Origin of the sequence: Actinobacillus capsulatus DSM 19761 (assembly GCF_000374285.1) — a bacterium.
GTDB lineage: Bacteria > Pseudomonadota > Gammaproteobacteria > Enterobacterales > Pasteurellaceae > Actinobacillus > Actinobacillus capsulatus.
This window is the reverse complement of record NZ_KB893936.1, coordinates 1-115,343: the sequence shown is the minus strand read 5'-3', so window position 1 is coordinate 115,343 and position 115,343 is coordinate 1. Positions and strand designations below refer to the sequence as shown.

At 39.7% G+C, this 115,343-nt stretch carries 103 protein-coding genes, 2 tRNA genes and 5 pseudogenes (1 of these 110 running past the window's edge); 57 read left to right on the top strand and 53 right to left on the bottom strand.

The annotated features are described in order from the left end of the window. Positions 1-273, bottom strand: the 5' portion of a protein-coding gene (gene purH, locus C228_RS0106125; protein ID WP_018651793.1) for a bifunctional phosphoribosylaminoimidazolecarboxamide formyltransferase/IMP cyclohydrolase. It extends 1,317 nt beyond the left edge of the window; the window shows 273 of its 1,590 coding nt (coding positions 1-273); the start codon lies at positions 271-273; its stop codon lies off the left edge, out of view. A gap of 164 nt (positions 274-437) precedes the next feature. Between purH and C228_RS0106120 the strand changes: the two genes are divergently transcribed. Further along, the gene (locus C228_RS0106120; RefSeq protein WP_018651792.1) at positions 438-707 is read left to right on the top strand and encodes a GNAT family N-acetyltransferase; all 270 of its coding nucleotides are present in this window, start codon (positions 438-440) and stop codon (positions 705-707) included. Positions 708-740: 33 nt separating this feature from the next. On the opposite strand, the gene dacB is transcribed toward C228_RS0106120, so the two are convergent. Beyond that, positions 741-2,183, bottom strand: coding sequence for a serine-type D-Ala-D-Ala carboxypeptidase (gene dacB, locus C228_RS0106115; protein ID WP_026313217.1), 1,443 nt, complete (start codon positions 2,181-2,183; stop codon positions 741-743). A 94-nt stretch (positions 2,184-2,277) separates the two neighbouring features. Between dacB and greA the strand changes: the two genes are divergently transcribed. Continuing rightward, positions 2,278-2,754, top strand: a complete 477-nt coding sequence (gene greA, locus C228_RS0106110; protein ID WP_018651790.1) for a transcription elongation factor GreA — start codon at positions 2,278-2,280, stop codon at positions 2,752-2,754. A gap of 82 nt (positions 2,755-2,836) precedes the next feature. Here the strand turns inward: greA and prmB are convergent, their stop codons facing one another. Then, entirely contained in the window at positions 2,837-3,781 is a 945-nt protein-coding gene (prmB, locus tag C228_RS0106105; protein ID WP_018651789.1) for a 50S ribosomal protein L3 N(5)-glutamine methyltransferase, read from the bottom strand. Positions 3,782-3,870: 89 nt separating this feature from the next. Here prmB and bioA point away from each other — a divergent pair, with 89 nt between their 5' ends. The 8 genes from bioA (at position 3,871) to C228_RS0106065 (ending at position 11,898) form a co-directional block, all read left to right on the top strand. Continuing rightward, a complete protein-coding gene (gene bioA, locus C228_RS0106100) occupies positions 3,871-5,169 on the top strand; it encodes an adenosylmethionine--8-amino-7-oxononanoate transaminase (protein ID WP_018651788.1) in 1,299 nt (432 codons plus the stop codon). A 26-nt stretch (positions 5,170-5,195) separates the two neighbouring features. Next, entirely contained in the window at positions 5,196-6,359 is a 1,164-nt protein-coding gene (gene bioF, locus C228_RS0106095) for an 8-amino-7-oxononanoate synthase (protein ID WP_018651787.1), read from the top strand. 9 nt (positions 6,360-6,368) lie between these two features. Beyond that, complete coding sequence (locus C228_RS0106090) at positions 6,369-7,028, top strand: DUF452 family protein (protein WP_018651786.1); 660 nt, start codon at positions 6,369-6,371, stop codon at positions 7,026-7,028. Next, the gene (gene bioC, locus C228_RS0106085; protein WP_018651785.1) at positions 7,016-7,786 is read left to right on the top strand and encodes a malonyl-ACP O-methyltransferase BioC; all 771 of its coding nucleotides are present in this window, start codon (positions 7,016-7,018) and stop codon (positions 7,784-7,786) included. The genes C228_RS0106090 and bioC overlap by 13 nt, the downstream gene beginning before the upstream one ends. Next, positions 7,786-8,427 (top strand): dethiobiotin synthase, encoded by a 642-nt coding sequence (gene bioD, locus C228_RS0106080; protein WP_018651784.1) that lies wholly within the window; start codon positions 7,786-7,788, stop codon positions 8,425-8,427. Before bioC ends, bioD begins: the two co-directional genes overlap by 1 nt. Next, a complete protein-coding gene (smrB, locus tag C228_RS0106075) occupies positions 8,421-8,963 on the top strand; it encodes an endonuclease SmrB (RefSeq protein WP_018651783.1) in 543 nt (180 codons plus the stop codon). Before bioD ends, smrB begins: the two co-directional genes overlap by 7 nt. A 115-nt stretch (positions 8,964-9,078) precedes the next feature. Continuing rightward, positions 9,079-9,942 carry a hypothetical protein gene (locus C228_RS0106070; RefSeq protein ID WP_018651782.1) on the top strand — a complete coding sequence of 288 codons (864 nt, stop codon included), beginning with the start codon at positions 9,079-9,081 and terminating at the stop codon, positions 9,940-9,942. A gap of 105 nt (positions 9,943-10,047) precedes the next feature. Next, positions 10,048-11,898, top strand: a complete 1,851-nt coding sequence (locus C228_RS0106065; RefSeq protein WP_018651781.1) for an ATP-binding protein — start codon at positions 10,048-10,050, stop codon at positions 11,896-11,898. A 30-nt stretch (positions 11,899-11,928) separates the two neighbouring features. Here the strand turns inward: C228_RS0106065 and C228_RS0106060 are convergent, their stop codons facing one another. Both C228_RS0106060 and C228_RS0106055 read right to left on the bottom strand, forming a co-directional pair. Further along, positions 11,929-12,492, bottom strand: coding sequence for a methylated-DNA--[protein]-cysteine S-methyltransferase (locus C228_RS0106060; RefSeq protein WP_018651780.1), 564 nt, complete (start codon positions 12,490-12,492; stop codon positions 11,929-11,931). An 85-nt stretch (positions 12,493-12,577) separates the two neighbouring features. Further along, entirely contained in the window at positions 12,578-13,951 is a 1,374-nt protein-coding gene (locus C228_RS0106055; protein ID WP_018651779.1) for an outer membrane protein transport protein, read from the bottom strand. Between the two features lie 467 nt (positions 13,952-14,418). On the opposite strand from C228_RS0106055, the gene C228_RS0106050 reads away from it, so the two are divergent. The 11 genes and pseudogenes from C228_RS0106050 (at position 14,419) to iscX (ending at position 21,914) form a co-directional block, all read left to right on the top strand. Beyond that, positions 14,419-14,871, top strand: a complete 453-nt coding sequence (locus tag C228_RS0106050) for an Rrf2 family transcriptional regulator (RefSeq protein WP_018651778.1) — start codon at positions 14,419-14,421, stop codon at positions 14,869-14,871. A 54-nt stretch (positions 14,872-14,925) separates the two neighbouring features. Beyond that, the gene (locus C228_RS0106045; protein ID WP_018651777.1) at positions 14,926-16,152 is read left to right on the top strand and encodes an IscS subfamily cysteine desulfurase; all 1,227 of its coding nucleotides are present in this window, start codon (positions 14,926-14,928) and stop codon (positions 16,150-16,152) included. A gap of 133 nt (positions 16,153-16,285) precedes the next feature. Then, positions 16,286-16,669: a Fe-S cluster assembly scaffold IscU gene (gene iscU / locus C228_RS0106040; RefSeq protein WP_018651776.1), complete on the top strand. Its 384-nt coding sequence runs from the start codon at positions 16,286-16,288 to the stop codon at positions 16,667-16,669. Between the two features lie 140 nt (positions 16,670-16,809). Next, positions 16,810-17,133, top strand: coding sequence for an iron-sulfur cluster assembly protein IscA (iscA, locus tag C228_RS0106035; protein ID WP_005623319.1), 324 nt, complete (start codon positions 16,810-16,812; stop codon positions 17,131-17,133). A gap of 9 nt (positions 17,134-17,142) precedes the next feature. Continuing rightward, the gene (gene hscB / locus C228_RS0106030) at positions 17,143-17,664 is read left to right on the top strand and encodes a Fe-S protein assembly co-chaperone HscB (RefSeq protein ID WP_018651775.1); all 522 of its coding nucleotides are present in this window, start codon (positions 17,143-17,145) and stop codon (positions 17,662-17,664) included. Between the two features lie 47 nt (positions 17,665-17,711). Next, positions 17,712-18,165, top strand: a pseudogene (locus C228_RS0106025) (DMT family transporter). Between the two features lie 27 nt (positions 18,166-18,192). Beyond that, on the top strand, positions 18,193-18,825 hold the full coding sequence (locus C228_RS0106020) for a DUF2625 family protein (RefSeq protein ID WP_018651773.1): 633 nt from the start codon (positions 18,193-18,195) through the stop codon (positions 18,823-18,825). A gap of 159 nt (positions 18,826-18,984) precedes the next feature. Beyond that, positions 18,985-19,338 carry an endonuclease domain-containing protein gene (locus C228_RS0106015; protein WP_018651772.1) on the top strand — a complete coding sequence of 118 codons (354 nt, stop codon included), beginning with the start codon at positions 18,985-18,987 and terminating at the stop codon, positions 19,336-19,338. 135 nt (positions 19,339-19,473) lie between these two features. Further along, positions 19,474-21,327 (top strand): Fe-S protein assembly chaperone HscA, encoded by a 1,854-nt coding sequence (gene hscA, locus C228_RS0106010; protein ID WP_018651771.1) that lies wholly within the window; start codon positions 19,474-19,476, stop codon positions 21,325-21,327. A gap of 51 nt (positions 21,328-21,378) precedes the next feature. Beyond that, positions 21,379-21,720 carry an ISC system 2Fe-2S type ferredoxin gene (gene fdx / locus C228_RS0106005; RefSeq protein WP_005623313.1) on the top strand — a complete coding sequence of 114 codons (342 nt, stop codon included), beginning with the start codon at positions 21,379-21,381 and terminating at the stop codon, positions 21,718-21,720. Continuing rightward, positions 21,720-21,914: a Fe-S cluster assembly protein IscX gene (gene iscX, locus C228_RS0106000; RefSeq protein ID WP_018651770.1), complete on the top strand. Its 195-nt coding sequence runs from the start codon at positions 21,720-21,722 to the stop codon at positions 21,912-21,914. Before fdx ends, iscX begins: the two co-directional genes overlap by 1 nt. Here iscX and C228_RS15160 read toward each other — a convergent pair. The 4 genes and pseudogenes from C228_RS15160 to C228_RS0105980 all read right to left on the bottom strand — a co-directional run bounded on the left by C228_RS15160 (position 21,897) and on the right by C228_RS0105980 (position 24,750). Beyond that, a pseudogene (locus tag C228_RS15160) lies at positions 21,897-22,460 on the bottom strand (TonB-dependent receptor). The gene iscX and the pseudogene C228_RS15160 sit on opposite strands and share 18 nt — an antisense overlap. Continuing rightward, positions 22,381-22,632, bottom strand: a pseudogene (locus C228_RS15155) (TonB-dependent receptor plug domain-containing protein); the annotation flags it as partial. The pseudogenes C228_RS15155 and C228_RS15160, both read right to left, overlap by 80 nt. Before the next feature lie 265 nt (positions 22,633-22,897). After that, positions 22,898-24,136 carry a multifunctional CCA addition/repair protein gene (locus tag C228_RS0105985; protein ID WP_018651769.1) on the bottom strand — a complete coding sequence of 413 codons (1,239 nt, stop codon included), beginning with the start codon at positions 24,134-24,136 and terminating at the stop codon, positions 22,898-22,900. A gap of 104 nt (positions 24,137-24,240) precedes the next feature. Beyond that, positions 24,241-24,750 carry a peptidylprolyl isomerase gene (locus tag C228_RS0105980; protein ID WP_018651768.1) on the bottom strand — a complete coding sequence of 170 codons (510 nt, stop codon included), beginning with the start codon at positions 24,748-24,750 and terminating at the stop codon, positions 24,241-24,243. 144 nt (positions 24,751-24,894) lie between these two features. Between C228_RS0105980 and cysS the strand changes: the two genes are divergently transcribed. Beyond that, on the top strand, positions 24,895-26,274 hold the full coding sequence (gene cysS / locus C228_RS0105975; protein ID WP_018651767.1) for a cysteine--tRNA ligase: 1,380 nt from the start codon (positions 24,895-24,897) through the stop codon (positions 26,272-26,274). A 50-nt stretch (positions 26,275-26,324) separates the two neighbouring features. On the opposite strand, the gene araA is transcribed toward cysS, so the two are convergent. The 6 genes from araA to C228_RS0105945 all read right to left on the bottom strand — a co-directional run bounded on the left by araA (position 26,325) and on the right by C228_RS0105945 (position 33,963). Next, complete coding sequence (araA, locus tag C228_RS0105970; RefSeq protein ID WP_018651766.1) at positions 26,325-27,821, bottom strand: L-arabinose isomerase; 1,497 nt, start codon at positions 27,819-27,821, stop codon at positions 26,325-26,327. 9 nt (positions 27,822-27,830) lie between these two features. After that, positions 27,831-29,429, bottom strand: coding sequence for a xylulokinase (locus C228_RS0105965; RefSeq protein ID WP_018651765.1), 1,599 nt, complete (start codon positions 29,427-29,429; stop codon positions 27,831-27,833). A 129-nt stretch (positions 29,430-29,558) separates the two neighbouring features. Beyond that, on the bottom strand, positions 29,559-30,413 hold the full coding sequence (gene araC / locus C228_RS0105960) for an arabinose operon transcriptional regulator AraC (RefSeq protein ID WP_018651764.1): 855 nt from the start codon (positions 30,411-30,413) through the stop codon (positions 29,559-29,561). Positions 30,414-30,429: 16 nt separating this feature from the next. Continuing rightward, the gene (gene araH / locus C228_RS0105955) at positions 30,430-31,401 is read right to left on the bottom strand and encodes an L-arabinose ABC transporter permease AraH (RefSeq protein ID WP_018651763.1); all 972 of its coding nucleotides are present in this window, start codon (positions 31,399-31,401) and stop codon (positions 30,430-30,432) included. A 25-nt stretch (positions 31,402-31,426) separates the two neighbouring features. After that, positions 31,427-32,917, bottom strand: coding sequence for an L-arabinose ABC transporter ATP-binding protein AraG (gene araG / locus C228_RS0105950; RefSeq protein WP_018651762.1), 1,491 nt, complete (start codon positions 32,915-32,917; stop codon positions 31,427-31,429). Positions 32,918-32,949: 32 nt separating this feature from the next. Next, positions 32,950-33,963 (bottom strand): arabinose ABC transporter substrate-binding protein, encoded by a 1,014-nt coding sequence (locus C228_RS0105945; protein WP_018651761.1) that lies wholly within the window; start codon positions 33,961-33,963, stop codon positions 32,950-32,952. Positions 33,964-34,320: 357 nt separating this feature from the next. On the opposite strand from C228_RS0105945, the gene metN reads away from it, so the two are divergent. From metN to metQ, 5 genes are all read left to right on the top strand, one after another. Further along, a complete protein-coding gene (gene metN, locus C228_RS0105935) occupies positions 34,321-35,355 on the top strand; it encodes a methionine ABC transporter ATP-binding protein MetN (RefSeq protein WP_018651760.1) in 1,035 nt (344 codons plus the stop codon). Continuing rightward, positions 35,345-36,022, top strand: coding sequence for a methionine ABC transporter permease (locus tag C228_RS0105930; protein ID WP_018651759.1), 678 nt, complete (start codon positions 35,345-35,347; stop codon positions 36,020-36,022). Before metN ends, C228_RS0105930 begins: the two co-directional genes overlap by 11 nt. 26 nt (positions 36,023-36,048) lie before the next feature. Next, a complete protein-coding gene (locus C228_RS0105925) occupies positions 36,049-36,870 on the top strand; it encodes a MetQ/NlpA family lipoprotein (RefSeq protein WP_018651758.1) in 822 nt (273 codons plus the stop codon). 114 nt (positions 36,871-36,984) lie between these two features. Further along, positions 36,985-37,803 carry a MetQ/NlpA family ABC transporter substrate-binding protein gene (locus C228_RS0105920; protein ID WP_018651757.1) on the top strand — a complete coding sequence of 273 codons (819 nt, stop codon included), beginning with the start codon at positions 36,985-36,987 and terminating at the stop codon, positions 37,801-37,803. A 74-nt stretch (positions 37,804-37,877) separates the two neighbouring features. Beyond that, positions 37,878-38,669, top strand: coding sequence for a methionine ABC transporter substrate-binding lipoprotein MetQ (gene metQ, locus C228_RS0105915; RefSeq protein ID WP_018651756.1), 792 nt, complete (start codon positions 37,878-37,880; stop codon positions 38,667-38,669). Between the two features lie 44 nt (positions 38,670-38,713). Here metQ and C228_RS0105910 read toward each other — a convergent pair whose 3' ends face one another. Then, positions 38,714-39,418, bottom strand: a complete 705-nt coding sequence (locus C228_RS0105910; protein ID WP_018651755.1) for a 3-deoxy-D-manno-octulosonic acid kinase — start codon at positions 39,416-39,418, stop codon at positions 38,714-38,716. 100 nt (positions 39,419-39,518) lie between these two features. Here C228_RS0105910 and folE point away from each other — a divergent pair, with 100 nt between their 5' ends. Together folE and truA are read left to right on the top strand one after the other, a co-directional pair. Beyond that, positions 39,519-40,175 carry a GTP cyclohydrolase I FolE gene (gene folE, locus C228_RS0105905; protein ID WP_018651754.1) on the top strand — a complete coding sequence of 219 codons (657 nt, stop codon included), beginning with the start codon at positions 39,519-39,521 and terminating at the stop codon, positions 40,173-40,175. Between the two features lie 86 nt (positions 40,176-40,261). Beyond that, positions 40,262-41,050, top strand: a complete 789-nt coding sequence (gene truA, locus C228_RS0105900) for a tRNA pseudouridine(38-40) synthase TruA (protein ID WP_018651753.1) — start codon at positions 40,262-40,264, stop codon at positions 41,048-41,050. Between the two features lie 60 nt (positions 41,051-41,110). Here truA and hpf read toward each other — a convergent pair whose 3' ends face one another. After that, entirely contained in the window at positions 41,111-41,428 is a 318-nt protein-coding gene (hpf, locus tag C228_RS0105895) for a ribosome hibernation-promoting factor, HPF/YfiA family (RefSeq protein ID WP_018651752.1), read from the bottom strand. Positions 41,429-41,592: 164 nt separating this feature from the next. Between hpf and C228_RS0105890 the strand changes: the two genes are divergently transcribed. Together C228_RS0105890 and dapA are read left to right on the top strand one after the other, a co-directional pair. Next, the gene (locus C228_RS0105890) at positions 41,593-42,534 is read left to right on the top strand and encodes a Kdo(2)-lipid IV(A) acyltransferase (protein ID WP_018651751.1); all 942 of its coding nucleotides are present in this window, start codon (positions 41,593-41,595) and stop codon (positions 42,532-42,534) included. 157 nt (positions 42,535-42,691) lie between these two features. Then, complete coding sequence (gene dapA, locus C228_RS0105885) at positions 42,692-43,585, top strand: 4-hydroxy-tetrahydrodipicolinate synthase (protein ID WP_026313213.1); 894 nt, start codon at positions 42,692-42,694, stop codon at positions 43,583-43,585. 95 nt (positions 43,586-43,680) lie between these two features. Here the strand turns inward: dapA and C228_RS0105880 are convergent, their stop codons facing one another. Beyond that, positions 43,681-45,216 (bottom strand): L-lactate MFS transporter, encoded by a 1,536-nt coding sequence (locus C228_RS0105880; protein ID WP_018651749.1) that lies wholly within the window; start codon positions 45,214-45,216, stop codon positions 43,681-43,683. Between the two features lie 138 nt (positions 45,217-45,354). Further along, entirely contained in the window at positions 45,355-46,212 is an 858-nt protein-coding gene (gene folD / locus C228_RS0105875; RefSeq protein ID WP_018651748.1) for a bifunctional methylenetetrahydrofolate dehydrogenase/methenyltetrahydrofolate cyclohydrolase FolD, read from the bottom strand. Positions 46,213-46,403: 191 nt separating this feature from the next. Here folD and C228_RS0105870 point away from each other — a divergent pair. Next, positions 46,404-46,480 (top strand) — tRNA-Pro (locus tag C228_RS0105870). Between the two features lie 44 nt (positions 46,481-46,524). Further along, positions 46,525-46,601 (top strand) — tRNA-Arg (locus tag C228_RS0105865). A 233-nt stretch (positions 46,602-46,834) separates the two neighbouring features. Here C228_RS0105865 and C228_RS0105860 read toward each other — a convergent pair. The 3 genes from C228_RS0105860 to C228_RS0105850 form a co-directional block, all read right to left on the bottom strand. After that, positions 46,835-47,638, bottom strand: a complete 804-nt coding sequence (locus C228_RS0105860) for a TPM domain-containing protein (RefSeq protein WP_018651747.1) — start codon at positions 47,636-47,638, stop codon at positions 46,835-46,837. Next, on the bottom strand, positions 47,635-48,084 hold the full coding sequence (locus C228_RS0105855; RefSeq protein WP_026313212.1) for a TPM domain-containing protein: 450 nt from the start codon (positions 48,082-48,084) through the stop codon (positions 47,635-47,637). Before C228_RS0105855 ends, C228_RS0105860 begins: the two co-directional genes overlap by 4 nt. A 70-nt stretch (positions 48,085-48,154) precedes the next feature. Further along, positions 48,155-48,739: a LemA family protein gene (locus C228_RS0105850; protein ID WP_018651745.1), complete on the bottom strand. Its 585-nt coding sequence runs from the start codon at positions 48,737-48,739 to the stop codon at positions 48,155-48,157. Between the two features lie 182 nt (positions 48,740-48,921). Here C228_RS0105850 and C228_RS14320 point away from each other — a divergent pair. Continuing rightward, a pseudogene (locus tag C228_RS14320) lies at positions 48,922-50,249 on the top strand (IS3 family transposase). 59 nt (positions 50,250-50,308) lie between these two features. Here C228_RS14320 and C228_RS0105835 read toward each other — a convergent pair. The 3 genes from C228_RS0105835 to fruB form a co-directional block, all read right to left on the bottom strand. Further along, positions 50,309-51,970 carry a fructose-specific PTS transporter subunit EIIC gene (locus tag C228_RS0105835; protein ID WP_018651744.1) on the bottom strand — a complete coding sequence of 554 codons (1,662 nt, stop codon included), beginning with the start codon at positions 51,968-51,970 and terminating at the stop codon, positions 50,309-50,311. Between the two features lie 111 nt (positions 51,971-52,081). Continuing rightward, the gene (gene fruK / locus C228_RS0105830; protein WP_018651743.1) at positions 52,082-53,029 is read right to left on the bottom strand and encodes a 1-phosphofructokinase; all 948 of its coding nucleotides are present in this window, start codon (positions 53,027-53,029) and stop codon (positions 52,082-52,084) included. A 14-nt stretch (positions 53,030-53,043) separates the two neighbouring features. Further along, the gene (gene fruB, locus C228_RS0105825; RefSeq protein WP_018651742.1) at positions 53,044-54,549 is read right to left on the bottom strand and encodes a fused PTS fructose transporter subunit IIA/HPr protein; all 1,506 of its coding nucleotides are present in this window, start codon (positions 54,547-54,549) and stop codon (positions 53,044-53,046) included. Positions 54,550-54,807: 258 nt separating this feature from the next. Here fruB and glgB point away from each other — a divergent pair, with 258 nt between their 5' ends. The 5 genes from glgB to C228_RS0105800 all read left to right on the top strand — a co-directional run bounded on the left by glgB (position 54,808) and on the right by C228_RS0105800 (position 64,638). Continuing rightward, complete coding sequence (glgB, locus tag C228_RS13365) at positions 54,808-57,084, top strand: 1,4-alpha-glucan branching protein GlgB (protein ID WP_018651741.1); 2,277 nt, start codon at positions 54,808-54,810, stop codon at positions 57,082-57,084. Positions 57,085-57,087: 3 nt separating this feature from the next. Then, entirely contained in the window at positions 57,088-59,070 is a 1,983-nt protein-coding gene (glgX, locus tag C228_RS0105815; protein WP_018651740.1) for a glycogen debranching protein GlgX, read from the top strand. Between the two features lie 34 nt (positions 59,071-59,104). Beyond that, the gene (gene glgC / locus C228_RS0105810; protein WP_018651739.1) at positions 59,105-60,415 is read left to right on the top strand and encodes a glucose-1-phosphate adenylyltransferase; all 1,311 of its coding nucleotides are present in this window, start codon (positions 59,105-59,107) and stop codon (positions 60,413-60,415) included. A gap of 94 nt (positions 60,416-60,509) precedes the next feature. After that, complete coding sequence (glgA, locus tag C228_RS0105805; RefSeq protein ID WP_018651738.1) at positions 60,510-61,946, top strand: glycogen synthase GlgA; 1,437 nt, start codon at positions 60,510-60,512, stop codon at positions 61,944-61,946. 190 nt (positions 61,947-62,136) lie between these two features. Next, positions 62,137-64,638, top strand: a complete 2,502-nt coding sequence (locus C228_RS0105800) for a glycogen/starch/alpha-glucan phosphorylase (RefSeq protein ID WP_018651737.1) — start codon at positions 62,137-62,139, stop codon at positions 64,636-64,638. Between the two features lie 273 nt (positions 64,639-64,911). Here the strand turns inward: C228_RS0105800 and ndk are convergent, their stop codons facing one another. After that, positions 64,912-65,328: a nucleoside-diphosphate kinase gene (ndk, locus tag C228_RS0105795; RefSeq protein WP_018651736.1), complete on the bottom strand. Its 417-nt coding sequence runs from the start codon at positions 65,326-65,328 to the stop codon at positions 64,912-64,914. A gap of 54 nt (positions 65,329-65,382) precedes the next feature. Next, entirely contained in the window at positions 65,383-67,440 is a 2,058-nt protein-coding gene (metG, locus tag C228_RS0105790; protein ID WP_018651735.1) for a methionine--tRNA ligase, read from the bottom strand. A 198-nt stretch (positions 67,441-67,638) separates the two neighbouring features. On the opposite strand from metG, the gene C228_RS0105785 reads away from it, so the two are divergent. The 4 genes from C228_RS0105785 to C228_RS0105770 all read left to right on the top strand — a co-directional run bounded on the left by C228_RS0105785 (position 67,639) and on the right by C228_RS0105770 (position 71,549). Beyond that, positions 67,639-68,403, top strand: coding sequence for a hypothetical protein (locus tag C228_RS0105785; protein ID WP_018651734.1), 765 nt, complete (start codon positions 67,639-67,641; stop codon positions 68,401-68,403). Between the two features lie 154 nt (positions 68,404-68,557). Then, the gene (gene menC / locus C228_RS0105780; RefSeq protein WP_018651733.1) at positions 68,558-69,535 is read left to right on the top strand and encodes an o-succinylbenzoate synthase; all 978 of its coding nucleotides are present in this window, start codon (positions 68,558-68,560) and stop codon (positions 69,533-69,535) included. A gap of 125 nt (positions 69,536-69,660) precedes the next feature. Next, positions 69,661-70,353, top strand: coding sequence for a 16S rRNA pseudouridine(516) synthase RsuA (rsuA, locus tag C228_RS0105775; protein WP_018651732.1), 693 nt, complete (start codon positions 69,661-69,663; stop codon positions 70,351-70,353). After that, entirely contained in the window at positions 70,353-71,549 is a 1,197-nt protein-coding gene (locus C228_RS0105770; RefSeq protein WP_018651731.1) for a Bcr/CflA family multidrug efflux MFS transporter, read from the top strand. Before rsuA ends, C228_RS0105770 begins: the two co-directional genes overlap by 1 nt. Positions 71,550-71,596: 47 nt before the next feature. Here the strand turns inward: C228_RS0105770 and C228_RS0105765 are convergent, their stop codons facing one another. After that, positions 71,597-71,983: a hypothetical protein gene (locus C228_RS0105765; RefSeq protein ID WP_026313211.1), complete on the bottom strand. Its 387-nt coding sequence runs from the start codon at positions 71,981-71,983 to the stop codon at positions 71,597-71,599. A 74-nt stretch (positions 71,984-72,057) separates the two neighbouring features. After that, complete coding sequence (locus tag C228_RS0105760; protein ID WP_018651729.1) at positions 72,058-72,627, bottom strand: TorD/DmsD family molecular chaperone; 570 nt, start codon at positions 72,625-72,627, stop codon at positions 72,058-72,060. Between the two features lie 57 nt (positions 72,628-72,684). Here C228_RS0105760 and nfo point away from each other — a divergent pair, with 57 nt between their 5' ends. Further along, entirely contained in the window at positions 72,685-73,527 is an 843-nt protein-coding gene (gene nfo / locus C228_RS0105755) for a deoxyribonuclease IV (protein ID WP_018651728.1), read from the top strand. Between the two features lie 134 nt (positions 73,528-73,661). After that, positions 73,662-74,222, top strand: a complete 561-nt coding sequence (locus C228_RS0105750; RefSeq protein WP_026313210.1) for an NlpC/P60 family protein — start codon at positions 73,662-73,664, stop codon at positions 74,220-74,222. Positions 74,223-74,264: 42 nt separating this feature from the next. Here the strand turns inward: C228_RS0105750 and C228_RS0105745 are convergent, their stop codons facing one another. Both C228_RS0105745 and grcA read right to left on the bottom strand, forming a co-directional pair. Further along, positions 74,265-74,720 carry a LexA family protein gene (locus C228_RS0105745; protein WP_018651726.1) on the bottom strand — a complete coding sequence of 152 codons (456 nt, stop codon included), beginning with the start codon at positions 74,718-74,720 and terminating at the stop codon, positions 74,265-74,267. 233 nt (positions 74,721-74,953) lie between these two features. Continuing rightward, a complete protein-coding gene (gene grcA, locus C228_RS0105740) occupies positions 74,954-75,340 on the bottom strand; it encodes an autonomous glycyl radical cofactor GrcA (RefSeq protein WP_005622661.1) in 387 nt (128 codons plus the stop codon). A 204-nt stretch (positions 75,341-75,544) separates the two neighbouring features. On the opposite strand from grcA, the gene ung reads away from it, so the two are divergent. Further along, positions 75,545-76,222: a uracil-DNA glycosylase gene (ung, locus tag C228_RS0105735; protein ID WP_018651725.1), complete on the top strand. Its 678-nt coding sequence runs from the start codon at positions 75,545-75,547 to the stop codon at positions 76,220-76,222. 101 nt (positions 76,223-76,323) lie between these two features. Here the strand turns inward: ung and C228_RS0105730 are convergent, their stop codons facing one another. The 5 genes from C228_RS0105730 to grpE form a co-directional block, all read right to left on the bottom strand. Further along, positions 76,324-77,193 carry a VirK/YbjX family protein gene (locus C228_RS0105730; RefSeq protein WP_026313209.1) on the bottom strand — a complete coding sequence of 290 codons (870 nt, stop codon included), beginning with the start codon at positions 77,191-77,193 and terminating at the stop codon, positions 76,324-76,326. A gap of 94 nt (positions 77,194-77,287) precedes the next feature. Further along, complete coding sequence (locus C228_RS0105725) at positions 77,288-80,086, bottom strand: S8 family serine peptidase (protein ID WP_018651723.1); 2,799 nt, start codon at positions 80,084-80,086, stop codon at positions 77,288-77,290. Positions 80,087-80,313: 227 nt separating this feature from the next. After that, the gene (hrpA, locus tag C228_RS0105720; RefSeq protein ID WP_018651722.1) at positions 80,314-84,231 is read right to left on the bottom strand and encodes an ATP-dependent RNA helicase HrpA; all 3,918 of its coding nucleotides are present in this window, start codon (positions 84,229-84,231) and stop codon (positions 80,314-80,316) included. A 171-nt stretch (positions 84,232-84,402) separates the two neighbouring features. Continuing rightward, positions 84,403-84,855, bottom strand: coding sequence for a DUF441 domain-containing protein (locus tag C228_RS0105715; RefSeq protein ID WP_018651721.1), 453 nt, complete (start codon positions 84,853-84,855; stop codon positions 84,403-84,405). Positions 84,856-85,052: 197 nt separating this feature from the next. Further along, positions 85,053-85,658 carry a nucleotide exchange factor GrpE gene (gene grpE, locus C228_RS0105710; protein WP_018651720.1) on the bottom strand — a complete coding sequence of 202 codons (606 nt, stop codon included), beginning with the start codon at positions 85,656-85,658 and terminating at the stop codon, positions 85,053-85,055. A gap of 239 nt (positions 85,659-85,897) precedes the next feature. Between grpE and C228_RS0105705 the strand changes: the two genes are divergently transcribed. The 6 genes from C228_RS0105705 (at position 85,898) to C228_RS14790 (ending at position 93,356) form a co-directional block, all read left to right on the top strand. Next, positions 85,898-86,980 (top strand): extracellular solute-binding protein, encoded by a 1,083-nt coding sequence (locus tag C228_RS0105705; protein WP_018651719.1) that lies wholly within the window; start codon positions 85,898-85,900, stop codon positions 86,978-86,980. A gap of 144 nt (positions 86,981-87,124) precedes the next feature. Further along, entirely contained in the window at positions 87,125-88,516 is a 1,392-nt protein-coding gene (locus C228_RS0105700; protein WP_018651718.1) for an MATE family efflux transporter, read from the top strand. Between the two features lie 18 nt (positions 88,517-88,534). Beyond that, complete coding sequence (recB, locus tag C228_RS0105695) at positions 88,535-92,143, top strand: exodeoxyribonuclease V subunit beta (protein WP_018651717.1); 3,609 nt, start codon at positions 88,535-88,537, stop codon at positions 92,141-92,143. Between the two features lie 124 nt (positions 92,144-92,267). Beyond that, entirely contained in the window at positions 92,268-92,492 is a 225-nt protein-coding gene (locus C228_RS0105690; protein WP_018651716.1) for a helix-turn-helix domain-containing protein, read from the top strand. Between the two features lie 12 nt (positions 92,493-92,504). After that, positions 92,505-92,741, top strand: a complete 237-nt coding sequence (locus tag C228_RS14795; protein WP_018651715.1) for a HipA N-terminal domain-containing protein — start codon at positions 92,505-92,507, stop codon at positions 92,739-92,741. A gap of 186 nt (positions 92,742-92,927) precedes the next feature. After that, on the top strand, positions 92,928-93,356 hold the full coding sequence (locus C228_RS14790; protein ID WP_245552751.1) for a HipA domain-containing protein: 429 nt from the start codon (positions 92,928-92,930) through the stop codon (positions 93,354-93,356). Here C228_RS14790 and C228_RS13355 read toward each other — a convergent pair. From C228_RS13355 to corC, 5 genes and pseudogenes are all read right to left on the bottom strand, one after another. Next, positions 93,239-93,803 (bottom strand): annotated as a pseudogene (locus tag C228_RS13355) (Na+ dependent nucleoside transporter N-terminal domain-containing protein); the annotation flags it as partial. The gene C228_RS14790 and the pseudogene C228_RS13355 overlap by 118 nt on opposite strands. Before the next feature lie 32 nt (positions 93,804-93,835). Then, positions 93,836-94,624 carry a 4Fe-4S cluster-binding domain-containing protein gene (locus tag C228_RS0105670; RefSeq protein ID WP_026313208.1) on the bottom strand — a complete coding sequence of 263 codons (789 nt, stop codon included), beginning with the start codon at positions 94,622-94,624 and terminating at the stop codon, positions 93,836-93,838. 1 nt (position 94,625) lies between these two features. After that, complete coding sequence (locus C228_RS0105665; RefSeq protein ID WP_018651711.1) at positions 94,626-96,170, bottom strand: YjjI family glycine radical enzyme; 1,545 nt, start codon at positions 96,168-96,170, stop codon at positions 94,626-94,628. A gap of 152 nt (positions 96,171-96,322) precedes the next feature. Beyond that, complete coding sequence (gene lnt, locus C228_RS0105660) at positions 96,323-97,834, bottom strand: apolipoprotein N-acyltransferase (protein WP_018651710.1); 1,512 nt, start codon at positions 97,832-97,834, stop codon at positions 96,323-96,325. 95 nt (positions 97,835-97,929) lie between these two features. Next, complete coding sequence (gene corC, locus C228_RS0105655; RefSeq protein WP_018651709.1) at positions 97,930-98,820, bottom strand: CNNM family magnesium/cobalt transport protein CorC; 891 nt, start codon at positions 98,818-98,820, stop codon at positions 97,930-97,932. Between the two features lie 171 nt (positions 98,821-98,991). Between corC and C228_RS0105650 the strand changes: the two genes are divergently transcribed. The 3 genes from C228_RS0105650 to glpK all read left to right on the top strand — a co-directional run bounded on the left by C228_RS0105650 (position 98,992) and on the right by glpK (position 102,152). Further along, positions 98,992-99,594, top strand: coding sequence for a curli polymerization inhibitor CsgI-related protein (locus C228_RS0105650; RefSeq protein WP_018651708.1), 603 nt, complete (start codon positions 98,992-98,994; stop codon positions 99,592-99,594). A gap of 231 nt (positions 99,595-99,825) precedes the next feature. Further along, on the top strand, positions 99,826-100,611 hold the full coding sequence (locus tag C228_RS0105645) for an MIP/aquaporin family protein (RefSeq protein WP_018651707.1): 786 nt from the start codon (positions 99,826-99,828) through the stop codon (positions 100,609-100,611). Between the two features lie 38 nt (positions 100,612-100,649). Continuing rightward, positions 100,650-102,152 carry a glycerol kinase GlpK gene (gene glpK / locus C228_RS0105640; RefSeq protein WP_018651706.1) on the top strand — a complete coding sequence of 501 codons (1,503 nt, stop codon included), beginning with the start codon at positions 100,650-100,652 and terminating at the stop codon, positions 102,150-102,152. 142 nt (positions 102,153-102,294) lie between these two features. Here the strand turns inward: glpK and lpxA are convergent, their stop codons facing one another. From lpxA to yhbY, 12 genes are all read right to left on the bottom strand, one after another. Continuing rightward, complete coding sequence (lpxA, locus tag C228_RS0105635; protein ID WP_018651705.1) at positions 102,295-103,089, bottom strand: acyl-ACP--UDP-N-acetylglucosamine O-acyltransferase; 795 nt, start codon at positions 103,087-103,089, stop codon at positions 102,295-102,297. A gap of 27 nt (positions 103,090-103,116) precedes the next feature. Continuing rightward, complete coding sequence (gene fabZ, locus C228_RS0105630; RefSeq protein WP_018651704.1) at positions 103,117-103,581, bottom strand: 3-hydroxyacyl-ACP dehydratase FabZ; 465 nt, start codon at positions 103,579-103,581, stop codon at positions 103,117-103,119. 102 nt (positions 103,582-103,683) lie between these two features. Beyond that, entirely contained in the window at positions 103,684-104,709 is a 1,026-nt protein-coding gene (gene lpxD, locus C228_RS0105625) for a UDP-3-O-(3-hydroxymyristoyl)glucosamine N-acyltransferase (RefSeq protein ID WP_018651703.1), read from the bottom strand. Continuing rightward, complete coding sequence (locus C228_RS0105620; protein ID WP_018651702.1) at positions 104,709-105,485, bottom strand: OmpH/Skp family outer membrane protein; 777 nt, start codon at positions 105,483-105,485, stop codon at positions 104,709-104,711. Before C228_RS0105620 ends, lpxD begins: the two co-directional genes overlap by 1 nt. Before the next feature lie 113 nt (positions 105,486-105,598). After that, complete coding sequence (gene bamA, locus C228_RS0105615) at positions 105,599-107,980, bottom strand: outer membrane protein assembly factor BamA (RefSeq protein ID WP_018651701.1); 2,382 nt, start codon at positions 107,978-107,980, stop codon at positions 105,599-105,601. A gap of 62 nt (positions 107,981-108,042) precedes the next feature. Next, positions 108,043-109,356 (bottom strand): RIP metalloprotease RseP, encoded by a 1,314-nt coding sequence (gene rseP / locus C228_RS0105610; protein WP_018651700.1) that lies wholly within the window; start codon positions 109,354-109,356, stop codon positions 108,043-108,045. A 6-nt stretch (positions 109,357-109,362) separates the two neighbouring features. Then, positions 109,363-110,232 (bottom strand): phosphatidate cytidylyltransferase, encoded by an 870-nt coding sequence (locus C228_RS0105605; RefSeq protein WP_018651699.1) that lies wholly within the window; start codon positions 110,230-110,232, stop codon positions 109,363-109,365. A gap of 20 nt (positions 110,233-110,252) precedes the next feature. Then, positions 110,253-110,966: a polyprenyl diphosphate synthase gene (gene uppS, locus C228_RS0105600; protein ID WP_026313207.1), complete on the bottom strand. Its 714-nt coding sequence runs from the start codon at positions 110,964-110,966 to the stop codon at positions 110,253-110,255. A 174-nt stretch (positions 110,967-111,140) separates the two neighbouring features. Next, positions 111,141-111,848, bottom strand: coding sequence for a hydroxyacylglutathione hydrolase (gene gloB, locus C228_RS0105595; RefSeq protein ID WP_018651697.1), 708 nt, complete (start codon positions 111,846-111,848; stop codon positions 111,141-111,143). A 58-nt stretch (positions 111,849-111,906) separates the two neighbouring features. Next, positions 111,907-112,824 carry an N-acetylglucosamine kinase gene (nagK, locus tag C228_RS0105590; protein WP_018651696.1) on the bottom strand — a complete coding sequence of 306 codons (918 nt, stop codon included), beginning with the start codon at positions 112,822-112,824 and terminating at the stop codon, positions 111,907-111,909. 2 nt (positions 112,825-112,826) lie between these two features. Next, entirely contained in the window at positions 112,827-113,531 is a 705-nt protein-coding gene (locus C228_RS0105585) for a phosphatase PAP2 family protein (protein WP_211214896.1), read from the bottom strand. Between the two features lie 87 nt (positions 113,532-113,618). Further along, a complete protein-coding gene (yhbY, locus tag C228_RS0105580; RefSeq protein ID WP_005622694.1) occupies positions 113,619-113,936 on the bottom strand; it encodes a ribosome assembly RNA-binding protein YhbY in 318 nt (105 codons plus the stop codon). Between the two features lie 122 nt (positions 113,937-114,058). Between yhbY and C228_RS0105575 the strand changes: the two genes are divergently transcribed. Continuing rightward, positions 114,059-114,817, top strand: coding sequence for a glycosyltransferase family 2 protein (locus tag C228_RS0105575; protein WP_018651694.1), 759 nt, complete (start codon positions 114,059-114,061; stop codon positions 114,815-114,817). Positions 114,818-114,848: 31 nt separating this feature from the next. Next, positions 114,849-115,343 (top strand): helix-turn-helix domain-containing protein, encoded by a 495-nt coding sequence (locus tag C228_RS15150; RefSeq protein WP_155877781.1) that lies wholly within the window; start codon positions 114,849-114,851, stop codon positions 115,341-115,343.

Sequence of the window (115,343 nt, the reverse complement as noted above, 5' to 3'; positions counted from 1 at the left end):
AATGCCGTGTTGGTTCATCACTTCATCGTCCGTACCGCGGCGACCAAGAATACCGCCGTGTACTTTCGGATGTAGGGTTTTTACGCGACCATCCATCATTTCAGGGAAGCCTGTGTAATCTGATACTTCTGTGACCGGTAAACCTGCTTCAGCTAAAAGCTTTGCCGTACCGCCTGTCGAAAGTAATTTTACACCACGAGCTACAAGCCCTTGTGCAAATTCTACAATACCTTTTTTGTCAGACACACTTAATAACGCCTGTTGAATCGCCATTTTTATAAGTTCCTTAAAATGAATGTTAAATAAATACTTCTTTAGTATAACGCAAACGTTTGCTTTTTTCATTAGCAAGCGGTCGAATTTGCAAAGTTTTTTGTAAAAATGACCGCTTGAAGGAAATAGAAAGAAGCGTAGAATGCAAAAATATAGGAGGAGTTATGATTAAACATGATTTAGACAATTTTGAGTTTAGCTATCTAACTGAAGAGGGAATCAAAGCCGGAAAATTACGTTATCGTTATATTAAAGATAATGTGATTGACGCTTATGCCACCAAAGTGGCTGAGGCCTTTCAAGGAAAGGGAATTGCCGGCGAGCTTTATGCCGCATTGATTATATTTGCTCAAGAAAAAGTGCTAAAAATTAAGCCGAGTTGTAGTTATATTGCAGTGAGAATGCAGAGAAGTCATCAGGATTTAATTGCTTAAGTAAAAGGCACTCATCAGGAGTGCCTTTTGTCATTATTCGTTATAGAGTGCCATATAAAATTTATGTTCAAAATTGCTTAACGGCGCACGTTTAGTTTTACTTTCGAGTTCACCGGTCGAATAACCGTTCACAAATTGTACAAAAGCGATACGTTCGCCTCGAGCGTTTTTCATAAAGCCCGCCAGATTATACACACCTTTCAGAGAGCCTGTTTTAGCAATCAGATTTTTCGCCAGCGGTTCGGCAGCAATAGAGCCTCTGCCGGAAATGGTGCCGTCTACACCTGCAATCGGAAACGTTTCGAATAACTGTAACTGTGGCTCATTTTTCGCAATATATTCCAATGCTTGTAACATGGTTGCCGCACTAACTTGATTATGGCGAGATAAACCTGAACCATCTACAACCACACTGTTATCGAATTTTATTCCTGCTTTGCTTTTTAACAAATTTCGAACCACATGGCTTGCCAGCGGAAACGATGCCGGACGATTATGCTGCTGATTGGCAATAGTTCTAAATAAGCTGTCCGCAATTTGGTTATCGGATTTCTTCATCATTTTTTTCAGAAGTTCCGGTAACGGTGCAGACCAATGCTCGGCTAATAAGGTACCGTTTTGCGCATTGAGTGGTTCTTGAATTTTCCCTTCAAAGGCAATCCCAAGACGTTGCAAATTAGCTTTGATTAGATTGGCGCCGTAACTTGCTGGATCTTGTACCGAAAAACTGAGCCCGAAAGGCTCTGCTTGGCGAGCCGTACAGCCTTTTACTTGGTAACGGTTGTTATCATTTACCACCACATCTAATTGGCAATATGGTGCTTGGGCTTTTTCGACAATGTAAGCCGAGCTAAATACCTGAACAGGGTAGGCGGCAGGGACATTTACTTTAGCAAACTCTCCAACTGTTTGGTTTGCATCTAAGGTGACGTAAAAGCAGTTATTATCGACATTGACGGCTGCCGGTGGTGCACTAAAGCACATGGTTAAATCATTCCAAATCCAACCGGCGGCTTTATCATGACTAGCAAACACAGCGGTATCCAAGATCAAATTGCCATCAACTTTAGTAATGCCTTGCTTCTTTAATTCACTAATTAATTGATAAAGTTGACCGCTTGTTAGATCAGGATCTCCACTAAATTTAGCGATTAAATCGCCTTTTATTACGCCATTTTCAACTTTGCCATTGGTAAGCAACGCAGTTTGAAAACGGAAATCTTGCGGTAATGCTAATTTAGCCGCTAAAGCGGTAAATACTTTTTGAGTGCTAGCAGGCAGCATAAACGTATCGCTTTGGTGTTGTGCAATAATTTGGTTTGTATCTAGGTTTTTAGCGATAAAAGTGGCAGAACTTCCGGCAGGAAGGTAAGCCATAAGTTCTTGAGTATTGATTTCCGCATAGCTAATACTTGGGGTAAGTAAACTAATTAGAGAGAGTTTTAGCATGAGTTTGCCAATGGATTTAAGTAGCATATAAATTCGGGAGTTGATATTTTTAACAAGACGTTGAATAATAGCCCTTTCGCTTATATTCGTAAACCTTAAAATTTTTATAAAAGGATAAATAATGAAACAAATTCCTATGACGGTGCGTGGAGCAGAATTGCTTCGTGAAGAATTAGAATTTCTAAAAAATGTTCGCCGCCCACAAATTATTGACGCGATTGCAGAAGCACGCGAATACGGCGATTTGAAAGAGAATGCCGAATACCATGCGGCACGTGAGCAGCAAGGTTTCTGTGAAGGTCGTATTCAAGAAATCGAAGGTAAATTAGGTAACGCACAAATTATTGATGTCACCAAAATGGCCAACAACGGCAAAGTTATTTTCGGTGCGACAGTCGGTCTAGTGAATGCGGATACCGATGAAGAAGTGACTTATCGCATTGTGGGCGATGATGAAGCGAGTATTAAAGAAGGCTTAATTTCAGTAAACTCACCGATTGCTCGCGGTTTAGTCGGCAAAGAAGTAGACGATTCTGTCAGTATCGTAACTCCGGGTGGTAAAGTTGAATTCGACATTATTAGTGTGGAATATATTTAATCCGAATTCCGTATAAAGTTAAGCGGTCATATTTCTTCAAAATTTTGCAAAAAATGGAGGAAATATGACCGCTTTTTTATGTTTATTGGAATAAATGATGATGTTTCACTAATTCCTCACGAGTGAGGGCAAATACACCGAGTCCGCCGTTTTTGAGTTCAACCCAGTGGAATGGTACACTTGGGAATTGTTCCATTAAATGCACCATACTGTTGCCGACTTCGCAAACTAATACACCATTATCTGCCAGATAATTCGGTGCTTCGGCAAGAATGCGTTTGGTGATGTCTAAACCGTCAACGCCGGAGCCTAATGCTAATTCCGGTTCGTGGTGGAATTCTTGCGGCATATCGTCCAAATCTTCTTGGTCAACATACGGCGGATTTGTCACGATCAAATCATATTTATCTTGCGGAATATCAGTAAATAAATCTGAGCTGATTGGGAACACACGATGTGCAACTTGATGACGCTCAATATTAATTTGTGCCACATCTAACGCATCAAGCGATAAATCAACCGCATCAACTTCAGCATGCGGGAAGCGGTTTGCACAGGCGATTGCAATACAACCGCTACCGGTACACATATCTAAAATGCGTTTTGGTTCGGCACGTAAAATGCCGGTAAAACCTTGTTGAATTAATTCACCGATTGGTGAGCGAGGCACAATAACACGTTCGTCTACATAATATTCGGCACCGCAGAACCATGTAGAATTAGTTAAATATGCCACCGGTTTACGCATACCTAAGCGCTGTTGAACCATCTCGATAATGCGCTCTTTCTCAATACGAGTCAGATTAGAGGAATACATCGCTTCCGGCACATCAATTGGTAAGCTTAATGCACTTAGTACAAGTTGGTGTGCTTCATCCCAAGGGTTATCCAATCCGTGACCATAGTAGAGATCCGAAGCGTTGAAATAGCTATATGCCCAACGCATCATATCTTGAATCGTTTTTAAATCATCTGCGGCAGATGACTCCATGATTTCTTCTAATAATTCTAGGTTGTATTCAAACATAATCGTCCCTTTTAAGAGTAAAAATTGGCTTATTCTATACCGATATACTTTTTTGCGCTAGAATTTCGCAAAATTAAAGGAAAATAAAAATGAGAACAACTCAGCTTATCGAATTAGACCAACAGCATATTTGGCATCCTTATTCTTCCATTATCAATCCTATTCCCGTTTATCCGGTAGAACGAGCGGACGGCGTGATCATCACCTTAAAAGATGGTCGTAAACTGATTGACGGAATGTCTTCATGGTGGGCGGCGCTACACGGCTATAACCATCCTCGTTTGAATCAGGCGGCAACCGAACAATTAAGCAAAATGAGCCATATCATGTTTGGTGGTTTGACTCACGAGCCGGCGGCTAAACTTTCGCAAAAATTGTTGGAAATTTTACCGCTTGAGCTGAATAAAATTTTCTTTGCAGATAGCGGTTCGGTAGCGGTTGAAGTTGCTATGAAAATGGCATTGCAATATGCCCAAGCAAGCGGTCAAAAAGGTGCTAAAAAACGCACTAAATTTGCTACGATTCGTTCCGGTTATCACGGCGATACTTGGCATGCAATGTCGGTTTGTGATCCTGTTACCGGTATGCACGGTCTATTCAATTCCAGTTTACCTGTACAATATTTTCTGCCGCAACCAAGTGTAAAATTTGGTGAAGCATGGCGAGATGAAGCGATTTTGCCACTGCAAGATTTATTTGAACAATATGGCGATGAAATTGCAGCATTAATTCTAGAGCCTGTTGTACAAGGTGCTGGCGGGATGTATTTCTATTCGCCGGTTTATTTACAAAAAGCGAGAGAATTATGTGATCGTTTCGGGATTCTGTTAATTTTCGATGAAATAGCAACCGGCTTCGGGCGTACCGGCAAACTATTTGCGTTGGAACACGCTGAGGTGGTGCCGGATATTATTTGCTTGGGCAAAGCGCTAACCGGCGGTTATTTGACTTTATCAGCAACCGTCACGACAGAAAAAGTTGCAACGGTCATTTGCAAAGGAGAAGCAAAATGTTTTATGCACGGCCCGACATTTATGGCGAATCCGCTTGCCTGTGCGATTGCTTATGAATCGATTAATTTATTATTAGAAAGTAATTGGCAAGCCAATATTAAACGTATTGAACGGCAATTAATGGATGAGTTGGCGTCGGCAAAACAATTTAAATCGGTAGCGGAAGTACGAGTATTCGGCGCAATCGGTGTATTAGAAATGCAACAGCCGGTTGATTTGGTATCACTACAAAAATTATTTGTAGAACACGGCATTTGGGTCCGCCCTTTCGGCAAACTGGTTTACATTATGCCACCGTTTATTATTAGTCAGGCGGAATTAACCCAACTCACGACCGCCTTATTGCAAGTAATAAAAATAGCTTATAACGAATAAAACGCAATACATTTCACGGAGGTTTTATGAATGTATTCGAACAAAAGTTAGCGGAATTAACGCAAGCCGGTTTAAAGCGAGCGTTGCCGCCAATTCAACACGATGGAAAGTGGATTATTGCTGATAATCGGAGAATGTTGAATTTTTCCTCAAATGATTATTTGGGACTCGCTTCAGATCAGCACTTACAAAAACAATTTTTGCAAAAAATCAGTGAAAATGAACCGCTTGTTACTCCGCTTACCTCATCTTCCTCGCGTTTACTGACCGGTAATTTCCCGATTTACCAAGAGTTTGAGCAGCTGATTGCCAACCGTTTTCAGCGAGAAGCGGCTTTGTTATTTAACAGTGGTTATCATGCCAATATCGGTATTTTGCCCGCGTTAGTAGATAAAAATACCCTAATTCTTGCCGATAAGTTAGTACACGCCAGTTTGATTGACGGTATCCGTTTAGCCGGCGTGTCTTTTTATCGCTATCAACATAATAACCTCGAACATTTAACTCAATTACTCAGTAAATATGCTGCACAGTTTGAGCGAATTATCATTGTGACCGAAAGTATTTTTAGTATGGACGGCGATATTGCGCCTTTGGCTGAACTCGTGGCATTAAAAAAAGCCTTTGCCAGCCAGTGTCACATTATGCTGTATGTGGATGAAGCGCACGCAATCGGGGCATACGGAGAACAGGGCTTAGGCATGGCGGAAGTGTTTGGCTGTATCGATGAAATTGATTTGTTAGTTGGTACTTTCGGTAAAGCATTGGCTTCGATGGGAGCTTATTTGGTTTGCGATCAAGTGATTAAAGATTACTTAATCAACACGATACGTCCATTGATTTTTTCAACGGCATTACCGCCGCTGAATATAGCTTGGACAGCATTTCTATTTGAGCGGTTAGCTGAATTTCAATCTAAACGACAACATTTAGCACAACTCAGTGAGAAACTAAAACAAGCGGTACAGCAGAAAAATAGTTATCCGTTACAAACGCAAAGTTGCATTGTTCCGTTTATCGTGGGAGAAAATGAACAAGCGGTGCAAAAAGCCAAAACATTGCAACAACAAGGTTTTTATTGCTTGCCGATTCGCCCGCCGACAGTACCGAAAGGTACGGCTCGTATCCGCCTATCATTAACCGCTGATTTAAACACAGAAGAATTAGATCGCTTAATTGCTTGTTTATAAGGAGAAAAAGTGAAAACAAAATTAATTTCAACTCAACAAGCCAATTTGATTATTTATTTTGCCGGTTGGGGTACACCGGCATCGGTCGTCTCACATTTAGCGTTGCCGAACGGTTATGACTTATTGATTTGTTATGATTACCAAGATTTAAACTTTCCTGCTTTTGATTTTAGCCGTTACCAAACCGTCCGCTTAGTGGCGTGGTCGATGGGCGTTTGGGTGGCGGAAAATGTATTACCGGAGATTAATTTGGCTTCTGCGACAGCGATTAACGGTACGCCTTTTCCTAAACACGATGAATGGGGCATTCCGCTACAGATATTTAACGGCACATTACAAACATTAAATACAGAAAATCGCTTGAAGTTTGAACGCCGAATTTGTGGTGATAAACAGTTATTAAATACTTACCTTGCATTACCCGAACAGCGTTCTCTTATCGAAATTCATCATGAGCTTGAGGTGTTGAATACGGCAATCGAAGCAAATCTTGTTACGCCGAAGCTACATTGGACGAATGTAATTATTGGCGAGAAAGATCGTATTTTTTCGGCACAAAATCAGCTAGCTTTTTGGCAAGATAAAAATGTGCATATTACACAAATTTCTAAAGGCGAACATTATCTATGGCAACATTTTTTTGAGTGGCTACAATTATGGCAAAGTTAGATAAACCATTGATTGCACAACGTTTTGCAACCCATATTATGGAATATGACGAGCATGCGATCGCTCAACAACAGATTAATCGACAACTGGTAAATTTGCTTGCCCAAACGAACAAGCAATGTTTTCGGCGAGTGTTGGAAATTGGTTGCGGCACGGGCGATTTAACTCAGCATTTAGTGCGTGAATATCAAGTGGAACATTTGGTGGTTAATGATCTGAGTGATGTCTATCAAGATTGCGTTTTGCAAAAAATTGGCGAAAATCGACCGCTTGTTTCCTTTGAGTTTGTGGTGGGGGATGCGGAATGTTTAGCCTTTGAAGGTCAATTTGATCTGATCAGTTCCGCATCTGCGGTACAATGGTTTGAACAACCTAAAACTTTTGTTTCGCAAGCTGCGAATCTGTTACAGCCAAATGGTGTTTTGCTATTTAACAGCTTTACTTCGGAAAATTTAGCGGAAATTCGTCAACTAACTGGTGTTAAGCTGACTTACTCAAGCCAAGAAGATTGGCATTCTTGGTTAAGTAAAGACTTTACCGAGTTACAGATTACGCAGCAGCAGATTCGTTTAACCTTTGCTTCACCGCTTGCCGTGTTGCAACATCTACGGAAAACAGGGGTAACGGCAATTAGTACGCAAACGTGGACACGCAAAAGGCTGATGGAATTTAGTGTAAAATATCAAGCTCAATTTAGCTGTGAACAAGGCGTTTATTTGACTTATGCACCGATTTTTATTTTGGGAGTGAAAAAATAATGGGCAAAATCATTTTCGTATCGGGCATTGATACTGACATTGGTAAAACGGTCGCCTCCGGGTTTTATGCTAAACGTTTAATGAAACAGGGTTACTCGGTGATTACGCAAAAAATGATTCAAACCGGCTGTGAAGGCGTTTCCAGTGATATTTTGCAACACCGTCAGATGCAAAATCTGCCACTCATGGAAGAGGACAAGGCGGGTGTTACTTGCCCTTATCTTTTTCGCTATCCTTGTTCACCCCATTTAGCGGCGGAAATGGAAAATATCGTGATTGATACACACAAAATTGCCGAAGCCAGCCGATTATTAGCCGAAAAATATGACTACGTTTTGTTAGAGGGAGCGGGTGGTTTGGCTGTGCCTTATGATAATCGATATACCACGCTTGATTATATTGCGGAGCAGCAATTACCGCTGATTTTAGTCACTTCCGGCAGATTAGGTTCGATTAATCATACCTTGCTCAGTTTAATGGCGTGCCAACAAAAACAAATTCCGTTAGTCAGTTTGATCTATAATAGTTATCCGCCAACAGACGAAATTATTCAGCAAAGTACGCTAAACTATTTAAGAGAATATATTGAACGCAATTTCCCAGAAGCGGAATTTTTAGTAATGGACAAACAAGCATGTTAGATAACGAAGATTTTGCACTTTTCCAAGAAGCGGTAAAAGGCACGAAAAAAATTAAACAAGACACTTTTGTACCGAAAACTGTGCCTCGTAAAAAAGTTAATGAGTTACGAGAGTTACAAGAACAAAAAGATACCGAATTTTTCTTCTCTGATGAATATGAGCCGTTATTACGAGAAGAAAATGAGAAAATCAAATATTTACGTGCGGATATTGACCCGTATATTTTAAAGCAATTACGCCGTGGCGATTTTCAGCCGGAACTTTTTTTAGATTTGCATGGTTTAACCCGTGAACAGGCAAAAAAAGAATTGGCGGCATTGATTCTGGCGTGTGAAAGGGAACAAGTCTATTGCGCCAGCATTATGACCGGTTTCGGTACACGTACTTTGAAAGATCAAATTCCTCGCTGGTTAGTGCAACATCCTAAAATTATTGCCTTGCACCAAGCACCGAGAGAGTGGGGCGGTGATGCGGCAATTTTAATTTTGGTGGAACAAATCGAAAGCCAGGAAAGACGTTTATTCGAACGTAAATAACCTATTACAAGCGGTCGTATTCTTGCAAAATTTTGCACAGATCCGACCGCTTGATCTATCTATCTCATAAGGAAGTTTGTAGAATGCAAACCTTTATTTATAAAGGAGAATTTCCATGTTAGAACTTGTGATCGCTATTTTATGTAGCGTCTCTGTCGGTGTGTTGATTAAAGTCGCACGTCAAAAGCAAATCGCTATTGATCAAAGTATCGCAGTGAACTATATCGTCACGACTTCGATGACTTATTTTTTACTGAATCCGGATTTTAAAGGACAAACGGTGGTTGATATTGTGGCGAATAACCCTTCGTCTTATCTATTTTTTGCATTAGGTTTCTTATTACCAACCATTTTCCTGATTCAAGCCAAATCACTTGAATTTGCCGGTATTATTCGTACCGATGCGGCACAACGTCTTTCGCTGTTTTTACCGATTTTGGCGGCGTTTACCATTTTCGATGAACAAATTACCCAAAATAAATTAATCGCATTGGTATTAGCCTTTGTGGCACTTGGTTGCTTGCTTTGGAAAACGCATCACGGTATGGGCAAAGGCGGCAAAATTGCGATTATTAGCCTTGCTTGTGTGTGGCTAGGTTATGGCATGACTGATACGCTATTTAAACAAATTGCCAAATCAGGTTCGGCCTTCCCGGTAACATTGTTTATCGCCTTTGTATTTGCTGGCTGTTTAATGTTTGCTTATTTGCTACTTAAACGTACGCAATGGCACGTACCGAGTGTGGTTGTTGGCTTAGTGTTAGGCGTATTGAATTTCTGTAATATTTTATTCTACATTAAAGCGCACCAAGTGATGAAAGATGACCCGACTTTAGTGTTTACCGGTATGAACCTCGGTGTGATTTGTTTAGGGACATTTATTGGTGCGTTAGTATTTAAAGAAAAAATCAACGAAATTAATTACTTAGGTGTATTTATTGCAATTATTGCGATTATTTGCTTATTTTATTGGAAATAATCCGATTTGAATCAATAATCGAAACTACCTAATAATGCGGTTTGAGCTATAATAAACCCTCTCCATTGGCTGATGGAGAGGGTTTTATGTTTTAAGGGGAGAAGAATGAAACTAATCAAGCAATGTAGTCAAAATTATGTGAATTGGGTGCTACGCTTAGGTCGAGTAAAGGCTGCTTTACTGGGCTTTTTTGTGTTGGCATTTTTTGCCATTATCGTCCAGGGTGCATTAACCTATTTATTCACCGGCGAAATTCAAACGAGTGATATTTTACGTTCGATTTCTTTTGGTCTGATTTCTGCCCCTTTTGTGATTTATTTTTTCAATTTAATCGTTGTTAAACTGGAAAAATCACGTATTCAGCTAGAACAAAGTATTTATGATCTCGGTGTGTTGCGTGAGCAGGATGCGCATTTAAATGCCACACTTGAAAAAAATAATCGAGACAAAAGCGTATTAATGGCAACCATTAGCCATGAATTACGTACACCGCTCAATGGAATTATTGGTTTAAGTCGAATTCTGTTAGAGGGAGAGCTAACTCAGCAACAGCGAGAATATTTAAAAACAATTAATATCAGTGCGGTTTCATTAGGGCATATTTTTAGCGACATTATTGATTTAGAGAAAATTGATAGTCGCCGTATTGAGTTATTCAATAAGGAAGTTGAGTTTTCTCAATTGATCAGTGATATCAGCAATTTTGCCAATTTAATGGCGGATCAACGTAAAATTAAATTCCATATCAGCTATTCGGATAATTTACCGAATTTCATTTTGGTCGATAACGCACGTTTAAGTCAGGTATTGTGGAATTTGGTCAGTAATGCGCTGAAATTTACCCCGGCAGGTGGAAATATTTACCTTGATGTGCAACGTGTAGATGATGACCATTTTAGTTTTAGCTTGCGAGACACCGGTATCGGTATTCCTAAAAACGAACAGCGCAAAGTATTTGCAATGTTCTACCAAGCGGAAAACTCACAAGAGAAAAAAGCGCAGGGTAGTGGTATCGGTTTAGCTATCTCAAAACGTATCGCTAAATTAATGGGCGGCGATCTCACCCTTGAAAGTGAGGAAGGCAAAGGCTCAACCTTTACCTTAACGATTCAAGCGGATACGGTTGAAGCGAAAAAAGCAGTTAAAATCAATGATCATGCGTTAAAAGTCTTATTAGTTGAAGACATTGAAGTAAATGTGGTGGTTGCCCGTGCGATGTTAGAAAAATTCGGTTGTGACGTAGATGTAGCGATGACCGGCGATGAAGCATTTGAGTTATTCAAGCAGAACAGTTACGACCTTATTTTACTTGATATTCAATTACCGGATATGACAGGCTTTGATATTGCAAGACAATTGCGTGAGCGCTATGAAAACGAAGAAGTAGATTACTTGCCGCTTTTAGTTGCGTTAACCGCCAATATTATGCAAACCAAAGAAGAATATCAGCAACAGGGTATGGATGACGTATTGCGTAAACCGCTTTCGTTAGAAGCGTTATCCGAATGTTTGAATCATTACTTTAACAGCGATTTTGTGGAAAAAACTGGTGAAATTCGACCGCTTGTCGACACGGAAGAAGCACTGAATTTACCTTATGATCGTAAGATTCTATCCGAATTAATCGAAGTGATGGGGACAAAAGCCGTATTAGCTAATTTTGCGTTATTTGCGAGGCTCATGCCGGAATACTTGGAGAATTTACAACACTATCTTACCGAATGGCAGGCAACCGACTCAGCAGAAATGCGTAAAAACACGGCGGATGAAGCGCATAAAATCAAAGGAGCGCTTGCTTCAGTCAGCTTAAAACGCTTGCAGGAAATTGCTCAGTATGCCCAAACCGATAACGGTGAAATTTGGGAAGAGCATATTTCGCAATGGGTATTCCAAATCGCACAGCAATGGCAAGCAGATCTTGCTTTAGCGGAACATTGGGTAAAAGAAAATTACTAACGAAAGCGTAATTTAAAATGGGAAGATAAGTTATTTATTTTCCCATTTTTTATGTTTAGGGTTAACGAATTCAATGCCTTTATCTTTAAAATCAATTCCCTCCAATTCCAATAGATAGCGTTTTGCCGGCAAGCCGCCACCAAAACCGGTCAGTGTTTGGCTTTTGCCTAATACTCGGTGGCAAGGCACAATGATTGAAATCGGATTACGCCCTACTGCTCCACCGACAGCACGCATAGCATGTGGTTTACCAAGCTGTTGGGCGATTTCTCCATAACTGGTCGTTTTGCCATAAGGAATGGTTAATAAAATTTTCCAAACGGATTTTTGGAATTCCGTACCTTGTGGCGCCAGAAAATCCAAATGCTTGAATTCTAGTTTCTCACCGGCAAAATAGCGGTCTAAAATGTTGCGTGTTTTGCAAAAAATTTCGAAAATTTGACCGCTTGCTTCAGTAGCAATTTGCCATTTCTGCGCATCAGTGGTGAGTTGCTCTTGTTCAAACTCAATGCCGAGTAGTCCGTGAGCATTGGCAATCAATAACAGGTTTCCGACAGGTGAGTGGTAATATTGATAGTGAATATTGGATGACATATTTTAGCTCCGTTTCAAATAAAAAGGCATGTAATGAGTTTACACGCCTTTCGAGCATTCGTAATTGCCTATTTTGAGTTAAGTATTAGAATTTGTAGTTAAGATTTAAACCGTAAAGATTCGCTTTTGAGCTAACTTGGAATACCGCTGATTGACCTTCTTTAAAGCTATTCTTTTTACCACGAAGGTACGCAAAACCTACATCAGCAGAAAGCTTTGGCGTAAAGCGGTAAGTTGCACCCACTGAGTACCATATACGATCTGTATCCGGAATTGAGATTGAAGGATGTTTTACACTTGCATTTTCATCGTAAGCGAAACCGGTACGTACAGTTAACGTTTCATCTACATCATAAGAGAAACCGACCGAGTAACGTGATGAGTTGCTGAAGTTTTCATCTTTATGGAATAAGATATTACCTGTAGAACCATAAGCGATTAAGCTTTTTAAACGATCCCACTCAGTGTATTTATAGCTATATTGTAATGCTAATTTCTCAGTTAATTTATGGAAACCTGAGAATTCCCAGTATGCCGGTAAATTAAGCGTTAAACGCCCCGGAACATATTCTCCGCCGGTTGCTTGGCTGATAGGTAAACTCACACCTGAATTTGCTAATTGTGCAAGTAATGCATTATAAGCAACTGGGAAATCATTTGAGTATTTACCTTTGAATTTTACATCTACTGCAGAGTGATATGCTAAGCCCCAACGGTGGCTTTTATTCAATTCGTAGCTTAAACCAGCGTTCCAACCGAATGACCATTCATCACCTTTGATGTGCGATACAGAAGTGTTTGCCGGCATATTACTGAGTTGGTTCGCTACTGCGCTTAATTGTGCAGCTTGTGCAGCAGGTAACTGGTTTGCACGTACAGCTAATTGTTGAGCGATCGCTTTACCGCCTATACCTAAATGGCGTTTAACTTCCGCATCTGCATAGATTGCATTTAAACCAAGACCGAAACTTAAGCCGTTGCCAAAGTCATATGCACCGCTTAAATTGAAATTAAGTGCAGTTAATTCGGTTTTACCACCGTAAACACCTGCATTGAAATGTTTGTTGTATTCAGATTTCAAACCATAATTTACGTTTATGCCACCACCTAATGAAAAACGATCATTGACTGGTGCGACAACATATAGATTCGGAATCATTGCATTGGGAATGATGTTACCGTGAGATGCATCAAATGTGCCTCCCATTTTTCCTGAAACGTGAACATCAGCGTCAACTAGAATACCACCTACTGAAATTTCTGTATTTTTGAATTTAGTCATTAATGCTGGGTTAGTTGCAACCACAGAAGCATTGTCTGCAACAGCTGCATTACCTGCATAAGCCATACCTAAACCAGAAGTAGAAATTTCCGCTAATTGGAATGCTGCGGCGTGAGCACCGGCAGCCGAAACGGTTAGAAGTGACGCTAAAAGCATTTTGTTAAATTGGTTATTCATCCCATATCCTTTATTATGAATACTATCTTACCTTACGGAAGGAAGTGTTATTTTTAGCGAACAATTGTTCACAATTTTTTAACGTTCGCGAATTCTAATCGTAGCCATAGTGAGCGGGCAAGCGTCTTTACTTAAAATACTCGGAGTTCCGACCAGTGAGCGCTTGTTTACTCTAATCTAAATTTTTACGCTTTACCGGCGGATAAAAATCGTTGAATTAGGGTTATTCAAACCATTTTAGTCAGGATTGTTATTTGAAGTAGATCAAAAATCATTTATAATTGTAAGGATTTGATACCAGTATTTTTAATTGATAACTTTGAGTTATCAATTTGGGCGTAAATGCCAAGAATCATTTGTAAAACCTTTCAATGTGATAAGTGTAAAATTCTTGACTAAAATAGTCGGGTATATCACAATTCGCTTAATTAAAAATCATTACTTTTGCTCTAAGTGAGGAAATTATTATGAAATTAACGTCAAGAGGGCGTTATGCCGTAACCGCAATTTTAGATATTGCGTTACATGGAAAGTCTTTACCAGTAAGTCTTGCCGATATTTCAGAGCGCCAAGCGATTTCATTGTCGTATTTAGAACAATTATTTGCTCAGTTACGTCGCGAAGGTATCGTGCATAGTGTGCGTGGTCCGGGTGGCGGTTACCAACTTGGTAAGCAACCTAAAGAAATCAGTGTGGGTATGATTATTGCGGCGGTGAATGAAAATCTTGATGTCACTAAATGTAAAGGTAGTGGTAACTGTAGTAAAAACTCACAGTGTTTAACGCATCATTTATGGGAACGTTTAGAAGACCAAATCGGTGTGTTTTTAAATACGATTACTTTGGCGGAGCTTGTTGAAGAACACTCGGATCACGATTGTGAAAAAGAGCATTGCCACGATCATTCACATAAACACTAATTGCAAAAAATTCAATAAAAATGACCGCTTATTTCGGGCGAGTTAGGAGTAATAATGTCAGTTAAATTACCTATCTATTTAGATTATGCAGCAACCACTCCAATGGACGAACGTGTTGCGCAAAAAATGATGCAATACATGACCAAAGATGGAATCTTTGGTAACCCAGCTTCACGTTCTCACAAATTCGGTTGGGAAGCGGAAGAAGCGGTAGATGTTGCACGTAACCATATCGCAGATTTAATTGGTGCGGACAGCCGTGAAATCGTATTCACCTCAGGAGCGACAGAGTCTGATAACTTAGCGATTAAAGGTGCTGCACACTTCTACCAAACCAAAGGTAAACATATCATCACAGCTAAAACCGAGCATAAAGCGGTATTAGATACTTGCCGTCAGCTAGAGCGTGAAGGTTTTGAAGTGACTTATTTAGATCCGGAAGAAGACGGCTTATTAGATTTAGCAAAATTAGAAGCGGCGATTCGTCCGGATACGATTTTAATTTCTGTGATGCACGTAAATAACGAAATGGGTGTTATTCAAGACATCAAAGCAATCGGTGAAATTTGCCGTGCGAAGAAAATTATTTTCCACGTGGACGCAACCCAATCGGTAGGTAAAATTCCGGTAGATGTGCAAGAGTTAAAAGTTGACTTAATGTCTTTCTCAAGCCACAAATTATACGGACCAAAAGGTATCGGCGGTTTATACGTATGTCGTAAACCACGTGTTCGCATCGAAGCGATTATTCACGGTGGCGGTCATGAGCGCGGTATGCGTTCAGGTACATTACCTGTACACCAAATCGTAGGTATGGGCGAAGCATATCGTATCGCTAAAGAAGAAATGGCCACAGAAATGCCTCGTTTACGTGCATTACGTGACCGTTTATACAACGGCTTTAAAGATATCGAAGAAGTGTATGTAAACGGTTCAATGGAAGAAGGCAAACGTGTAGATTCAAACTTAAATATCAGCTTCAACTTCGTTGAAGGCGAGTCATTAATGATGGCGTTACGTGATATCGCAGTTTCATCAGGTTCAGCGTGTACCTCAGCAAGTTTAGAGCCTTCATACGTATTACGTGCAATTGGCCGTGACGATGAATTAGCACACAGCTCAATTCGTTTTACTTTAGGTCGTTGGACAACAGAAGAAGAAATCGACTACACCATCGAGCTTGTGAAAAAAGCGATCGTGAAACTTCGTGAACTTTCTCCTCTTTGGGAAATGTTTAAAGACGGTGTAGATTTAAGCAAAATCGAGTGGAATCACCATTAATCAGTAGCCTCCCCCTTTAGAAAAGGGGGATTGAGGAGTATTTGATAAGCGGTTATATGTTTGGCTTTGTTTACAAATCTCCCCTAACCCCTCTTTACTAAAGAGGGGGAATATTTAACAGAAGGAATATAAAATGGCATACAGCGAAAAAGTAATTGACCACTACGAAAATCCTCGTAACGTGGGTACATTTGATAAAGAAGCATCAGATGTAGGTACAGGTATGGTGGGGGCACCTGCGTGTGGTGATATTTTACGTTTACAAATTAAAGTAAACGATCAAGGTATTATTGAAGATGCACGCTTTAAAGCATACGGTTGTGGCTCTGCAATCGCATCAAGCTCGCTAATTACTGAATGGGTGAAAGGAAAATCTTTAGATGAAGCAGGTGCAATTAAAAACAGCGACATCGCAGAAGAATTAGAATTACCACCGGTAAAAGTCCACTGTTCAATTCTTGCGGAAGACGCAATCAAAGCAGCGATTGCCGATTACAAAGAAAAACAAGCTAAGTAATATTTAACTTCGGATGACACGGAAAGCACGAAAACAAGCGGTTATTTTTGTGTAAAATTTTGCAAAATTGACGTTTCGTGTATTTCCGTGTTTTCCGTGGTAAAGATTATTTTCATTTAACAGATTAAAAAGGATAACTTATGGCAATTACATTAACAGAAACAGCAGCAAATCGAGTTCGTACATTCTTAGAAAACCGTGGTAAAGGTATCGGTTTACGTTTAGGAGTGAAAACGTCGGGCTGTTCGGGACTGGCTTATGTGCTTGAGTTTGTTGATGTGTTAAATGAGGATGATCAAGTGTTTGAGCAACACGGCGTAAAAGTGATCGTGGATGAAAAAAGCCTTGCTTATCTAGACGGTACCGAATTGGATTTCGTTAAAGAAGGTTTAAACGAAGGCTTTAAGTATAACAATCCGAATGTAAAAGATTCTTGCGGTTGCGGCGAAAGTTTTAACGTATAGAGGCAAGCAATGAATAATCCTTTTGCACTATTTGATTTACCGGTTCAATTTGAATTAGATAATGCTTTGCTTTCCGAGCGTTATTTAGTATTACAAAAACAGCTTCATCCGGATAATTTTGCGAGCAGCTCTTCAGCGGAACAATTAGCAGCAGTACAAAAATCGGCAGATGTGAATGCAGCGTTACAGACGCTTAAAGATCCGATTTTACGTGCGGAAGCGATAATTGAAATTCAGACTGGTGAAGCAAAAAATCTTGAAGAAAAAAGTATGCGAGATATTGAGTTTTTAATGCAACAGATGGAGTGGCACGAGAAACTTGAAACGATTGAACACTGTCACGATGAAGACGAATTAACCGTCTTTTTAAAGCAAATTAAAACCGAACAAAAAGCCGTTTTACAGCAATTGCAACAAACGCTTGAAGCGCAGCAGTGGCAACAAGCTAATGCGTTGACAGATCGCCTACGCTATTTTAAAAAGCTGATTATTCAAATCGAAAAAGTCGAAGAAAAATTCTTTGATATGTAGCGGTATCAGCCGGATACAAGCGGTCTGATTTTAAGAGAATTTTGCAAATGGCTTTACCCTATATTTTATTGGCACTTGGTCGCCGGTTCCGCTCTGGCAAGCCAAGCGGCAATTAATAGCCGATTAGCGCAGGCAATGCTCGGGCAACCTTTGGTAGCAGCGACCATTTCGTTTGCAACGGGGACGATTGCGTTATTATTATTCTGTTTTTGGAAAACGGATTTAAGCGGTGCGTTACAACAGCTTCCGCAACAGCCTTTCTGGAAATTGCTCGGTGGTATTTTAGGTGCCGGCTTCGTCTTTACCACAGTATTTCTAGCCCCGAAAATCGGCATTACCAATATGTTGTTTTTTATTATTGTCGGGCAGTTGGTTACGGGAGCGATTATCGATCATTTCGGTTTGTTTGGCATGGCGGTTCGTCCTTTCCAATTAAATCAATTAATCGGTTTATTGACGGTTGCTTGCGGCTTAGGGATTTATTTCTTAGCCCGAAAATAAGCGGTCGAATTTTAAGGAAATTTTGCAATGAAAGCATTAGAAGAATTATTAGATAAGCAATCGGCGTGGCTCATTTTAAGAGATTGGTTTACGCAAGCAAAAAATCATTATGAAATTTTAGCAAGCTATCCGGAAGATGCCGGTGCGGCATTGGTTGGTATGCAGCTTTCAACTCGCTCTCCAATGGGCGCAATCGTGTATGAAACCGGCGGTATTTTTATTGATCACGGTTGGTTACGTATTTTAGGTTCAGGTAACGAAAAGTTACCGAGAGGTTTATTCGACTGGAATTTCGGCAAAACCTTTAAACAGTCGGGCGAACAACCAAGTCATTTATTAGTGGCGGACGATGCGATCGGCGGTTATTTTGCAATTAACGCCGGCGGTTTAGGTGATAAACTCGGACAAGTTTACTACCACAACCCGAAAACCAAAAAATGGGAACCGCTAAATTTAGGCTATTCGGAATTTCTCGGTTGGGCGTTAGCCGGTGATTTAGCCGATTTCTATAAAGATTTACGCTGGGAAAACTGGCAAGCGGATATTGCGAATTTACAAGGTCATCAAGTATTAGAATTAGAAAGTAAAATCGCCGTACCGATCGAACGCCACTACCAAGGTGTATTCGCACCGGAAAATATGGGTTATTCGGTAGCATAGCTTTACAACTCTCTCCCCTTGTGGGAGAGAGACAGCTAAAAATAGCGCAAGGCTATTTTTAGCAGAGAGAGGGGGAAAATTCTCTTTTCTCGATTGAGATCACAAAAATATCTGAAAAATTATTTTCTACTTTCGCTAAATTATTTGGCGAGGTGGAATATGAAAGAAAAATTACTGCAACGGGCAAAGCAACTTCGCTCTTCAATGACAGAGGAAGAGCAGATTCTTTGGCAAGAATTACGAGCAAAGCGTTTTATTGGAACAAAATTTCGACGTCAGCAAGTAATAGGATTTTATATTGTTGATTTCATTTGTTTTTCAAAAAAATTAATTATTGAATTAGATGGTATTCAACATATAGATCGGCAATCTTATGATGAACAACGAACTAGATATTTAAATCAACAAGGGTTTAAAGTATTACGTTTTTGGAATAGTGAGATTCATAATGATCTAGATCGTGTATTAGATACGATTTTTTATGCGATTGATATGGATTGCCCCTCTCTCTGATATTTGCTTCTGGACGAAGCAAATATCGGTCTCTCTCCCACAAGGGGAGAGAGTTAAGGAATACATCATTTTGACCGTAATTTATCACCTCGTTCACAAAGGTGAAAGAGCAATAAAAAAGAGAGATAAAAAATAATGGCATTACTTCAAATTGCTGAGCCGGGGCAGACGGCTGCACCACATCAGCATCGTTTAGCAGTCGGTATTGACCTTGGCACAACCAATTCATTGGTAGCAAGTGTACGTAGCGGGCAAACGCAGGTGTTGTTAGATGATCAGGAACGTGCGTTAGTTCCATCCATCGTTCACTACGGCGAACAACAGAAAACCGTTGGGGTTGAAGCATTTGCACAGGCAAGTATTGACCCTCAGAATACGGTCATTTCGGCGAAACGTTTAATCGGTCGCTCACTAGCAGACGTACAAACACGTTATCCGGATTTGCCTTATCAATTTATCGCTAGCGATAACGGCTTGCCGTTAATTCAAACCAAGCAAGGTAATAAAAGTCCGGTTGAAGTGTCAGCGGATATTTTAAGTCACTTAAATCGCTTTGCCGAACAGCGTTTAGGCGGAGAGTTATCCGGTGTGGTGATTACTGTGCCGGCATATTTTGATGATGCACAGCGTCAAAGCACCAAAGATGCGGCGCGTCTTGCCGGTTTAAATGTATTACGTTTATTAAATGAACCGACCGCAGCAGCGATTGCTTACGGGTTAGATAGCGGACAAGAAGGTGTTATCGCAGTATATGATTTAGGCGGCGGTACTTTCGATATTTCGATTTTGCGTTTAAGTCGCGGTGTGTTTGAAGTACTGGCGACCAGTGGTGATACCGCACTTGGTGGTGATGATTTCGACCATTTACTTGCCGATTGGATTGCGGAACAGGCAAATTACAAACCACAAAATGCCAATGAACAACGTGAATTATTAACGCTAGCTACTCAAACTAAAGTAGCGCTGTCACAAGCGGTCGAAACAGAAGTGAAATTTGCAAATTGGCAAGGTACGGTAAGCCGTGCGCAATTTAACGAGTTAATTCAGCCATTAGTTAAACGTTCATTGATGACTTGCCGCCGAGCGTTAAAAGATGCCGGTGTGGAGGCTGAAGAAGTTTGTGAAGTGGTAATGGTTGGCGGTTCAACCCGTGTGCCGTTTGTGCGTGAGCAAGTCGGCGAATTTTTCGAGAAGAATCCGTTAACCTCAATTGATCCGGATAAAGTCGTGGCATTAGGTGCAGCGATTCAGGCGGATATCCTAGTGGGTAATAAACCGGATAGCGAAATGCTGCTGTTAGATGTGGTGCCACTTTCTCTCGGTATCGAAACGATGGGCGGTTTAGTTGAGAAAATTATTCCGCGTAACACGACGATTCCGGTTGCGCGTGCGCAAGAATTTACTACTGCGAAAGACGGTCAAACCGCAATGAGTATACACGTGTTACAAGGCGAACGTGAGTTAGTCGAAGATTGTCGTTCACTTGGTCGCTTTACGTTACGAGGCATTCCGCCGATGGTTGCCGGTGCGGCAACAATTCGTGTTACTTATCAAGTGGATGCGGACGGTTTGCTTAGTGTTACGGCAATGGAAAAATCGACCAAAGTACAGGCTTCGATTCAAATTAAGCCGTCTTACGGTTTAACCGATGAAGAAGTCACGCAAATGATTAAATCTTCGATGACCAATGCTAAACAAGATATGGAAGCTCGTCAACTTGCTGAACAGCGTGTTGAAGCGGATAGAACGATTGATACGGTCATTTCGGCATTGCAACAAGACGGTGCGGAAGTATTAAGCGTTGAAGAGTTTAAGTTAATTGAGGCGGAAATCGCAAAACTGATTCAATTAAAACAAGGTACGGATCGACAAGCGATTGCCCAAGGGGTAAAAGATTTAGATCTCGCAACACAGACATTTGCTGCGAAGCGAATGAATTTATCAATCCAAAAAGCATTAGCGGGTAAAGCCGTTGATGAAATTATTTAATTAGTGCCCTTCTTTGAAAAAGAGGGGAAGAGTCAAATAAAAGAGGATATTATGCCAAAAGTTGTTTTTCTTCCGCATGAAGAGTTCTGTCCGGAAGGTATGGTGATTGAAGCACAAACCGGCGACAATTTATTAGAGTTAGCGCACAATGCGGGTGTAGAAATTCACCATGCTTGTGACGGTTCTTGTGCGTGTACGACTTGCCATGTGGTTATTCGTGAAGGGTTTGATTCATTAAATGAAACGACCGATCAAGAAGAAGATATGCTAGATAAAGCATGGGGTCTGGAAATGGATAGCCGTTTAAGTTGCCAATGTGTAGTGGGTGAAGAAGACTTAGTGGTAGAAATTCCGAAATATAACTTAAATCATGCAAATGAGGCGGCACACTAATGAAATGGTCTGATACACGCATGATTGCGGAAAATCTATATGATATGAATCCGGATTTAGATCCGACAACAGTTCGTTTTACCGATATGCACAAATGGATCTGTGAAATGGAAGATTTTGATGATGATCCGGAAGCGTCAAACGAACATATTTTAGAAGCGATTTTAACCATTTGGTTAGAGGAATACGAATAAGTGTTCAAATAAGAAATCAAAAAGGAAATGGAGAAGGCAGAGCGAAGTCATCGCACTGCCATGTGTGAAAGCTAATTCAATAGTATCTGATTTCTCTTTAGTTAAATCTTTATTGCCATGCTTAAAAGAACTGGTTGCAAGGTGTTTTTCTTGATAATAGAGTTCCATTGGTAATGGAATACGTTCATTATGCGAATAGCTAAATGACAAACGATTCTCTGGGGTAAAGTCCCAAGATGTTGTCGCCGCATAAGAAAGTGCATTTTGTTTATATAGCGTTAAGTCCGGATGAACCGGTGAATATTCCTTAGGTCTTGATGGATCTTTCAATAAACTGTTCAAGGCATGATTTAATAATTTCTTTTCATAATGTACCGGTGTTTTTTGTTTTTCATAACAAACAGCGATATCTAAGCTAAATTTGCCTAAATTAAATTGTTCCAGACCAAATAAACTGACCGCTTTTATTTGTATCTCGCACAAGTTCCACTAACGTATCGGCAGCAACGACGTGGTCGGGGGAAAGTGAGGACATATCAATCACATCGGTACCGTTTTGCATAATTTTGACACGTACGCTGTCTTGTCCTCGAATAATCGGCTTACTCGCACCGCCACTAAACGGATTTGAATGTATGCCGAGCTCACCCGCCAACGCATTACCTAAAGTTGCCGACCGATGTTTTAATTGCGATTTATCCACGACCTGATCGCTGATATTGTCGGCATTGTTGAGAACCGAATCCCCTAGTTTGTTTTATGCATTAACCTTCATTTCTTCTAATTCAATACGTTTTTCAGCCTGAGCTGTTAGGCTTAATAACGTAAAGAGAGCTAATGTAATAGCATTTTTCTCTATTGTTTCCCTCTTTTATCTAATAAGAATAATTAAGAGGGGGCAGTATAAAACGAATAAACTATAAAAAAATAGTGGAAATGACAAAATCCATTAAATTTTTTATGGTTTAAATAAGATGCTAGAGTTAATGCATAGATTTTTTTAGAAGCGCTATTGCATTTGCCCTACGTTTATTCAGTTCATCTCTAATTGCTTGCTTTTCATAACCATCTGTAATCACTTGTTGTACATCGACTTGATTTGATGCTTCGAAATAACGCTTAGCGAGTTTAACTTGTGGATATTCTCTAGTTTCAAAGCCTAATCTGCCTCTGGCGTCTGCCTCACAAGCGAGTAAAAAATCAAAGAAACGTTGCGGTTTACGCCATACATCAAGTGCATTAAATACTTTTAATACGGTTTCCGGACGTAGCTCTGCCATTTTATGGCAGTGGGTGTGGTACTCAGTGACCAAAATGGCGAAATCTTTAATATCTGTCGGCACTTTTAAACGATTGGATAACTCTCGAGCCGGTTTGATGCCTTTCACTTCGTGTCCGTAGTGGTGGGGAAGAATCTCTTTTTCAGTTAACCCTTTGCCTAAATCATGGCAAAGAGCGGCCCAGAGTAAAGCGGTCGGATTTTCTGCATTTTTTGCAAGCCGTTTGGCTTGCTCAATTACTAGTAAGGTATGAATCCCGCTATCAATTTCAGGATGATGTTGTTTGGGCTGAGGCACGCCGAATAAGCGGTCTAATTCCGGAAATAACACCGCTAACGCACCGATTTCTCGTAATACTTCAAAATAGATTTGCGGATTATCCGTTGTAAAGGCTTTTTGGGTTTCTAACCAAACACGCTCGGCAGTTAAGTGAGCCAATTCACCACAAGCGGTCATTTCCTGCATTAATTTTACCGTTTCAGGCGCAATGTTAAAGCCAAGCGAATGGAAACGGGCGGCAAAGCGAGCCACTCTTAAAACCCGTAGAGGATCTTCACTAAATGCTGGTGAAATATGACGAAGCAGACGATTTGCTAAATCTTGTTTACCGCCGTATGGGTCAAAAATTTGACCGCTTGCACCTTGGGCAATCGCATTAATGGTTAAATCTCGGCGAATTAAATCTTGTTCTAGCGTGACATCGGGCGAAAAATCACAGAGAAAGCCGTTATAGCCGATCCCGTTTTTACGTTCTTGGCGAGCTAGCGCATATTCTTCTTTGGTTTTTGGATGTAAAAAAACGGGGAAGTCATTACCGACTTGCTGATAGCCTTGTGCTAACAATTGTTCGGGCGTTGCGCCAACCACCAGATAATCTCGATCTTTTACCGGTAAGTTTAATAGCTGATCACGGACTGCGCCGCCAACGAGATAAATTTGCATAGTTTTGTTACTTTTGTGAAAGATGATTCCATTTTGCAGAATTATAAAAAAATTTGACCGCTTGTGTTGAGTGCAAGCGGTCAAATTTCTAACTTATTTTGCGATTATGCAACGGTTACTGATTCAATTACTACATCTTCAACCGGTACATCTTGGTGGAAGCCTTTGTTGCAGGTTTTCACGCCTTTGATTTTATCAACCACGTCCATACCTTCAACCACTTCACCGAATACTGCATAACCCCATTCTTGCACCACTTCACGACCAAACATTTCTTTTGAACGGTAATCTAAGAAAGTGTTGTCCGCTACGTTGATAAAGAATTGTGAGCTTGCTGAATGCGGATCAGAAGTACGCGCCATGGCAAGTGTGCCGCGTTTGTTGCTTAAACGGTTGTTCGCTTCGTTTTGAATCGGCGCTTTGGTTGCTTTTTCAATTAAGCCTGAAGTCATACCGCCGCCTTGAATCATAAAGCCGTCAATCACACGGTGGAAAATCGTACCGTTATAAAAGCCTTCTTTGCAGTAATCTTCAAAGTTTTTTGCCGTTACCGGTGCTTTTTCAAAGTTAAGTTCGATTTTAATGTCACCGAAATTCGTATGTAATGTAATCATTTAGATTTCCTTATAAAAGAGAAAGGGAAGTTTGGTGCGTTATTATTAAAAAGTTTACGGGAAATTGCAAAAAAATCTCAAAATTAGACCGCTTATTCGCTATACTTCTCAACATTGCTATAACAAATCAGTACAGAGGATACTATGCTCAAAATTTATAACACTTTAAAACGTGAAAAAGAAGAATTTAAACCGATTAACTCGAGCCAAGTTGGTATGTATGTCTGCGGTGTTACGGTTTACGATCTCTGTCACTTTGGGCACGGACGTACTTTTGTATCATTTGACGTGATTGCCCGCTATTTACGTTATTTAGGCTATAACTTACGCTATGTGCGTAACATAACCGATGTGGACGATAAAATCATCAAACGTGCATTAGAAAATAATGAAACAACCGATCAACTCGTAGAGAGAATGATCGCTGAAATGCATAAAGATTTTGATGCGTTGAATATTCTCCGTCCTGATATTGAACCACGAGCAACACAAAATATTGCAGAAATTATTGCAATGGTGGAAAAGCTGATCGCAAATGGGCACGCCTATGTTGCAGCAGACGGCGATGTAATGTTTGATGTAGAAAGTTTCAAAAAATACGGTGCGTTATCTCGCCAAAATTTAGAACAATTACAAGCCGGCGCACGTGTTGAAATTAAATCGGTGAAGAAAAATCCGATGGACTTCGTATTATGGAAAATGTCGAAAGCAGGCGAGCCGAGCTGGCAAAGCCCGTGGGGTAACGGTCGCCCGGGTTGGCATATTGAATGTTCGGCAATGAACAGCAAAGAGTTAGGCGAACATTTTGATATTCACGGCGGCGGTTCGGATTTAATGTTCCCACACCACGAAAACGAAATCGCTCAATCTTGCTGTGCCTATGGCGGCGATTATGTAAATTACTGGTTACATACCGGTATGTTAACGATTGATGATGAGAAAATGTCAAAATCGCTCGGCAATTTCTTCACCATTCGTACCATGTTAGAAAAATATGAGTCGGAAACTTTACGTTATTTCTTCTTAACCGCGCACTATCGTAGCTTATTAAATTACAGTTTAGATAATTTAGATTTAGCTCGTTCGGCGTTAGAGCGTTTATATACTTCATTACGTGGTTGTGATTTATCGGTTGAGATTGCCGGCGGCGAACAATACGTCGAAGCGTTTAAAGCGGCAATGGACGATGATTTCAATACACCGGGCGCATTAGCGGTGTTATTTGAAATCGCACGTGAAGTGAATAAACTCAAAACCGAAGATATGGCGAAAGCGAACGGTTTAGCGGTGCGTTTAAAAGAATTAGCCGGCGTATTAGGTTTACTTTATCAAGATCCGGAAGCGTTTTTACAAGGCGATGCGAACAATGATGAAGTTGCGGAAATTGAATCGCTAATTAAACAGCGCAACGAAGCAAAAGCAGCGAAAAACTGGGCGGTAGCCGATGAAGTGCGTGATAAGCTAAAAGCAATGAATATCGTACTGGAAGACACACCAAACGGCACAACGTGGCGTAAGGTGTAAGAATTAATCCCCCATTTGATGAAAATAGAATGGGGGATTTTTTTATATATTTATTTAGCAAATTTATAAGCTAAATCATTCCAACGTAATTCATTTTTAAGCTGTGGTAACTCCGTATTTTTATTAATATGAATAAACTCTATACCGAAATATTCAGCGAATGTGCGTAACATTTCTGCATCAATATCTAAACTGAAAGCACTATGATGAGCACCTCCAGCTAAAATCCACGCTTGTGTTCCAACATCAAAGTTTGGTTGTAATTTCCAAAATGCGTGCCCCACCGGTAAATTAGGCATTTGATTTAGCGGATCAATCGCATCTAAATCCGCAACCACCATTCTAAAACGTTCGCCCATATCTACAACTGTTGCATTTACTGCCTTACCTGCCTTACTACTGAAAATTAATCTAACAGGGTCTGCTTTACCGCCAATACCTAAAGGGCTAATGGCTAATTTTGCTTGTTCTTTGGCAATAGATGGACAAATTTCTAACATATGAGCACCTAATACAACCTGATTTTTCTCATCTAAGTCGTAAGTATAATCTTCCATAAATGAAGAACCATTTGGTAAGCCATAGCCCATTACTTTAACAGCACGAACCAGTGCAGCGGTTTTCCAGTCTCCCTCTCCACCAAAGCCGTAACCTTGTTCCATTAAGCGTTGAACTGCTAAACCAGGCAATTGTTTAATGCCATTTAAGTTTTGGAAATTATCAGTGAAGGCTTTAAATCCGCCATTATCTAAGAAGTTTTTTAAACCAATTTCAATGCGAGCTGAATATTTTAACGATTCTCGTGCTGTACCATTTGCTTGCAAACTTTCCTCAACATTATACAAGCGGTCATATTCTGCTAATAATTTGCAAATCTCTTCATCAGAAACCATATTAATAGCATCTGCTAATTCATAAACACCATAGCCGTTTACGCTATAACCAAACACTTTTTGAGCTTCTACTTTATCGCCTTCAGTTACTGCAACTTCTCGCATATTATCGCCAAAGCGAGCAATTTTAAGTTGTTTATGATCGTAAATAGCGACAGCTACACGCATCCAACGCTCAAATTTTGCTCTTACACTTTCATCTTGCCAATGCCCTACTACTATTGTTCTTGGTAGGCGTAAACGAGATACTAAGAAACCAAATTCTCGATCTCCGTGGGCTGTTTGGTGTAAGTTCATATAATCCATATCAATGTTATCCCACGGAATATGGCGGTTAAATTGCGTATGGAATTGCACTAATGGTTTTGAGAATGCTTGCAGTCCTGCAATCCACATCTTAGCCGGAGAAAAAGTGTGCATCCAGGCAATAACACCAATGCAATTTTCTTGGTTATTCGCAGCTTTACATGCTTCATAAACTTCTTCCAGTGTAGTGGCTACCGGTTTTAATTTAATTTTAACAAATGGATTTTGTTTATTTAGATAATCCACAATTTCTGTAGCATCTGCTTCAACTTGTTTTAATGCTTCAGATCCATATAAATGTTGGCTACCAACAATAAACCAAGCTTCTAATGATTTAATAAATTCCATAAAAAACTCCTATTCTTTAAATGCTAAAACGGCTTCTTTCACGATACTAAAACCTTTTTTATAGCGTTGCATAAAGGCGTTATATCCCGTTGATATTTCGGCATCGGGTTCTATAACAGAAACTGTGGTTGAATTAAAAATTTGATGATCGAGATATTCGTCTAATGAAACACCTTTTTGATGCTCATTTAGATAATTTGCAAGTAAGGCTATTCCCCAAGCTCCACCTTCACTTGCGGTTTGCATAGTAGCAATCGGCACATTTAGGGCGGAAGCTAAGAATTTTTGAGCGACATTTTCGGTTTTAAAAATACCGCCGTGCCCTAAAATTTGGCTAATTTCAACCTTTTCTTGCTGCATTAAAATATCCATTCCGATTTTCATTGCGGCAAAAGCGGTATAAAGATGAACTCGCATAAAATTCGCTAAATTGAAATTAGCATTCGCAGGGTGCATAAAGGTTGGGCAACCTTCCGATAAGCCAACAATATGTTCACCTGAATAAAAACCGTAAGAGAGCAAATTACCGCAATCAGCATCGCCCTCTAAGGCTTTTGAAAAGAGCGTTTGGTATAAGGTATCTGTATCACAAGATAAATTGAGAGTAGATAAGGTTTCTTTAAATAATCCAACCCACGCATTAATATCTGAAGAACAATTATTGGAATGTGCCATTGCAACCAACTTACCTGTTGGCGTTGTTACCATATCCAACTCTTCATACACTTTTGAGAGTTCTTTTTGTAGTACGATCATCGCAAAAGCAGAAGTACCCGCTGAAATATTGCCGGTTTTCTCTGAAATACTATTCGTTGCCACCATTCCTGTACCGGCATCGCCTTCTGGAGGACAAAGAGTAGAACCGGCTTGTAGTCTACCTGTAGGATCAAGTAATAATACTCCTTGTTCGGTTAAAACACCTGCTTTTTCTCCGGCGACCAGTACTCTAGGCAAAATTTGGACAATAGACCAATTAAATCCTTTATCTTTGATTTGGTTGTCGAATTGATTTAACATTTTCTGATGGTAATTTTTGCTTGTTAAATCAATAGGAAACATTCCTGAAGCATCCCCCACACCCAGCACTTTTTCACCGGTTAATTGCCAATGAACATAACCTGCTAAAGTGGTAATAAAATCAACTTCAGGTAAATGAGGCTCATTGTTAAGAATGGCTTGATAGAGGTGAGCGATACTCCAACGTTGTGGGATGTTATAGTTAAAGAGTTGAGTTAATTGATGTGAGGCTTCACCGGTAAAGTTATTTCGCCAAGTACGGAATGGCACTAATAATTCATTTTTTTGATTAAAGGCTAAATAACCGTGCATCATAGCACTAATACCAATATTGGCTATTTTTTGTAATGGTTGTCCATATTGTTTATATACATTATCTGCTAATTCCTTAAATGCGGATTGAATCCCAATCCAAACTTCATCTAAAGGATAAGTCCATATTCCATCGACATAATGATTTTCCCAGTTAAATCCACCAACGGAAAGAATATTTCCCTTGATATCAATTAACACTGCTTTGATACGGGTTGAACCAAGTTCAATCCCTAGTGAAATATTACCGTCAATAATGGCTTTTTTGGCTTCTGACATAAAAATCCCCTAAAGTATATTTAAGTGAGCATTAGACTAACACTCAAAAATAACTAAAGTTAGGGGATAAATAGCTATTTATATGGATAAAACAGCTACATTATTTTAAATGAGATTGAGATCACAATTTTATCGAGAATCTCTAAATGCAGAAGGGCTTAATCCTGTATAACGTTTGAATAAACGAGTGAAATAGAGCTGATCATCATAACCTAATTGGCGAGCAATATGATAAATAGGTGCATTTGAAGTATGTAATAAATGCCGTGCTCTTATCATTCGTTGTTCTTCTCGCCATTTCACTATGCTAGTGCCCACTTGCTCAACAAATAAATGGGTTAAACGAGAAGGTGAAATGTGGATATATTCAGCTAATTCCTCAATTTTATGATTAATATGAATATCTTGTGAAATTAAATTGCACACATCTAATATTCTTGGCTCTATTTTTCTTTTTTGGTTGGAGGGTTCTAGTTCTATACAGGTAATAATTAATTGTTCTAGCAAGCACATCGACATTGCTTCTGAAAAGAAGCGGTTAGAATTATACTCTTTTTCAATTTGTTGAAATAAAGCCAAAATATTTTGATATGTTTTTTGATCAGGTATGGTTAATCTACCCACATTTTGAACCGTATCACTCCATTTAAGCCAATCTTTCCATAATGTTCTGGCTCTAAAGTAAATCCATTGATGATGCCAAGAGTCAGAATCGGGAGAACGTTGATAATCATGAACAGCATTTGGAGGAAATAAAAGAAGATCACCAACTTTACAATCAAATTGGTGATCATATTGAAATACCGAACCTTTCCCTTTAATAGTTAAATTTAAAATATAACCATTCATTCCGTTAGGTCTATAGATTGGAAAATCCAACTCATTTGATCTTTCAATTTGAGTACAACCTGCTACTAAATAAGCATTAAAGTCATACCCAGGAAGTAAAGGGTTATTTTGTAAATCTTGTTTATGCTCTCGCATTACTATTCCGATAATTTTATTTAAATATTTTTTGTTTATATTTATCAAAAATTACTGCTGTCATCAAGATCAAACCACGTACAACATATTGAGCAAATGGTGAAATATTAAGAAGATTCATCACATTTTCAATTGTTCCGAGGATAAGGACACCGGCAATTACAAATGAAATTCTACCTACGCCACCAGTTAATGAAACACCACCTAATACGCAAGCGGATATTGCAGTTAATTCAAAACCGACTGATGTCATTGGCTGACCACTTGTCATACGGGCAGCTAAAATCACTCCGGCAACCGCAGAAATAAATCCTGATACGACAAAAATCATTAATTTTGTGCGATCTACGTTAATCCCTGCTAATCTAGCTGCTTCCTGGTTACCACCAATTGCAAGAGTATTACGACCATAAGTAGTTTTACTTAATAGGAAACCAAAGATAATAAAACAAAGAACGGTAAACCAAATTGGCAGTGGTACGCCTAAGAAATCTTGATAACCGATTTCAAAAAATTCTTCTTGGGTAATACCTACTGCTTTACCATCGGAAATAATATAACCTAAACCGCGGGCAATCTGCATACTGGCAAGAGTAGTAATTAAAGAGTTGATTTTTAATTTAGCTATAATAAAACCGTTTAATAAACCAACTGCAATACCTAACCCAACACCGGCTAACACGCCGAACCATACACTTTGAGTGAGGTTAATCACTACGGCAGTTACTACACCAGCACAAGCAATCACTGAAGCAACAGATAAGTCAATTTCACCAGCAGCCAAGCAGAATAACATTCCACAAGCTACCATACCACTCATTGATATAGCTAAACCTAAGCCTTTCATATTAATTACGGTTGCAAAATTAGGTACAAAGATACAAGCCGCAATAAAAATCGTAAAGAAAATTAGTAACATTCCATAAGTAGTCCAAATTTTATTAATTGGGGTTGCTAATTTTACATTTGTAGTCATAGTGCCTGACATAATATATTCCTCATCAGTAAAAATTCTAGTTATTAACCATAGCAAGTTTTAGAATACCAGCTTCCGTTGCATCTTCTCTGCTGACTTCCCCAGTTATTTGTTGCCCTTTCATCACCATTATGCGATCAGATAAACCTATAACTTCCGGTAAATCACTTGACACTACAATAATGACGAGCTTTTCATCTGCAAGTTTAAAAATTAAATCATAAATTTCCGATTTTGCTCCTACATCAATCCCTCTTGTCGGTTCATCTAAAAGGAGGACTTTCACATTTTCAGATAACCATCTACCAAGAATCACTTTTTGCTGATTACCACCTGATAAATTCACAATTAATTGCTCAATAGAAGGCGTTTTTACATTCATTTGTTTACGCTGGAACTCAGCATTTTCTTTTTCCCATTTATCATTAATGATGAAGCTCATAAAATTGTGTAAACGCCTTGCACTAATATTAATATTTTCACCAACCGTTGCGGTTGGAATTATTCCCTCTTTTTTACGATCTTCGGGACAAAGCACAATACCATTCGCAATCGCATCTTTAGGCGAATTGATTGTTAGTTTATTTCCATCTAATTCTATCGAGCCTTGTGTGATTTTATCGGCTCCAAAAATCACTTTAAGTAATTCTGAGCGTCCTGCTCCCACTAAACCAAATAATCCTAATACTTCGCCTGCTTTTACACTTAAATTAAAATTACCTTTAAGTGCTGTTCCTGACAGATTAGAAATATTTAAACGTTCTTCCCCAAGTTCTCTCGAGCGGTAATTATAAATATCTCCTAAATTACGCCCCACCATACTACGCACAAGATCATCATTAGTTATTTTGGATAAATCGGAGAAAGTCTGTACAAACTGTCCATCTTTTAAAACAGTGATTTCATCACTAATTCTAAAAATTTCTTCCATACGATGGGAAATATATAAAATCACTTTTCCTTCTGCTTTTAGCTCATTAATCACGGAAAATAATTTTTCGATTTCAGGGGCAGATAAACTACTGGTTGGTTCGTCAAAGGCTATGATTTTTGCTCCACGGCTTAATGCTTTCGCAATTTCAATCATTTGCCATTGCCCAATAGATAAATCTTTTAATTGAGTAGAAGGGGAAATGTTCAATTCCAATTTATCTAAATAAAATTGAGCTGTTTCTTCTAATTTCTTTTGATTAACAACCCCAAAAGAATGTGGAAATTGACCTAAGCATAAATTTTCTGCTACCGTCATTTCAGGCACAATATTTAATTCTTGATAAATAATGGCAACACCTGCAGTCAACGCATCTTTAGTATTACGAAAATTAACTGTTCGACCACCAATATGTAATTTGCCTTGAGTTGCAGAATAATTGCCACTTAAAATTTTCAGTAAGGTGGATTTACCTGCTCCATTTTCACCCATTAATGCATGAATTTTACCTTCATAGCATTTAAATGAAACGCCTTGTAAAGCCTTAACTCCGGGGAATTCTTTATGAATATTATCAAATTCTAAATATGCAACCATACATCCTCCTTACTGAAATTATTCGTTAAAAATTAAAGACCTTTTTTATCCAATTCGGCTCTAAAATTCTCACGATTTAATAGAACAGGATCACCAATCGGAGTATATTTAGGTGGTTCAATCCCTTCTTTTACCCATTTATATAGCATTTCTGTACTACGATAACCGTGCACATCGGGGCTTGGTAATAATGAACCAACAAAGCCTGTTGCATTCGGTTTAGATAGTTCATTAACCGCATCCGTACCATTAATACCAATACCGATTACATTTTCAGCTTTAAATCCTTGCCCTTCAGTTGCACGAACACCACCTAACACAGTATTATCGTTCATACCGACAATTAACCAGTTTTTGACTTCAGGATGTTGTACAAGCATTGAATTAGCTGCATCTAAAGCCCCGGGTATATCATTACTTTTCGTTGGTGATTTATAAATTTTTTCTGCCGGGAATCCTGCTTTAATCAAAGCATCAATAGAACCCTCTGTACGACGGCGAGCGGTATCTAACTCATCAGCTGTAATAGCAAGCACAGCTGTATCTTTTACATCCCAATTTCGCTTTTGCATCTCTTTATAAAGTTCCTGACCTTGACGTTCACCAATTTCAGTTGCCGCCATCATAATTAACGGCACATTCGCCATCGGTTCACCCGCAGAATTTAAGAACTGATCATCTACAGTAACAACTTTCAAATCGTAAGCTCTCGCTTTAGCCATAATAGCAGGACCTAATTTAGGATCAGGCGTGCAAATCACAAATCCTTTTGCTCCATTAGCAGCTAAATTATCTATAGCATTTAATGTTTTTTCTCCATCAGGTACCGCAATTTTTATGATTTCAACACCACCTAAATCTTGAGCGGCTTTATCAGCAAAACGCCATTCAGTTTGGAACCATGGTTCTTCAGGTTGTTTTACTAAGAAACCTAATTTAAGGTTATCTGTAGATTTAGCATAGGTAAAACCTGAATGTAAGCCACTGATAGCAAGAATAGAAACTGCTAAAAGTGATTTTAAAAAAGTTCTTTTGCTAGTTTTCATATAAAACTCCTAAAGTTAAATGTAACTATTAAATAACATTTCTGCTTGATAAATAGGCATGTGCTTTAATATGCAAATGGATAATAGCAATATATAAAGTGTGTATGTGTGATCTGTTTCACATTATGAATTTATAGCAAAAAAATCCATATATTCGACAATTAAATCCTTATGTATAAAGAATGAGTAATTTGTAAAAAATTTTGCAAATTCAACCGCTTTTTTCGCTCTTAGAATGATTGAATGTTCTTTTATTCCTTTTTGATATAAAAAAACTGGTTTAGTGAATTGACATAGCATTCTAGACGTCTAAAATAACTAGCTAATTTAATTGATTTATAGTATGGATATATTGTTATGATTCAGCTGAAAAATATCAGCAAACAGTTTGAGGTAAAGGGTAAAAAGATTACCGCCTTAGACAATGTAAACCTTGAGGTGCCGAAGGGGACAATTTACGGCGTAATCGGGGCGAGTGGTGCGGGCAAAAGTACGCTTATTCGCTGTGTGAATTTACTTGAACGTCCAACGATCGGTAGTGTAATTGTGGATGGGCAGGATTTGACCGCAATGTCGGAAAAAGAGTTGATTTTAGCTCGCCGTAATATTGCGATGATTTTCCAGCATTTTAATTTGTTGGCTTCACATACGGTATATGAAAATATTGCATTACCGTTAACTTTAAGCAATACGCCGAAAGAGCAGATTGAGAAGAAAGTAAATGAATTGATTGAATTAGTTGGCTTAACTGAACGTAAAGACGTTTATCCGAGCAATTTATCCGGTGGTCAGAAGCAACGTGTGGCGATTGCCCGTGCATTGGCAAGTGATCCGCATGTTTTATTATGTGATGAAGCGACAAGCGCGTTAGATCCGGCGACAACACAATCGATTTTACAATTATTAAAAGACATTAATAAGCGTTTAGGCTTAACCATTTTGTTGATTACCCATGAAATGGAAGTGGTAAAACGTATTTGTGATCGAGTGGCGGTGATCGATAAAGGGCAATTAATTGAAACCGGTTCGGTGAGTGAGATTTTCTCTAATCCGAAAACGGAACTGGCACAGAAATTTATTCAATCGACATTCCATTACGAATTACCGGCGGAATATACCGAACAGCTTTCTGAGCATCAAACGCCAAACGGGAAACCGATTATTAAATTTGAATTTACCGGTCGTTCGGTGGATGCGCCGTTACTTTCTATTGCATCGAAGAAATTTGGCATTGATTTCAGTATTTTAATGTCGCAAATTGACTATGCGGGCGGTGTTAAATTCGGTTTTGTGATTGCGGAAGTTACCGGTAATAACGATTCGATTGCAGAAGCCAAATTCTATTTAATTGATAATAATGTAAAAGTGGAGGTGTTAGGTTATGTGGGATAGTTTTATGCAAGAATTGACGCCTCAAATGTGGGGCTTAGTCGGCACTTCAACGCTTGAAACGCTCTATATGGGCTTTGCAGCGACTTTACTTGCTGTGGTAGTCGGTTTACCAATCGGTTTCTTAGCATTCTTAACCGGCAAAGGTGAGATTTTAGAGAACCCACGTTTACATCAGGTATTAGATGTTGTTATCAATATCGGTCGTTCTGTTCCGTTTATTATTTTGTTAGTGGTGTTGCTACCTTTTACCCGTTTATTAGTAGGGACAACACTCGGTACAACGGCGGCGATTGTGCCATTAAGTGTTTCAGCTATTCCATTTTTTGCTCGTTTAACTTCAAATGCGTTATTAGAAATTCCTGCAGGTTTAACCGAAGCGGCTAAATCAATGGGGGCAACCAATTGGCAGGTGATTCGTAAATTCTATTTACCGGAATCACTTCCGATTTTAATCAATGGTATCACGTTAACCTTAGTGGCTTTAATTGGTTACTCAGCAATGGCGGGTGCAGTTGGTGGCGGTGGTTTGGGTAACCTTGCCATCAGCTATGGTGAACACCGTAACATGGTCTATGTAAAATGGATCTCAACAATTATTATTGTAGCGATTGTAATGGTCAGCCAAAAAATTGGCGATAACCTTGCAAAACGTTACGATCATCGTTAAACACAACATTAAAAAGGAGTTTTCCTATGAATTTCAAGAAAGTATTAGGCGTGGCGTTAGTGTCTGTTTTAGCATTAACCGGCTGTAACGAAGAAAAGAAAGCGGATGCAACAGCGGCACAAGCCACTTCAAAAATTAAAGTCGGCGTGATGTCTGGTCCGGAACATACTGTGGCGGAAAAAGCGGCACAAGTGGCTAAACAAAAATACGGTTTAGAAGTGGAATTCGTATTATTCAATGACTATGCGTTACCAAATACGGCGGTAAGCAAAGGTGATTTAGATGCGAACGCTTTCCAGCACAAACCGTATTTAGATAAAGATAGCCAATCAAAAGGCTTAACTAACCTTGAAATTGTAGGTAATACCTTTGTATTCCCGCTTGCGGGTTATTCTAAAAAAGTTAAAAACGTTGCTGAGTTAGCGGAAGGTGCAGTTGTTGCAGTGCCTAACGACCCTTCGAATCTTGCTCGTGCATTAATTCTTTTAGAGAAACAAGGCTTAATCAAATTAAAAGACAACACAAATTTATTTTCAACTACATTAGATATTGTTGAAAATCCGAAAAAATTAAACATCAAAGAAGTGGATACTTCGGTGGCGGCAAAAGCATTAGATGATGTAGATTTAGCAGTGGTAAACAATACTTATGCAGGTCAAGTCGGTTTAAGCGCGAATGATGGTATTTTTGTAGAAGACAAAGATTCTCCATATGTAAATATCATTGTGGCGCGTAAAGACAACAAAGACAGCGAAGCGGTGAAAAACTTTGTGAATGCATTCCAAACTGAAGAAGTGTTCGGCGAAGCGCAAAAACACTTTAAAGATGGTGTAGTAAAAGGTTGGTAATCATTTATTGATTCCAATTGTTACTCAAACAAGCGGTGAGATTTTATCTAAATTTTGCAAAAAAATGGGAGAATTTTACCGCTTATTTTTTATCTGGATTGAGAGGTTTACTCTATGAATATCAAAAAATTATTTGGTTTGGTCGTTGTTTCAGCATTAGCATTAACCGGTTGTAAAGAAGAGAAAGCGGCAGATACGGCAAAAGCAGAAGCAAGAACATTAACGGTTGGTGTGATGCAAGGGCCTGAAGCACAAGTAAACGAAGTAGCGGCACGTATCGCCAAAGAAAAATATAACTTAGATGTGAAATTGGTTGAATTTAGTGAATATACCCAACCGAATTATGCGCTTAGCCACGGTGATTTAGATGTGAATGCGTTCCAATCCGTACCGTTCTTTGAACGTGAAATGAAAGAGAAAGGTTATAAATTTGTTGCGCAAGCAAATACTTTTGTGTTTCCAATTGCAGGTTATTCTAAAACAGTTAAAACGATTACTGATTTAAAAGAAGGGGCAAAAATTGCAATTTCAAATGAGTTAAGTACAGCGGGTCGTTCGTTACTCTTGTTACAAGCAAATGGTGTTATTAAATTAAAAGATCCGACAAATCTTTATGCAACGGAAATCGACATTGTTGAAAATCCGAAAAAAGTGAAAATCACTCAAGTTGATACGGCATTATTAACACGTACATTAGATGATGTGGATCTTGCAATCATCAATAATAACTATGCAGGTCAAGTAGGTTTAACACCAGAAAAAGACGGTGTGATTGTTGAAGCGAAAGATTCTCCGTATGTGAATTTGATCGTTTCTCGTGAAGACAACAAAGACAATCCGGCAATCAAAGACTTTGTCAAAGCATTCCAAACCGAAGAGGTGTACCAAGAAGCACTTAAACACTTCCCAGGCGGTATTGTAAAAGGCTGGTAACTCATGATAAGCGGTAAGATTTTGTGAATTTTTTGCAAAAAATTACCGCTTTTTACTAAATGAAGAAGAATAAAATGAAATTAAAAAATGTATTAAGTACGGTTACAATTTGTTCGGTATTTTTAACCGCTTGTAATGAGAAACAGGAAAAATTAAAAGTCGGTGTGATTTCAGGGCCGGAACATCAAGTAATGGAAGTGGCGGTAAAAGTCGCTGAAGAGAAATATCAGCGTGAGGTTGAATTAGTGGTGTTTACCGATTATGCCACACCAAACGAAGCGTTAAATAAAGGCGATTTAGATTTAAATGCATTTCAACATCAACCTTATTTAGATAATCAAATTAAAGAAAAAGGCTATAAATTAGTTTCAGTCGGTCATTCATTTGTTTATCCGATAGCGGCGTATTCTAAGAAAATTAAATCATTGAATGAATTAAAAGACGGTGAGACGATTGCCGTACCGAATGACCCAACTAATCTGGCTCGTGCATTAATTTTGCTTGAGAAACAAGGACTCATTAAATTGAAAGCAGATGCAGGGCCGAAAGCGACAAGTGTGGATATTATTGAAAATCCTCGTCAGTTAGTAATTAAAGAAATTGAAGCGCCGTTGTTACCAAGAACGCTGGATGATGTGGCATTTTCAGTGATTAATACAACTTATGCGGGGCAAATCGGTTTAACGCCAACGAAAGACGGCTTGTTTGTTGAAGATAAAGATTCGCCTTATGTGAATATTATCGTTGCCCGTGAAGACAATAAAGATTCAGCAGCAGTGCAAGACTTTGTGAAAGCATACCAAACGGATGAAGTATTTAATAAAGCGAATGAAGTGTTTAAAGGCGCAATGGTAAAAGGTTGGTAGCCTATATAAAAATAAACCACGAATTTGTATTCGTGGTTTATTTGTTATTGATGATAGCCGGTTAATAACGCTTGCCAATTCTGTTCGTTAAATTGAATATTTAAACGTGTTTGTTCTTTTTTAAATGAGCGTAGCAAACGGGCTAAATTTTCCGATTTCCAATCATTGGCTTGCGAGATACCGCATTTATCGAAATCAATTAAGAAAAATTGACCGCTTGTCGGTTCAAATAAGATATTATGGATATTCAGATCCGAATGATGCACTTGATGATCATGTAATTGGCGAATCAATTTACCGATTGGCTGATATTGCGTATCGGAAAGCGCATGAGTTTGGAGATATTTACTCAAATCTTGCGTCCCTTCAATTTTTTCCAGCATGATGTCAGCACGATACCAACAACAGTTTTTTTCTACTTTTAATGCAACAGGACGGGGGACGGGCAAATTCCATTCGTGCAATTTTTCCAATAAAGAAAACTCTTGAAACGCTCTAGTATTTTCCAACCTATTAAATAGATATTGATCTTTGACGATTTTACCGAATAGTCCACCTCGATAGTAATGACGAAGCACTACATTTACACCCAATTCGGCTTGCGTGTTTAGAAACCAAGTAATGCCTCTGCCTTTGGATGAGCCTAACAAGCGGTCGGAATCGGCAAAATTTTTGCAATTAAGTAACGTTTTTAGGGGGGCTATTTGTGAGTGAGGGACAAGTTTGGCATTAAAGTGGTAAAAAATCATACAAGTTATTTAGATTGGTTATCATTAAGTTAAATTTTAGTGCTATTTTTTTTGATGTCAATTTGTTAAAATTCCTGCCTTAATTTTTAGAGGAAACCCAATGAGCATTATCTCCGCAGAAGCCCAAAAAGTGCGTGAAGCCTTAATTGCGAAAGGCATTGAAACCCCAACCATTCAATTAACTAAAGACAAAGATTCCCGCCGCGCAGAAATTCAACAACATATGCGTTCGGTGATGGAATTACTTGGTTTAGATTTACAAGATGATAGTTTGGAAGAAACACCGCACCGCTTAGCTAAAATGTATATGGATGAAATTTTTAGTGGCTTAGATTATGCGACTTTCCCGAAAATTACCAATATTGAAAATCGTATGAAAGTCAGTGAAATGGTATTAGTGGACGATATTACTCTGACTTCCACTTGTGAACATCATTTTGTAATGATTGACGGTAAAGTTGCGGTGGCGTATTACCCTAAAAAATGGGTGATTGGTTTATCTAAAATTAATCGAGTGGTGCAATTCTTTGCTCAACGCCCGCAGGTACAAGAGCGTTTTACCGAACAAATTCTGACCGCATTCCAAACTATTTTAGAAACCGAAGATGTGGCGGTTTATGTGAAAGCAATGCATTTCTGTGTGAAATGCCGTGGAGTGAAAGATACCAATAGCTATACGGTAACTTCGGCATTTGGCGGTGCTTTCTTAGAAGACCGAGAAACACGCAAAGAATTTTTGGGCTTAATCAATAAATAATTAGTGGGCGAAAGCCCACTTTTGCTATATATAGAATAGAGCAATGAGGCCGTAACAAGCGGTCAAAAAAACGAGAAATTTTACAAATGAAAATAGCATTAGGCATTGAATATGACGGAAGCCGTTATTTCGGTTGGCAGCGTCAAGACGAAGTAGAAAGCGTGCAACAAAAGTTAGAAGAAGCATTGTCGGTTGTGGCAAATGCACCGGTAGAAGTTTTCTGTGCGGGGCGTACAGACTCAGGTGTACACGGCACGGGGCAAGTGGTACATTTTGAAACGGAAGCAGTACGTCCGCTACAAAGTTGGTGTTTCGGCACGAATGCGAATTTGCCGGACGATATTGCGGTGAAATGGGCGGTAGAAGTGAGAGAAGATTTTCACGCCCGTTTTAGTGCCACAGCAAGACGCTACCGTTATATCATTTTTAATCACAAACTGCGTTCGGCAATTTTGCCGAAAGGTGTCTCGCATTATCATCATGAATTAGATCATCAAAAAATGCACGAGGCAGGTCAGTTCTTATTGGGCGAGAACGATTTTAGTTCATTCCGTGCTGCAAAATGTCAATCGCATACCCCTTGGCGTAATATTCATCATCTGAATGTGAGCCGATTAGGCAATTATATTGTGGTGGATATTCAGGCGAATGCTTTTGTACATCATATGGTTCGGAATATTGTCGGAAGCTTGATTGAAGTCGGGCAGGGAAGACAGCCGGTGGAGTGGATTGAATGGTTGTTAGCACAACGAGATCGTACGTTGGCAGCACCAACCGCAAAAGCAGAAGGACTCTATTTGGTGGATGTGCATTATCCGGAGCATTTCGGTATTCCTAAAACCGCATTAGGCCCGTTATTTCTTGCAGATAATTAATAAAAAAAGCCAAATCAAATTTTGATTTGGCTTTAAAGTTAGCCACTATTTATTGAGTCATTATTGTACGCTTTTTAACGTGTTGTCAGTACGACGAGCTTCATTTTTATGTACTAATTTATTTAATTGCGTCTCAAGTTTTGTTTCGACTTCGTTGATTGCTTTGTATAAATCTTCGTTATCAGCCTTCGCAAAAAGTTCTCCAACTGGAGTGCCAATTGATGCCTCAACCTCATAACTATTCGGTAATTTATGAATCATAAAGTGCGGGTTAATTAATTGAGTTTGCCATTTTTCGAGTTTCGCTAAGCGTTCTTCAATACGGGTACGGATTGCAGGAGTGATGTCCATTTGTTTACTTGAAATATTGATTGTCATAGCATTTTCCTCTTTGTGAAGGGGTTATTAAGTTGATTTCAAAATATGACTTTTACTCCAAAATATCAAGTCAAAAAATGAAGCAAAATTTAAAAATTTGATCTAGTTAACACTTTTTCTGCGTTTTTGATTATAATCTATCCGGAACATAAGGATGACGAAAAATGACGAGTACCCCAAAATTTCCTCCATTTGAATGGCAGTTTTTGCACCCTAGATATTGGGGGCTTTGGCTTGGATTGGGCCTATTTAAATTAATTTTGTGTTTACCTTATCCAGCCTTAGTTGTCGTGGGCAAGGGGCTTGGAAAACTATTTGCTAAACTTGGTTTCGGTAAGCGTAGAATGCATATTGCTCGCCGTAATTTGGAACTTTGTTTTCCTCAGTATTCAACAGAGCAAATTCAAGCTATTCTAGATAAAAATATTGAATCGGTCGGCATGGCTATTATTGAAACCGGTATGGCGTGGTTTTGGTCTGATAAACGTATCCTTAAATGGTCTAAGATTGAAGGCTTAGAACATCTTAAAAATCAGCCGGAAGGTGCGGGTATTTTATTTGTTGGCGTGCATTTTCTTACGTTGGAAATGGGAGCTCGCATTGTGGGGCTTCATCATCAAGGTGTAGGTGTTTATCGACCGAATGATAATCCGTTATTAGATTGGATTCAGTTTCGAGGCAGAGTACGCTCAAATAAAGCGATGCTCGATCGTAAAGACTTACGTGGCATGGTTCGAGCTTTAAAGGCCTGTGAGACGATTTGGTATGCGCCGGATCATGATTATGGGCGTAAGAATAGTGTGTTTGTTCCGTTTTTTGCCGTGCCAGAAGCTTGTACCACTGCGGGTACTCGTATGTTATTGCGGTCTGCACCGAATACAGTGGTAGTACCGTTTAGCCCGATTCGAAATGATGACTTTTCCGGATATACGGTAAAGATTAGTCCAGCGGTCGATTTTAGTGAATGTGAAAATGAACTGGATACTGCAACGAAAATGAACAAGGTTGTGGAAGCTGAGATTCTTAAATCAGTAAGCCAATATATGTGGTTACATCGACGATTTAAAACACGTCCTCAAGAAGCGGATAAAAGTTTATATGATTAAAATAAACCCGACATTTATACTTATAGTGTCGGGTTTATTTTTACTAAGGTGATTTAAATAAATTTTTTAGTGGTTATTCGCAAAAAGTACTTGCATATTTAAAGCGAATTTTGCAATCTAACAAATAAACATTGCACATAACAAAAAAGTACAGGAGATGATTATGGCAACCCCTTTATTTCATGGTAGTATTGTTGCACTTGTCACACCAATGACTCATGGCGAAGTAAATTATGAAGAATTAAAAAAATTGGTTGAATATCATGTTCAAGCCGGTACACACGGTATTGTATCGGTAGGAACAACGGGCGAATCAACTACATTAAGCATCGATGAGAATGTGAAGGTTATCAAGAAAACTGTGGAATTTGCGGATGGTCGAATCCCTGTGATTGCAGGTACTGGTTCTAATGCAACCAGTGAAGCAATTATTTTAACCAAATTGTTAACCAATAGCGGTGTAGCAGGCTGTTTAAGCGTGGTTCCTTATTACAATAAACCGACTCAAGAAGGAATGTATTTACACTATAAAGCAATTGCAGAAAGCACAGATTTACCACAAATTTTATATAACGTACCGAGCCGTACCGGCAGCGATTTAAAACCGGAAACTATCGGTCGTTTGGCTAAAATTCCAAATATTGTCGGGGTAAAAGAAGCAACGGGCGATTTAACTCGTCTTCCTTTAATTAAACAATTAGCTGGTGAAGATTTTATTTTCTTAAGCGGTGACGATGCGACAGGTTTAGAATCAATGAAACTTGGCGGGCAAGGTGTGATTTCGGTAACCAATAATGTTGCAGCCGCAGATATGGCAAAAATGTGCGAGCTTGCATTAGCCGGTAAATTTGATGAAGCGGAAGTTATTAACCAACGTTTAATGGCATTACATCACGATTTATTTATTGAAGCGAACCCGATTCCGGTCAAATGGGCAGCTTATAAATTAGGTTTAATCAGTGAACCGAATTTACGTTTACCATTAACTACTTTATCGGAAGTGGCTCAACCTAAAGTATTAGCGGCATTGCAAAAAGCCGGTTTAATTTAACTGCTTGTATTCGTGATAAAAAAAGCCCCGTAGTAAATACGGGGTTTTTTATTGGATAAGCGGTTAAATTTGCTAGAAAATTTGCAATTCTTCGTTTAGAACAGCTCTACCACTTTAGCAAATACCATGATGATACCGTAGACGAGTGGTATGGTCACAATAATCCAACGTAGCCACACCATACAGCCACCGTGAGCAACTTCTTCAGCTACGAGATAAGTATCTGAGATCACAGTTTCATCACTTGGTTTAGCACTATGTGCAGCTTCCTTAATCGGTAATTCGTGATGTTTTTCATGTACGGCTTTCACACTTAAATTACAAAAGAAACCGACAATTAATAACGCTGCCATAATATACATGGTGATACTGTACGCTTGTGCTGCCGGTACACCGCTGTCAATTTGCATTTGGCGGATATAGTTCACTAACACTGGGCCCGCCACTGCGGCAGTTGACCATGCGAGCAGAACTCGTCCATGGATTGCGCCAACTTGGTAAGTACCGAATAAATCACGCAGATAAGCTGGGATTGCTGCAAAACCACCGCCGTACATAGAAATAATCACGCAGAAACCAACCACAAATAACGCTTTGTTACCGCTTTCACCTAATGACGGAACGGCAAAATAAAGCACCGATCCCAGTAAGAAGAAAATAGAGTATAAGTTTTTACGTCCGATTTTGTCCGAAATACTCGACCAAAAGAAGCGCCCACCCATATTAAATAAGCTGAGTAGGCCTACAAATCCGGCTGCCGCTAAGGTACTTATTGCCTGTTTGCCGACTGAAATTTCGGAGAATAATTCTTGAATCATTACTGACGCTTGACCAAGTACTCCGATACCCGCCGTTACATTTAGACATAAGATCCAAAACAGTAACCAAAATTGTGGCGTTTTCATTGCTTTATTTACGCCGACATTGTATGAGCTGACCAATTTATTTTTAGGTTTATTATCAACAAAGCCTTTTGGTTTCCATTCGGGATGTGGTAAACGAATAGTAAAGACACCGAACATCATAAAGATGAAATAGAACACACCTAATACGATAAAGGTTTCAATAATACCGATAGACGTTGGGCTACTGAAGAAATCCATTAATGCAACCGAAATCGGCGAAGCGAGCATAGCACCACCGCCAAAGCCCATAATCGCTAAACCGGTTGCCATACCTGGTTTATCCGGAAACCATTTTATTAAAGTAGAAACCGGGCCAATGTAACCGAGTCCCAAGCCAATACCGCCCAGTACACCATTCCCTAAATATAATAGCCACAGATTGTGAGTATGTACACCAAATGCTGCTACGAGAAAACCTAAGCTAAAACATATGGTTGCGACAAATATCGCCTTACGAGGGCCGACACGTTCCATCCAAGTACCAAATAGTGCAGCAGAAGCACCTAATACTGCTAAGGCGATACTAAATACCCAACCAATCGTTGTGAGTTTCCAGTCATCAGCAGCTGATTGAGTGATGCCGATTACTTTGGTTAGTGGCGCATTGAACACCGAATAAGCGTAAATTTGCCCGATGGATAAATGTACGGTAAGTGCGGCTGGGGGAATAAGCCAGCGATTAAATTGCAAAGGCGCAATCGTTTTTTCACGATCTAAGAATGACATGGATACTCCAAATTGTATTAACACTGATTTAACATTAGTATAACATTAAAATTTATTTGCGCAAACGTTTGCGCAAATAAATTGCAATAAAAAAGCCTCTTGGTTTAAAGAGGCTTTGAGTGTTAAATTTATAGAAAATTAGACCGCTTGTAAGTGTGCTTCGTAAGCTTGTAGTGTATTTTGCATCAACATGGCAACTGTCATTGGACCAACCCCGCCGGGTACTGGCGTTATGAAGCTCGCTTTAGGCTCTGTTGTAGCATATTCGATATCACCGGCTAATTTTCCGTCCACACGATTAATACCGACATCAATTACAATTGCACCGTCTTTAATCCATTCACCTTTTACAAAGTTTGGTTTACCTACGCCTGCCACCACAATATCCGCTTGTGAGACATGATAAGCTAAATCTTTAGTGCGACTGTGTGTGACTGTAACAGTACAGCCGGCAAGTAATAATTCCATTGCCATCGGACGACCTACAATATTTGAAGCACCGATAACAATAGCGTGTAAACCTGTAAGATTCACGCCGGTGCTTTCTAGTAATTTCATGACACCGTATGGGGTGCAAGAACGTAAAGTGGGAATTTTTTGGCATAAACGCCCAACATTATAAGGGTGGAAACCGTCCACATCTTTATGCGGCGCAATCGCTTCAGTGACTTTAGTCGCATCAATTTGCTTCGGTAGCGGTAATTGCACCAGAATGCCGTCTACCGAATCGTCATGATTTAATTGCTTGATAATTGCCAGTAATTCGGCTTCACTTGTAGCTGCTGGAAGGTCGTAAGATTTCGATTCAATACCGATTTCAGCACAGCTTTTTCGTTTACTATTCACATAAACTTGAGAAGCAGGATCCATCCCCACTAAAATTACGGCTAACCCCGGTTTACGTTTGCCCTGCGCCGTATGAGCTTGAATTTGTTCGGCGATATTCGCTTTAACTTGCTTGGCTATTGCAGTACCTGAAATGATTTGTGCGGTCATAGTTTCTCCTGTCTAGATGTGAATGAAGTGAAAACATTTCTATTCTGGCAGAAAAAAGGTGATTTGCAAGTGAGAGATGAGCTAATTTATTATTCGTATTTGCGAACAAAGTTCAAGCAATCGAACTGCGATTAGCAAAAAAGAAATTGACGAGATTTTAGATAAGTCTATAATAAATATTAATTTTCGGTCGGCGAGTAGCGCAGCTTGGTAGCGCAACTGGTTTGGGACCAGTGGGTCGTAGGTTCAAATCCTATCTCGCCGACCACTTTATCTTTCATAAATATTTCTTCCTTAATATTTATCTCACTTGCGCCCTTAGCTCAGCTGGATAGAGCAACGCCCTTCTAAGGCGTGGGTCAAAGGTTCGAATCCTTTAGGGCGTGCCATTTTATCCTTTTAAAATCAATGATTTAGCCTTAGATATAATATTGCTCTATGCTGCTACATTTTGGGATTGTGTCAAAATTGTGCCACTAATTTTACGTTTGCTGCGTGTACTAACAAATGGTTGGCTTTTGAGTTAAGCATAATGCTTAAAACAACAAGCGGTTAAATTTAGGAAGTTTTTTGCAAATTTTTCCTAAAATTTAACCGCTTGTAATGAGTTTGAAAAGCGAGTTTACCAGCTGCCGCCTGCGCCACCACCGCCGGAAGAACCACCCCCGAAGCTATCGCCGCTACCTCGACTTCCGCCGTCGAAGCCTCCGCCAAATCCACCAGAAGAGCCGCCGCCAAAACCACCTCTACGACGAGATGAATTAATGATGATTCTACCTAATTGATCTGCGGCACTTGGGCTGATGTATTGATTATTTCTGCCCGGTCGGAAGATTAAGAAAATCACAATACCAGCAACGAGGAAGAACAGTAAGCCGTCAATTTGCTCTAAAGATTCTTCGCCATAACTATCATAAGCCGCATATTCGCCGTTAATTGCCGCCATAATCGCAGACAAACCGCTGGCAATCCCTTCCGCATATAAGTTTTGTTTGAAGTACGGTGTAATGTTGTGGCGAATAATAGTTGAAGCAATCGCGTCCGGCAATACACCTTCTAAACCTCTGCCGGTTGCAATAAACAGTTTTCGATCGTTTTTGGCAATCAATAATAATATACCGTTATTTTCATTATTTTTGGTGCGACCGATGCCCCATTTATTAAATAAGTTATGTGAATAGCTTGCGACATCTTCACCATTGGTTGAGGGCACAATCACTACAATAATTTGTGAACTGGTTTTTGCACGGTTGGCAATTAGCGCATCTTCTAAGGTTCGCCATTCTTGTTGAGTTAATGTTTTGGTGTAATCGGTCACATAATAAAAAGGATTCGGTGCAGCAGGGTAGTTATTTGCAGCAGTGGCTTTTAATGTGAAAAATGCCAACAAGATAAACCAAATTGGCTTAAAGAACGCTTTTATCATTTAATCACCACCTCATTTGACAATTCATTTATATTATTATCACGACGAGGAAAATAAGCGACTAACTGCGCTTCCACTTGTTTAATGCCGTCACAAATTGCTTGAGTATAACCCGCTTGTTGACATTGTTGTTTCATCGCATCATAAACCGATTGCCAAAAAACTTGACCGACTTTTTCATGAATCGCTTTATCGCCGACGATCGATAAATTGTGCGGTTTGAACGAGAGGTAAATCAGTACGCTATTACGATCTGCCGTTTCTCGCATCTTTAATTCATCGAAAAGTTGATTGGCACGAGTCATTGCATCGGTTTTTTCTTTAGTTTTACGTTCAACAACTACGCGTAGTTCGGCAGATGTTTGCTGTTCTAAATGTGAAATTGCCTGTTCGATACGCTGGGTATCAACAGGCAATTTATTTGAAAGAAAAGAAAATAATTTCATATCGTTATCATAAAATTCACGGAAAACATAGAATATATCCAAACATTCCGTGTTTTCCGTGATAAATCAATTAGTTGAAGTTAACCGTTGGTGCTTTTTCCGAACCCGTTTCCGCTTTGAATTGTGGTTTAGCTTTAAAGCCCATAATCATCGCAGCGATTTTGGTTGGGAACTCACGCACTTGTTTATTGTATTCTTTCACCGCAGCGTTGAAGTTATTGCGCTCAACATTAATACGGTTTTCCGTACCTTCTAACTGAGCTTGAAGATTTAAGAAACCTTCGTGTGCTTTTAATTCAGGGTATTTTTCAACTGAAACTAATAAACGAGAAAGGGCAGAATTTACGCCTTGTTGCGCTTCTTGGAATTTCGCCATTTGTTCTTCAGTGACATTGTTTGGATCAATAGTCACCGCAGTCGCTTTAGCACGAGCTTCAATCACAGACGTTAACGTTTCTTTTTCAAAGTTTGCTTGGCCTTTTACGGTGTTCACTAAGTTAGGGATTAAATCTGCACGGCGTTGGTAAGCTGATTCCACATTACCCCACACTGAGTTGATATCTTCTTCTGCACGCATTAAGTCGTTATATTTCGTTAAAGAGAAACCGCCGACAGCAAGTACAGCAATCACTAAGATCCAAAAAATTTTCTTCATATTAAAAGTCCTATTTTAGGTTAAAAAAACGGAAGGATCTTATAGATAAGCGGTCGAATTTCCTAGTAAACTTACAAAAGTTTTCAGAAAAACGATATGTGTTGGATAAAAAATCGGAGCTTTTTTGATCTGCCCCCCAAAAGTTGGACAAAATCTCCAACGGATTAAGGTGCAGATTTTTTATGACCAAATATAACTCACTATTTAAACAACACGTCATCGAGTTTTATCTTCAAAACGACAAAAACCGTTTATTCACTCAACGACATTTTCAATTACCCAAGACAATCTTAACTCAATGGATTGCTCAATTTAATCATAACGGAATCAATGGGTTAGCGGTGATGGGTAAGAAGCAAAAATACTCTCCCGAATTCAAATTGACCGTCATACAAGCGGTCAAAAAAGGGCAATTTTCTGCAGAAAGTGCCTCCCTTCATTTGGTATTGTTCATTCAGGTTCGATTAGCCAATGGTTGCAAGCCTTTGAAAAACAAGGTATAAACGGCTTATTACCCAAGCCCCAAGGTCGTCCGACAATGAAACCGAAATACCCGAAAATGCCTCCGCCACCTAAGACCGAAGAAGAACGCTTACGTTATCGTATTTTAGAGCTGGAAGCGGAGAATGCTTACCTAAAAAATTGTGGGAGTTCAACCAACAAAAAATGCGGCAAAAACAGCCATCGTAAAAACGTTGCAGGTGGATTTCCCATTAGAAATTCTACTCCATTTGACAGGTTTAAAACGCAGTGCTTTCTTTTATCACTTACATCCTAAAGTCGATAAAAATGCAGTGATTAAGCAGAAAGTTGTTGAGATTTATCAGGATAATGATGGAAATTATGGTTATCGTCGTATTACGTTAAAGTTACGTGATTTTTTTGGTGCGATTAACTATAAGCGAGTTCAAGCGGTAATGCAACAGCTTAATTTAAAAGGAAAATGTAATCAGAGGAAATATCGTTCTTACAAAGGAGAAGTGGGTAAAATTGCCGAGAATTTATTGCAACAGGATTTTCACGCAACGGCGCCAAATGAAAAATTAGTCACGGATATTACCGAGTTTAAATGTGCAGAAGGTAAGCTCTATTTATCGCCGATTAAGGACTTATTTCATGGTGAAATTCTGACTTATGATTTAGCAAGAAGCCCGAACTTTGAGCAAGTAATGCGAATGATAAAGCAAGCGGTAACAAAGCTGCCTAAGGAGGCTAAACCGATTTTACATTCCGACCAAGGCTGGCCAGATGGCAGGCTATCAAGAAATGCTGAAGAAACATCATATTAGACAAAGTATGTCGAGAAAAGGGAATTGCTTGGATAATGGAGCAATGGAAAGTTTCTTTGGGCGGCTGAAGACGGAATGTTACTTTGGTAAGCGATTTGAAACCTTCGAACAGCTTGAAAAGTGATTCATGCGTACATTCATTATTACAACAATGAGCGTATTCAAGTTAAATTAAAAGGACTCAGTCCTGTACAATACAGAGAACTCAGTCCTTAAATTAAACAGTCTAACTTTTTGGGGTCAGATCATTTTAGCTCCGCTTTTATTTATTACAAAAGAATTATTCTGATGATTTTTGTTTGATTGCCGCGTAAATCACGCCAGTTACCACTGAGCCGATTGCGATTGCCGCTAAGTACATTAACGGTTGTGAAACGAATGGAATCACAAATAAGCCTCCGTGTGGCGCTTGGAGTGTAATCGCAAATGCCATTGAGATTGCACCGGCTATTGCACCGCCTAACACAGAACTAATAATTACACGCACCGGATCTGCCGCAACAAACGGTAACGCGCCTTCAGAAATAAAGCATAAACCTAATACGAATGAAGCTTTACCTGCATCACGTTGGTTAGTGGTAAATTTATTACGTGCGATTAACGTTGCAATCGCCATACCGATAGGTGGAACCATACCTGCTGCCATAACTGCCGCCATTGGCGTATATTGTTGAGAAGCGATTAAGCCGACGCCGAACGTATATGCCGCTTTATTTACCGGGCCGCCCATATCGATACACATCATTGCACCAAGGATTGCGCCTAAGATAATCGCATTTGCTTGCCCCATTGAATTTAACCATTCAACTAAAGCATCCATAATGCCTTTTACCGGTGGGTTGATGAGGTAAATCATCGCTAAGCCAACAATCGCAGAACCTAATAACGGTAAAATCAAAATCGGTTTAAGCGAAGTTAAACTTGCCGGTAATTGAATCACGCCGTTTAAAAATTTGACGGTATAACCTGCAAGAAAACCAGCTACGATGCCGCCTAAAATCCCCGCACCGGCTGTCGTTGCTAACATACCGCCGATTAAACCGACTGCTAACCCCGGACGGTCTGCGATAGAAAATGCGACATAACCGGCAAATACGGCGATCATTAAGTGGAATGCCGCACCGCCACCGATATCCATTAACGCTTTCGGTAAGCCGCCTGCGATGGTTTCATCTTTGAACGCTTCAATACCGAACATAAATGAAATCGCAATTAATAAACCACCGGCAACCACTAACGGTAACATATGCGAAACGCCGGTCATTAAGTGTTTATATAAACCTTTTTTCTCACTGTTTACTGAGCCTTCAGCTTGTTGTGCAGTCGTTGCACCGCCTTGATAAACAGTTGCTTGTGCAAACGCTTTTTCAAATTCTTGTGCCGTTTTCTTCAACGCTAAACCGGTTGACGTACGGTACATCGGTTTCCCTTTGAATTTGTCTAAATTCACGTCAATATCCGCCGCCACAAAGACTAAGTCTGCCGCTGCAATTTCTTCCGCAGAAATCGGATTACCCGCACCAACTTGACCACGTGTTTCAACTTTAACGTTCCAACCTTGTGCTTTGGCGTAGTTTTCAATTGCTTCCGCAGACATAAAAGTATGTGCCACGCCAGTAGGGCAAGCGGTTACTGCTACGATGTTTTTCATATCTAAATTTGATGTGCTAGAAACGGTTGCATTTGCAAAAGTTTTTGCATTTTCGGCCGCTTGTTTAAGCGTCGCTTCCGGTTGAGCAAAAGCTTGGTCTAAATTCACCACCGCACCTTGTTTACCGGCAGCACTAGTCGGAATTTCATCGTTAAATAACACGACAAAATCAGCTTGTTCAGCGTTTACAACTTGATGACCTTGCTGCTTAGCTGCTGCTGATAATACTTCATTCACAAGGAAAGCACGGGCTTTACCCAGTGAGTGAGGGAATACAAAGGAAATATTCATGTTGAGATCCTTATAAGTTTGAGATAATTTTAAATTTGAACGGTAGGGACACGATGCTTCGTGTCCGTTATTCTTAGTGGACGCCAAGCATGGCGTCCCTACACATTTAATTTATGAAAGATTGGTTAATTTCACCTGTGCCACTATTTCATCTAGGGCGCTTCGGTCGCTGATACCCACATTACTTTGTGATACCGCTAATGCTGACGTACCGCTTGCGAAGGCGAGGGTTTTCGCTTTATCCCAACCTTGAGCAAGCCCATAAATTAAGCCTGCCACCATAGAATCGCCGGCTCCGACCGTGCTCACGACATTTTGGCAACGAGGCGGTTTAGCTTGAACCACGCCCTCGCTGTTGAGCCATACGGAACCGTCTGCACCCATTGAAATAATCACATTTTCAATACCGCCGGCACGCAATTCTTGTGCCGCTGCAATCACTTCTTCTAAGCTGTTTAACGGACGATTCGCCCAAACTTCTAACTCACGACGATTCGGTTTCACTAACCAAGGATGGGCTTTTAAACCTTCAGTTAATGCCGCATTGCTGCTGTCTAACACCACTTTTAAGCCTTGTTGGTGAAGTGATTCCAACCATTGTGAGAATTGTTGCGCCGTTACACCACGAGGGAGTGAACCGCATACCGCCACCAAATCAAACGCTTTTGCCCATTGCTGTGATTGAGCGGTAAAGTTTGCCCAATCTTCGGCACTAATTTCAAAACCTAAGAAGTTCAAGTCGGTCACGTCAGCTTCGGTTTCGGTAATTTTCACGTTAATACGGGTTTTACCGTCAATACGATAGAATTGATCGTCCACACCGTTTTGTTTAAACGATTGAACGAAATCGCCCTGATTTTCTGCACCTAAAAAACCGGTAACTGCTAATTTAACGCCAAGATCCGCTAATACTTTCGCAACATTAATTCCTTTACCGGCAGGGTATAAGCCTAAGGTTTCAACGGTATTTACTTCGCCCACTTCAATGCGTTGTAGGCGGCCGACCAAGTCAAACGCCGGGTTTAAGGTTATGGTTGCAATACGTAATTGTTGTGTCATTGTTTGTCCCTCAATTACTCACCTAAACCCGCAGCAATCGCCGCACCGATACCGTCAATCGCTTTTTGAGCGTCATCACCGGTTGCCACGAAGCGTAAGCGGTGACCTTTTACTACACCTAATGCCACAATTTTCATTAAGCTTTTCGCACTAACTAATTGGCTATCTCGATCTAAGTTTTGTACCACGATAGTCGCATTATATTTTTTCACTTCGTTGACTAACACCGCACTTGGGCGAGCGTGTAAACCATGTTCGTTTTGAATTACGAATGTACCTTCTACTTGGCCTTCTACCGCAGGTTCAGAAGCGGTCGGATTTGCAGAATTTTTTGCAGATTCAACCGCTTGCGGTTGTGCTGTGCCTTCAATCGTATCTTCAACCGCCGGTACGAATGAAACGCTTTCGCCTAAACCTTCTATGAATGCTTTTGCCAATGCTTCGATCGCTTGTTGAGCGTCTTCACCTTCTGCCACAAAACGTAAGCGATGTGCTTGGCTTGCGCCTAACGCTACCACTTTCATTGTACTTTTGGCATTCGCAGGTGCAGTACCACGATCTAAGTTCTCCACGGTGACTTTTGCTGCAAATGGTTTTAAGGTTTGTACTAATACCGCACTTGGGCGAGCATGTAAGCCGTTGTCGTTACGCACGGTAAATGTGCCGATAACTTGTTGGCTGGCTTGTTCTGTTGCCGTTGAGCTTGCTGCTGAAGCTGCATTTTCATTTGCACCAAAGAGTGCGAGGATTTGTGCTGCTGACACTGTGGTTAATTGTTTGCGAATATCGGTATTTAATAAACGAGTGATAAGAGCAGAAAGATTATTATCTGTCGCTGAGATAGTAACTAAAGTCAGTCCTTGTTGGCTACGTGCTACTGCAAAACCGTTCGCTAGGTTACCATTTGCAGAATCTGCTACAAAAAGATTGTCACCTAAGTTTAGAGGATAGCTTGCAATCACATCGCGAATAAATGCTTGTGTGACATAGCCTTTTTCTTGAAGTTTTGCTGCATTAATTGCAGAAAGTGTAATGAGGCTAGAAGAATCGATATTTAATGAAATCGTCTCTTCTGAAATAACAGGAAGTGATTTTTTACCGCTTAGTACCGCAGCAAATTCTTCAATATCTTGTGTTTTTGCTAGTGTTGTCGCCGCTTCTTCATCACTTAATACGCCGGTTAATTGGCGAAGGAGAGCTAAATGCTCATCGGATTTTGCTGCAATACCAATCACAACATAGGCTTTATTGCCTTCGCCCCATTCCACACCTTGTGGGAATTGATAAATTTGTACGCCGGTATTTTTGACAAGGTGGCGAGTATCTAATGTACCATGGGGAATGGCGATACCATTACCAAGGAAAGTTGAGGTTTGCGTTTCACGGGCTAACATTCCTGCTTCATAGCCTTCCGCAACATTACCATTTGCTACAAGACCTGCGGCAACAAGCTTGATCGCTTCTTCTTTGTTGCTGGCAGTACCATTTAAACGGATATTTTGTGCCGATAAATTTAGCATCTGAGCTCCTTATTGGATTTAATTTTAAAAATAAAAATATTGCTGCATATTGTACCCCATATTCTGCTAAATCGTTCTAGCTGATTAAAAAAAATGTCAAAAAGTGTGAGCTAGTTCGCATATATTACGATAAAAATATGATATAGATCACAAAAGCACATAGTTTTTCGGCGAGGTTTTTATTTTAATGTTAAAATGCAAACGTTTTCTTCAGAAAAGAAAAATAATTTAGAGTGTAAAAAAATGAGGAAGCAAATCATGATAGCTTATAATTATTCAGAGCAAGATTCGTCTTTTATTGAGCAGCTTTCCGGTGGGTATTGTAAAGACCCGTTTTCCTATTTGGGGAGTCATTTTGAAAATGGTCATTGTGTAGTAAGGACTTATTTGCCTGAAGCAGATGCCGTTACAGTTATTGATGAGCAAGGACGATGTTTATCGGAAACTATAAAGATTGATGATTGCGGTGTTTTTGTCGCTACGTTTGATTGTTCCGATCCTCATTTCTATTACCGTTTACGTGTTACTTATCCATTGGGTGAAATTGATATTGAAGACCCATATCGTTTTAAATCCTCCCTATTCGCACTAGATAATTGGTTATTATCTGAAGGTACTCACCTTCGTCCTTATGAAAAATTAGGCGCTCATTTTGAAATTCAAGAAAATATTGCAGGTGTGCGCTTTAGTGTTTGGGCGCCAAATGCAAAACGTGTCTCTGTTGTCGGTGATTTTAATTATTGGGATGGTCGAATCCATAGTATGCGTTTTCACGCAGAAAGTGGTATTTGGGATATATTTATTCCGAATATTGATGCAGGAGCATTATATAAATTTGAATTATTAGATAGTCACGGTCAGTTGCGTTTGAAATCAGACCCATACGCCTTTGCTTCACAGCTTCGCCCAGATACGGCTTCAATTGTCACCGGATTACCGGATATCGTTGATATTGAAGACACACTTCGCCGAGCCAATCATATCGATCAACCGATTTCAATTTACGAAGTACATCTAGGTTCTTGGCGTCGCAATTTAGAAAATAACTATTGGCTGAATTATGATGAAATAGCCAATGAACTCATTCCTTATGTAAAAGATATGGGATTCACGCATATCGAATTACTTCCTATTACAGAATATCCATTTGATGGTTCTTGGGGCTATCAGCCCATCGGACTTTATGCTCCAACCAGTCGTTTTGGCTCACCAGATGATCTCCGTTCATTTATCCGTAAAGCCCACGAAGCAGGTATTGCCGTGATTTTAGATTGGGTGGTCGGACATTTTCCAACCGATTCACACGGTTTAGAGCAATTTGACGGTTCGCATTTATATGAACATCAAGATCCGAGAGAGGGCTATCACCAAGACTGGAATACGTTGATTTTTAACTACGGGCGTAACGAAGTTTTCAATTATCTCTCCGGCAATGCGCTGTATTGGACGGAACGTTTCGGTATTGACGGTTTACGTGTCGATGCGGTTTCATCAATGATTTATCGAGATTACTCACGCAAAGATGGTGAATGGATTCCAAATCAATATGGCGGACGTGAAAATTTAGAAGCTCTGGATTTTTTACGCCGTACTAATCAAATGCTTAAGCAAGAAGGTCATGCTGCGGTGACGATAGCAGAGGAATCGACTTCATTTAATGGTATTACGCATGTGGTAAGCCAGCAAGGCGTGGGCTTTGATTATAAATGGAATATGGGCTGGATGAATGACACGCTCCGTTATATGGCATTAGATCCAATTTACCGCAAATATCATCATGACTGGATGACATTCGGTATGATCTATCAATATAGCGAAAAATTTATTTTGCCGCTTTCACACGATGAAGTTGTGCATGGTAAAGGTTCTTTAATTGGCAAAATGCCAGGCGATAGCTGGCAAAAATTTGCAAATTTACGTGCTTATTACGGCTATATGTGGGGCTATCCAGGCAAAAAATTACTGTTTATGGGTAATGAATTCGCTCAAGGACGAGAGTGGAACTTTAACGAAAGTTTGGATTGGTTCTTGCTTGGTGAAGAAGGTGGAAATTGGCATAAAGGTATGTTGAATTGGGTGCGAGATTTGAATCGAGTTTATCAGCAATATCCGGCGTTTTATCAGCTTGATCATGAGCCAAGTGGTTTTGAGTGGCTGGTAGTGGATGATTGGCAACAATCGGTATTTGCTTTTGAACGTAAAGCGAAAGATGGTTCAAGTGTGATTGTGATCAGCAATTTTACGCCGATTGTACGTCATAACTATCGTGTCGGTGTTGCACAAGACGGGATTTATAAAGAGATACTCAACTCGGATGCGGCTTATTATGCCGGTAGTAATGTTGGTAATTACGGTGAGATTCTATGCGAGGAAGAGCCGTCACACGGTAAGCCTTATTCTCTCTGTGTTTCATTACCACCGTTAGCAACTATTTTTATTGTGAGAGAAGCAAAAACAGTGGCACAGTCTAGCCTTAGTAAAGAAACGGGTGTGGCAACCAAGCACGTTAAGAAAAAAAGAAAAAGTAAGAAGTAGCAGATGAAAACATTAGCAGGAAAGCCGTTTCCTCTTGGTGCACAAGTGGGTAAAAAAGGCACAAATTTTGCAATTTTTTCAGCAAATGCGACCGCTATTGAGCTGTGTATTTTTGATGATAAGGGTGAACAGCGTTATCCGATGCAACGTAGCGGAGATATTTGGCATCTGTTCGTTTGCGGTGTTGAGAACGGCAGCTTATATGGTTTTAGAGTTTCAGGTGATGTTGATGAGCAAAAAGGCGCATTATTTAATCCGAATAAATTGCTGCTTGATCCGTATGCCAAGCGAGTAGTGGGACAGCCTGATGCGTATGATGAGAAAGCGTTAAGCTATTTTATTTGGAATGACCCACAAGATAATGCTCACCTTGCACCTAAATCGGTTGTGGTAGTCGATGATTTTGACTGGACTGGAGAAAAACGTCCGCACTATTCATGGGCGGAAACGATTATTTACGAAGCACATGTAAAAGGTTTTAGTCGTTTAAATCATAATATTCCGGAGCCGTTACGTGGGACTTATGCAGGCATGGCGCATCCGGCATCGATCGCACATTTAAAACGGTTAGGCGTGACGACGATTGAACTGCAGCCTGTCAGCTACCATGCAGATGAAGTGCATTTACAGCGATTAGGGTTAACCAATTATTGGGGATATAGCGTTTTAGCGCATTCGGCAATTGATCCTTGCTTAGCTTGGGATCAAGAAGATCCGCTTTTCGAATTTAAATATTTGGTTAAAACCTTGCATCAAAACGGCTTCGAGGTCATTTTAGATGTGGTGTATAACCATACGGTGGAAGCCGGTAAAGACGGTATGACACTTTGCCAAAGAGGGATTGATAACCAAAGCTATTACTGGCTGGACGGACAAGGCGAATATTGCAATTGGACGGGGTGTGGCAACGCACTAAATTTGGCTCATCCGATGGTCTGTCAATGGGCTGTCGATAGTTTAGTGTATTGGGTGAAAGAATGCCATATTGATGGGTTCCGCTTTGATTTGGCGACAATATTAGGGCGAACGCCTACCTTCTCAAATATTGCGCCGCTGTTTGAAAAAATTAAACAAATACCGGTATTACAGCAGATTAAATTTATTGCGGAACCTTGGGATATTGGCCCGGAAGGCTATCAAGTCGGACAGTTTCCAGCAGGATTTGCCGAATGGAATGATAAATACCGTACCACAATGCGCAGCTTTTTCTTGCAAGAAAGCGGTAACTTAGCCGAATTTGCCCGTCGTTTAGCAGGAAGTGACGACATATATTGGCAATATTCGCCTTCTAAGAGTATTAATTATTTCGCCTCTCATGATGGTTTTACTCTACAAGATCTCGTGAGTTATAACAAAAAACATAATCAGGCAAATGGCGAGCAAAATCGAGACGGTGATGAACATAATTATAGTAATAATCACGGTGTGGAAGGAGATACGGATAACGAATTGGTAAATATTTTACGAAATCAGACCGCTTGTAGTTTGCTTGCAGTGCTGTTTATCTCAAATGGCGTACCCATGCTACGAGCTGGTGATGAGTTGGGGCATTCGCAAAAAGGTAACAATAACAGCTATTGCCAAGATAATGAAACAACTTGGATTAATTGGCAGCAGGCAAATAATGAGCGTATTGCTTATGTTGCTAAGTGGATTGATTTACGTAAACAAATTTTGTTGCTTTCCCACCAAAGTCATTGGTGGACAGAAAATGACGTGCAATGGTTTTCCGCATACGGTGAGATTATGCAAGTGGTTGATTGGCATAACCACTCACTTAAAGCATTACAAATTCTTTTTCAAGAACAATGGCTTATCTTAATTAATGCTAAAAAAGATAAGCAACAATTTTTCTTACCTCAAGGTAAATGGCACTTTTACCTTGGGGAAAAAACGGCAACTTTGATAGCGGATGCGCAGGCGGTTACTCTTCAGCTGGAACAGATGGGAGTATGCGTGCTTCAAAGAAAATTAGGTTCACATTAGTGTGATAAATAACACAACATCGGAGAAACAAAGTATGCTTACACAAGAAAAAAACGATTTAATCAGAAACGATATTACTAACGATACATTAGTGCTTATTTTAGCGGGTGGTCGTGGTTCACGTCTTTATGAGTTAACTGACAGACGAGCAAAACCAGCTGTATATTTTGGTGGTAGCCGCCGCATTATCGACTTTGCGCTTTCAAACTGTATTAATTCGAATTTACTTAAAGTGGGGGTAATTACTCAGTATGCTGCTCACTCATTACTACGTCATTTACAACGTGGTTGGTCATTCCTACCTTATGAACGTAATCAATATATTGATATGCTACCGGCTCGTCAGCAGTTGGATGAAAATACTTGGTATCGTGGCACGGCCGATGCGGTATATCAAAATATGGCGATGATGAAATCGCATTATCGCCCAAAATATGTGATGATTTTAGCTGGCGACCACATTTATAAAATGGATTACACCCAAATGCTGAGTGATCACGTAGAAAGTGGCGCCAAATGTACGGTTGGCTGTATTGAAGTGCCACGTGAGCAAGCGGTCGAATTTGGCGTAATGGCGGTTAACGATAAATTAAAAGTGAAAAAATTCGTGGAAAAACCGTCAAATCCGCCAGCTATGCCTGATAAGCCGAATTCATCGTTAGCTTCAATGGGGATTTACGTGTTCGATGCGGATTATCTATATGACGTATTAGAACGTGAAGCCTTAATTCCGGGGACTTCACACGACTTTGGTAAAGATATCATTCCAAAAGCGGTAGAAGAAGGCGTGTTATATGCGCATCCGTTTGAACGTTCATGTAAAGGTCGTAATGCAAGCGGTTCGATTTATTGGCGAGATGTTGGTACGATTGACAGTTATTGGGCGGCACATATGGATTTGGTTTCGGAAGAGCCGCAACTTGATTTATATGATGAATCTTGGCCGATTCACGGGCGACCGCAACAAACCGCACCGGCACGTTTCTTCTATAAAAAAGCACGTCAGCATACTTTAGATAATTCGTTAATTGCCGGTGGCTGTGTGGTCACCGATGCGGAAATCAGTAATTCGGTCTTGTTTGCTAAAGTAAAAGTGGACGCTGAAACCGTAATTGAACATACCGTAATTTTACCGCAGGTAACGATTGGCAAAAATTGCGTGATTAAACGTGCGGTGATTGATCGTCACTGTACCATTCCCGATGGTTTGGAAATCGGTGTGAATTTAGAAGAAGATGCAAAACGTTTCCGTGTTAGCAAAGGCGGGATCGTCTTGGTGACTCAAAAAATGCTTGATGCATTAAGTGGTTATCAGTCCAGTATCAAATTGCATCACACAATTTAATCTGATACAGGTGAGCGTTTAGCTCACCTTTAGCGCTTTTACAAGCGGTCTAATTTTCTCTTTATTTTACAAATACAAATTAAACGGCAACAAAATGAAAATTTTACATATTTGCTCGGAGATGTATCCGTTAATTAAAACCGGTGGACTTGCGGATGTGATGGGCGCATTGCCTTATGCTCAGCAACAAGCCGGCAATGATGTTCGAGTTTTACTTCCGCTCTATCCAAAAGTGGCGGAAAAAATCGGAGAAACAAACGAAGTTGTTACTTTAGGTACTTTTGCCGGTTTAGTGACGATTCGTTTTACTTATTTCAATGGTTTGGGCATTTATCTGATTGATGCGCCACATTTATTCCAACGTTCAGGCAATCCGTATCATGATTCCGGTTATGCGGATTATCCGGATAACTATAAGCGCTTTGCTATTTTAGGCTATTTAGGTGCGCAGCTATCGGAAGGGCTAGATCATTGGTGGGGTAAAGCAGATATTTTACACGCGCATGATTGGCAAGGCGGTTTGGCTTGTGCTTATCTAAAAAGTTGGCATAGCCCAGTGAAAAGCGTTTTTACCATTCATAATATTGCCTATCCGGGGCGCTTCCAGCCACATCATTTACCGGAATTGGGTTTCTCGTGGGATTTCTTCCAAGCGGAAGGCATGGAGTTTTACGGTGAAATTTCATATTTGAAAGCCGGATTATATTATGCGGATCGCATCACTACGGTAAGCCCGACTTATGCAATGGAAATTACCGAACAAATTGCTGGCGGTGGCATGCACGGTTTGCTACAAACACGTCAAGCGCAAGGTTGCTTGCACGGCGTGCTAAACGGCGTGGATGATAAGGTGTGGAATCCGGAAACCGATGAAAATATCGTGGCGACATACAAACCGAGTTATATGCATGGTAAGGCGAAAAATAAAGCTGAGTTGCAACGTATGTTCAACTTACCAGAAGATAAAAATGCAATGCTCATGGTGATGGTCACTCGCTTAACGGAACAAAAAGGGGCAGATTTCATCCTAGATAGGATTGATGACGTAATGCAACAACACGTGCAATTAATCGTCTTAGGTAGCGGCTCTCCGCATTTGGAATATCTGTTAAACGAAGCACGTAACCGTTATCCGGAACAAATCGGTTTATATATCGGCTATAACGAAGCATTGTCTCATCAAATTATTGCCGGTGGTGATGTTATTCTTGTGCCAAGCCGCTTCGAACCTTGCGGTCTAACGCAACTATACGGTTTGAAATACGGTACTTTACCGCTAGTTCGCCAAACTGGCGGTTTAGCCGATACGGTGGTGGATAGCCACAAAGACAGCATTGAACAACGTAATGCAACCGGATTTGTATTTAAATACCCGAGCAGTGATGATTTCTTTAATGCATTCCAGCGAGCGCTAAATCTTTGGAAAAAACAAAAGCTATGGTCTAGTGTACGTCAAAATGCGTTAGCACAAGATTTCGGCTGGGCAAGAGCGGCAACAGCTTATCAGGCGATTTACCAAGACATCGTATAGTATCATCTTTTTCACAAGCGGTCGGAATTTGCAAAAAAATTACAAAATCTTACCGCTTATTTTGTAAATAGTATCAATAAAGCAAAATCTTTGTAATTCTCCAGCGATTTTACGACATTAATTATAGAATTATTGTACTTTTTTTACTCAATTTATGCTGATTACTTAGTTTGTTACTTAGGAGCCAATCATGGGCAATAAAATTTTAAGTCCCGAAAATATTCAACATGTAAAGGATGCCATTTTATACAAAATGGTTTATGCGCTAGGGGTAGAACCTCGCAAAGCAAGTAAACGTAACTGGTTAAATGCGGCGTTGCGTGTGGTGCGAGATCTTTCTACTGAATCATGGTTACAAACCCGCCGTAGTCAAGTTGCGAACGCCAGCCGCCGAGTGTATTACCTTTCAATGGAATTTTTAATGGGACGTACGTTCTCAAACGCAATGATTGCGGAAGGGGTGTATGAGTTAGTCGATGCCGCATTAAAAGAACTCGGACAAAATATTGAAGAGATTATTAACGAAGAAGGCGATCCGGGTTTAGGTAATGGCGGTTTAGGGCGTTTAGCCGCTTGTTATATGGATAGTCTTGCTGCAATGAAAATTCCGGCGATTGGCTACGGTATTCAATATGAGTACGGTATGTTCCGCCAAGAAATCCGTCATGGTGAACAAGTGGAGCAGCCGGATCAATGGTTAGAAAATGAGTTTGTATGGACGTATTTACGTTCGAGTAAACGTTTTCCGGTGCGCTTTGGCGGACGTATTTGGCTAGAAGGTAAAAAAACTGTATGGCAGCCGGATGAAGAGATTATTGCCCAAGCTCACGATCAATTAATTCCCGGCTATGAAACTACCTCAACTAATAGTTTGCGCTTATGGTCGGCGCACGCTTCGGGGAAAGGTTTCGGTTTAGCGGATTTCAACCGAGGTGATTATTTTGCCGCAATGAGTCATCAGAATTTATCTGAGAACGTTTCTCGTGTGCTGTATCCGGACGATTCTACTTATAGCGGACGTGAATTACGTTTACGTCAAGAATATTTCCTCTGTTCTGCTTCGATACAAGACATTATTCGTCGCCATGAAGCGGAGTGCGGATCTTGTGCTAATTTAGCGGATAAAGTAGCGATTCATTTAAACGATACCCATCCAACGCTCGCAGTGCCGGAATTAATGCGCATCTTAATTGATGAGAAAGGCTATAGCTGGGAGCAAGCGTGGAATATGACTCGCAAAATTTTCTACTATACCAACCACACCTTAATGAGCGAAGCATTGGAAACTTGGCCGGTGGAAATGTTAGGGCGTATTTTACCGCGTCACTTAGGCATTATTTTTGAGATCAATGAATGGTTCTTAAATGAAGTGCGTGAAAAATTCCCGGGTGAAGAAGATTTAGTACAACGTGTGTCACTGATTGACGAACACGGTGATCGCCGAGTGCGTATGGCGTGGGTAGCAGTTGTGGCTTCAAGCAAAGTAAACGGTGTGGCAAAAATCCACTCGGATTTAATGGTGGAATCCATTTTTGCCGACTTCGCTCGTATTTATCCGGATCGCTTTACTAATGTAACCAATGGAGTAACTCCTCGCCGTTGGATTAAAATCGCCAACCCGGGTTTAGCCAATATTTTAGATAAACGTATCGGCAAAAATTGGCTAACCGATCTTAGTGAATTAGAGAAATTTAATGTATTCATCGATGATGCGGATGTTCAGGCTGAAATTGCGGCGGTAAAATATGAGAATAAACGTAAATTGGCGGATTATGTTGAGAAAAATTTAGGTATCAAACTGAATCCGGAAGCGATTTTTGACGTGCAAGTTAAACGTATTCATAAATATAAACGCCAACAGTTAAACGTATTACACATTATTACGCTATATAACCGTATCTTAAAAAATCCGAATGCGGATTGGACACCACGTGTATTTATCTTTGCTGGTAAAGCGGCAAGTGCTTACTATGCGGCGAAGAAAGTCATTCGTTTGATTAACGATGTTGCAAATGTAATCAATAATGATGAACGAGTACGTGATTTGATTAAGGTAGTGTTTATTCCAAATTATGGTGTATCACTGGCGCAGATGATCATTCCGGCGGCGGATGTGTCCGAGCAGATTTCATTGGCGGGTACTGAGGCATCAGGTACGTCTAATATGAAGTTTGCCTTAAACGGTGCATTAACTATCGGAACGTTAGACGGCGCGAATGTTGAAATTCTGGAACACGTCGGTAAAGAAAATATCTTTATTTTCGGTAACACGGTCGAACAAGTAGAAGAACTACGTCGTAACGGCTATTCGCCGTATCATTATTATGAAACAGATGGTGAATTAAATGAGGCGATTTCACAAATCTTAAATGGTAAATTTTCACCAGATGATCCGTATCGCTATCAAGATCTGATTCTAAATTCAGGTGACTATTACCAAGCCTGCGCGGATTTTCGTAGCTATGTTGAAGCACAAGAACGAGTTGCAGTCGCTTATCGCAATAGGAAAGCGTGGACACGTTCGGCAATTATCAATATTGCCAATATGGGCTACTTCTCATCAGATCGTTCAGTGTTAGATTATGCACGAGATATCTGGCATATTGAGCCAATGGATGAAGTGCAATTAAAAGAAAATACCGATTTGGCGAGTATTATTGAAAGCTCAAGTAAGCTATTGATTATTCGTTAAGATATGAACAAGCGGTCTGTTTCTTGCAAAATTTTGCGGTATTATGTATCAGTTGCACAAGATTATTGATGAATGAAACGTAGGGGCGAACCGATGTGTTCGCCCAAGAAAAATCAATAAGATATTTTATATCACAGGCGGACACATCGGTCCGCCCCTACAAAACAAATTTGTACATTTGCTACATAATTTCGAAATTTTACTGAAACTTGATCGTTTGTCAGTGATAAAAAGCCGTTTGTTTTAGACAAACGGCTTTCTTTTTAGTCTAGCTTAGATAATTTCATTCGGTGTGAAGAAGTATGCGATTTCACGTTTTGCCGATTGTTCAGAATCCGAACCGTGAACCGAATTCTCACGACCGCTAATAGCGTAGAGCGCTCGAATTGTACCGGCTTTACGTTGTTCCGGATCAGTTGCTCCCATTAATTCACGGTAGTGGGCGATAGCGTTTTCACCTTCAAGTACCGCCGCAACAATTGGTGCCGAAATCATAAATTCGACTAACGGCGGGAAAAATTCCTTACCTTGATGTTCGGCATAGAAGCCTTCCGCTTGTTCTTGGGTTAGTTGTACTTTTTTGAGTGCTTTAATGGTTAAGCCCGCTTCTTCTAGATAGCTAAGAATTTTACCGATTAGATTACGTTTTGTCGCATCGGGTTTAATTAAACAAAGCGTTTGTTGGATCATTGTTTCTCCTTAATTCGCAAAAAAAGCGGTGAATATCACCGCTTGTTGTTGCTTTTATTTTACTTGCATACCCGAGCGGATACCTTCATCAGCCGAAAGTAAGAATAAGTCTGCACCGCCGGTGCCTGCCGATAAGATCATACCTTCCGATACGCCAAATTTCATTTTACGTGGTGCAAGGTTTGCTACCATAATCACGAAACGACCAACTAATTCTTCCGGATTGTTATACGCTGCTTTGATTCCTGATAATACTTGACGCTGGTGATCACCTAAATCTAATTGGAATTTTAATAATTTGTTTGATTCCGGTACGGCTTCACAACTAATCACTTTTGCCACACGTAAATCTAATTTTGCGAAATCATCAATTGTTATTTCCGCTGCGATAGGCTCAACAGCCGTATTTTCGGTATTTTCCACTTTTTGTTTTCCTTTTTTATCTTCTGCTTTATTTTGCTCTGCAAACAGCGCCTTAGTTTCTTCAATTACCGCATCAATTTGTTTTTTCTCAAGACGAGAGAACAATGATTTAAATGGTGCGACATTTTTACCTAATAATGGTTGGTGAATGTTGTCCCAGGTTAATTCCGCTTGTAAGAAGGCTTCGGCACGTTCCGCTAACTGTGGTAACACTGGTTTCAAGTAACTCATTAGCACACGGAATAATTCAATACCCATTGAACAAACTGCTTGTAATTCCACTTCACGCCCTTCTTGTTTTGCAATCACCCAAGGCGCTTTATCATCAACATATTTATTCGCTTTATCACAAAGATCCATAATTAAACGAATCGCTTTGTTAAATTCACGATTTTCATAATGTGCTGCGATTTGTTCCGATTGTGCAATAAATTCTGCGAAAAGCGCTTCATCTTCTAATTTATCAGCCAGTTTTCCTTCAAAGCGTTTTGCAATAAAACTTGCATTACGTGAAGCAAGGTTCACTAGTTTATTAACGATATCGCTGTTTACACGTTGTACGAAATCTTCAAGGCTTAAATCCAAGTCTTCAATACGCTCGTTCAGTTTTGCCGCATAGTAATAACGTAAACATTCTGGATCGATATGTTTTAAATAGGTACTTGCTTGAATAAAAGTACCGCGTGATTTTGACATTTTCACACCGTCAACTGTGACGTAACCGTGTGCAAATACATTAGTCGGTTTACGTAATTCACAACCGTCTAACATCGCTGGCCAGAAAAGACTGTGGAAGTAAACGATATCTTTACCGATGAAGTGATAAAGCTCGGTTTCAGCGTCTTTTTTCCAGAATTCATCAAAGTTTAAACCGATACGATCACATAAATTTTTGAATGACGCCATATAGCCGATAGGCGCATCTAACCATACGTAGAAGAATTTATTTTCCGCATCCGGAATCGGGAAACCAAAATAAGGCGCATCACGGCTGATGTCCCATTGCTGTAAACCGCTTTCGAACCATTCTTGCATTTTATTCGCGATTTCCGATTGTAACGAACCTGAACGTGTCCATTCTTTCAACATACCTTCAAAACTTGGTAAATCGAAGAAAAAGTGTTCAGATTCTTTTACGATAGGAGTTGCACCTGACACGGCAGAACGAGGGTTGATAAGATCCATCGGACTGTAAGTTGATGCGCACACTTCACAGTTATCACCATATTGATCTTCCGCTTTACATTTCGGGCAAGTACCTTTTACAAAACGATCTGGCAGAAACATTTGTTTTTCAGGGTCGAATAACTGAGAAATCACACGACTTTTGATGAAACCGTTAGCACGTAATTTTTTATACATTTCTGTAGTAAGTTCACGGTTTTCTTCGCTATGAGTCGAATGATAGTTATCGAAACTGATATTGAAGCCTTTGAAATCCGCTACGTGATCAGTTTTTGCTTTTTCGATTAATTGTTCTGGAGTAATGCCTTGTTTTGCCGCATTAAGCATAATCGGTGTGCCATGAGCATCATCCGCACACACAAAGTGAATCTCATTGCCACGCATACGTTGGAAACGAACCCAAATATCCGCTTGGATATGTTCAAGCATATGACCTAGATGGATTGCACCGTTTGCATAGGGTAAAGCACAGGTAACCAGCATTTTTCGTTTTTGGTTTGACATGAGTGATCTCTCTGAATTTGTTACAAAATTACGTAAATTGTAGCGGAAAAAGGGCTTTTTTTCTAGAGCGTATCCTAAATGAGCCTACTTATTCGCTTATTTTGCATAAAATTAATAAAATTCTTTTGTAAAGAATGTGGTTATTTTGTAAAAGACTGGTAGAATAAGTATATAATAAAAATTATAGAAGGAGAACGAATGTTTTATTTAAAAAAACATTATTATGATGGCATTGATAAACAAGGAAATGCGTTTATTATTTATTTTGTCGAGTTAATGTTATGGGGAATTAAAATTCCTTATTCTTCTATTTTATTTAATAGTAAGAACGGTCAGCAATTTGAAAAAAGTAGCTTGTTTAAATTAAAGCAAATAGATCGTTCGATTAATCATTTTCGTTTAAATTTTTCAGCTTATTGGATTCCGCATTCATCCGAACTAAAATCCACATTAGTTTATAATCCTACTCAGTATATAAATTGGTATTGTCATACGCCGAAAGGGAATTTTCATATCACTTTTCAAGATAAGGAATATCAAGGATTAGGTTATGCGGATACACTTGAAATGAATTTTGTACCTTGGAAACTAGCCGTATCAGAATTATATTGGGGACGATTTTTGTCTGAAAATCATACGGTTATTTGGAAGGAGTGGAAAGGAAAACAATTGTTTAAACAGCTTATTTGGAATGGAAAACAATATAATGATTTTGAAATTCAAGAAGAAGGAATTTTGTTGCCTTCTGAAAATATGTTCCTACGTTTCCAAATGTCGACCATGTTAAAAAATGAACCAATCGGAAATGTAGTTACCAAAATACCGTTATTAAAATATTTTTTGCCTAAGCGTTTTTTGCGGACACGTGCAATAAAATGGAAAAGTGAGACCCAAATACTGATAAATCAAAATGTACAAGAAGTAGGCTACGCTTTATATCAGAAAGTGTTATGGAGAAAGTAAAGAAACAAGATTGAAAAATTAATTTTTGGTCATTTTTTTATTTTTTAACGTTGTGGTGATATAAATTTTTCGAACAATCAATAAAGATTTTCTCGTTTCAGACAAGAATAGCGGTAAAATAAGTCTAAAATTTTGCAATTTTTGAGGACTTATTATGCGTAAAGCACAGTTATATCGTTATCAGATTCCGGTAGAAGCCGGCGTTATTTTGCGTCATCGTCGTTTAAAACAGCGTGAAGGGCTAATTGTTAAATTAACTGAAGATAACCAAATCGGTTGGGGTGAAATCGCCCCGCTACCCGAATTTAGCCAAGAAGATCTTACGCTTGCTCAGCAACAAACGGAACAATGGCTTGTGAAATGGCTAGCCGAGCAACAAGATGATTTAGACAGTTATGTGCCTTCTGTGGCATTCGGTTTAAGTTGTGCATTAGCGGAATTAAACGGAGAATTAGCTGAGCAAGGAAATTATCGTGCAGCGGTACTTTGCTATGGTGATCCAGACGAGTTATATACAGAGCTGAATGCACTGGAAGGCGACAAAATCGGCAAAATGAAAGTCGGGCTGTATGAGGCTAATCGTGACGGTTTAATTGCCAATATGTTGCTTGAAGCTTTACCCGATTTACAATTACGTTTAGATGCGAATCGAGGTTGGACGCTTGAGAAAGCGGTTAAATTTGCCGAAAAAATTGCAAATGAAAACAAAAGTCGCATTCAATTTATTGAAGAACCGTGCAAAACGCCGGAACTTTCCCGCCAATTTTCTCAAGTCTCAGGCATTGCAATTGCTTGGGATGAAACCGTGCGAGAGCCGGATTTTGTCGTAAAAAACGAACCGAATGTAACTGCTATTGTGATTAAACCGACCTTAGTCGGATCATTACAAAAGTGTATTCGTTTAATTGAGCAAGCTCATCAACAAGGGCTTATTGCTGTTATCAGTTCCAGTATTGAATCAAGTTTAGGTTTAACTCAGCTTGCTCGGTTTGCACGGCAATATACCCCGCAGATAACCCCCGGTTTAGATACGTTAGATCTGATGCAATATCAGTTGCTACGTCCTTGGAAAGACTCTAACTTACCCATTGCTGATTTAGATAGCCCGTTTGTGCAAGAAATTATGCTATAATGCTCACTCTATAAGCGGTCAAAAACAGACAAGAATTTGCAAAAAATTAAGCATTTTTGACCGCTTTCCATTAATCCAATTTCAATGAAAGTTAAGTCTCTCCTTTATATATTCAAGAGAAAATTATGCGTTTAGATAAATTTATTGCTGAAAATACGGGTTTAACTCGTTCTCAAGCAGGAAAAGCTTTAAAAAGCGGTTTAGTGACGGTTAACGGAAAGATCGAAAAGAGTGGATCAGCAAAAATTAGTGAAACAGATGAAATTTGTTACGAAGGCGAACGTTTAGAATGGGTCGATGAAGGTCAGTATTTTATGCTGTATAAGCCGCAGGGGTATGTGTGTTCGCATGATGACGGTGAATATCCGACAGTCTTTCAATTTTTTGATTATCCACTGATGACTAAGTTGCATACCGCAGGACGTTTAGATGTGGATACAACCGGTTTAGTTTTATTGACGGATGATGGTAAATGGTCGCATCGCATTACTTCGCCGAAACACCATTGTGAAAAGACTTATTTGGTAACACTTGCCGATCCAGTGGAAGATTTTTATGCGGAAAAACTTGCGGAAGGGATTTTATTACGCGGTGAACGCGAGCCTTGTTTACCGGCACAAATGGAAATTATTGACGATTACAATGTGAATTTAACTATCAGCGAAGGGCGTTATCATCAAGTAAAACGTATGTTTGCGGCTTTAGGTAATAAAGTAGAGGCATTACATCGCTGGCGTATCGGTAATGTAGTGTTAGATGAAAGCCTTGAAGAAGGTGAATATCGCCCGCTTACCGAGCAAGAAATAGGGGGCTTTTGATGGCAACCCAAAGACCGCATCCGTGCTTTTTTATTATTTTAGGAATGATGGCGATGTTGCCACCGCTTGCGATCGATATGTATCTGCCTTCATTCCTTGATATTGCACGAGATTTACAGGTTTCGCAGGAAAAAGTACAAACTACATTAGCGGTATTTACTTTCGGCTTCGCTGTCGGGCAGCTATTCTGGGGACCGATAGCGGATAGCTTTGGACGTAAACCGATTATTTTATTTGGGCTTACCGGTTCGGCGGTTGCCGCTTATTTCCTTACAGCAGTGATGACAATCGGAAATTTCTATTTGCTGCGATTAATACAAGGGCTTTGTGCGGCAGCACCAGCTGTGGTATTGGGGGCTTTAGTTCGAGATCTGTTTGATCGTAATCGTTTCGCCAAAATGATGTCGGTCATTATGATCATTTCAATGCTCGCTCCGCTATTAGCGCCGATCCTGGGTGGATATATCGCAAAATATTTTCACTGGCATTCGATTTTCTACACCTTAGTATTTATGGGCGTCAGTTGTGTGTTCTTGATCAGCTGGAAAATTCCTGAAACATTAGCGGTAGAAAAACGTCAATCGCTTCAATTTGGCATTATTTTTAAAAACTTCTGGAAATTGTTATCGGATAAAAATGTATTAGGCTATGTTTTGGTGGGGGGCTTAACCTTTGCCGGTTTATTCTGCTTTTTAACCTCAGGTTCGTTAGTTTATATCGGTATTCACGGTGTATCGCAGGAATATTTCGGCTATTTCTTCGGCTTAAATATGATTGTTATGGTTGCAATGACGGTACTAAATGGGCGCATTGTAGTTAAAGTCGGTTCAGAGAAAATGTTGAAAATCGGCTTACTCGTTCAGTTACTAGCTGGTATCTGGCTTGCGTGTGTCGCCGTCTTCCAATTAGGCTTTTGGGCGATGGCATTAGGTATTCCGTTTTATGTGGGAATGCTTTCGACCATTGGCAGTAATGCAACAGCTGCGATTTTAGATCGTTATCCGCAAATGGCGGGTACGGCAAACGGTTTGGCAGGAACGGCACGTTTTGGTATTGCTTCCGTAGTGGGTGCAATGTTATCGCATATTGCGGTTACAAGTGAGCGTCCGATGCTATATGCAATGGCTATTTGTACCTTGGTGGCCTCTGCCATTTACTACTTATTATGCTGTAATCGTGCCGAGCAAGCGGTCTAATTTGGTTTAAATTTTACAAAAACGGACACTTTGCAGTGTCCGTTTTTTTACCAACAAGCGTAACAATAATGCCAAGGGCGGAAACGAGTACGCTCAAAATCATAGTAACGTTGCATTTCCTCTAATTCCGCTTGGTGTTTATAGTTATCCCACGCGAGTTTATAGCAAGATTGGAACAGTGGATCATTGGCTTTTTTCTGGTAGCGCTTGGTAAAGGCGGCTTTTTCTTTTTCGGTTTGAGCCACCGGCGGATCATATAACTGCGCCATTAATTCGGCAGTTTCTACATCACACTGTTTAGCTAATGCTACCGATAAAGCTTGATGTGCCTTGAGTTGCTGTGCCTGTCTAGCTGCTTGTTGCTGTGGCGTTAAAGCACAAGCAGAAAGCAATAATGAGAACAAGACAGACATTATCTGAATACACTTTTTCATATTAGCCTCCAAATGATTATGCTAAAGAGTAAGCTCTTTGAGTTTATCACTCAAAGAGCTTTTATTCACATAAATTATTCGCTTTCTTGTTCGGATAATTCTTCTAATTCGTCAGCCATTGCACTGAGTGCATCACGACAAAGTTGAGCAAGCGCTTTATAGAAACCGTTATCATGTGCTTCGATTTGTCCTAAGAATTTAGCAGCACACGGCAATAAAAACTGCTCAAAAAAGGCTTGTTGTGCAGCGCTTGAATCTAAATTGTCTTCAATCCAAGAGGCGGTAAGTAATAAAAGTGCAACGTGATCAGGTTTTTCTAACGCCGGCATTGCGCGTGTTTGGCGGAAGTTGATAAAGTCTTCAACCGCAATTTTATAGGCAGAAATTGTTGTAGCAATAGCTCCTGTCTCACCAAAAAGCGCTTGATAGCTTGCTTGTAATTGCGTAGGGTTAGCATTTTTTTCTAACACCGTTAAAGCTAATTCACTTTGAGCATCGGTTGAAAGCATCCATTGTTGGCGTAAGCCGCCTTGTGCAAGCCAAGCAAAAGTGCCGGCAAGAATCGGATCGGTTGGAGGACGGTAGAATAAATTGCCGAATAAACGGCACAATAGTGAAAAATCGTTAATGGTTGTTTCGCTCATAAGTAATGATTTATAAAGGTTAAGAAGTTAGCCATTTTACACGAATAGGATAAGAAGATGAAATATATTGGTGCACACGTGAGTGCTTCGGGGGGGGGCGAGAACGCTGTATTAAGAGCGGTTGAAATCGGCGCAAATGCTTTTGCTTTATTTACTAAAAACCAACGTCAATGGAAAGCACCAGCATTAAAAGCAGATACGATTGAGAGATTTAAGCGTTTTTGTAAGGCGCATCAGTTCTCACCGGATCATATTTTACCGCATGACAGTTATTTAATTAATTTAGGCAATCCAGAAGTGAAAAATTTAGCAAAATCACGAGAAGCTTTTATTGATGAAATGGAACGAGCAAATCAGTTAGGATTAAAACTACTGAATTTCCACCCTGGTGCACATTTAAATAAAATTTCGGAAAGTGAATGTTTAGTGCGCATTGCCGAATCTATTAATATTGCAGTGGAAAAAGTACCGAATGTTGTTGCGGTAATTGAAAATACAGCTGGTCAGGGTTCTAATCTTGGCTATCGTTTTGAACATTTAGCCGAAATTATTGACCAAGTGGAAGATAAAAGCCGAGTAGGTGTTTGTTTAGATACCTGTCACTTGTTTTCAGCCGGTTACGATATCAGCTCATTACAAGCCTGTGAGCAAACATTTACCGAATTTGAACGAACTGTTGGCTTCCAATATTTACGAGGAATGCACTTAAATGGCTCAAGAACGCCATTGGGTAGTCGAGTAGACCGCCATCACACATTAAGAGAAGGCACAATCGGCACTGATTTTTGTAAATTTATCATGCAAGATAACCGTTTTGACAATATCCCGCTTATTTTAGAAACAGTTCAGCCTGAAATTTGGGCAGATGAAATAAAATTTTTGCGGACATTGGCAAAATAATCGACTATACTGATTCAGCTTATAACTTAAGGCTTATCAGTGGATAAGCCTTTTTAATATGAAACTTTATTTTTAGACTTTATTTTCAGATATAGGAATCAACCGCTGTAGTTGTTCTGGCGAGACAAATTATGATTAAACAAAATGCTACTTTTACAAGGCTTAAGACGTTATTCACCCCTATATTGTTTGCAACGATTGCAAGCTATTCATCAATGGCTTCTGCGAGTTTAAGTAGTACCCCTGCCACTCCAAACCAAATCAAAATTGTTGCTAAAGTAGCTACGACCGAGCAAATCAAAGCACAACGGGCTTATAAATCGTCTGCAAAAGCAAATTCAGCTACTCAAAAAGTAAATAAGATTTATCGTAAGTGGGCTGGTACTCGTTATCGTTTAGGCGGAGAAGGGCATAATGGTATTGACTGTTCCGCTTTTGTACAGAAAACAATGCTCGGTGCATTTAATATTGATTTGCCACGTTCGACCGCAGAACAACGTTATTCAGGTCGTTCAATTTCAAAATCTGAATTACGCCTGGGCGATTTAGTGTTCTTTCGCCGCAATAATCACGTAGGGGTTTATATTGGTGGTGGTAAATTTGTTCACGCCAGTACAAGCCAAGGTGTAACAACAAGTTCACTGTCAGAACGTTATTGGGCCAGAAACTATACGCAATCTCGCCGAGTAATGTAATGTCAAGGTCGCTAATAAAGCCTCAATTAGCGACCTTTTTATTTATGCGGCATATTTTCTCTCGTTAACTTGTGCAAAACGGCGACGCATTTGGTGTACCACATTGGTGATTACGCCGGCAACTTTCACTTCTTGCCAGTTTTGAACACGTAAATTCGGCTCGCTGACATCCAATGAAAAAAGAATAATTTCGTTTGTGCTTTCATTATTCTCAATTTCTTTGAAGAACTGATAAAACTTATATTCACCATTTTTCTCAATTACAAGCAGATCGTTTACTAAATATTGAGCCGATTGCTCAACGATTAGCAGATCATCCAATTCAACCCCCCAAGCGATTAGGTTAGGATTTTTAACCTGTATAAAAAAGGTTTCTGTCGGACGTTTAATACAAAGTGAATTAAGATCTAATTTGATTGAACGTTCGCTATTCATATCACGGTACATTGGTAGCGGTTGATATGGTAATTCGCGTGTAAGCGGTCGAATTGAAGCCATTTTTGTTATCCTCTATCTAGACTGTGTGTTTATACAGGTTATTTTACTGATTAAAAAAACAGTGTCAATCTTGTTTTGAAATTTTTTTGTAAAAATAGCCAGTATTTTGTTTGCTTTATCGTATGGAGAGAGTATTGAACAGGCGGTGGAATTTTGCGCAGAATTTGTAAATTGCGGGCAATAAAAAAGCACCCGAAGGTGCTTTTTTAGAAAAATTGGCAGTAAAGCTGTTATTATAAGCTTTCTGTGAAAGTACGAGTAATTACATCACGTTGTTGTTCTGGTGTTAATGAGTTGAAACGAACTGCATAACCAGAAACACGGATAGTTAATTGTGGGTATTTTTCTGGGTTTTTAACCGCATCTTCTAATGTTTCACGGCGTAAAACGTTAACGTTTAAGTGTTGACCACCTTCAACTTTGATTGTCGGAGCAACGTTTACCGGTACTTCGCGGTATGAAATTTGACCTAATTCGCTGATTGCAACGATTTGGTCTTCTTTGTAAGCATCACCTTTTGCCGCGATACAGCGAGCTTCGTTTTTCTCTTCATCTAATAACCAGAAAGAGTTTACTAAGTTGCTGTTTGAAGATTCTGTAATTTGTACGCCCTTGATCATTTTGATACTCCTAAGTATTGGCTAGATAATTATAAAATTTTTTGATAAATTCAAATTTTATTTATGTGGCGAATTTTATCATTTTTTTTGAAGAATTCTACTAAAAGTTGAAAAATGTAATCAAAAAATTATCAACTGGCTAAAAAATAATCTAGGATATAGAAGAAACTTAAAATTGTTTAACACTTTTTAACAGGACAAGCTATGAATAATTGGACGGAAGCGCTAGGCGAAGAAAAGCAACAAGCTTATTTTCAACAAATTTTGCAGCAAGTACATCAAGAAAGAATGAATGGTGTAACAGTTTTTCCACCGCAAAAAGAAGTATTTAGTGCATTTGCCTTAACTGAATTTAAGGATGTGAAAGTGGTGATCTTGGGGCAAGACCCTTATCATGGTCCAAACCAAGCACACGGTTTAGCATTTTCGGTAAAACCACCGGTCGCACCGCCACCTTCTTTAGTTAATATGTATAAAGAACTGGCGCAGGATATTAAGGGCTTTCAAATTCCAAATCACGGATATTTGGTTGATTGGGCAAAGCAAGGCGTGTTGTTGTTAAACACCGTACTCACGGTACGCCAAGGGCAAGCGCATTCACACGCCAATTTCGGTTGGGAAATTTTCACTGATAAAGTGATTGCTCAGCTCAATCAACACCGTGAAAATTTAGTCTTTTTATTATGGGGCAGCCATGCGCAAAAAAAAGGGCAGTTTATTGACCGCTCTCGCCACTGCGTATTGACCGCACCGCATCCATCACCACTATCTGCCCATCGTGGATTTTTTGGATGTAAGCATTTTTCAAAAACCAATAGATATTTGCTTTCGAAAGGCATAGTCCCGATTAATTGGCAATTACGGCTAGAAATAGATTATTAATAACAGTATTGCATAATATTTACGTAAAAGCCCAATCTAATAAAAGAACGGTCTTTTACGTAAGAGAAATAAATTTGTCTAGATTAGTATATGTATATTAATTAAAACATTAAATTTATTTTTTCTTTAATATTATCGAGCAATTGGTAACGTTTCTTATACATAGAACGTTTTTTGCTCGGTATGATATTTAATGGTTTTCTCTCAATGTTATTATTCAATAACCAATAATTATTTTTTATAAGAATAGCATTATTTTCTTGCCAAAAAATATCGTAATTGAATAATAATCTGGAATGATCATTCCAGCGATATTTTGCTTGTTTTTTATGAGGAATTCCGAGTAATTCTAAATTAAATTTCTCAGCAATTAATTTAAATATATAAATCAGCATAAACATAGGGCGAATACCGTATAACTGTTTAGTGGCTAATTTTATAAGATCCTGTGAAGATTTACTGTTAGGTCCTTGTATTGAGGAAATTAGAATTTTATTTTCCTCTAATAAGGTAAAAGAAGCATCGTAGATATGTTCTTTTTGATTATTTTTAATATTTAATGAAAAGAAACCTTCTAGGGGATCGATTTGATTAATGCTAAGATATAAATTCAGTTCATCACTTAATTTGGCAATACAAACCTCTTGCTGTGTCACAAGTTGATTGCAAAAATTTATTCTGAATAAATTTTCAAAACGCGTAAAGTTTTCTTCGATGGCTTTTAATCTTTGTTTTTTATTAAAAGTTTTATCACAGTAAGTATCTAAAAGTGTATTAACCCGATATAAGTTTTGATTAAATAATTTTGCCCATAAAGGTGAATTGTTTAAGTAATTTGTCAATTGAATACATTGGGTTGAACACCATACCTTGCGGAAGCTATAACGAAAATATTCTCTTAGTAGCTTAGATGGTCTTTTTTCATTTGGAAACGTTTCACTAAATTTGGGGAAATGAAAGAACTTCTTCATAAGATTGTTTGAATGTAAATACTATAATTAGAGTTAAAAGGATATAGGCACAAGCAAAGCAAGCCTGTGCCACTTTTAGGTTTGGAATAATTATTTAGAAAGTTAAGCCGATATTGGTTTTCCAACCAAAAGCATTCGTTGATTTTATGCGATCATAATCAACATTCGCAGAAACGAACCAATTTTTATATTGGAATTGCATGCCGGCTTCAAGATTTAAAGCATGGTTACGTTTTTGTGTCGCATAGCTTTGTAATGGGTAGCCATTGAGTTGGCTGGTAATTTTACTTTCTTTTCCTTTTACTCGATGTAAGTAGTTCAAACCAACATAAGGTGAAATGCTGCCTTGCTCAAATTTAACGGTATATTTTAATTTCACACTCGGTGTGAGATTAATATCGTTATAGCGAAGAGCCGTGGTATTTGTTGCAAGTTCGCCTTTTTCATTGAGAGCTTTCATTCTCGTGTGAATGAACTGAACCCCTAGGCTTGGTTCAATTATCCAAGTTTGTGGCATAAATTGATAACCGACACGAATTTCTCCCCCCATATGATGCCCTTTGTTTTGAGCCTGACCGAGCTGAGATTTTTTGTACCAACGGCGTTGGTTGTATTTCTGCTGCCCAAATTGTAGTGCTAACTCACTAAACCAATGATCGGCTAAAGGATAACGTAATCCGATATTTAAGCTTGTCTGTTTTAGGTCTGCATGAGCAAAATCTTTGTCTATATGATGATTTTTTCGTATTAATGTTGCGCTCAATAATGCGTTATCATTGAACTTATGGCTCAAACCGAGAACAGATGAGCTCTGTTTAATTGCTACTTTAGAATGTTTTTGGCCACTATGCTCAAGCCAAACTGACGTTTTTTGTGGTGAATAGGCGGCAGTAAATAAATTATGCTGAACATGGCTAAATTGTTTTGCATTTTGATGGCGTAATAATGCTAAAGTATCAGCGTAAATATGATTAGAAACCGCATAATGTAGTTGACCTAATTTCTTTTGCTCTAATGCAGATTGTAGCCAGTCATTATATACCCCCTGACGATATGCAAATGAGCTGGTTCTAAGTTGATTTAATAGGTTCAGTCCAGACTTGGCATTATCACTGGCATTAGGATCAGTAAAGGCTTTATTTGAATTGACTTTCGCAATAATTTCAGACTGTTTAAAATAGAGATCTTGCATTAAGCCTTTATTGGCTAAATTTTTATTATCAATTAGTTTTGTGAACCCACCTTGATAGCTTGCCTTATCATGAAGTTTTACAACAGTAGCTGAAATACTACCTTGTTTACTATTTTCCGTTAATTTATCAGCAATTTTTAACGAACCATTTAGCTGAATAATTGCTTTATCTTTACCAATTAAACCATTGCTATCCAATAAGGTTAATTGGCTATTTTCAGTAGCCATATAACCTTGCCTAATTTCAGTTTGATTTACGCCTAAATGGGCATTATTTTTCACTTGTTTGGATTGAGTCATTCCGCTTAAGTTGAGTCTACCTTGTTCAACATCAATTCGGGCAATATTATTTTTACCGGCTAAATCTAATGATTTTTCCCCTTGCTTAGTAAACTTAAATTTACTGGAGAAATCATTTTTCCAGCGGTCATCTCGTGTCACATTAACCGTTTCATCATTTAAAAATTGACTCGGACCATTAATCGCCTTGGCTATATTAATTACTCCCCAGCCATATTTATCATCTACCCCTTTTTCACCAAGATCGGTTGCAGTAGTTAATAAAGTATCACGAATTTGCGTTGGGGCTAGATAGTTAAAACGTTCTTTTAAGATAGCTAAAGCTCCTGTAACTACAGGTGCGGCAAGGGATGTTCCTTCTTCTTTATCAAGACTATATTGCGGTTTAAGTTTATTATCTGGAATTGCATTGAGGATCGCAAGATTTCCGGGAGCGGCAATGCACCAATTTTTACTCACACCACAATGGTTAGAGTATTCTGCAAGATTATTTTTATTATCTACAGCCACAACTGATAGATAGTGTTTCTCCAATTCAGGCAGGTAACGAGGTAACATTGCCATCACACCAACTTGTTTTTTACTCTCATTTCCTGCCGCAAAGACTAATAACGTATTTTTCTTTTTGGCATTTAAGACGGCTTGAAGCAGTGAATTTTGTTTATCTGTTGATAGAGAATGATAAAGTTTATCGAAATCAGCAATATTATCGCTGATAGGATCAAGATTCCAACTATTATTAATGGCGAATAGATTTCGTTCGACAAGCTTATTTAAAGCGGTTGCCCACTCTAAGCGTTCAAATGAGAGCCCTTTTTCTTTAGTGAGTAATAAATCATTTTTGGCAAGCTCATCAAAATTAGGTTTTTGGTTTTTTGAATCCCCCTGATCTTCGCCCTTACCTTTTGACTGCTGTGCTTCAGCAATTAATTCAGCTAAGCTTCGGTTTGGAGTATTTGTTGCAATGTGAATCTCAGCATCTTTAGCTACACCACCTTTAAAGCCATTTTCTTTAGAAGCTTTCGCTGAAATAACGCCGGATACCCCTAAGCCATGAGTTTCAAATAGAGCTGTTAGATCTTTTTTTCCATTCTGTTCGGCAGGCTTTACTTCAAATTGCAAGTAACTCGGATCATAGGTTAACACTTTTCCATCTGGTGAAGTTAGTTTAAAACTAGATGGGTGAAGTTTTGATGAATTTAGCGGATGTTGAACAACAAACCCGCCATCTAGTACGCCTAATTTCACTCCCTTACCACTATATTTGGAACTGATCTCATCCGAAAGCTTAATGACTGAATGAGGCGATTCTAAAGAGTCTGCGTAGGCTACGCTAGTAGATAAGAAAGTAGAAATGGCGATTGCAATACAGCTTTTATTAAAATAATATTTTTCAAGCATTTATGGTCTCCTTATAAAAAAAGCGGAATTATACCTATGATGTTTATTATTGCAAATAGTTCTCATCTTCTTTTTGATTTAACTCAAATTTTTTATGGATAATTAAACTTATATTGAGAGTGAAAGAATTTATGTTGGATGCTTGATATAAGGTATAAGGTGAGAGAGCCAAGCAGTAAGATTTGCAATATTTTTGCAAATCTTACCGCTTGGATGCTATAGGAATGTTAATTTATTGCAGAAATGATATTCAAAATCCGCTTATCAGAAATAGGATATTTGGTGCCGATTTGCTGGGCAAACAGGCTCACTCTCAGTTCTTCAATCATGTAACGAATTTCTAATATTTCATCTGGAATTGCTTTAGATTTTGGCAGTTTTACCAGTAGTTGATTATAAGCGTTTTGCACTTGCTCGACTCTGAGCATTTTAGCTCTATCGGTGTTAGTGTCGGTACCGAGTTTATCCAAACGTTTATCAATGGCGCTAAGGTAACGATATAAGTCGCCTAAGCGTTGATGACCTGTTTTAGTGACAAAATCGGGGTAAATCAGTCCTTCAATTTGAGCTTTAATATCTGAGAGAGCAAATGCCATGGTAAAGTCCATTTTCCCTTTCATTCGTTTGTTAATTTCAAAGGCAAGGGTGAGGCATTTTTCAACCTGTAACGCTATTTCAGCCGTTGTATCATTTAGGTTTGCTCGAATAAATTCGTGTAACGCTTGGAATTTTTCCTCATTCCACACAAAGCCACCAAATTCTTCCACTAATTTATCCACCGCACAGGCAATACAGTCATCAATAAGATCTAATACCTTGCCAAAGGGGGTGAAATACAGCCCTAGTTTAGCTTTATTTGGCAGTTTTTCGTGCAGATATTTAATCGGCGAAGGCACATTTAACAGCAGCAAACGGCGTAAGCCGGCTTTCATTGCTCGAGCTTGTTCGAACTCGGTTTCAAACAATTTAATACCGACAGACTCTTTTTCATCCACAATTGCAGGGTAGGCTTTAACACTAAAATGCTGTTTTTTCTGCTCGTAAAACTTTGGTAGTTCGGCAAAACTCCAAACGTTGATACCGCTTTGCTCAATACCATCATCGGCAATATTTGATAGCGTATTTTGAACCTCATCTTTTAATGAAAACTTTAACTCATCTAAGTTTTCACTTTCAGCAATTTTCTTACCTTTTTCATCAATTACGCGGAAGGTCATTCGCAAATGAGCCGGCAATTGGGATAAATCCCAAAGCTCTGATTCCACAGTTACACCCGTCATTCTTTTTAACTCATAGGTTAAACTTTCCAGCAACGGTTTAGCGAACGGTTCAGCTTTAGCTAAAAAGGCGTCCGCATAGTTTGGTGTCGGCACAAAATTTCGGCGAGTGGCTTTGGGAAGTGATTTAATCAATGAAATCACTAATTCGTGTCGTAAGCCGGGAATTTGCCAATCAAAGCCCTCCGGTTCAACTTGGTTTAATAAAGGCAACGGAATATGTACTGTGACACCATCATGATCTTTGCCGATTTCAAATTGGTACGTTAATTTCAGCTTAAGTTGTCCTTGATGCCAGAAATTCGGGAAGTCTAGTTCGCTGACTTTGTTCACATCTTCATTGATTAGGAACGATTTTTCAAAGTTCAGTAATTCAGGATCTTGCTTGCTTGCCTGTTTCCACCAACTGTCAAAATGTTTGCTGGAAACCACCTCCGTACCCACTCGTTGATCGTAAAAATCAAACAGCACTTGCTCGTCCACCAAAATATCACGGCGACGAGATTTATGCTCTAAGTCTTCCACTTCTTTGATCAAGCGGTTATTTTCTTTGAAAAATTTGTAATTATTGTGCCAATCACCTTCCACCATTGCCGAGCGAATAAAAATCTCACGGCAGGTTTCAGGCTCGATTGAGCCATAGTTTACCGTGCGATTTGCCACGATCGGCAAGCCATAGAGTGATACCTTTTCATACGCTATCACTGAGCCTTTAGACTTTGACCAATACGGCTCGCTGTAACTGCTTTTCACTAAATGTTGAGCGAGTGGCTCAATCCATTCCGGCTCAATTTTAGCCACGGTTCTCGCCCAAAGTTTTGTGGTTTCGACAAGTTCTGAAGCGATAATCCATTTTGGCTGTTTTTTGAAAAGCATCGAGTTCGGGAAAATGAAAAACTGGGCGTTTCTTGCCCCTAAATAGTGCATTTTCCCGTTATCTTTCAAGCCGATATGAGAAAGTAAGCCACTTAGCAGAGCGGTGTGGATTTGCTGATAATTTGCCTCTAGGCTGTTAATCGGTAAGCCCATTTCACGCACGGCAAGACGAAGTTGGTGATAAATATCTTGCCACTCACGCACTCGTAGATAATTTAAGTAATCCTTTTGGCAGAGTTTGCGAAATTGGTTTTTCGTCAGCTCTTTTTGTTGCGTTTGGATAAATTGCCACAGATTCACAAATGCCAAGAAATCCGAATCTTTATTGGCAAAACGGCGGTGTTTGTCATCTGCTGATTGCTGTTTTTCTTGCGGGCGTTCACGCGGATCTTGAATTGAAAGAGCAGATACAATCATCATCACTTCGTGCAAGCTTCCGTTTTTTGCCGCTTCAATGACCATTCGTCCTAAACGTGGATCGATAGGGAGTTGGGCGAGTTGTTTACCAATAGTTGTAAGCTCACGTATCTCACCGTGTTTGGTTTTCTTATGGTGAAATGCCTGGAGTTCTTCCAATAGGCGAATACCATCTTGCACTTGGCGAACATCAGGCGAGTCTACAAATGGGAAGTTGGTAATATCAGACAGACCAAGCGATGCCATTTGCAAAATAACAGAGGCAAGGTTAGTCCGCAGAATTTCCGGATCGGTAAATTGTGGGCGATTGTTAAAATCTTCCTCAGAGTAGAGGCGAATACAAATACCTTCGGAAATACGACCACATCGCCCTTTTCGCTGATTTGCCGAGGCTTGAGAAATCGGCTCAATCGGCAAGCGTTGGACTTTGGTGCGGTAGCTGTATCGGGAAATGCGTGCCGTGCCGGTGTCGATCACGTATTTGATATTAGGAATAGTAAGTGAGGTTTCCGCCACATTGGTGGCTAAAATAACTCGATTTAAGCCACTTGGTTTAAAAATGCGTTGTTGCTCTTCAGCAGATAATCGGGCGTAGAGTGGAAGAATTTCGGTAAAGCGAAGCTCTTGTTTTTCCAATGCCTCGGCGGTATCTCGAATTTCTCGCTCACCGTTCATAAAAATTAAAATATCGCCACGCCCTTCCGCTTGTAGTTCATCAACGGCATTTAAAATCCCTTGCAGTTGATCTTCTTCCTCCACAATCGGTCGATAACGGACTTCAACAGGGAAAGTTCGCCCTGAAACTTCAATAATCGGGGCGTTGTTGAAATGTTTGGAAAAGCGTTCTACATCAATGGTTGCTGAGGTAATGATTACTTTCAGATCAGGACGGTTATGTAGAATTTGTTTGAGATAGCCTAAAATAAAATCGTTATTGAGCGAGCGTTCGTGGGCTTCGTCAATAATCAATGTGTCGTACTGGTTGAGATAGCGGTCGTGCTGAATTTCGGCGAGCAAAATTCCGTCCGTCATCAGTTTGATGAGGCTGTTTTCGCCGACTTGATCGTTAAAACGTACCTTGTAACCGACCGTGTCACCGAGTTCGGATTTAAGCTCTTCGGCAATGCGAGTGGCGACAGAGCGAGCCGCAATTCGGCGGGGCTGGGTATGGCCGATCAAGCCTTTCACCCCACGCCCGAGTTCCAAACACATTTTCGGTAGCTGGGTAGTTTTACCCGAGCCGGTTTCACCCGCAATCACCACCACCTGATTTTCGCTAATCAGTTTCAAAATTTCTTCACGACGAGCGGAAACCGGTAAATCGGGATAAGTGATTTCAAGGCTGGAATGTTGTGCTTTTCTGGCTTGGAAAGCTGCTTGTGCCGAGAGAATTTCACGTTCAATTTCCGCAATCACATTGTTTTTGGCTTCTTGTTTTTTGATTGCAGAAATGCCGTGAATACGAGCACGTAAACGGCGGTAATCGGTATTGGTGAGTTCTTTTAAATTTGCGATTAATGCTTTCTGGCTCTCATCAAGCGGTCTATTTTTGAAATTTTTTTGCGAAGGTCTCATTGTCTTGTCTTAACTATGTATTGCCTTAACGATATTCGGCATTATGCGAGATATTTTGAGGCAAATTATAGCCTAAATTGAGGGGAAACAGTAGGTAGAAGAAACCGCTTACAGCGCTCACTTAGTGGGGGAGGGGGAACAAGCGGTCTAATTTTGAATAAATTTTACCAATTAGCCTTTACCGATTAATAGAGAAAGGATGCCTGCAGCAATTAACGGGCCAACCGGCACGCCGCCAAGTAATGCCACGCCGATAATGGTACCAACTAATAATCCGGTGACTAACAACGGTTGACCGCCCATTAAACTTACCCCTCTGCCACCTAACCAAGCCACCGCAATTCCTGCAACTACGGCAAGCAACATTTTCCAATTTAAAAATTCAGAGAAGGAAGGGAGGGCAATTTTGCCGGAAACAATCGGACTTAATACGCCGATAGTCAGAATGATAATGCCAATGCTTAAACCGTACTTATCTAAAAAGGGCAGATATTTACTGAGGAATGTTTGTTGTACCAGTAATAGCACGGTTGCTGCAATGGTAATTGAATTGTTGTTTCCGACCACACCAAGAAAAATCAGTGCGACAAGGAAAAGTGAGATAGGGTTGAATTGTAGGGACATAGCTTGATATGAATGAGATTAAAATATTATCCTCGTTTCTCTCAAAAGTGAGTAAATGAAGGAGCCGAAAATCAGTGATTTTCAGATAGAGAGGGATTTGCTGATTTTTATCAAATTTAGACCGCTACCCCTCTCTCTGCCGGTTCGCTGAACGCTTCACCGGCTGTCTCTCTCTCGCAAGCGGGCGAGAGTAAAATTTAGCCAGCAACCATTACCATTGCAGGGCGAAGGACACGACCTTGTAAGGTATAACCTTTTTGTAAAACCACGCTGATATGATTTGCTTCGATACCTTCCGCCGGTTGCATTGAAATTGCTTGGTGAAGTTCCGGATTGAAGACTTCGCCGACAACCCCAACCGCTTCTACACCGAATTTAGCCAAAGTCGAGATAAATTCTTTATGAGTCATTTCCACACCGTCCACCAACGCTTGTGTTTTTTCATCGGTGACTGCCGTATCAAGAGCATTTAAGCCACGCTCAAGGTTATCTACTACGGTTAATAATTCTTTTGAGAATTTTTCAAGTGCAAATTTATGTGCTTTTTCAACATCTTGTTCGGCACGGCGGCGGATATTTTGGATTTCCGCTTGCGCACGTAATTGGATATCTTTCTCACGGTTGTCCGCTTCCGCAATATAAGTTTCTAACTCATTAATACGTGCATAAGCCGCTGTTAATTCAGCTTCAACCGGAAGTTCTTGGTTGTCTTCAATGTTTTGTTCTACTTGTGTTTCTTGCGTTTCGATTGCAGTTTCTACTTCTTCGGTTTGAACTTGTGCATTTTCGTTTTGAGCTGTCATTTTAAATCCTCTTCGTTTCAAATAATGAAAAAACAGCACTAATATAGCGACAAATTTACTGATTTCAAGCCTAAAAGTACAATGCGGAGAAATTATTGAAAAATAATCGAAGAAATAGGCTTTTTATTAAAGAAAATCCTTGCAAAATCTAAGGGGTAGCTTAAAATCGCCCTCGTCTTTTAAGCCCTTAGGCAAGGCTATATTTTTTACTCATCTTTTCTTTAACGGAGAAAAATTAAATGAAAAAATTAGCGGGTTTATTTGCAGCAGGTTTAGCAACAGTTGCATTAACAGCGTGTAATGAAGAAAAGCCAAAAGCAGCTGAAGCAGCGGCTCAACCGGCAGCAGCGGGAACAGTTCACCTTTATACTTGGACTGAATATGTGCCTGAAGGCTTGTTAGATGAATTCACAAAGCAAACCGGTATCAAAGTAGAGGTTTCAAGCCTTGAATCTAACGAAACCATGTATGCGAAATTGAAATTACAAGGTAAAGACGGCGGTTACGATGTTATCGCACCTTCTAACTACTTCGTTTCAAAAATGGCGAAAGAAGGTATGTTAGCGGAATTAGATCACGCACAACTTCCTGTAATCAAAGAGTTAAACCAAGATTGGTTAAACAAACCTTATGATCAAGGTAACAAATACTCTTTACCACAGTTATTAGGTGCGCCGGGTATCGCATTTAACACGGCTGATTACCAAGGTGATGCGTTCACGTCTTGGGGTGACTTATGGAAACCTGAGTTTGCCAATAAAGTACAATTATTAGATGACGCACGTGAAGTATTTAACATTGCGTTATTAAAATTAGGTAAAAACCCTAATACAACCAATCCGGAAGAGATCAAAGCGGCTTACGAAGAATTGAAAAAATTACGTCCGAACGTACTTTCTTTCACTTCTGATAACCCAGCGAACTCATTTATCGCAGGTGAAGTATCTGTAGGTCAATTATGGAACGGTTCTGTACGTATTGCGAAAAAAGAACAAGCGCCGGTAAATATGGTGTTCCCGAAAGAAGGTCCTGTTCTTTGGGTTGATACGTTAGCAATTCCGGCGAATGCGAAAAACAAAGAAAATGCGCATAAGTTAATCAACTACTTATTAAGCGCACCGGTTGCGGAAAAATTAACTTTAGAAATCGGTTATCCAACTTCAAACGTAGAAGCGTTAAAAACATTACCGAAAGAGATTACCGAAGATCCGGCAATCTATCCGACAGCTGAAGTGTTAAAAGCGGCACAATGGCAAGACGATGTAGGTGATGCAATCGAACTTTACGAAAAATATTACCAAGAATTAAAAGCGGCGAAATAATTCGTTAGCTTAATGGATAAGGCCCTCGAGAAGCGATTTTCGAGGGCCCTTTCATTTTTACAAGCGGTCGTATTTTACAAAATTTTTGCGAAAAACGACCGCTTGTTGCCGTATAATAACCTCCGTATTTTGAAAGAGGTAATTATGAATCTGCAATGGCAAAAATATCCGGAAAACACACGTAAACTATTTAAACTCACGCTGCCGATTTTTATTTCTCAGCTTTCGGTGGCGGGAATGGGGCTGGCTGATATTGTGATGGCGGGGCTGGTGAGTGATGATGATGTGTCTGCGATTGCGGTGAGTAATTCCATCTATTTCCCTCTCTTTTTATTTGTATTAGGTTTGCTTAATGCAATCACACCAACCGTTTCTTATTTAAACGGTTCGAATCAGCGTCATTTAATTTCCCACCAAATTCGCCAAGGATTTTGGTTGGTTTGGGCATGTGCGATTCCTTTGATTTTCGTTTTCCTAAACAGTCATTGGATTTTAGATTATATGAATACGCCGCAAGCTTTTTCGATTAAATCGCAACAATATTTAGCGATTATGGCAATCGGTGTGGTTCCGGCACTATTGGCGGTTAATTTGCGTTGTATGAATGACGGTTTATCGAATCCGAAGCCGGCAATGCGTATCACTTTCTTAGGATTATTGCTGAATATTCCGCTTAATTATATTTTTATTTTCGGTAAGTTTGGATTGCCGGAAATGGGGGCGGTCGGTTGTGGTATAGCAACTGCAATTGTGAACTGGGTCATGTTCTTGTTGTTATTCCATTACAGCTATACCAATAAAGCGCAGAAAGATATCGGCTTATTTAACCGTTGGTTTGAAATGCCAAGCGGTCAAACTTTGCTAAAAATTTGCAAATTGGGTTTGCCGATCGGCTTTGCGACTTTTACTGAAGTGATGTTGTTTTCAGCGTCCGCTTTACTGCTTTCGCCGCTCGGTTCACAAGTGGTGGCAAGCCATCAGGCAGCACTGCAAACCAGTTCGTTATTATTTATGATTCCGATGTCTTTCAGTATTGCGACCACGATTGTGGTAGGAAAAACCTTGGGGCAGGAACAAGTCGAAGAGGCAAAAATTATTAGCTATCACGCGCTGATTACCGGTGCGCTGTTTGCGTTAGCGGCAGCGGTCGTGATTGTTATTTTAGATGAAATTATTCCATTGGCATTTACCAGTGATCCGGTGTCGATTGCAATTGCGGCGCATTTATTGTTGTTTGCAGCGGTATATCAAATTCCGGATTCGTTACAAGCGGTGGCAAACGGTATTCTGCGTGGTTATAAACATACCAAACCGATTTTATATGTCACGATGTTCTGTTATTGGGTGATCGGTATGCCGTTCGGCTATATTTTAGCGCGAACGGATTGGATTGTTGAACCGATGGCGGCATCAGGCTTTTGGTTTATTTTCTGTGTCAGTTTAAGTATTGCCGCCGGTTTGTTAATTTACCAAATGCACAAAATCCAACAGGTTTCTGCGGATCAATTACTAGCAAAATTAGAACGAATTAAGTAAGAAATATTGAGTGAAGTCATGAAAACCCTTTCTCCGATTGAACTGCCGTTAAATTGTACCGCATTAATTGAAGCGTCCGCCGGTACCGGCAAAACCTTTACCATGGCGAATTTATATTTGCGTTTGCTACTAGGAATTGGTTGTGCGCCTTTAACGGTTGAGCAGATCTTGGTGGTAACCTTTACTAAAGCGGCAACTGAAGAATTACGTGATCGTATTCGTAAAAACATCAAAGCTTGTTGTACTTTTTTACAAGAGTACGATGCGGAAAAATCCTATGATGCCAATGATTTCTTCTTCCAATTAGGTCAGCAGATTGAAAGTGTGGAAGAGGCGATTCTACGTTTACGTATTGCCGAACGCGAGATCGATTTAGCCAGCATTTTTACCATTCACAGTTTTTGCCAAAAGATGTTGTTTCAATTTGCGTTTGATTCGGGTATGCGTTTTGACAGCGATTTGCAGCCGGACGAGAGTGATTTGTTACGCCGTTTAAGTGAAGAAGTTTGGCGTGAAATGTTCTATCCGATGGCGCTGACTGAAACGGCAGCGGTGGCGGAATATCTCGGTACACCGGACAATGCTTTTGCGGCAATTCGTGCCTTTGTGTCTGCCGAATTGCCGTCATTGTCGGATGAACAACACTGGTTGAATGGCGATCTCGCTTCTCATTTGGCTGCCTTGCAGCGTTTTTTAGTGGAAGCTAAACAGCATTGGTTAGCACACGGAGAAGAAATCAATCGCTTAATTGAAACCGAATTAGCGAAAAAATATAAAACCGGCGAGAAAAAAGCACTTAATCGCCGTTCTTACCAAGCTCGTTACTTAGAAAAATGGCGTGCTTCCGTGGACGAATGGGCGGCAAGCTTGCTTTCCTATTTGCCGGAAGAACAGTTTGAGCGTTTCTGTCAGGATTTTATAAACGAAAAAGCGGAAGAGGGCGTAGAACCGTTAGTTCATCCGCATTTTGCAAAAAATCAGCAAATTTTGACCGCTTATCAACAGCAGTTTGCGAATAAACAAAAGCCGTTATTGCTCTACCAATTCTTACTCGCACTGAGAACAAAGCTAGCAGATTATAAAGCGACGCATAGTGAAAAAAGTTTTAACGATATGCTCAGCTTTCTTAATCAAGCCTTAAAAGGTGAGAGAGGAGCAGCATTAGCCGCACAAATTCGAGCGCAATTCCCGTTCGCGATGATCGATGAGTTCCAAGATACCGACAAAGAGCAATATGAAATCTTCCACAAGATTTTTATGCAAGAAACGCATACGAATCACGGATTTATTATGATCGGCGACCCAAAACAGTCAATCTATAAATTCCGAGGTGCGGATATTTTCACTTATTTGACCGCTTCTCAACAGGCGCAACAAAAACGTACGTTAGCCCAAAACTGGCGTTCACTGCCGCCAATTGTGAGCGCAACCAATCGTTTATTTGAGTTTCCGACAGCTGCTGAAAACAGTCCTTTCTTGTATCAAGGTATTCAGTTTCACTCGGTTAAGGCGAAAAAGAGCGAAGCTGAATTAATCGGCGCCGACTATGTAAATTGTTATCTACAAGCAAGATTTGATGAGAAATTAGCGGCGAAGCAGTGTGCCTACCAAATTCAGCAGCAGCTTAAACAAATGGAAGCAGGGGAATTTGGCTTAAAATTTACCAATGCTACGGAAGAAATTAATGCGTTTCAGGCAAAAGATATTGCGATTTTGGTGCGTAGCCACTCGCAAGCCACATTAGTAAAAAGCGCATTAGCCGAACTGGGCATTCGTTCGGTATTTTTATCGGAAAAAGAAAGCGTCTATCAGTCGGAAACCGCCAAAGAATTGTTGTGGGTGCTGTATGCCTGCTTAAATCCGTATCATCAAAGCCATTTACTCAGTGCGTTAGGCACAACTCTTTGGGGGCTTTCGGCAACGGAGATTCATCAACTTAAAAATAGCGAATTACAGTGGGATGAACAGGTCGGACGTTTTATCGCCTATCAGCAAATTTGGCAACAACAGGGTGTTTTACCGATGCTGCATAGGTTGTTTATGCAAGAAGGAATTATTGAGCGTTTACGTGCCAATTCACGCGATAGTGATCGCCGATTAACGGATTTATTGCATTTAACGGAATTACTACAAAGTGCCATGCCGAGCTTAGAAAATGAATCGGCGTTAGTGCGTTGGTATGAACGTCAATTGGCAAAAACGGATAGTACGGAAGAGCATATTTTACGCTTAGAAAGTGAAGAAGAACTGATAAAAATTGTAACTATTCATGGCTCAAAAGGTTTGCAATATCCAATCGTTTGGTTACCGTTTATCGGTAAAAAAAATCAAGGTGCTAAAGCAAGCAATTTGGCTATCTACCATGATGAACAGGGGCAAGCGCATTGGTATTTTGGTAAACCGTCGGAGGAAGTACAAGCATTACTAGATCGGGAAGAATTAGCTGAAGATCTTCGTTTGCTTTATGTGGCGGTCACGCGAGCGGAATCACAACTTAATCTGATTCTGCCGCAACGTTTTGAAGATGGTTGGAATGCTGTGCATTATTTGCTTAGCAATGGCGAGGTCGGTTTAGATAAAAGTTATAAAGCTGAAACGAGTACGTTGGACTATTTGCAACAAAAAGGAATTGATTGCCAAGCGGTTAAATTAGACGAAAAAATTGCAAACGATGAATGGCGACCGGCTCCGTTTGTGTCTGAGACTTTATCCGCTTGTCATTTTTCTGGGCAGATTCAGCAGATGGGACTAGTGACTAGCTTCAGTGCATTACACCAGCAGCATGAATGGGCGATGCAACATTATACGGAATATAGTATGCCGAAAGCATTTGGGAATGCAGGACAAGATTATGACCAGCAACAGGTGCTTGCTCCCGAAACGGACAATCTTTTTGCCTTGGAAAATGAAGAAACAAATGCCTATTCGTCTTATCAATTTCCTCATAGCACAAAGGTTGGGAATGTTTTACATAGTTTCTTTGAACACAATGATTTCCAACAAGCGGTCGATTTTGAGCAAATCCTTACCATTTGCGAGCAGTTGGGTTTAGATGAAAATTGGCACGAACCATTACAACAATGGTTCGAAAAGGTGCTTGCAACGCCGTTTAGTGAGGCGGAATTTGCGCTAAAAGATGTTCCGATGACAAAACGTTTGAACGAATGGCAGTTTTATTTACGCTTAAAAAATTCGGACGGATTACGCAAGCTAAATCAATTGTTAAAGCAATACAATGCGGTTTCGGCAAAATTACCTGAATTGAATTTACCTCAGCTGGAAGGCTATATCCGTGGTTTTGTTGATTGTATCGTGCAAATGCACGGTAAATTTTATCTGATCGATTATAAGTCTAATTTCTTAGGCTATTTAGCACAAGACTATAGCCGACAAAATTTGGAAAAAACGATCGGACAATATCGCTATGATCTGCAATATCTGCTTTATACGCTAGCGCTACATCGCTATTTACGAGTACGTTTGGGTGATCAGTATGAGTATGAGCGTGATTTCGGTGGCGTGGCATATTTATTCTTACGAGGAATGAACGGCACACCGAATAGCGGTGTATTTTTCGAAAAGCCTTGCAAGCAATTAATTGAAGGCATGGATGAAATATTCGGCTAATGACACAGAAAAAAGGGCTACCGGTTGGTAGCCTTTTTCATACTTTACTCAGTATAATTCTAAAAATATACTTTATGGCGTATTAAATTTTATATATACTGTTGTCCGTATAAAAGGAGGCGTTATGCTAATCAATGATCCTAATAGTTTAGCCGTTTATTTACGCGATATTCGTAAGCAACAGAAACAGTCACAAAAAATGATTGCCCAACGAGTCGGCTTGCGACAAGCAACGATTTCTACGTTCGAAAGTCAGCCGGATAAAGTCACAATAGAAACACTATTTAAAATAGCTCATTCTCTTGGTTTAGAAATCCATTTAGAAGAAAAGCATAAAGAATATGTTTAATGGGAGCGATGAATGGTAAAGCGTTTATGTGTGTTAATGAATGGGGAATTAGTCGGATTTTTTGAGCGTACTATGTCTGGTTCGCATTTATTTCGTTATGCGGATGAGTGGTTTTTATCTCCAAATGTTAGACCTATTTCTCTTTCTATGCCATTAAGAAGGGAAGTTTATCAAGGTAAAGAAGTGATTAATTTTTTTGATAACTTATTACCTGATCACCCTCAAGTGAGAGCTAGAATAGTTGCTTGATTCCAAGCTGAAACACAGCAACCTTTTGAATTATTAGCTAAGATTGGGCGAGATGCAACCGGAGCAATAACCCTATTAGATGAAAATACAGAAATTCCCAACTATAAAGTTATTCATGCAACGGAATTAAACGAAAATGAGCTTCATTCGTTATTATTAGGTTATCGGCAAAATGTACCGCTTGGTATGTTAGATGAAGCCCAAGATTTTCGAATTTCTATCGCAGGCGTTCAAGAAAAGACAGCATTATTATGGTATAACGAACGCTGGCAATTACCCCACGGATTAACCCCAACGACACATATTATTAAATTACCAATAGGCAAAATACAAACACCTAAATATCAATTAGACCTGTCTCAAAGTGTAGATAACGAATTAATTTGTTTACGTTTATGTGCCGCCTTCGGTTTACCAACCGCAAATGTAAATTTATTAGAGGTCAGGGATGTGCGAGTATTGGTTGTAGAACGGTTTGATCGTAAATTACATTCTCCAAATCCCGCCATCACTGAACCTGCGATCGACGCTGTACCACCACACATAATCGCAAATAATTCAGAATCAGTCATTTTGTTGATAAACGGTTTAACCACTAACGGTGCTTCTGTTTGACCCACAAAGATATTTGCCAGTACAGACATGGATTCCGCTTTAGATGTATGATGTACCAAGCGCTTTTTGTAAGCCGCCACCTAAAATTTTGATCACCCATTGCATTACACCGATGTAATACAACACAGAAATTAACGCAGAGAAGAAAATGATTACCGGTAATACTTTTACCGCAAAAATAAAGCCTAAATTACTTGGATCGGTTAAGTTACCGAAGACAAAAGCAATACCGTCATTACCGTAATTGATAACGTTACTGATACAGTTTGCCGCAGCTAATAACGCATTGCGACCGGCGGGAACATATAAGATAAGCGCAGCAAAACAGATTTGAATGGCTAATGCGCCAAATACGGTTCGGAAGTTGATGGCGCGCCGGTTATTGGAAAAGAGTAAGCCTATTGCCAGTAACACGAAGATACCGATAACACTCATTAATGTACTCATACTAAACACCTCATAAAAAATAAAAAGTTAAATTAATAAATCGTGACAATCTTGGTTATACCGCACGCTTTCGTAAAAGCGGCTAATTCCTCTGTTTGTTCAATGGTCGGAATAAACGGTTTAAGCCCTTCTTCATCCCGTGCGCCTTTGGTATGTACTCGAATAATTTTTAGCAGTACATCAGGATAATCAGCGAGCAGTACGGCGACTTTTTTAATTAGTGCTTTGGCATCAAAAAAGTTATTTACATAAACCAATCTGACTTCTTCCACCTTATCAAGCGGTAATAATTTGGCTAAATTTTGCAAATTACGTTGCAGGTTTTCCGGTTTGATATGATTTATTGTTGGAATGATTTGTTCCGGCACTTTTCCTTGCTGATTTTTGCGATCAAAGCAGAGTGTCTGTAAGCCTTCGCCATCACCTTTTAGATCAAATAAAAATTTATCAGTAACCTGAATTAACGGCTCAATCGTTTCATAATCAAAAAAGCCGCTACTATCTAAATAACAGGTCAGCCTTTGCTGTTTAAGTGTTTCAAATAATGGTACTAATTTTTTGTGATGGATGGTGGGCTCACCACCGGAAACTGTTACGCCTCGAATAAACGGAACCGCATCCATCACTTGCTCATATAAGTATTGCAAACTGACTTGTTTTGCTTCCGGCGTATGATGAGGAATGGTTTCCGGATTATGGCAATACAGGCAATTGAGTTTGCAACCTTGTAGGAAAATACTGGTGCGATTACCCTGTCCTTCTACATTCGAGAACGGAATAATGCGGTGTAACGGCACCAGAATATCGGATAACGCCGGCATCTTATTCATTTGCGCTAACGTTTTCTTTATCGCGTAATTGGCGGTCAAAGACTTTGGCACAATCATCCGTACCTGCGCCGTACCAAGTGGTATCACGTAGCACCGCCTCACCTTTACGATAGCGTTCTACCTCACTTTTCTTAACTAAATAACCGGTTACACGAATTAAATCGGTATTTTTGAGATACGTCGTGATGTAGCGATAACCATTGGCAAATGAACCGTCAATAATATCGACCACTGCATCCAAATGGTCTGTGTAGGTTTGGTCAAACGCAAATAAGTCGCCAGTTCCTGACGGGAAATATTTGTGGAATGGCGCCGATTGTTTTAAATGCGCCAATAAGGTTGGCTCTTCACCGACACGGATACGGTGCGCCGGCGTATTCATTTTATCTTCGGCGTGATTACTTGCTCCAACTTGTGCGTGTAATAAGTATTGGTTATTGGTGCGTTCTACATATAAGCCTTGATGTGCATCGTTGATTTCTTTCAACTTATCCATAATTAAGGTTGCAATTTTGTCGCCTCGTTTACTTTGGCCGAAGGTTTCGTTTAAGCCTTCTTTTTGTAAGAGATGATTTGTCGCATCGGCTAAACCGACAATTGCAATCATACTGGTGAAATTCGTGCGTTTAATAAAGCTTTCTTTCACAAGAAAGTCGGTTTCAAAGAAATTACTTTCTTCCACAAGGAATTTATGACGTTTATCCATCGTTGAAAGGGCAAGCTTGGCTACTTTCGGCAGCAACTCGTTAACCATTTCATCTACGCTGTTACAGGCACGACCGATAGTCCCTAAACGTAAGCGAGTTAGGGTATAAGCACCACCACATTCCGGTAAGGCGTTGTAACAGCTTGCGATACCGTAGTCCTCGCCTAAGTCGGAAATATAATAAGCATCGTTAGCAAAAGACGGTTTAGAAACTAATAAGCAAGCTTTTGCCGCTAACTCGGCAAATTCACGAGAGGTTTTGCTTTTGTCATAACGAATACTCATATTTGGGGCCGGATTCTCAAGCTCAATCACCGCTTTAAGGATCAAGCGACCGGCTTTGGTGTCATAAGGGCCGACATTCGCGTGACAGAAAGAATCCGGTACGGTTTTATCAATATGATTTAAGAAACGTTTGATCTTGATATAGTCTTGTTCTTCATCGGTAATGAACGGATCAAGTAATACATCTAAGCGACCGATATAAACCGGGTAGGTGGTAATAGACGGCACGTGAGAATAGATAATCAGTAAACCGTCTAATGCTTCATCAAGATTGGTTGGCGGCGGCAAATCTAAAAATTTACAGCCTTTTTGGATATAAACATTATAATCCGGCAAAATGTAACGAGGACGATAAATGGCATAACCTTCATTAAGATCGCAGATCATTTGGTTTTCGATATATTGCCATTCTTCTTCGGTGTAACCCAACAATTCGGTAGGATTAAACAGACGTTCGGCAATGTTTCCGAGGAGCATTAATTTTTGGTGATAGGTAAGTGAATTTGATTTAACCGTATCTAAAATATCTTGTAATGAAGATTGCATATTATAGCCTCAAGTGAATCAGGAGATTTGGGCTATATTGTACGGATTTGCTCAAAAAAAGACTGTGAAATAGATCTCAATTTTCGATTTCGAAAAAAACAAAAGCACCAAAAATGACTGGTTTTTGGTGCTTTCTTCAACAAACAAGCGGTCTATTTCTTTCTAAATTTTGCAAAAGACAAGATTAGACAAAATAAGCTTAGTGCATAAATCAGCCAGCTACCTGTTTTAGCGAATAGGGTTTCGCCTTTGATTGGCTGAATTTGTGTGGTCAGTACATTCGCTTCAAATTGTGGAATCTGTTCGATAATCTCGCCTTTAGCACCGATAACCGCTGTAATCCCGGTGTTTGCCGCACGGAGTAGCGGCTTGCCTAATTCGAGTGCGCGCATTCTTGCCATTTGGAAATGTTGCCAAGGGCCGATAGAGGCACCAAACCAAGCATCATTGGTAATGGTTAATAAATAATCTGATTGCTGTGCTTGTTGGTTTTGTTGCATTTGGTGACCGAAAATTACCTCATAGCAAATCGCCATATTAAATTTACGCTTTTTAGCGAAAAGAGGTTGTTGCACGAATTCGCCTTGCGATAAGTTAATTGGCAGAATAAACACATCACGCATCCAATCCAATACTGAGCCGAAAGGCACATATTCACCGAAAGGCACTAAATGATGTTTGTTGTAACGTGCGCTATTATGCAAATCATAAGGTTGCAATTGATTACCTAACACCACCGCACTATTAAATAGCTGCTCGCTTTCGTTTTGGTAGAGTGTACCAATGATTACTTCACTACCTTTTTCTGCAGCAACTTGTTGAAGTTGGCTAAGTAGCGGATAAATTTGCGTTTCTAATGCTGGAATAGCTGATTCAGGCAATACAATCACATCACTTTTACCCAATAACGGACTAATTAAACGCTGATAGGTTTGTAACGTATAATCGAAATGTGCTGGATCCCATTTCATCTTTTGCTCAATATTGCCTTGTACAAGACTTATGCTAAGTGGCTGTTTTTGCTCATCAATTTGTACAAACGGAATAAATTTAGTTGCGAATGCTAATCCGCATAGTACTGCTAAGATAGCAAGAGAAGCGGTCGTTTTTGCAGATTTTTTTACCAATAGCACAAGGTAACCGCTTACAACCATCACAAAGAATGTTAATCCCTCAACGCCGAACAGTGGTGCAATACCAGCAAACGGGCTGTCAATTTGCGTATAACCGAATTGCAGCCAAGGAAAACCGGTAAAGACGACGCCACGCAGATATTCAGTAAAGGTAAAAATCGCTGCAAGTGCAAAAGGATTGCGAATTTGGAAACGTTGGGTAATGTAGCTGAACAGCAAATTATAAATGGTGAGATAGCAAGCCAATAAAAACACCGCGATATAGCTTACTACAAGCGGTACGCCGCCGAATTGAGTCATACTGACGTATACCCAATTTACCCCGACACAAAAACAGCTGAGTGACCAAGCAAAGGTTGCCCAGAGAGCTGTTTTACGCTGTGGGAGTGTCGCTGCCCAAACTAAGCCGGCGGCAGAAAGGTGGATGAGCCCCCAAATATCAAAAGGGGAATAGGCGAGTGTACCTATGCCGCCGAGAACAGCAGCAAGTAAACAAGCGGTTAAAATTGATGGATTTTTTACAAATTTCATTTGAGATAGCTAATTAAGTAATAGAGAAAGATTCTTCGAAATAACGCAAATAAAAGGTGAGGATAAAACCTCACCTATATATTATGCTTTGTTTATTATTCTTCGTTGGTGATCGGCTGTTCCATTTTTTCCAGCTGTTCATCCGGTACGGTAACGCGTAATTGAATCAGACGGCGGCTATCGGCAGAAGTAACTTTAAAATCAATACCTTCTAATTGAATTTGTTCACCTCGCTGAGGGAGATGCCCAAATGCTTGCATCACTAAACCGCCCACCGTATCCACTTCTTCATCGGTAAATTCGGTCGCAAAGGTTTCGTTGAATTTTTCAATATCAGTCAGTGCCGATACTGCATAGGTATGACGAGAGAGCTGACGAATCGGCTCGATTTCTTCTTCATCAAATTCGTCTTCAATATCGCCGACAATTTGTTCGAGAATATCTTCAATCGTGACTAAGCCCGATATCGCACCAAATTCGTCCACAACAATTGCCATATGGAAGCGTTCCGAACGGAATTCTTTTAACATACGGTCAACGCGTTTACTTTCCGGCACAATAACCGCTGGGCGCAAGATAGCTTGCATATTAAACGGTTCGGAGTCGGAACGTAGGTATTTAAGCAAATCTTTTGCCAGTAAAATACCTTGTACAGTATCTTTTCCATCATCTAGTATTACGGGAAAACGTGAGTGAGCGGATTCAATAATCAGATCCACGCAGGCTTCAAGCGGTAAACTGGCATCAATATAAACAATTTGCGGGCGAGGAATCATAATATCACGCACACGAAGTTCGGATATTTCCATTACCCCTTCAATCATTTCTTTGGTATCGCTATCAATCAGTTCATTTTCAACCGAATCGCGAATAACTTCGACTAAATCTTCACGATTTTTAGGCTCGGATTGAAATAAACCACTAAAAATAGAATGTAAAAACGATTTTTTATCTTGCGAATTCACGCTTTGCTGTTCATCACTCATTGTATATTCTCTTAAAAAATAAAAGTTCTCCGCCTTTAGCAAAGGCGAGAGCAAGGCTGAAAATTATCATAAATTAAGGTATTTGATAATAAAATTATTTCTATTTTGTTTAAATTAGCATAGCATAAGACGAGAATTTCTCATATTGATTCAATTTTAAGGAGCTTCTTAATGAAATTAGCGAAGATTGCAGTTGCGGTTGCAACACTGGCGGTCAGTTCATTTTCTATTGCCGGTACTTTGACTGCATCGGACAGTGTAGAGTTATTGGCATTTGATGGTCAGAAAGTGGCGAAAGGCACGGTAGGATTATCAATTGATAGTAAAGTGCATCAGGTGGTTGTGAGTGTAAGCGATATTGTTGACGGTAGTTATTTCTCAATTGATCCAGTCATTCTTACATTTAACGGTACAGATGAAGATACAAAAATCGTGACACCAAAATTTACTTCAAATTTTGCTGTGGATAAGTTTAAGAAAGAGCTTAATTTCAAAATAGAGACCGTATCAGGCAAAGAAATTACGTATAAGCGTGACTTATTAAAAGGTGAAGGCTTTGCACCAAATTCTCGTGTTGAAGATAATCTTGCTAAATATAACGCAAGTAAAGCGGTTGCTTCGGTATCAAATTTTGCTAATGCAGCTTTAGAATCAAAAGGTCAAATGGTGATTGAAACCGCCAATGTGAAAGAAGAACAACTACAAATTTTATTCAAAAAAGCGGATAAAGAAACACAAAAACGTTTCTTAGCATGGGCTAAAAAACAACAATAGTCTTTATGGATAAAGCTCAAGCCTCAGCAGAAATGCTGGGGCTTTTTTTATAAAAAATTTGAAGTGCATCACATTTTTATAACAAAAATGTGCTTAATGTCACAAATTTACACTTTCTCGTTTGCGAAAAAAGTTCGTTTTTATATAGTGCGCTACGAAAACGTTTGCGTTTTCAAACATTTTATATGTTTATATCATTATTCCGTTTAATATGTCCATAAGGGGGACGATATGGAAAGATCGTTAAAAGGTGCCTGTATTGCTGAATTTATTGGAACGGGGCTGATTATCTTTTTCGGTGTGGGGTGTGTTGCTGCAGCGCAATTAGCCGGTGCAACATTTGGTTTATGGGAAATTGCGATTATGTGGGGTGTTGGGGTGGCACTTGCCGTTTATACGACAGCCGGTGTATCCGGAGCTCATCTTAATCCGGCAGTAACTGTTGCACTTTGGAAGTTTGCGTGTTTTGACGGTAAAAAAGTGCTTCCTTATATTGTTTCTCAATTTTTAGGCGCATTTACAGCGGCTGCCTTAGTCTATTTCTTATATAAAGATCTCTTTTCTGCAGCGGAGGCAGCAAAGAATATTATACGTGGCGAAAGCGTAGGCTTTGCCAGCGTTTTTTCTACTTATCCTCATGAACATATCAGTGTATTGCAAGCATTTTGTGTGGAAGCTGTGATTACTATGGCATTGGTCGCATTAATTTTGGCTTTAACTGATGATGGCAACGGCGTACCAAAAGGTTCAATAGCGCCATTATTAATTGGTTTATTAATTGCCGCAATTGGTGGTGCATTTGGTCCGCTTACCGGTTTTGCGATGAATCCAGCTCGTGATTTTGGTCCGAAAGTGTTTGCATTCTTTGCGGGTTGGGGAGATGTGGCACTTACCGGTGCACGTGATATTCCTTATTTCCTTGTTCCTCTTATTGCACCATTTGTCGGTGGGTTGATTGGTGCGTGGGGTTACCGCCGTTTTATTGGTAAAAACTTACCGTGTAACTGCGAAAAATAAATTCACATCTTTATTAAAAAGCTATTAAGGTGATTACTATGACTAAAGAATACATTATTGCATTGGACCAAGGTACTACAAGTTCTCGTGCCGTGTTATTAGATAAAAATGCGAACATTGTTGAAGTGGCACAACGTGAATTTACTCAGATTTATCCTCAGCCGGGTTGGGTAGAGCATAATCCTATGGAAATTTGGGCAACGCAAAGTTCTACGTTAAATGAAGTGGTGGCAAAAGCAGGGATTACGTCCGATAAAATTGCAGCAATCGGTATCACAAACCAACGTGAAACCACAATTGTATGGGAAAAAGAAACCGGCAAACCGGTCTATAATGCGATTGTTTGGCAATGTCGCCGTACTGCAGATACTTGCGCAAAATTAAAAGCGGACGGGCATGAGGCTTATATTCGTAAAACAATCGGTTTAGTGGTTGACCCATATTTTTCAGGTACAAAAGTAAAATGGATTTTAGATAATGTTGAAGGTGCAAGAGAGAAAGCTGAACGAGGTGAATTATTGTTTGGTACGGTAGACACTTGGTTAGTTTGGAAATTAACCCAAGGTCGTACGCATGTTACCGATTATACCAATGCTTCTCGTACCATGTTATTTAATATCCACACTAAGCAATGGGACGATAAAATGTTGGAATTACTTGATATTCCTCGTTCTATGTTACCTGAAGTGAAAAATTCATCAGAAATTTACGGTGAAACCAATATCGGTGGTAAAGGTGGTGTGCGTATTCCGGTAGCCGGTATGGCGGGTGACCAACAGGCGGCGCTTTATGGTCATTTATGTGTGGAAGCAGGACAAGCGAAAAACACTTATGGTACCGGCTGTTTTATGTTGATGAATACTGGAGATGAAGCAGTTGAGTCTAAAAACGGTTTAGTCACTACCATTGCGTGTAATGCAAAAGGTGAACCATGCTATGCGCTGGAAGGTTCTATTTTTATGGGTGGTGCATCAATTCAATGGTTACGTGATGAGTTAAAAATTATTCATGACAGTAAAGACTCGGAATATTTCGCAACTAAAGTGGAAAGTACGAATGGGGTTTATGTCGTACCGGCATTTACCGGATTAGGTGCGCCATATTGGGACCCGTATGCTCGAGGTGCGATATTAGGGCTTTCTCGTGGTGCGAATCGTAACCATATCGTGCGTGCTACATTAGAATCGATTGCATATCAAACTCGAGACGTACTCGATGCGATGCAGTCCGATAGTGGTAAACATTTGGCGACATTAAGAGTAGATGGCGGCGCAGTTGCCAATAATTTCTTAATGCAATTCCAAGCAGATATTCTGAATGCGAATGTTGAACGTCCGGTTGTGCGTGAGGTGACTGCACTTGGTGCGGCATATCTAGCAGGGCTTGCGGTAGGCTTTTGGAAAGATTTACAGGAATTACGAGGTAAAGCTTCAATTGAACGTACTTTTATTCCTGATTCCGATGAAGCTAAACGTACTCGACGTTATGCAGGATGGAAAAAAGCTGTGAAGCGTGCGCTTGAATGGGAAGAAGAAGTGTAAAAGAGTATGAGTTAAGCGGCCCGATTTGCAAAAAAATTTTGTAAATTGGACCGCTTGTTTATTTATAGATATATCATCTAGACACATAAGAAACGACCTTAATCAAGGTCGTTTTTTGTGATCACAATTATCATTTGAGCGCTTAGCGAATAATACCACGCGTAGAGCGTTTGAAGAATTCAAGGAATAATTTTACTGAAGGTTCATTTTCAGCAAATTGCTCGATTTCCGGAATGGCTTCTTCAATCGTTTTACCGCTACGGTAAATTAATTTATAAACGTTACGGATTGCGTGCATTGCCGGTTTGTCAAAACCACGACGTTTTAAGCCTTCTAGATTTACACCGAACGGTTGAGCGTGGTTACCTTGCGCCATTACGTATGGAGGAACGTCTTGGCTTACCATTGAGCCTCCGCCTAACATAACGTGTGAACCAATAACAACAAATTGGTGAATCGCAGACATACCACCGACGATAACGAAATCATCTAACGTTACATGACCGGCAAGTGTACCATTGTTTGCGATAATACAACGATTACCAATTGTACAGTCATGCGCGATATGAGTATTAATCATAAATAGGTTTTCATCACCGATACGAGTGATTCCACCGCCTTGTACTGTGCCTCGGTGAATGGTCACGCTTTCACGAATACGGTTACGGTTACCGATAATCACTTTAGTCGGTTCACCTTGATATTTTAAATCTTGGTTGATTTCACCAATACTCGCAAATTGGAAAATTTGGTTTTGTTCACCGATTTCAGTGTGACCATTAATCACAACGTGTGAATGAATGATAGTCTTGGCACCGATTTTTACATTTTTACCGATAACACAAAATGAGCCAATTTCAACGTGAGCACCAATTTGAGCCCCTTCTTCAATAACTGCTAACGGGCTAATTTTGGCAGTAGAATCAATTAATCGCATAGCGTCTCCTTTGCTACGGGGAGGAAATTATTTACGAGCACACATTAAGTCAGCTTCACAAGCAAGTTTGCCTTCAACATAAGCTTTGCCAGTGAATTTAGTAATACCGCGCATTTCTTTTAAAAATTCAACTTCAAGTACAAGTTGGTCACCAGGCACGACCGGACGTTTGAAGCGAGCATTATCGATCGCTGCAAAGTAATAAAGTTCATCTGAATTCATTTTGCCGTGTGTTGCAACCGCTAATACGCCTGTTGCTTGTGCCATGGCTTCAAGAATAAGTACACCTGGGAAAATAGGATTTGCTGGGAAATGACCGGTAAAGCAAGGTTCATTTACTGTAACGTTTTTAACCGCTTTTAACCATTTGCCTTCTTCATAGTCGGTCACACGATCAACAAGTAGGAATGGGTAACGGTGTGGTAACATATTCATGATTTCGGTAACTTCAATTACTTTAGGTTCTCTATTTTCTTGTACTTCAATTGTCATTTACTTGACCTCATAATAAGGAAATTAAAAAATTTAACTAAAACTTCAAAAGAGCGATGGACGCTTCAAAAACGCCCATAACTCTTGAAAGTCAATTATTCACTACTGTGCGAAATGCTTTTCAAGCGCTTTCAAACGTTTGTTCATTTCATCAAGGTTCATCGTAAGAGCAGCAGTTTTACGCCATTCTTTATTGGTTTGCGCTGGAATACCCGATGAGTAAATACCTTTTTCAGTAATTGGTTTCATCACCATACTCATACCGGTAATAATTGCACCGTCACAGATTTCCATATGACCGTTGATTACGCTTGCTCCACCAATTTGGCAGAAGCGACCGACTTTTAAACTGCCCGCCATAATCACACCGCCAGCTACTGCTGTGCCAAAACCGATATGTACATTATGCGCAATTTGGCATAGGTTGTCGATAATCACGTTATCTTCAATTACCGTAGGATCTAATGCACCTCGGTCAATGCAAGTACAAGCACCAATTTCAACACGGTTACCGATAATTACCCCGCCGGTTTGTGGAATTTTGATCCACTGACCTTTATCGTTTGCATAGCCGAAACCATCAGAGCCAATAACCGCAGAGGATTGAATTAAACAATCGGTACCGATTTGGACATTATGATATACCGATACGTTTGCCCATAATTGGGTACGCGCACCGATTTTGGTATTTTTACCAACAAAACAACCCACGCCGATAATCACATCATCGCCCAATTCTACGCCGCTTTCGATAATGGCATTTGCGCCGACCGAAACATTATTGCCTAATTTAGCGTCCGGTGAAATAACTGCATGGGATGAAATTTGGTTTGCAGCTTTAGGGGTTGAATCCATATATTGTGCAAGTAATGCATAAGCAAGATAAGGATTCTTAACAATAATTAAATTTTGAGATTCCGCACAAAATTCCACATCCGCTTCGCTGACAATAATCGCACCTGCTTGAGACTGAGCTAATTGAGGACGATATTTGGCATTAGAAATAAATGTAATTTGTGATGAATTCGCTTTATCTAATGCGGCGATGCTAGAAATAGCCAAATCGGCGTTACCCTTTAGAGTACCGCCGATTTGCTCCGCCAATTCAATTAAACGGAAATTAGCCATTATTTTTTCGCTTCTTCTGGTTTAGTTTCGCTAGCAGGTTTAGCTTCGTTTGCTTTTGTTGCCGGTTGTTCAATTTTAATGTTCGGATGTTTTGCTTTTAATGCATCCAATACTTTTTCAGTAATGTCTTTACTTTCATCTTCCGCATAAAGTGCAACTGAAGGCGGGAATACTAAAGTATAACCTTTAGATTTCGCGACCTCTTTAATCGTAGTATTGATTTCTTCTACCACTTGTTTTTGCACAATTTGTGGATCTATACCGCCAGCTTCTTGCTGTGCTTTATTTAATTTTTCTTGGAAAGCGTCTGCTTTTTTCTGGAATGCTTCCGCTTTTTTACCAAATTCTGCTTCACGTTTTTGGATTGCAGCAACTTTGTTTTGGAATGCTTTATATTCTGCTTCAATTGCATTTTGACGTGCTTGAATTTCTCTTGAACGTAAACGCGGCGCATCTTTTTCTAATGCCGCAGATTTTTTCTTAAGAGACGCTTCTACTTTTGATTGTTCTGCTTGTAAATTTTTAGCATCGCTTTCTAATTTGTCTCTTTCAGCAGTTAAGGCTTTGTTTTCATCTGCTAATTTTTTGTCTTCATCGGCAAATTTATCTCTGCCTTCTTTCATGAATTTTTCAAATTTTTGTGCGGCATCAATTGCAACCGGATGATTTTGTAATAGATAATTCGGATCAACAAAACCAATTGTATCACTTGCTTGTGCAAGACCTGCTGTCGTTAATGCCGCGGTTACTGCAGCGATATTGAATAATTTTTTCATTTAAATATCCTTTATATTTTTATTAATCATAACCGATTAAGTACTAAATAAGCGGTAGGATTTGTCGCAAAATTTGTAAAAAAGTTACAAAATCCGACTGCCTATTTTATATATTAGAACGAGCTACCGATGCTAAATTGGAATTGCTCAATTTCATCACCTGAATATTTCTTGATTGGTTTAGCATAAGAGAATGATAAAGGACCAATCGGTGACTGCCATTGGAACGCAATACCAGCTGAAGCACGTACGCGTTTATAATCTTTATAATCAGGCAACGTAGGGTATGCTGATTTCTTCCATTTCGTATTCCATACACTTGCCGCATCTACGAATAATGAAGTACGCACATTGTGTTGGTATTTTTCACTGACAAACGGAGTTGGCGTAATTAGCTCTAAACTTGCCGTAGTCATTGCGTTACCGCCAACTACGTCGTCACTTGCAGACGTAAATGCATTGTTTTTTGCAGAGTAGTAAATTGCTTTAGGACCAACTGCACCGTATGCGAAACCACGTAACGAACCAATACCACCGGCAGAGTATAATTGGTAGAACGGTACTTTTTTACCGCCAAAACCATTCGTGAATGCAGCACCAACTTTGGTTGAAATTACCCATTTATGTTCACGGTTAAGCGGATAGTAATTTCTAAAGTCTGCATTTAAACGATAGTATTTATTATCCGAACCCGGAATAGTTACTTTACCGCCTAGGTTTGCAACGGTACCTTGTGTTGGGAAATAACCGCGGTTTAGACTGTTATAGTTCCAACCAAATGAGAAATCAAAATCATCCGCTTTAATACGTGGATATAAATTGTTTCCTTGTATGATCGGGAAATTCATTGATTTCACATATTTTTCACGGGTAAATTCACGTTCTACATTACTTAATTTGTCGTGAGTATAACCTAGGCCTAAGTAGTATGAATTGTTTTCATCTACAGGGAAACCTAATGTACCGTTAATACCGTAAGTTTTACGTTTATATGACGCAGAAGTATTACTATCTGAGTTATCGTAATCCTCATAGAATATGTTACCACCTAAACTCACTCCGTCTTTTGTGAAGTATGGTTCAGTATAACCTAAGTTCACACTAGTACCGTAGTTATTACGTGTACCGCTTAAACTTATGGTTGAACCCATACCTAAGAAGTTATCTTGTTTAATACCTGCTTGGTAGCTAATACCGCTTTCCGTACCATAACCGATACCGAAGTTAATCGAACCGGTATTACGTTCTTTTATTTTATAAACAACATCCACTTGGTCATCAGTGTTTTGAACGCTTGGCATCGTCATATCGACCGTTTCATAGAAACCAGTACGCTCTAAACGAGATTTACCTAATGCCACCGCACTTGTAGATAACCAGGCACCTTCTTGCTGACGCATTTCACGACGTAGAGTTGAGTCTGCCGTTACGTCATTACCTTCGAAGCGAATCTTACGCACATAGATACGGCGACCCGCATCAACTACGAAGTTAATTTGTACGGTACGATCTTGTTCGTTAAATTTCGGGTATAAATCTACTTTAGCTGAACCGTAACCGTGATCACCTAAAACTTGTTTGATACCTTCTTCGATTGCCGCTAATTCACTCTTACGGAATAATTGACCTGGTGTAAAATCTTTTAATAATGCGTTAAGTTCATTATCTAATTTAGCTGTGTCACCGATGATACGAATTTCGCTGATATTGTATTGAGCACCTTCACGAATCGTATAAACTAAATCAACTTCCGTTTTTTTATCGTTGAAGTTTACCGCTGTATCTTGTAATGCGAATTGCGCATAGCCACGATCCATATAGAAATCACGTAAGGTTTCTAAATCTTTATTGTACGCTTGTTGCTCGAATTTACTGCTTTCAAAAATATTCCACCATGAAACGTCAGGTTGAATATCTAAGCGTTTGGTTAATTCTTTTGAGCTAAAAGCTTGGTTGCCTTCAAATTTAATATTTTTCACATAGGCAACATCACCTTCAGTAATGTTTAATTTTACATTTACTCCACCGTTTTCAGCACGAGTCGTTGTCGTGTCGATTTTCGCTTCATAACGACCGATAGAATGGTAATGTTCTAATAAGCCTTGTTTGAAGCCTTCTAGTTTTGCAGCATCAAAAACTTCGCCTTTACTGATAAGGTTGGCTTTTAAGTTATCTTGTAGCGGATCTTTAGGAATTGCACTATTACCTTCAATATCTACACTGTTAATTAAAGGGCGCTCCGCAACTTTAATCACTAAGGTGTTACCTTCGCGAGTTGCACGCACATCTTCAAATCGATTTTGTACGAAAAGTTGTCTTACCACATTAGCTACATCGTTATCAGTTGCGGTTTGGCCTACCTTAACGGGAAGGCTAGAAATAATAGCTTGCCCAGTTTCAGGCTGAACGCCATCTACACGAATATCTTTTACAACGAAAGGTGCCGCTACAACACCATTCGCCAGTAAAAGAGAAGAAAGTAATAATTTTTTCATTGAAATTATCCTATAAATGTTTGCAAAATTATGAGCGGAAATGACCGCTTATAACCTATGAATTAAAAATGAATAAGATCATTTATAAAGGCAAAAGCCATTAAGCCAAGAACAAATACAATGCCTAATTGTTGGAATCGCATTTGAATCACTGAGGGTATTGGCTTGCCTCTTACCGCTTCACCCGCAAGTAAAATGAGTTGTCCACCATCAAGCGGTAGAATTGGAAAAAGATTCATTACGCCTAAATTAGCACTAATCAATGCCATAAAACTCACATAATAGATCCAACCAATTTCAGCAGTGGCCCCAGCACCTTTTGCCATAGAAATAGGACCACCCATATTTTTTAAAGAAAGCTCACCGGTAATTAAATTACCAATAAATTGCAAGATAGTTTTCACTAAACCCGCGACTTTCTCCAAACTTTTCCAGAAAGCACTAAGAATATCATACTTTAATTCTATTCGATACTTATCCGCAAGCGACTCGTAGCTTGGTATAATACCAATTAAATAGCGCTCGTCTTTCTTCTCCGGTTGTAACACCAGTTGCTTGACATTACCATTTTGTTCAACGGTTAACACAAGTGTATTTCCGGTTTGAACTTGTTTTACTAAATCCAACCAATCAAAAGGTTGTTGGTTAACCTGTAAGATTTTATCTCCGGTATTTAGCCCAGCTTTTTGTGCAGGAGAGTTTTCAGCTACCTGTTTGATTTCCGGTTTTACAATACTACTTTTGGTGCGAATGCCTAAAGTAGTTAACGGATTTTCTTTCGTACCATCGACATGCCAGTTTGAGAGATCTAATTGGAAACGTTGCAATCTATCTTCATCAATTAACGAGCCTTCAATTTCAACCGATTTTTTACCGACTGAGCCAATGAGCGCAAGTGTTGCTTCTTCCCAATCTTGGACATTTTGCTCGGCAACTCGTTTTAATTCAAATTCTGTCGGTAGTTTAGCTTGAGCGGCAATCGTGTCTGGCAAAACTTGCCCAATAACCGGTTTTAGTGTTGGTATACCGTAGCTAAAGACTAACCAGTAAGCCATGATCGCAAAGACAAAATTCGCCATAGGGCCGGCAACGATAATAAACGCACGTTGTAAAACAGATTTACTTTCTAACATCTGCTCTTTAGGCGCTTGATATTCACTTTCACCGTTATACATTTGCACATAGCCACCGAGCGGAATCAGTGAAAAGGCAAATTCTGTTCCTTGTTTATCGGTTCTCTTGAATAGCACTTTGCCAAAACCGATAGAAAAACGAATCACTTTTACGCCACATTTACGCGCCGCCCAAAAGTGACCGTATTCATGTACAAAAACCAGTACGCAAATTAAGATAAAAAATGCAATAACAGAAGTCATAACATCCTAGAGTACAAAGAAAAAGAAAGTTGCAAAGAACGGAATCGCAGCGGTTAAGCTATCAATACGATCTAAAATACCACCGTGACCCGGAATTAAATTACTACTGTCTTTAATATTCGCTTGGCGTTTAAACATACTTTCAGCAAGATCACCTAACACTGAAATAGCAACAGTTGCAACAGAAACTAAAATAAACGGTAGCGTCGCTAATTCACGTCCAAATACATTGTTCGGCGCAAGTTCTAAGAAGAGGAAAGCAATGACACATGAGGTAATTAAACCACCGATTGCACCTTCCCAAGATTTCCCCGGTGAAACTTTAGGGGCCAATTTACGTTTCCCAAACGCACGACCAAAGAAGTAAGCACCCGAGTCTGCCCCCCAAACTAATAAGCAAACATAAAGTAATAAATACGTCCCTTGTAACTCATTTACCACATAGTTATTAAAACGTAGCGCAAGAGCTGCAATAAAGAACGGAACTAAAGTACAAAAGCCAAAGCTAAATTTGGCAATAACCGATTTTGCCCAGACGTTTGCAGATTTAGGATAGCTTACAACTAAAAGGAAAGCGATAAACCACCAAATACAAGAGATAAACAATAACGGCGTAGTTTCATCCGTTAAGAAGCGTGCCGCACGGATGTAATCGGTATTTGCAAAAATTAATAGAATAAACAAACAAACGGTTACAAAAGCGACGACCGCACGCGGTAATGAACGTTTTAAACCGGCAAATTGAGCCCATTCCCACATCGCGGCAGCAATTACGGCTGCAAGCACAAGTGTCAGCGGAAGTGGTGAAAGAAGAAAAATAGCTGCTAATACCGCAATGATCATAACGATAGCGGAAAGTACACGTTCCTTAAGCATTTATAAAATCCCTATAATTATTAGCAACCGCCGAAACGACGATCACGTTGTTGATAAGCGATAATAGCTTCGCTGAAAGATTCATCATTAAAATCAGGCCATAAAACAGGGCTGAAAAAAAGTTCGGCATAGGCAATTTGCCATAACAAGAAGTTACTAATGCGCTGTTCTCCGCTAGTGCGGATCAATAGATCAACTTGCGGCTGATCTCCGGTTATTAACGCATTCTGAAAACGTTCCGCCGTAATATCAGAAATACTGATTTCCCCTAATTTGACTTTTACAGCAAGTTGCTGAGCTGCTTGGGTGATATCCCAATATCCACCGTAATTTGCCGCAATATTTAAGGTCAATCCGGTATTCTCTGCAGTTAATGCTTCAGATTCCGCAATTCGTTTTTGCAAGCTTTCGCTAAAGCCTTTTTTATCACCGATGATTTTTAAACGAATATTATTTTTATGTAGTTTTTTAACTTCGGAATCCAATGCTCGCATAAAGAGCGACATTAACGCTGAAACTTCTGCTTCAGGTCTGCTCCAGTTCTCGCTGCTGAAGGCATAAAGTGTTAAGACTTTAATCCCATGTTTAGCTGCAAAACGTACCGCAGAACGTACCGCTTTTACACCATTTTGATGACCAAAAACGCGTAATTTTCCTTGTTGCTTTGCCCAACGCCCGTTGCCGTCCATAATAATTGCAACGTGTTGAGGTATTTTTTGGGGATCAAAATTCACAGAAGTTCTCGCTTTTAGAAAGTTAATCGATAGGTTACATAAATGAAGATAACTATATCATAGGATGGCGTTCTAAGATAGACGTCAGAAGAATTGACAGTATAAAAATTAAAAAGTTTGCAGGATAAATAAAATAGATAGACAGGAAGCAAATGCTTCCTGAACTATAAGAAATTAGAAATTATCTTTCTGTTGGCGTAATGTAATAAATTGATCTAAATTGACCGCTTGTAAGAAAGGATTAATTTGTAATTCTCTTTCTAAAGTGGTCGGCAAAGTTGGCTGGTTACGAGAACGGAGAATTTCTGCTCGTTCTTGAATTTTAAACAGTCCGCAACTTGGCGGTAAGACCGCTTCTGCAAATTTTAGATTGCTTAATGTGTATTCATGCGCTGGGAATATTTCGACAAATTCAGGTAATGCTTTAAAACGCTGTAATGCATCAAATTGTGCTTGATAATCACCGGTAAAGACTCGTCCGCAGCCGGCGGAGAATAACGCATCACCACAGAACAAATATTCATTCCCGAATAAATAGCTAACATGCTGAGCGGTATGACCGGCACTTTCAATCACTCGGACATCATAATCAAATAAAGTAAAATGATCTTCAGGTTGAACAATCTGATTAGCAAACTGAGCAACTTCTTGTGACCCATAAACCGGTACTTGTGGATAATGCGAGAGCAACTCCGGCATACCGTCGGTGTGATCGTGGTGATTATGTGTTAATAAAATAGCGGTCAAATTTAGCTGATTTTTTGCAATAAATGCCAATACGGGGGCAGCGTCTGACGGATCGAGAATAATCACGTCATTATCTTTTTGAATTACCCAGATATAATTATCGGAGAGTGCCGGGATCGGAGTAATGTTTAGCATAATACTTTCCTCTATAAAAGAATACATGGGGAAATCCCATGTATTCATCAAAAACGAATTATTTTAAGAAGAGTGCCGCTGCACCACGTGTACCGCCTGAGTCACCGTGAATTGCTTTTTTGAAGACCGGTACTTTCGCACTACGCATTAAATGAGGCGGAAGCGCTTTTGGTAAAGCATCATAAATATGATCAAAATTAGATAAACCGCCACCGAATACGATCATATCCGGATCAAGAATCGTAATGAGGTTACTGATACTGATTGCCATTAATTCGATGTATTTATCCACAAATTCGACAATTTTCGGCTCTTTTTGATAGAAACGCTCAATAATCTCTTTTGCCGATATATTTTCGCCAACCAGATCTTTAAATAGCATCTCAAAGCCACGACCAGAAATGTAAGTATCTAAGCAAGCGCGGTTACCGCAACCACATTCATAAATCGGCGCATTATCCCAACCTAATAGTTTTAAAGCATGATAATTCAGCTGCATATGACCGACTTCACCCGCCATGCCGATTCTGCCGGAATGAATTTTTCCGTCAAACACAAAACCGCCGCCAAAACCGGTACCGATAATTAGACCGAGTACGGTTGAGAATTGTTGGTTATTCGGATCCCTGGCTTCCGAAAGCGCAAAACAGTTAGCATCGTTTTCCGCTCGTACTTCACGGCCTAAACGTTCGCTTAACTCTTTTAAAATTGCTTTGCCGTCAGCCACTCGAATATTAGTTATTTCCGCAATACCGGTTTCACGATTTACAAAGCCGGGTAAGCCTAAACCAACAGAACCTTTTTCGCCGAATTTGTGATCAGCATTACGTACCAAGGTTTCAACCGTATTCAACCAATCTTCATAATTGGTTTGCGGCGTCGGCACTCGTTCGCTATACAGTTTTTCAAGTTGTTCATTAAATGCCGCCAACTCAATTTTTGTTCCACCGATATCTAAACCGTAATAAATAGCCATAATTAGCCTCGCTTTTGAAAGATTTTGAAAGTTTCTAAGAAAGGAATCACCCAAACGAACACGATAATATGGAATACCCAAGAAATTAACGTGCTGACAAATAAATCAATAGGGTAGTGCATACCTAAACGTAAGCGGCTGATGAGCATTAAACCCGCCCATAAAATTGCAAAAATTTGGGCAAAAATGACCGCTTTTCCGCTTAAACCGAATAGCAACCCGCCGAATACTAATAACCAAGAAACGGCAAAAATGGTATGACCTGAAGGGAATGAATAACCTAATTCGCCCGCTTGATGTTCCGCAACGAAATCAGCATCAGCCGGATGCGTCTTTTCTGCAAGCGTTAACACCGCTTGAGCCTGTTCTTCTTCCGGTAGTGCGTAAAATTGTTCTGTCTGTGCTTGGAACATTTCCGTAACAAATGGACGAGGCTCTTTAAACATCGCTTTCGCCCCTTCTTTGATGATTTGCGTGCCGACAACAGAGCTGGCGCAAATAAAACCGACTAAAAACCACGCATGGTGTTTACGAGTGAGCCACATTAGCCAAAGCATAAAGAGTACGCAGGTAATCAATGCGTAAGGAGTTGAACCCGTTTCGGTTAAGAAAAATAACCAGAAATCAAGATCGTAAAGACGGTAATCCATTCCTCCAAATGTCCATTTCCAACCTGTCGCCCAAGTGAATAGAGGTACAAGTAACATCAAAAAAGTGAAAATCGAGAGTTTTTTAATCACGGAAAGTTCCTTATAAAAAAGACCGCTAACAAGCGGTCATATTTGGCTAAAAAATTACGAAATTGCTTTCGTTGCTTTTGGTAAGCTGATTTTCTTCTCTTCGCTTTGGCGATAAAGAACGAGAACGTGGCCGATAGTTTGCACGTTAGTTGCTTTTGTTTCACGCACGATCGCATCGATGATTAACTGTTTTGTTTCACGTTCCGCACCTGAAATTTTTACTTTGATTAATTCGTGGTGATCTAATGCGTTTTCGATTTCAGCTAATACACCTTCCGTTAAGCCGTTACCACCAAGCATGACAACCGGACTTAAATGGTGTGCTAAACCTTTTAAAAATTGTTTTTGTTTTGTTGTTAATGTAATAGACATTGCTTTTTAAACCTGTGGTTTGTTTGTGAATAAAATTTGGTGTAGAAAATAGCACAAAAGGGGCGAATTTTAAAGTAAAATGCAGCGAACAACAAACAAAATAAACTAGAAAAGGACAGATTATGCCAACGTTAAGTGTTGCGATGATTGTAAAGAATGAGGCTCAGGATTTAGCGAAATGCCTTGAGACCGTACAAGGTTGGGTGAATGAAATTATTGTGCTGGATAGCGGTAGTAATGATGAAACGGTACAAATTGCCGAAAGTTTCGGTGCAAAAGTATATGTGAACTCCGACTGGCAAGGCTTTGGCAGACAGCGCCAATTAGCCCAGCAATATGTCACATGCGATTATGTTTTATGGCTGGATGCGGATGAGCGTGTAACGCCTGAGTTAAAACAGAGCATTTTACAAGCGGTCGAAAAAGATGAAAAAAATACCGTCTATCAAGTAAGCCGTTTAAGCGAAGTATTCGGCAAGCAAATTCGCCATTCGGGGTGGTATCCTGATTATGTTGTGCGTTTGTATCGTCCCGATTTTGCTCAATATGGTGAAGAATTGGTACATGAAAAAGTGCATTATCCGAAAAATGCCACAGTGAAAAAACTCAGTGGCGATTTACTGCATTTTACCTATAAAGATATCTATCACTATTTAGTAAAATCGGCAAGTTATGCAAAAGCGTGGGCAATTCAACGAGCGAACGCGGGTAAAAAAGCGAGTTTATTAGACGGTGTAATACACGCTTTAGGTTGTTTTGTAAAAATGTACTTGTTGAGAGCCGGTTTTTTAGACGGTAAACAAGGTTTCCTGTTAGCGGTATTATCTGCGCATTCAACATTTGTTAAATATGCGGACCTGTGGAATCGAACCCGTAACTAATAGCAAAAAATTTTGAAAAAAAGACCGCTTGTTGAGCTGCCCCCTAAAAGTTGGACAAACCAACCAACTAATTAAAGGTGCAGATTTTGTTATGGGTAAACATTACACATCTTCTTTTAAGTTTCATGTCATTCAACATGTTTTAGATAACCGTATGGGTGTTAGGGAAGTGGCAGATTATTTCTCCATCTCTTCGCATTCCTCTGTTGTTATGTGGTTGCAACGTTTTGAAAAATACGGCCCCAATGGGCTTATTCGCCAACCTAACATTTTCGCTATTCATCAGGAAAATGATGGGCGAGATGGCTATCGGATGATTCGAGCTAAATTGCAAGCTGAAGGCATTTTCATAAGTGGTAAAATAGTGGGTGATGAAAAGCTCTATTTGTCTCCTATGATGGATTTGGCGAATAGAGAGATTATTGCCTATCATATTGGTCATCGTCCTAATTTTGCTTTAGTGGCAAATATGCTGAAGAAAACGTTAGTGCAACTGAAAGAGGACAGAGCTACCAATTATTCATAG

Excerpts from the sequence above, each read along its gene's own strand:
- C228_RS0106120 (WP_018651792.1), top strand. The coding sequence starts at position 438 with ATGATTAAACATGATTTAGACAATTTTGAGTTTAGCTATCTAACTGAA.
- dacB (WP_026313217.1), bottom strand. The coding sequence starts at position 2,183 with ATGCTACTTAAATCCATTGGCAAACTCATGCTAAAACTCTCTCTAATT.
- greA (WP_018651790.1), top strand. The coding sequence starts at position 2,278 with ATGAAACAAATTCCTATGACGGTGCGTGGAGCAGAATTGCTTCGTGAA.
- prmB (WP_018651789.1), bottom strand. The coding sequence starts at position 3,781 with ATGTTTGAATACAACCTAGAATTATTAGAAGAAATCATGGAGTCATCT.
- bioA (WP_018651788.1), top strand. The coding sequence starts at position 3,871 with ATGAGAACAACTCAGCTTATCGAATTAGACCAACAGCATATTTGGCAT.
- bioF (WP_018651787.1), top strand. The coding sequence starts at position 5,196 with ATGAATGTATTCGAACAAAAGTTAGCGGAATTAACGCAAGCCGGTTTA.
- bioC (WP_018651785.1), top strand. The coding sequence starts at position 7,016 with ATGGCAAAGTTAGATAAACCATTGATTGCACAACGTTTTGCAACCCAT.
- bioD (WP_018651784.1), top strand. The coding sequence starts at position 7,786 with ATGGGCAAAATCATTTTCGTATCGGGCATTGATACTGACATTGGTAAA.
- smrB (WP_018651783.1), top strand. The coding sequence starts at position 8,421 with ATGTTAGATAACGAAGATTTTGCACTTTTCCAAGAAGCGGTAAAAGGC.
- C228_RS0106070 (WP_018651782.1), top strand. The coding sequence starts at position 9,079 with ATGTTAGAACTTGTGATCGCTATTTTATGTAGCGTCTCTGTCGGTGTG.
- C228_RS0106065 (WP_018651781.1), top strand. The coding sequence starts at position 10,048 with ATGAAACTAATCAAGCAATGTAGTCAAAATTATGTGAATTGGGTGCTA.
- C228_RS0106060 (WP_018651780.1), bottom strand. The coding sequence starts at position 12,492 with ATGTCATCCAATATTCACTATCAATATTACCACTCACCTGTCGGAAAC.
- C228_RS0106055 (WP_018651779.1), bottom strand. The coding sequence starts at position 13,951 with ATGAATAACCAATTTAACAAAATGCTTTTAGCGTCACTTCTAACCGTT.
- C228_RS0106050 (WP_018651778.1), top strand. The coding sequence starts at position 14,419 with ATGAAATTAACGTCAAGAGGGCGTTATGCCGTAACCGCAATTTTAGAT.
- C228_RS0106045 (WP_018651777.1), top strand. The coding sequence starts at position 14,926 with ATGTCAGTTAAATTACCTATCTATTTAGATTATGCAGCAACCACTCCA.
- iscU (WP_018651776.1), top strand. The coding sequence starts at position 16,286 with ATGGCATACAGCGAAAAAGTAATTGACCACTACGAAAATCCTCGTAAC.
- iscA (WP_005623319.1), top strand. The coding sequence starts at position 16,810 with ATGGCAATTACATTAACAGAAACAGCAGCAAATCGAGTTCGTACATTC.
- hscB (WP_018651775.1), top strand. The coding sequence starts at position 17,143 with ATGAATAATCCTTTTGCACTATTTGATTTACCGGTTCAATTTGAATTA.
- C228_RS0106020 (WP_018651773.1), top strand. The coding sequence starts at position 18,193 with ATGAAAGCATTAGAAGAATTATTAGATAAGCAATCGGCGTGGCTCATT.
- C228_RS0106015 (WP_018651772.1), top strand. The coding sequence starts at position 18,985 with ATGAAAGAAAAATTACTGCAACGGGCAAAGCAACTTCGCTCTTCAATG.
- hscA (WP_018651771.1), top strand. The coding sequence starts at position 19,474 with ATGGCATTACTTCAAATTGCTGAGCCGGGGCAGACGGCTGCACCACAT.
- fdx (WP_005623313.1), top strand. The coding sequence starts at position 21,379 with ATGCCAAAAGTTGTTTTTCTTCCGCATGAAGAGTTCTGTCCGGAAGGT.
- iscX (WP_018651770.1), top strand. The coding sequence starts at position 21,720 with ATGAAATGGTCTGATACACGCATGATTGCGGAAAATCTATATGATATG.
- C228_RS0105985 (WP_018651769.1), bottom strand. The coding sequence starts at position 24,136 with ATGCAAATTTATCTCGTTGGCGGCGCAGTCCGTGATCAGCTATTAAAC.
- C228_RS0105980 (WP_018651768.1), bottom strand. The coding sequence starts at position 24,750 with ATGATTACATTACATACGAATTTCGGTGACATTAAAATCGAACTTAAC.
- cysS (WP_018651767.1), top strand. The coding sequence starts at position 24,895 with ATGCTCAAAATTTATAACACTTTAAAACGTGAAAAAGAAGAATTTAAA.
- araA (WP_018651766.1), bottom strand. The coding sequence starts at position 27,821 with ATGGAATTTATTAAATCATTAGAAGCTTGGTTTATTGTTGGTAGCCAA.
- C228_RS0105965 (WP_018651765.1), bottom strand. The coding sequence starts at position 29,429 with ATGTCAGAAGCCAAAAAAGCCATTATTGACGGTAATATTTCACTAGGG.
- araC (WP_018651764.1), bottom strand. The coding sequence starts at position 30,413 with ATGCGAGAGCATAAACAAGATTTACAAAATAACCCTTTACTTCCTGGG.
- araH (WP_018651763.1), bottom strand. The coding sequence starts at position 31,401 with ATGTCAGGCACTATGACTACAAATGTAAAATTAGCAACCCCAATTAAT.
- araG (WP_018651762.1), bottom strand. The coding sequence starts at position 32,917 with ATGGTTGCATATTTAGAATTTGATAATATTCATAAAGAATTCCCCGGA.
- C228_RS0105945 (WP_018651761.1), bottom strand. The coding sequence starts at position 33,963 with ATGAAAACTAGCAAAAGAACTTTTTTAAAATCACTTTTAGCAGTTTCT.
- metN (WP_018651760.1), top strand. The coding sequence starts at position 34,321 with ATGATTCAGCTGAAAAATATCAGCAAACAGTTTGAGGTAAAGGGTAAA.
- C228_RS0105930 (WP_018651759.1), top strand. The coding sequence starts at position 35,345 with ATGTGGGATAGTTTTATGCAAGAATTGACGCCTCAAATGTGGGGCTTA.
- C228_RS0105925 (WP_018651758.1), top strand. The coding sequence starts at position 36,049 with ATGAATTTCAAGAAAGTATTAGGCGTGGCGTTAGTGTCTGTTTTAGCA.
- C228_RS0105920 (WP_018651757.1), top strand. The coding sequence starts at position 36,985 with ATGAATATCAAAAAATTATTTGGTTTGGTCGTTGTTTCAGCATTAGCA.
- metQ (WP_018651756.1), top strand. The coding sequence starts at position 37,878 with ATGAAATTAAAAAATGTATTAAGTACGGTTACAATTTGTTCGGTATTT.
- C228_RS0105910 (WP_018651755.1), bottom strand. The coding sequence starts at position 39,418 with ATGATTTTTTACCACTTTAATGCCAAACTTGTCCCTCACTCACAAATA.
- folE (WP_018651754.1), top strand. The coding sequence starts at position 39,519 with ATGAGCATTATCTCCGCAGAAGCCCAAAAAGTGCGTGAAGCCTTAATT.
- truA (WP_018651753.1), top strand. The coding sequence starts at position 40,262 with ATGAAAATAGCATTAGGCATTGAATATGACGGAAGCCGTTATTTCGGT.
- hpf (WP_018651752.1), bottom strand. The coding sequence starts at position 41,428 with ATGACAATCAATATTTCAAGTAAACAAATGGACATCACTCCTGCAATC.
- C228_RS0105890 (WP_018651751.1), top strand. The coding sequence starts at position 41,593 with ATGACGAGTACCCCAAAATTTCCTCCATTTGAATGGCAGTTTTTGCAC.
- dapA (WP_026313213.1), top strand. The coding sequence starts at position 42,692 with ATGATTATGGCAACCCCTTTATTTCATGGTAGTATTGTTGCACTTGTC.
- C228_RS0105880 (WP_018651749.1), bottom strand. The coding sequence starts at position 45,216 with ATGTCATTCTTAGATCGTGAAAAAACGATTGCGCCTTTGCAATTTAAT.
- folD (WP_018651748.1), bottom strand. The coding sequence starts at position 46,212 with ATGACCGCACAAATCATTTCAGGTACTGCAATAGCCAAGCAAGTTAAA.
- C228_RS0105860 (WP_018651747.1), bottom strand. The coding sequence starts at position 47,638 with ATGATAAAAGCGTTCTTTAAGCCAATTTGGTTTATCTTGTTGGCATTT.
- C228_RS0105855 (WP_026313212.1), bottom strand. The coding sequence starts at position 48,084 with ATGAAATTATTTTCTTTTCTTTCAAATAAATTGCCTGTTGATACCCAG.
- C228_RS0105850 (WP_018651745.1), bottom strand. The coding sequence starts at position 48,739 with ATGAAGAAAATTTTTTGGATCTTAGTGATTGCTGTACTTGCTGTCGGC.
- C228_RS0105835 (WP_018651744.1), bottom strand. The coding sequence starts at position 51,970 with ATGAATATTTCCTTTGTATTCCCTCACTCACTGGGTAAAGCCCGTGCT.
- fruK (WP_018651743.1), bottom strand. The coding sequence starts at position 53,029 with ATGACACAACAATTACGTATTGCAACCATAACCTTAAACCCGGCGTTT.
- fruB (WP_018651742.1), bottom strand. The coding sequence starts at position 54,549 with ATGCTAAATTTATCGGCACAAAATATCCGTTTAAATGGTACTGCCAGC.
- glgB (WP_018651741.1), top strand. The coding sequence starts at position 54,808 with ATGATAGCTTATAATTATTCAGAGCAAGATTCGTCTTTTATTGAGCAG.
- glgX (WP_018651740.1), top strand. The coding sequence starts at position 57,088 with ATGAAAACATTAGCAGGAAAGCCGTTTCCTCTTGGTGCACAAGTGGGT.
- glgC (WP_018651739.1), top strand. The coding sequence starts at position 59,105 with ATGCTTACACAAGAAAAAAACGATTTAATCAGAAACGATATTACTAAC.
- glgA (WP_018651738.1), top strand. The coding sequence starts at position 60,510 with ATGAAAATTTTACATATTTGCTCGGAGATGTATCCGTTAATTAAAACC.
- C228_RS0105800 (WP_018651737.1), top strand. The coding sequence starts at position 62,137 with ATGGGCAATAAAATTTTAAGTCCCGAAAATATTCAACATGTAAAGGAT.
- ndk (WP_018651736.1), bottom strand. The coding sequence starts at position 65,328 with ATGATCCAACAAACGCTTTGTTTAATTAAACCCGATGCGACAAAACGT.
- metG (WP_018651735.1), bottom strand. The coding sequence starts at position 67,440 with ATGTCAAACCAAAAACGAAAAATGCTGGTTACCTGTGCTTTACCCTAT.
- C228_RS0105785 (WP_018651734.1), top strand. The coding sequence starts at position 67,639 with ATGTTTTATTTAAAAAAACATTATTATGATGGCATTGATAAACAAGGA.
- menC (WP_018651733.1), top strand. The coding sequence starts at position 68,558 with ATGCGTAAAGCACAGTTATATCGTTATCAGATTCCGGTAGAAGCCGGC.
- rsuA (WP_018651732.1), top strand. The coding sequence starts at position 69,661 with ATGCGTTTAGATAAATTTATTGCTGAAAATACGGGTTTAACTCGTTCT.
- C228_RS0105770 (WP_018651731.1), top strand. The coding sequence starts at position 70,353 with ATGGCAACCCAAAGACCGCATCCGTGCTTTTTTATTATTTTAGGAATG.
- C228_RS0105765 (WP_026313211.1), bottom strand. The coding sequence starts at position 71,983 with ATGAAAAAGTGTATTCAGATAATGTCTGTCTTGTTCTCATTATTGCTT.
- C228_RS0105760 (WP_018651729.1), bottom strand. The coding sequence starts at position 72,627 with ATGAGCGAAACAACCATTAACGATTTTTCACTATTGTGCCGTTTATTC.
- nfo (WP_018651728.1), top strand. The coding sequence starts at position 72,685 with ATGAAATATATTGGTGCACACGTGAGTGCTTCGGGGGGGGGCGAGAAC.
- C228_RS0105745 (WP_018651726.1), bottom strand. The coding sequence starts at position 74,720 with ATGGCTTCAATTCGACCGCTTACACGCGAATTACCATATCAACCGCTA.
- grcA (WP_005622661.1), bottom strand. The coding sequence starts at position 75,340 with ATGATCAAGGGCGTACAAATTACAGAATCTTCAAACAGCAACTTAGTA.
- ung (WP_018651725.1), top strand. The coding sequence starts at position 75,545 with ATGAATAATTGGACGGAAGCGCTAGGCGAAGAAAAGCAACAAGCTTAT.
- C228_RS0105730 (WP_026313209.1), bottom strand. The coding sequence starts at position 77,193 with ATGAAGAAGTTCTTTCATTTCCCCAAATTTAGTGAAACGTTTCCAAAT.
- C228_RS0105725 (WP_018651723.1), bottom strand. The coding sequence starts at position 80,086 with ATGCTTGAAAAATATTATTTTAATAAAAGCTGTATTGCAATCGCCATT.
- hrpA (WP_018651722.1), bottom strand. The coding sequence starts at position 84,231 with ATGAGACCTTCGCAAAAAAATTTCAAAAATAGACCGCTTGATGAGAGC.
- C228_RS0105715 (WP_018651721.1), bottom strand. The coding sequence starts at position 84,855 with ATGTCCCTACAATTCAACCCTATCTCACTTTTCCTTGTCGCACTGATT.
- grpE (WP_018651720.1), bottom strand. The coding sequence starts at position 85,658 with ATGACAGCTCAAAACGAAAATGCACAAGTTCAAACCGAAGAAGTAGAA.
- C228_RS0105705 (WP_018651719.1), top strand. The coding sequence starts at position 85,898 with ATGAAAAAATTAGCGGGTTTATTTGCAGCAGGTTTAGCAACAGTTGCA.
- C228_RS0105700 (WP_018651718.1), top strand. The coding sequence starts at position 87,125 with ATGAATCTGCAATGGCAAAAATATCCGGAAAACACACGTAAACTATTT.
- recB (WP_018651717.1), top strand. The coding sequence starts at position 88,535 with ATGAAAACCCTTTCTCCGATTGAACTGCCGTTAAATTGTACCGCATTA.
- C228_RS0105690 (WP_018651716.1), top strand. The coding sequence starts at position 92,268 with ATGCTAATCAATGATCCTAATAGTTTAGCCGTTTATTTACGCGATATT.
- C228_RS14795 (WP_018651715.1), top strand. The coding sequence starts at position 92,505 with ATGGTAAAGCGTTTATGTGTGTTAATGAATGGGGAATTAGTCGGATTT.
- C228_RS14790 (WP_245552751.1), top strand. The coding sequence starts at position 92,928 with ATGTTAGATGAAGCCCAAGATTTTCGAATTTCTATCGCAGGCGTTCAA.
- C228_RS0105670 (WP_026313208.1), bottom strand. The coding sequence starts at position 94,624 with ATGCCGGCGTTATCCGATATTCTGGTGCCGTTACACCGCATTATTCCG.
- C228_RS0105665 (WP_018651711.1), bottom strand. The coding sequence starts at position 96,170 with ATGCAATCTTCATTACAAGATATTTTAGATACGGTTAAATCAAATTCA.
- lnt (WP_018651710.1), bottom strand. The coding sequence starts at position 97,834 with ATGAAATTTGTAAAAAATCCATCAATTTTAACCGCTTGTTTACTTGCT.
- corC (WP_018651709.1), bottom strand. The coding sequence starts at position 98,820 with ATGAGTGATGAACAGCAAAGCGTGAATTCGCAAGATAAAAAATCGTTT.
- C228_RS0105650 (WP_018651708.1), top strand. The coding sequence starts at position 98,992 with ATGAAATTAGCGAAGATTGCAGTTGCGGTTGCAACACTGGCGGTCAGT.
- C228_RS0105645 (WP_018651707.1), top strand. The coding sequence starts at position 99,826 with ATGGAAAGATCGTTAAAAGGTGCCTGTATTGCTGAATTTATTGGAACG.
- glpK (WP_018651706.1), top strand. The coding sequence starts at position 100,650 with ATGACTAAAGAATACATTATTGCATTGGACCAAGGTACTACAAGTTCT.
- lpxA (WP_018651705.1), bottom strand. The coding sequence starts at position 103,089 with ATGCGATTAATTGATTCTACTGCCAAAATTAGCCCGTTAGCAGTTATT.
- fabZ (WP_018651704.1), bottom strand. The coding sequence starts at position 103,581 with ATGACAATTGAAGTACAAGAAAATAGAGAACCTAAAGTAATTGAAGTT.
- lpxD (WP_018651703.1), bottom strand. The coding sequence starts at position 104,709 with ATGGCTAATTTCCGTTTAATTGAATTGGCGGAGCAAATCGGCGGTACT.
- C228_RS0105620 (WP_018651702.1), bottom strand. The coding sequence starts at position 105,485 with ATGAAAAAATTATTCAATATCGCTGCAGTAACCGCGGCATTAACGACA.
- bamA (WP_018651701.1), bottom strand. The coding sequence starts at position 107,980 with ATGAAAAAATTATTACTTTCTTCTCTTTTACTGGCGAATGGTGTTGTA.
- rseP (WP_018651700.1), bottom strand. The coding sequence starts at position 109,356 with ATGACTTCTGTTATTGCATTTTTTATCTTAATTTGCGTACTGGTTTTT.
- C228_RS0105605 (WP_018651699.1), bottom strand. The coding sequence starts at position 110,232 with ATGCTTAAGGAACGTGTACTTTCCGCTATCGTTATGATCATTGCGGTA.
- gloB (WP_018651697.1), bottom strand. The coding sequence starts at position 111,848 with ATGCTAAACATTACTCCGATCCCGGCACTCTCCGATAATTATATCTGG.
- nagK (WP_018651696.1), bottom strand. The coding sequence starts at position 112,824 with ATGGCTATTTATTACGGTTTAGATATCGGTGGAACAAAAATTGAGTTG.
- C228_RS0105585 (WP_211214896.1), bottom strand. The coding sequence starts at position 113,531 with ATGTTACTTGTACCTCTATTCACTTGGGCGACAGGTTGGAAATGGACA.
- yhbY (WP_005622694.1), bottom strand. The coding sequence starts at position 113,936 with ATGTCTATTACATTAACAACAAAACAAAAACAATTTTTAAAAGGTTTA.
- C228_RS0105575 (WP_018651694.1), top strand. The coding sequence starts at position 114,059 with ATGCCAACGTTAAGTGTTGCGATGATTGTAAAGAATGAGGCTCAGGAT.